Annotated in this window: 88 protein-coding genes (2 of these 88 only partly in view); 54 read left to right on the forward strand and 34 right to left on the reverse strand. The window is 67.5% G+C overall.

Going from position 1 to position 115,343, the window contains the following annotated elements:
• From CXB49_RS11255 to CXB49_RS11290, 8 genes are all read left to right on the forward strand, one after another.
• Positions 1-632: the 3' portion of an oxygen-regulated invasion protein OrgB gene (locus CXB49_RS11255; RefSeq protein WP_101708479.1), read on the forward strand. Its footprint begins 73 nt before the window's first position; only the last 632 of its 705 coding nucleotides appear in the window; the start codon falls outside the window, past its left edge; it ends in the stop codon at positions 630-632.
• Complete coding sequence (locus CXB49_RS11260) at positions 629-1,075, forward strand: hypothetical protein (protein WP_101708480.1); 447 nt, start codon at positions 629-631, stop codon at positions 1,073-1,075. The genes CXB49_RS11255 and CXB49_RS11260 overlap by 4 nt, the downstream gene beginning before the upstream one ends.
• Before the next feature lie 169 nt (positions 1,076-1,244).
• On the forward strand, positions 1,245-1,424 hold the full coding sequence (locus CXB49_RS11265) for a DUF1843 domain-containing protein (RefSeq protein ID WP_101708481.1): 180 nt from the start codon (positions 1,245-1,247) through the stop codon (positions 1,422-1,424).
• 33 nt (positions 1,425-1,457) lie between these two features.
• Positions 1,458-2,090, forward strand: a complete 633-nt coding sequence (locus CXB49_RS11270) for a DUF1842 domain-containing protein (RefSeq protein ID WP_101708482.1) — start codon at positions 1,458-1,460, stop codon at positions 2,088-2,090.
• Between the two features lie 37 nt (positions 2,091-2,127).
• Entirely contained in the window at positions 2,128-2,742 is a 615-nt protein-coding gene (locus CXB49_RS11275) for a DUF1842 domain-containing protein (RefSeq protein ID WP_101708483.1), read from the forward strand.
• A 59-nt stretch (positions 2,743-2,801) separates the two neighbouring features.
• The gene (locus tag CXB49_RS11280) at positions 2,802-4,262 is read left to right on the forward strand and encodes a GDL motif peptide-associated radical SAM/SPASM maturase (RefSeq protein WP_101708484.1); all 1,461 of its coding nucleotides are present in this window, start codon (positions 2,802-2,804) and stop codon (positions 4,260-4,262) included.
• A gap of 71 nt (positions 4,263-4,333) precedes the next feature.
• On the forward strand, positions 4,334-5,413 hold the full coding sequence (locus tag CXB49_RS11285; protein ID WP_101708485.1) for a tyrosine-type recombinase/integrase: 1,080 nt from the start codon (positions 4,334-4,336) through the stop codon (positions 5,411-5,413).
• A gap of 139 nt (positions 5,414-5,552) precedes the next feature.
• Positions 5,553-6,818 (forward strand): Hsp70 family protein, encoded by a 1,266-nt coding sequence (locus CXB49_RS11290; protein ID WP_101708486.1) that lies wholly within the window; start codon positions 5,553-5,555, stop codon positions 6,816-6,818.
• Between the two features lie 57 nt (positions 6,819-6,875).
• On the opposite strand, the gene CXB49_RS11295 is transcribed toward CXB49_RS11290, so the two are convergent.
• The 5 genes from CXB49_RS11295 to CXB49_RS11315 form a co-directional block, all read right to left on the reverse strand.
• Positions 6,876-7,229, reverse strand: a complete 354-nt coding sequence (locus CXB49_RS11295) for a ribbon-helix-helix domain-containing protein (protein WP_101708487.1) — start codon at positions 7,227-7,229, stop codon at positions 6,876-6,878.
• Positions 7,230-7,355: 126 nt separating this feature from the next.
• On the reverse strand, positions 7,356-8,366 hold the full coding sequence (locus tag CXB49_RS11300) for a BMP family protein (protein WP_101708488.1): 1,011 nt from the start codon (positions 8,364-8,366) through the stop codon (positions 7,356-7,358).
• 246 nt (positions 8,367-8,612) lie between these two features.
• Entirely contained in the window at positions 8,613-9,719 is a 1,107-nt protein-coding gene (ddlA, locus tag CXB49_RS11305; RefSeq protein WP_101708489.1) for a D-alanine--D-alanine ligase, read from the reverse strand.
• 31 nt (positions 9,720-9,750) lie between these two features.
• Entirely contained in the window at positions 9,751-10,830 is a 1,080-nt protein-coding gene (locus tag CXB49_RS11310) for an MFS transporter (RefSeq protein WP_101708490.1), read from the reverse strand.
• Positions 10,831-10,939: 109 nt separating this feature from the next.
• Positions 10,940-12,121: a serine hydrolase gene (locus CXB49_RS11315; protein ID WP_101708491.1), complete on the reverse strand. Its 1,182-nt coding sequence runs from the start codon at positions 12,119-12,121 to the stop codon at positions 10,940-10,942.
• A gap of 123 nt (positions 12,122-12,244) precedes the next feature.
• Here CXB49_RS11315 and CXB49_RS11320 point away from each other — a divergent pair, with 123 nt between their 5' ends.
• On the forward strand, positions 12,245-13,120 hold the full coding sequence (locus tag CXB49_RS11320) for a LysR family transcriptional regulator (protein WP_101708492.1): 876 nt from the start codon (positions 12,245-12,247) through the stop codon (positions 13,118-13,120).
• Here the strand turns inward: CXB49_RS11320 and rmuC are convergent.
• From rmuC to CXB49_RS11340, 4 genes are read right to left on the reverse strand one after another with little or no spacing between them, the layout of a single operon-like run.
• Positions 13,117-14,679 carry a DNA recombination protein RmuC gene (rmuC, locus tag CXB49_RS11325; protein WP_369826577.1) on the reverse strand — a complete coding sequence of 521 codons (1,563 nt, stop codon included), beginning with the start codon at positions 14,677-14,679 and terminating at the stop codon, positions 13,117-13,119. The two genes, CXB49_RS11320 and rmuC, sit on opposite strands and share 4 nt — an antisense overlap.
• 42 nt (positions 14,680-14,721) lie before the next feature.
• A complete protein-coding gene (locus CXB49_RS11330) occupies positions 14,722-15,258 on the reverse strand; it encodes an AAA family ATPase (RefSeq protein ID WP_233493051.1) in 537 nt (178 codons plus the stop codon).
• Between the two features lie 17 nt (positions 15,259-15,275).
• The gene (gene recJ / locus CXB49_RS11335) at positions 15,276-16,964 is read right to left on the reverse strand and encodes a single-stranded-DNA-specific exonuclease RecJ (RefSeq protein ID WP_101708495.1); all 1,689 of its coding nucleotides are present in this window, start codon (positions 16,962-16,964) and stop codon (positions 15,276-15,278) included.
• A 6-nt stretch (positions 16,965-16,970) separates the two neighbouring features.
• Entirely contained in the window at positions 16,971-17,969 is a 999-nt protein-coding gene (locus CXB49_RS11340) for a hypothetical protein (RefSeq protein ID WP_101708496.1), read from the reverse strand.
• A gap of 196 nt (positions 17,970-18,165) precedes the next feature.
• Here CXB49_RS11340 and CXB49_RS11345 point away from each other — a divergent pair, with 196 nt between their 5' ends.
• The 5 genes from CXB49_RS11345 (at position 18,166) to CXB49_RS11365 (ending at position 25,617) form a co-directional block, all read left to right on the forward strand.
• Complete coding sequence (locus CXB49_RS11345) at positions 18,166-19,503, forward strand: M23 family metallopeptidase (protein WP_101708497.1); 1,338 nt, start codon at positions 18,166-18,168, stop codon at positions 19,501-19,503.
• 14 nt (positions 19,504-19,517) lie between these two features.
• Positions 19,518-20,621, forward strand: coding sequence for an anhydro-N-acetylmuramic acid kinase (locus CXB49_RS11350; RefSeq protein ID WP_101710685.1), 1,104 nt, complete (start codon positions 19,518-19,520; stop codon positions 20,619-20,621).
• A 59-nt stretch (positions 20,622-20,680) separates the two neighbouring features.
• Positions 20,681-22,981, forward strand: a complete 2,301-nt coding sequence (locus CXB49_RS11355; protein WP_101708498.1) for a DNA translocase FtsK — start codon at positions 20,681-20,683, stop codon at positions 22,979-22,981.
• Positions 22,982-23,031: 50 nt separating this feature from the next.
• Positions 23,032-24,120 carry a ferrochelatase gene (gene hemH, locus CXB49_RS11360; RefSeq protein WP_101708499.1) on the forward strand — a complete coding sequence of 363 codons (1,089 nt, stop codon included), beginning with the start codon at positions 23,032-23,034 and terminating at the stop codon, positions 24,118-24,120.
• Between the two features lie 288 nt (positions 24,121-24,408).
• Positions 24,409-25,617: a branched-chain amino acid ABC transporter substrate-binding protein gene (locus CXB49_RS11365; protein ID WP_101708500.1), complete on the forward strand. Its 1,209-nt coding sequence runs from the start codon at positions 24,409-24,411 to the stop codon at positions 25,615-25,617.
• Between the two features lie 63 nt (positions 25,618-25,680).
• Here CXB49_RS11365 and CXB49_RS11370 read toward each other — a convergent pair whose 3' ends face one another.
• From CXB49_RS11370 to CXB49_RS11380, 3 genes are read right to left on the reverse strand one after another with little or no spacing between them, the layout of a single operon-like run.
• Complete coding sequence (locus CXB49_RS11370; protein WP_199406832.1) at positions 25,681-26,496, reverse strand: crotonase/enoyl-CoA hydratase family protein; 816 nt, start codon at positions 26,494-26,496, stop codon at positions 25,681-25,683.
• Positions 26,493-27,005 (reverse strand): DUF4442 domain-containing protein, encoded by a 513-nt coding sequence (locus CXB49_RS11375; protein ID WP_101708501.1) that lies wholly within the window; start codon positions 27,003-27,005, stop codon positions 26,493-26,495. Before CXB49_RS11375 ends, CXB49_RS11370 begins: the two co-directional genes overlap by 4 nt.
• Positions 27,006-27,033: 28 nt before the next feature.
• Entirely contained in the window at positions 27,034-27,630 is a 597-nt protein-coding gene (locus CXB49_RS11380; protein ID WP_101708502.1) for a TetR/AcrR family transcriptional regulator, read from the reverse strand.
• A gap of 190 nt (positions 27,631-27,820) precedes the next feature.
• Here CXB49_RS11380 and CXB49_RS11385 point away from each other — a divergent pair, with 190 nt between their 5' ends.
• Complete coding sequence (locus tag CXB49_RS11385; protein WP_101708503.1) at positions 27,821-29,860, forward strand: site-specific recombinase; 2,040 nt, start codon at positions 27,821-27,823, stop codon at positions 29,858-29,860.
• 193 nt (positions 29,861-30,053) lie between these two features.
• Positions 30,054-30,410 carry a CZB domain-containing protein gene (locus CXB49_RS11390; RefSeq protein ID WP_101708504.1) on the forward strand — a complete coding sequence of 119 codons (357 nt, stop codon included), beginning with the start codon at positions 30,054-30,056 and terminating at the stop codon, positions 30,408-30,410.
• On the opposite strand, the gene CXB49_RS11395 is transcribed toward CXB49_RS11390, so the two are convergent.
• Positions 30,338-31,738: a cache domain-containing protein gene (locus CXB49_RS11395; RefSeq protein WP_158300784.1), complete on the reverse strand. Its 1,401-nt coding sequence runs from the start codon at positions 31,736-31,738 to the stop codon at positions 30,338-30,340. The two genes, CXB49_RS11390 and CXB49_RS11395, sit on opposite strands and share 73 nt — an antisense overlap.
• Positions 31,739-31,950: 212 nt before the next feature.
• On the opposite strand from CXB49_RS11395, the gene CXB49_RS11400 reads away from it, so the two are divergent.
• Both CXB49_RS11400 and CXB49_RS11405 read left to right on the forward strand, forming a co-directional pair.
• Positions 31,951-32,565: a PadR family transcriptional regulator gene (locus CXB49_RS11400; protein ID WP_199406833.1), complete on the forward strand. Its 615-nt coding sequence runs from the start codon at positions 31,951-31,953 to the stop codon at positions 32,563-32,565.
• Positions 32,562-33,356, forward strand: a complete 795-nt coding sequence (locus CXB49_RS11405) for a siderophore-interacting protein (protein ID WP_101708507.1) — start codon at positions 32,562-32,564, stop codon at positions 33,354-33,356. Before CXB49_RS11400 ends, CXB49_RS11405 begins: the two co-directional genes overlap by 4 nt.
• A gap of 4 nt (positions 33,357-33,360) precedes the next feature.
• On the opposite strand, the gene CXB49_RS11410 is transcribed toward CXB49_RS11405, so the two are convergent.
• The 8 genes from CXB49_RS11410 to CXB49_RS11445 form a co-directional block, all read right to left on the reverse strand.
• Positions 33,361-34,728, reverse strand: coding sequence for an MFS transporter (locus CXB49_RS11410; protein WP_101708508.1), 1,368 nt, complete (start codon positions 34,726-34,728; stop codon positions 33,361-33,363).
• A 114-nt stretch (positions 34,729-34,842) separates the two neighbouring features.
• Positions 34,843-35,268, reverse strand: a complete 426-nt coding sequence (locus tag CXB49_RS11415; RefSeq protein ID WP_101708509.1) for a hypothetical protein — start codon at positions 35,266-35,268, stop codon at positions 34,843-34,845.
• Between the two features lie 20 nt (positions 35,269-35,288).
• Complete coding sequence (locus CXB49_RS11420; protein ID WP_158300785.1) at positions 35,289-36,152, reverse strand: hypothetical protein; 864 nt, start codon at positions 36,150-36,152, stop codon at positions 35,289-35,291.
• A 154-nt stretch (positions 36,153-36,306) separates the two neighbouring features.
• The gene (locus CXB49_RS11425; RefSeq protein ID WP_233493056.1) at positions 36,307-40,506 is read right to left on the reverse strand and encodes an amino acid adenylation domain-containing protein; all 4,200 of its coding nucleotides are present in this window, start codon (positions 40,504-40,506) and stop codon (positions 36,307-36,309) included.
• Positions 40,503-50,327 (reverse strand): non-ribosomal peptide synthetase, encoded by a 9,825-nt coding sequence (locus CXB49_RS11430; RefSeq protein ID WP_101708511.1) that lies wholly within the window; start codon positions 50,325-50,327, stop codon positions 40,503-40,505. Before CXB49_RS11430 ends, CXB49_RS11425 begins: the two co-directional genes overlap by 4 nt.
• Before the next feature lie 20 nt (positions 50,328-50,347).
• Positions 50,348-56,797: a non-ribosomal peptide synthetase gene (locus tag CXB49_RS11435; protein WP_101708512.1), complete on the reverse strand. Its 6,450-nt coding sequence runs from the start codon at positions 56,795-56,797 to the stop codon at positions 50,348-50,350.
• A 90-nt stretch (positions 56,798-56,887) separates the two neighbouring features.
• Positions 56,888-58,168, reverse strand: coding sequence for an aspartate aminotransferase family protein (locus tag CXB49_RS11440; protein ID WP_101708513.1), 1,281 nt, complete (start codon positions 58,166-58,168; stop codon positions 56,888-56,890).
• A gap of 274 nt (positions 58,169-58,442) precedes the next feature.
• Positions 58,443-59,432, reverse strand: a complete 990-nt coding sequence (locus tag CXB49_RS11445) for a DUF2860 family protein (protein WP_158300786.1) — start codon at positions 59,430-59,432, stop codon at positions 58,443-58,445.
• 651 nt (positions 59,433-60,083) lie between these two features.
• Here CXB49_RS11445 and CXB49_RS11450 point away from each other — a divergent pair.
• The 12 genes from CXB49_RS11450 (at position 60,084) to CXB49_RS11495 (ending at position 71,424) form a co-directional block, all read left to right on the forward strand.
• A complete protein-coding gene (locus CXB49_RS11450) occupies positions 60,084-60,794 on the forward strand; it encodes a cupin domain-containing protein (protein ID WP_101708515.1) in 711 nt (236 codons plus the stop codon).
• 5 nt (positions 60,795-60,799) lie between these two features.
• A complete protein-coding gene (locus tag CXB49_RS11455) occupies positions 60,800-62,392 on the forward strand; it encodes a hypothetical protein (protein WP_101708516.1) in 1,593 nt (530 codons plus the stop codon).
• A gap of 31 nt (positions 62,393-62,423) precedes the next feature.
• Positions 62,424-63,500 carry a hypothetical protein gene (locus CXB49_RS11460; RefSeq protein ID WP_101708517.1) on the forward strand — a complete coding sequence of 359 codons (1,077 nt, stop codon included), beginning with the start codon at positions 62,424-62,426 and terminating at the stop codon, positions 63,498-63,500.
• A gap of 9 nt (positions 63,501-63,509) precedes the next feature.
• A complete protein-coding gene (locus CXB49_RS11465) occupies positions 63,510-64,205 on the forward strand; it encodes a hypothetical protein (RefSeq protein ID WP_101708518.1) in 696 nt (231 codons plus the stop codon).
• Positions 64,202-65,584, forward strand: a complete 1,383-nt coding sequence (locus CXB49_RS23535) for a phenylacetate--CoA ligase family protein (RefSeq protein ID WP_158300787.1) — start codon at positions 64,202-64,204, stop codon at positions 65,582-65,584. Before CXB49_RS11465 ends, CXB49_RS23535 begins: the two co-directional genes overlap by 4 nt.
• Positions 65,581-66,648, forward strand: a complete 1,068-nt coding sequence (locus tag CXB49_RS11470; protein ID WP_158300788.1) for an Ldh family oxidoreductase — start codon at positions 65,581-65,583, stop codon at positions 66,646-66,648. The genes CXB49_RS23535 and CXB49_RS11470 overlap by 4 nt, the downstream gene beginning before the upstream one ends.
• On the forward strand, positions 66,638-67,441 hold the full coding sequence (locus tag CXB49_RS11475) for an HpcH/HpaI aldolase/citrate lyase family protein (protein ID WP_101708520.1): 804 nt from the start codon (positions 66,638-66,640) through the stop codon (positions 67,439-67,441). Before CXB49_RS11470 ends, CXB49_RS11475 begins: the two co-directional genes overlap by 11 nt.
• Before the next feature lie 87 nt (positions 67,442-67,528).
• Positions 67,529-68,044, forward strand: coding sequence for a YcjF family protein (locus CXB49_RS11480; RefSeq protein ID WP_158300789.1), 516 nt, complete (start codon positions 67,529-67,531; stop codon positions 68,042-68,044).
• A gap of 61 nt (positions 68,045-68,105) precedes the next feature.
• Complete coding sequence (locus CXB49_RS11485; protein ID WP_101708522.1) at positions 68,106-68,648, forward strand: hypothetical protein; 543 nt, start codon at positions 68,106-68,108, stop codon at positions 68,646-68,648.
• A 9-nt stretch (positions 68,649-68,657) separates the two neighbouring features.
• Positions 68,658-68,819: a hypothetical protein gene (locus tag CXB49_RS23955; protein WP_199406834.1), complete on the forward strand. Its 162-nt coding sequence runs from the start codon at positions 68,658-68,660 to the stop codon at positions 68,817-68,819.
• Between the two features lie 93 nt (positions 68,820-68,912).
• The gene (locus CXB49_RS11490; protein ID WP_369826578.1) at positions 68,913-70,487 is read left to right on the forward strand and encodes a cyclic peptide export ABC transporter; all 1,575 of its coding nucleotides are present in this window, start codon (positions 68,913-68,915) and stop codon (positions 70,485-70,487) included.
• Positions 70,480-71,424 carry a prohibitin family protein gene (locus CXB49_RS11495; RefSeq protein WP_158300790.1) on the forward strand — a complete coding sequence of 315 codons (945 nt, stop codon included), beginning with the start codon at positions 70,480-70,482 and terminating at the stop codon, positions 71,422-71,424. Before CXB49_RS11490 ends, CXB49_RS11495 begins: the two co-directional genes overlap by 8 nt.
• On the opposite strand, the gene CXB49_RS11500 is transcribed toward CXB49_RS11495, so the two are convergent.
• Together CXB49_RS11500 and purL are read right to left on the reverse strand one after the other, a co-directional pair.
• Positions 71,360-72,640, reverse strand: a complete 1,281-nt coding sequence (locus CXB49_RS11500; protein WP_101708525.1) for a condensation domain-containing protein — start codon at positions 72,638-72,640, stop codon at positions 71,360-71,362. The genes CXB49_RS11495 and CXB49_RS11500 overlap by 65 nt on opposite strands.
• A gap of 229 nt (positions 72,641-72,869) precedes the next feature.
• Positions 72,870-76,829, reverse strand: coding sequence for a phosphoribosylformylglycinamidine synthase (gene purL / locus CXB49_RS11505; RefSeq protein ID WP_101708526.1), 3,960 nt, complete (start codon positions 76,827-76,829; stop codon positions 72,870-72,872).
• 146 nt (positions 76,830-76,975) lie between these two features.
• Here purL and CXB49_RS11510 point away from each other — a divergent pair, with 146 nt between their 5' ends.
• On the forward strand, positions 76,976-77,314 hold the full coding sequence (locus tag CXB49_RS11510) for a P-II family nitrogen regulator (RefSeq protein WP_101708527.1): 339 nt from the start codon (positions 76,976-76,978) through the stop codon (positions 77,312-77,314).
• Positions 77,315-77,399: 85 nt separating this feature from the next.
• Here the strand turns inward: CXB49_RS11510 and CXB49_RS11515 are convergent, their stop codons facing one another.
• Complete coding sequence (locus CXB49_RS11515; protein ID WP_101708528.1) at positions 77,400-78,194, reverse strand: outer membrane protein assembly factor BamD; 795 nt, start codon at positions 78,192-78,194, stop codon at positions 77,400-77,402.
• Here CXB49_RS11515 and rluD point away from each other — a divergent pair.
• From rluD to CXB49_RS11550, 7 genes are all read left to right on the forward strand, one after another.
• The gene (gene rluD, locus CXB49_RS11520; RefSeq protein WP_101708529.1) at positions 78,193-79,290 is read left to right on the forward strand and encodes a 23S rRNA pseudouridine(1911/1915/1917) synthase RluD; all 1,098 of its coding nucleotides are present in this window, start codon (positions 78,193-78,195) and stop codon (positions 79,288-79,290) included. The genes CXB49_RS11515 and rluD overlap by 2 nt on opposite strands.
• Complete coding sequence (gene pgeF, locus CXB49_RS11525; protein WP_101708530.1) at positions 79,280-80,017, forward strand: peptidoglycan editing factor PgeF; 738 nt, start codon at positions 79,280-79,282, stop codon at positions 80,015-80,017. The genes rluD and pgeF overlap by 11 nt, the downstream gene beginning before the upstream one ends.
• A 114-nt stretch (positions 80,018-80,131) precedes the next feature.
• Positions 80,132-81,034 carry a GNAT family N-acetyltransferase gene (locus CXB49_RS11530; RefSeq protein ID WP_158300791.1) on the forward strand — a complete coding sequence of 301 codons (903 nt, stop codon included), beginning with the start codon at positions 80,132-80,134 and terminating at the stop codon, positions 81,032-81,034.
• Between the two features lie 98 nt (positions 81,035-81,132).
• Positions 81,133-81,786 (forward strand): HD domain-containing protein, encoded by a 654-nt coding sequence (locus CXB49_RS11535; protein WP_101708532.1) that lies wholly within the window; start codon positions 81,133-81,135, stop codon positions 81,784-81,786.
• A 37-nt stretch (positions 81,787-81,823) separates the two neighbouring features.
• Positions 81,824-82,546: a metallophosphoesterase gene (locus CXB49_RS11540; RefSeq protein ID WP_101708533.1), complete on the forward strand. Its 723-nt coding sequence runs from the start codon at positions 81,824-81,826 to the stop codon at positions 82,544-82,546.
• Between the two features lie 54 nt (positions 82,547-82,600).
• Positions 82,601-83,002 (forward strand): hypothetical protein, encoded by a 402-nt coding sequence (locus tag CXB49_RS11545; RefSeq protein WP_158300792.1) that lies wholly within the window; start codon positions 82,601-82,603, stop codon positions 83,000-83,002.
• Between the two features lie 54 nt (positions 83,003-83,056).
• Positions 83,057-83,455: a VOC family protein gene (locus CXB49_RS11550; protein ID WP_233493058.1), complete on the forward strand. Its 399-nt coding sequence runs from the start codon at positions 83,057-83,059 to the stop codon at positions 83,453-83,455.
• Between the two features lie 66 nt (positions 83,456-83,521).
• On the opposite strand, the gene CXB49_RS11555 is transcribed toward CXB49_RS11550, so the two are convergent.
• Entirely contained in the window at positions 83,522-84,289 is a 768-nt protein-coding gene (locus tag CXB49_RS11555) for an ABC transporter substrate-binding protein (RefSeq protein ID WP_101708535.1), read from the reverse strand.
• Positions 84,290-84,426: 137 nt separating this feature from the next.
• Here CXB49_RS11555 and CXB49_RS11560 point away from each other — a divergent pair, with 137 nt between their 5' ends.
• Entirely contained in the window at positions 84,427-85,443 is a 1,017-nt protein-coding gene (locus CXB49_RS11560) for a DMT family transporter (protein ID WP_199406835.1), read from the forward strand.
• Between the two features lie 355 nt (positions 85,444-85,798).
• Here the strand turns inward: CXB49_RS11560 and CXB49_RS11565 are convergent, their stop codons facing one another.
• Together CXB49_RS11565 and apaG are read right to left on the reverse strand one after the other, a co-directional pair.
• Entirely contained in the window at positions 85,799-87,586 is a 1,788-nt protein-coding gene (locus CXB49_RS11565) for an ABC transporter ATP-binding protein/permease (RefSeq protein WP_101708537.1), read from the reverse strand.
• Positions 87,587-87,758: 172 nt separating this feature from the next.
• Positions 87,759-88,139, reverse strand: a complete 381-nt coding sequence (gene apaG / locus CXB49_RS11570) for a Co2+/Mg2+ efflux protein ApaG (protein WP_101708538.1) — start codon at positions 88,137-88,139, stop codon at positions 87,759-87,761.
• Positions 88,140-88,245: 106 nt separating this feature from the next.
• On the opposite strand from apaG, the gene rpe reads away from it, so the two are divergent.
• The 4 genes from rpe to trpE all read left to right on the forward strand — a co-directional run bounded on the left by rpe (position 88,246) and on the right by trpE (position 92,042).
• Positions 88,246-88,929, forward strand: coding sequence for a ribulose-phosphate 3-epimerase (gene rpe, locus CXB49_RS11575; protein WP_101708539.1), 684 nt, complete (start codon positions 88,246-88,248; stop codon positions 88,927-88,929).
• A 41-nt stretch (positions 88,930-88,970) separates the two neighbouring features.
• Positions 88,971-89,723, forward strand: a complete 753-nt coding sequence (locus CXB49_RS11580; protein WP_101708540.1) for an SDR family oxidoreductase — start codon at positions 88,971-88,973, stop codon at positions 89,721-89,723.
• Between the two features lie 58 nt (positions 89,724-89,781).
• The gene (locus CXB49_RS11585) at positions 89,782-90,450 is read left to right on the forward strand and encodes a phosphoglycolate phosphatase (protein ID WP_101708541.1); all 669 of its coding nucleotides are present in this window, start codon (positions 89,782-89,784) and stop codon (positions 90,448-90,450) included.
• 125 nt (positions 90,451-90,575) lie between these two features.
• On the forward strand, positions 90,576-92,042 hold the full coding sequence (trpE, locus tag CXB49_RS11590) for an anthranilate synthase component I (protein ID WP_101708542.1): 1,467 nt from the start codon (positions 90,576-90,578) through the stop codon (positions 92,040-92,042).
• A 46-nt stretch (positions 92,043-92,088) separates the two neighbouring features.
• On the opposite strand, the gene CXB49_RS24285 is transcribed toward trpE, so the two are convergent.
• Entirely contained in the window at positions 92,089-92,223 is a 135-nt protein-coding gene (locus tag CXB49_RS24285) for a hypothetical protein (RefSeq protein WP_255409604.1), read from the reverse strand.
• 70 nt (positions 92,224-92,293) lie between these two features.
• Between CXB49_RS24285 and CXB49_RS11595 the strand changes: the two genes are divergently transcribed.
• The 5 genes from CXB49_RS11595 (at position 92,294) to CXB49_RS11615 (ending at position 97,646) form a co-directional block, all read left to right on the forward strand.
• Positions 92,294-92,683 carry a helix-turn-helix domain-containing protein gene (locus CXB49_RS11595; protein WP_101708543.1) on the forward strand — a complete coding sequence of 130 codons (390 nt, stop codon included), beginning with the start codon at positions 92,294-92,296 and terminating at the stop codon, positions 92,681-92,683.
• Between the two features lie 111 nt (positions 92,684-92,794).
• The gene (gene dsdA / locus CXB49_RS11600; RefSeq protein WP_101708544.1) at positions 92,795-94,141 is read left to right on the forward strand and encodes a D-serine ammonia-lyase; all 1,347 of its coding nucleotides are present in this window, start codon (positions 92,795-92,797) and stop codon (positions 94,139-94,141) included.
• A 10-nt stretch (positions 94,142-94,151) separates the two neighbouring features.
• The gene (gene dsdC / locus CXB49_RS11605; RefSeq protein ID WP_101708545.1) at positions 94,152-95,066 is read left to right on the forward strand and encodes a DNA-binding transcriptional regulator DsdC; all 915 of its coding nucleotides are present in this window, start codon (positions 94,152-94,154) and stop codon (positions 95,064-95,066) included.
• 111 nt (positions 95,067-95,177) lie between these two features.
• Entirely contained in the window at positions 95,178-96,041 is an 864-nt protein-coding gene (locus tag CXB49_RS11610) for a hypothetical protein (protein ID WP_101708546.1), read from the forward strand.
• Positions 96,042-96,239: 198 nt separating this feature from the next.
• Positions 96,240-97,646, forward strand: coding sequence for a hypothetical protein (locus CXB49_RS11615; protein ID WP_158300793.1), 1,407 nt, complete (start codon positions 96,240-96,242; stop codon positions 97,644-97,646).
• A 78-nt stretch (positions 97,647-97,724) separates the two neighbouring features.
• On the opposite strand, the gene CXB49_RS11620 is transcribed toward CXB49_RS11615, so the two are convergent.
• Positions 97,725-100,133, reverse strand: coding sequence for a reprolysin-like metallopeptidase (locus CXB49_RS11620; RefSeq protein ID WP_158300794.1), 2,409 nt, complete (start codon positions 100,131-100,133; stop codon positions 97,725-97,727).
• Between the two features lie 230 nt (positions 100,134-100,363).
• Here CXB49_RS11620 and CXB49_RS11630 point away from each other — a divergent pair, with 230 nt between their 5' ends.
• Complete coding sequence (locus tag CXB49_RS11630; RefSeq protein WP_101706528.1) at positions 100,364-101,410, forward strand: IS630 family transposase; 1,047 nt, start codon at positions 100,364-100,366, stop codon at positions 101,408-101,410.
• Between the two features lie 113 nt (positions 101,411-101,523).
• The gene (locus tag CXB49_RS11635; protein WP_101708550.1) at positions 101,524-101,937 is read left to right on the forward strand and encodes a hypothetical protein; all 414 of its coding nucleotides are present in this window, start codon (positions 101,524-101,526) and stop codon (positions 101,935-101,937) included.
• Positions 101,938-101,965: 28 nt separating this feature from the next.
• On the opposite strand, the gene CXB49_RS11640 is transcribed toward CXB49_RS11635, so the two are convergent.
• The 3 genes from CXB49_RS11640 to CXB49_RS11650 are packed head-to-tail and all read right to left on the reverse strand — an operon-like array spanning position 101,966 to position 107,562.
• Positions 101,966-103,345, reverse strand: coding sequence for an efflux transporter outer membrane subunit (locus CXB49_RS11640; RefSeq protein WP_101708551.1), 1,380 nt, complete (start codon positions 103,343-103,345; stop codon positions 101,966-101,968).
• Positions 103,342-106,470: an efflux RND transporter permease subunit gene (locus tag CXB49_RS11645; protein WP_101708552.1), complete on the reverse strand. Its 3,129-nt coding sequence runs from the start codon at positions 106,468-106,470 to the stop codon at positions 103,342-103,344. The genes CXB49_RS11640 and CXB49_RS11645 overlap by 4 nt, the downstream gene beginning before the upstream one ends.
• 3 nt (positions 106,471-106,473) lie before the next feature.
• A complete protein-coding gene (locus CXB49_RS11650; RefSeq protein WP_233492782.1) occupies positions 106,474-107,562 on the reverse strand; it encodes an efflux RND transporter periplasmic adaptor subunit in 1,089 nt (362 codons plus the stop codon).
• 213 nt (positions 107,563-107,775) lie between these two features.
• Between CXB49_RS11650 and fepB the strand changes: the two genes are divergently transcribed.
• Entirely contained in the window at positions 107,776-108,777 is a 1,002-nt protein-coding gene (gene fepB / locus CXB49_RS11655) for a Fe2+-enterobactin ABC transporter substrate-binding protein (protein ID WP_101708554.1), read from the forward strand.
• Positions 108,778-108,842: 65 nt separating this feature from the next.
• Here the strand turns inward: fepB and entS are convergent, their stop codons facing one another.
• Positions 108,843-110,123, reverse strand: a complete 1,281-nt coding sequence (gene entS / locus CXB49_RS11660; protein WP_101708555.1) for an enterobactin transporter EntS — start codon at positions 110,121-110,123, stop codon at positions 108,843-108,845.
• 143 nt (positions 110,124-110,266) lie between these two features.
• Between entS and fepD the strand changes: the two genes are divergently transcribed.
• Genes fepD through CXB49_RS11675 form a run of 3 tightly spaced genes read left to right on the forward strand, consistent with a single transcriptional unit; the run spans position 110,267 to position 113,159 of the window.
• Entirely contained in the window at positions 110,267-111,283 is a 1,017-nt protein-coding gene (gene fepD, locus CXB49_RS11665; RefSeq protein ID WP_101708556.1) for a Fe(3+)-siderophore ABC transporter permease, read from the forward strand.
• A complete protein-coding gene (fepG, locus tag CXB49_RS11670) occupies positions 111,280-112,323 on the forward strand; it encodes an iron-enterobactin ABC transporter permease (protein WP_101708557.1) in 1,044 nt (347 codons plus the stop codon). The genes fepD and fepG overlap by 4 nt, the downstream gene beginning before the upstream one ends.
• Positions 112,320-113,159: an ABC transporter ATP-binding protein gene (locus tag CXB49_RS11675; protein WP_233492783.1), complete on the forward strand. Its 840-nt coding sequence runs from the start codon at positions 112,320-112,322 to the stop codon at positions 113,157-113,159. Before fepG ends, CXB49_RS11675 begins: the two co-directional genes overlap by 4 nt.
• Positions 113,160-113,225: 66 nt before the next feature.
• On the opposite strand, the gene CXB49_RS11680 is transcribed toward CXB49_RS11675, so the two are convergent.
• Positions 113,226-115,343, reverse strand: the final stretch of a protein-coding gene (locus CXB49_RS11680; RefSeq protein ID WP_233492784.1) for a non-ribosomal peptide synthetase. It continues 6,378 nt past the right edge of the window; only the last 2,118 of its 8,496 coding nucleotides appear in the window; the start codon falls outside the window, past its right edge — the gene reads right to left on this strand; its stop codon occupies positions 113,226-113,228.

A 115,343-nucleotide genomic window follows, 5' to 3' on the forward strand; every position in this document is an offset into this window, starting at 1 on the left:
AGCCGGCGCGGCGCGCCGACGAACTGGAACGCGCGGCGCGCCGGCGCGCCCGGCGCATCACCGACGAGGCCGATGCCCAGGCCGACGCCGTCCGCGGCCAGGCCTGGCGGGACGGCTACCAGGACGGCATGCTGGCCGCGCTCGACCAGGTCGCCGCCCATCTGGCCGACAGCCAGGCACTGGCCCGGCGCTGGCGCGAGCGGCTGGCCGACGAGGCGCGCGCGATGCTGCGCGCCGCGACCGATCATCCCGACGCGCTGTTGCTGGCGCTGGACGAGTGGCTGCGCGAGCAGTCCCCGGCCGACGACGCGCCGACGCTGAAGCTTCTGTTGCCGGAAAGCGCCAGACCGCAGCAGCCGCGATTGATGGCGCTGCTGGCCGACGCCTGGAACGGCAGGCTGCAGCTCGATTATCACGCCGACGACCGCCTGTTGATCCGCTACGCCGACCAAGCGGCGGAGTTCGCGCCGGAACTGTATGTCGAGCCGGCGAGCCGGCAGGCGCTTCAATGCCTGGACTCGCTGCCGCGACAATGCCGCGCCCTGTCCGCCACCGCGCTGGAAACGCTGCTGCAGACGCTGAGGCGGCGGCTGGATCCCGCGGAGGACGCCACCATGGAGGAACAGACATGATTCCACCCCTATCCGCGCCCGCCTCCTCGCGGGCCTCCGCCGACGCCGACGCCGTGATCCCGCTGTCTCAGCTCGCGTCGGCCGCCGCCCCGTCCCGCGCCTCCCCCGACGCCGACACGCTGGCGCAGGCCTTTCTCGCCGCGGTGCGACGGCTGACGCCGCCGGCCTCGGACTCGCTGCAGGACAGACAGGCCTATAGCAACGACATCGCGCGGCTGCTGCACGACTTCCAGTACACGCCGGGCGTCACCGCCTTCGTCACGCTGCAGCAGCAAAGCGACGTCCTCGGCCTCGCGCTGGCGGAAGTGGACAAGAAGTCCCCGCTATACGAGGGACTGATGGCCGTGATGGTCGGCACCGGCAATCTGCAATACCAGATGGCCAAATGGATGCAGGACACGCTGCAGTCCGACGGCACCCCGCCGGAATTCGAAGACTGGTGACCCCCCTCGCCGGCCGCCTCCCGGCCGGCGCCTCCCACCCCGCCCTCCCCGCCAGCGCGAACCTGTCCTTAAGTCCAGGGCGAAAGCCGGGCCAGCTGCTACACCAGAAAGCACTGCGCATTCGCTGCGCAGCCCCGCGCAGTCTGCCCGCTCCCGGAAAGGACCAGCCATGAGCCAGGAACAAACCCATATCATTCCCCCGTACGGCGTCGCCATCCAGCAGGCCCTGGACAAGGGCGAACTGCCCCAGATGCAGAAACTGCTGGAGGAAAGCCGGCAATACCACAGCGAGCTTGGCCACAAGATCGCGCAGCTGGAGCAGGAAATCGCCAAGCGCCGGCAGCGCTAGGCCCCTCATCTCCTCTCATCCCCAGGAGGCTCTATGCCAGGCCATACCCAAGATGCGCTGTTCCCGGTCGGCTACGTCATCACCACCGGCCAGTCCGGCGCGCAGAAACTGCAGCTGAACCTGCTGATCAACAGCGCCACCGAGAAGGCGACCGGCGCCGCCCACATCACCCAGGCCACCCATCCGCCGCTGGACGTGCACGCCGACGTCTGGGGCCAGTACACCTATTTGACCGTGATGCCGCCGAGCGAAGGCCGCATCCTGCTGACCGCCCAGGGCAACCACGGCGGCCCGCACGCCAACTCCATCGTCAACTTCAAGCTCCATCTGGTGCTGGAGCGCGACTGGCAGCGCGGCGTGGCCAACTACAGCTACTACGACGAACACCAGAAGCACTGGGTGTCGCTGGAGAACGTGCCGGCCGAGCTGAACCGCGAGCTGCAGTCCCGCTACCATCCGCAGCAAGGCTCCGGCCCGGCCATCCCGTCCGGCAGCCATGTGGTGCCGCTGTACGGCGTGCCCATCCACCAGGCCCTCGCCAGCGGCGACCTGTCGCAGATGAAATCACTGGCCGCCCTGGCGCAGCAGCAGCTGGACAGCCACCCGCAGCTGCGCACCGAGCTGGCGGCGCTGAAGGCCGAAATCCAGAAACTGGAAGGCCGCTAGCCGCGACCGCCACTCAAACCATCGCAAGGAGCAGCATATGTCCGCATCCTCAGTCGGTTTGTTCCACACCCGCCTCATCGTCGCGACGCCGGCCGTCGGCGCCCCGGTGCTTCACCTGGACCTGGTGGTGCAGACGCCGGACAAGAAGGTGTTCGGCATCGCCAGCATCTTCCAGGCCACGCATCCGACGCTGGCGTTCAGCGCCCACGTCTGGGGCGACTACAGCCAGCCCAAGCTGGACAAGTCGACGGAAAACCACATCGCGCTGACGCTGGCCGGCAGCCCGGGCTCGGCCATCAGCCAGATCGCCGAGACCTTCCACCTGCAAGGCCTGCTCAACGCCGACTGGGCCCAGGGCTTCGCCAGCTACAGCTACTACGACAACGGCGTCTGGCACAAGGTGCAGCACGCGACGGTGACCGAGGACAGACGCGAAAGCGCCTCCGCCTCCGCCGCGCCTCCGCCCCACCACCAGCATCCGATACCGCTGTACGCGGCGGCGCTGCAGCAGGCGCGCGGCGGCGGCAATCTGGCCGCGCTGAAAAGCCTGGCCAGCCAGGCCGAGACTCAGCTCGAACAGGAGAGCAAGATCCGCGACGGCCTGAGCCAGCTGCAGGCCGAAATCAAGCGGCGCGAACAGCAGCAGGGCTGAGTCCCGTCTCCCGCCAACGGGTCCGGCGCCGTCCGGACCCTCATTCGAAAGCCGCCGCGATGCTAGACAGCCCCGCCGTCCGCCCCGCCCGCTACCTCGACGCCGACGATTTCCGCCGCTACACCCCGGTGCACATCGTCTGGGAGATCACGCTGGCCTGCGACCTGAAGTGCCTGCACTGCGGTTCGCGCGCCGGGCACCGGCGGCCCGACGAGCTGTCCACCGACGAATGCCTGCAGGTGATAGATTCGCTGGCGGCCCTGGGCACCCGCGAGGTCACGCTGATAGGCGGCGAAGCCTATCTGCGCAAGGACTGGACCCGCCTGATCCGGGCCATACGCGAACACGGCATCTACTGCGCCGTCCAGACCGGCGGCCGCAATCTGACGCCGGCCAAGCTGCAGGCGGCCGTGGACGCCGGCCTGAACGGCGTCGGCGTGTCGCTGGACGGCCTGGCGCCGCTGCACGACATGTTGCGCAATGTGCCCGGCTCCTTCGACAAGGCCAGCGACGCGCTGCGCCGCGCCCGGGCCGCCGGCCTCGCCGTCAGCGTCAACACCCAGATAGGCGCGGCGACGATGGCCGATCTGCCGCAGCTGATGGAGCACATCATTGAACTGGGCGCCAGCCACTGGCAGATCCAGCTGACGGTGGCGATGGGCAACGCCGTCGACAACGACCAACTATTGCTGCAACCCTACCGCCTGATCGAATTGATGCCGCTGCTGGCGCGGCTCTACCGCGAAGGCCGGGAGCGCGGCCTGCTGATGACGGTGGGCAACAATATCGGCTACTACGGCCCGTACGAGCGGCTGTGGCGCGGCTTCGGCGACGAGCGCGTGCACTGGACCGGCTGCGCCGCCGGCCAGACGGTGATGGCGCTGGAGGCCGACGGCACCGTCAAGGGCTGTCCGTCGCTGGCCACCGTCGGCTTTTCCGGCGGCAATGTCCGCGACATGAAGCTGGAGGACATCTGGCGCTACAGCGAGGGCATGCACTTCGGCCGGCTGCGCTCGGTCGACGACCTGTGGGGCTATTGCCGCGGCTGCTACTACAACGACGTCTGCCGAGGCGGCTGCACCTGGACCTCGCATTCGCTGCTGGGCAAACCCGGCAACAACCCCTATTGCCACTACCGCGCGCTGGAATTGCACAAGCGCGGCCTGCGCGAGCGCATCGTCAAGCTGCAGGACGCCGGCCCGGCCTCGTTCGCCGTCGGCCGCTTCGATCTGGTCACCGAGGAAATCGACACCGGCAAGGTGGTCGGCCAGATCAGCCGCAACGGCCAGGTGATCGAACTGGCCTGGAAAAACCGCGGCAAGCCGTCGCCCGAGACCGGCACGCCGCCGGCGACGCTGGCGCTGTGCCGCGGCTGCGAACAATACATCCAGCCGCACGAGCAAGCCTGTCCGCACTGCGGCGCCGACGTCGCCGCCGCGGCCGCCGACTACCGGCGCGACGAGATGCGCCGGCAGGAAATCGTCGACAATCTGCGCCGACTGCTGGGACTGGACGCCTGACCGGCCGCGCCGGCTGCGAGTCGAACCGCCGATTCCGCTACAATGGCCGGGACTCATACACCGGCCCCGCCATGCTGCCCGATCTTCTCCGCCCCGCCTCCGCCCCGCTGATCCAGGCCCGCTCCGACGCCCAGGCGGTGCTGACTTGGCTGGCCGAACACGCCGACCGCCCGGCCACGCTGGCCGGCTACCGCAAGGAGGCCGAACGGCTGCTGCTGTGGCTGGCCGAGCGCGGGCAGACGCTGGCGCAGGTCCGCCGCGAGGACGTGCTGGACTACCGCCGCTTCCTCGCCTCGCCGCACCCGGCCGAGCGCTGGATAGGCCCGGCCCGCCCGCGCAGCCACCCGGAGTGGAAACCGTTCAGCAAGCCGCTGGCGCCGGCCAGCGTCGAACACAGCCAGACCGTGCTCGGCGCGCTGTTCGGCTATCTGAACGACGCCGGCTATCTGAACGGCAACCCGTTCCGTCTGCTGCGCCGCGGCCGCAAGCCGCCGCGGCAACAGGCCGAGCGGTTTTTCGACGCCGCCTGCTGGCGCCATCTGCAGGCCACGCTGGACGCGCTGCCGCGCGACACCGGCCGCCAGCGCCTGCACGCCGAACGCGCGCGCTGGCTGTTTACGCTGCTCTACCTCAGCGGCGCCCGCCGCGCCGAGGCGGCCGCGGCGCGCTGCAGCGACCTTTCCCGCCGCAACGGCAACTGGTGGTGGCACGTCGTCGGCAAGGGTGGGGTCGCCGCCCGCATTCCCTTGTCCGACGAATGGATGGACGCGCTGGGACGCTATCGCCTCAGTCTGGGGCTGGCGGCCATGCCGGACGCTGGCGAGGACACGCCGCTGCTGTGCCGCGTCGGCGCCAAAGGTCGGGCCGAACCGCTGTCCGACAAGGCCGTCTACCTGATCTGCAAGCAGATCTTCGCGCTCGCCATGCAAGACGCGCCCGACGCCGAACTGCGGGAGCGGCTGCGCCACGCCACCACCCACTGGCTGCGCCACACCGCCGCCAGCCACCAGTTGGAGGCCGGCATCCCGCTGCTGCTGGTCAGCCAGAATCTGCGCCACGCCAGCATCCAGACCACGCGCCGCTATCTGCACAGCGAAGAGGACGCCCGTCACCAGGCCAACCGGCAGCACAAGCTGCGCCGCGACGAATAAGCGCCCGCGCAACGGTTCCGCATCGGGCGGAAGGCCGCCAGAACCTCGAACAGGCCCTGGGTCGAACCGTCGCAACGCTTCCCTTTCGCCGCCATTCCGCGTACCATCGCGCCTCCTCAAATTTCAAGGAGATGCCCGAATGACGACCCAAACCGCCGCCCGCGCCTGCGGCATCGACTTCGGCACCTCCAACTCCACCGTCGGCTGGCTGCGCCCCGGCCACGACACGCTGTTGTCGCTGGAAGACGGCAAGATCACGCTGCCGTCGGTGGTCTTCTTCAATTACGAGGAAGACCATTCCCGCTTCGGACGCGCGGCGCTGGCCGAATACATGGACGGCTACGAAGGCCGATTGATGCGCTCGCTGAAGAGCCTGCTCGGCTCCAGCCTGATAGACAGCCAGACCGAGGTGCAGGGCAAGGCGCTGCCGTTCCGCCACCTGCTGAAACTGTTCATCGAGGAGTTGAAGCTGCGCGCCGAAGCCGGCGCCGGCCGCGCCTTCGAACAGGTGGTGCTGGGCCGACCGGTCCACTTCGTCGACGACAATCCGGTGGCCGACCGCCTGGCCGAGGACACGCTGGCCGACATCGCCCGCCAGGTCGGCTTCAAGGACATCTCCTTCCAGCTGGAACCGATCGCCGCCGCCTTCGACTACGAGGCCGGCGTCGACAAGGAGGAATTGGCGCTGATCGTCGACATCGGCGGCGGCACCTCGGACTTCACGCTGATCCGGCTGTCGCCGGAGCGCCGCGCGCGCGACGAGCGCCTCGACGACATCCTGGCCACCGGCGGCGTCCACATCGGCGGCACCGACTTCGACCGCCAACTGAGCCTGCACGGCGTGATGCCGCTGTTCGGCTTCAAGACCCGGCTGCGCAACAACGCCGAAATGCCGTCCAGCCAGTATTTCAACCTGGCCACCTGGCACACGATCAACTTCGCCTACACCCGCAAGGCCTGGGTCGATCTGCAGGACGTGCACCGCGACGCCGCCGAACCGAACAAGCTGGACCGGCTGTTCCAGCTGATCCAGCAACGCGCCGGCCACCGGCTGGCGATGGACGTCGAGGCGGCCAAGATCGCGCTGTCGGACCGGGACAGCCATCCGCTGGCGCTGGACTACATCGAGCGCGGCCTGCATTGCGAGCTGGGCCGCGGCGATTTCGAAGCCAGCATCGCCGCGCTGCTGGACCGCGTCGGCGCCACCGTCGGCCGCCTGCTGGCCGATGCCGGCCTGCAGGCCGGAGCGATAGACACCGTGTTCTTCACCGGCGGCTCCAGCGGCGTGCCGGCGCTGCGCGACGGCATACGCGCGCTGCTGCCCAACGCCCGCCACGTCGAAGGCAATCTGTTCGGCAGCATCGGCAGCGGCCTGGCCATCGAGGCGAGGAAACGCTACGGCTGAGGCCGTCGCCGACCATGAAAAAACGCCGCGTGACGCGGCGTTTTTTTTCATCGATGCTCACGGTTGCGGCTTGCGCCGCGGCGGCTTGGCCGCCGGCGGAGGCGACGGATCGAAACCGAACAACGTGCCGGTGCGCCCGGTCTGCGACTGACAGGCTATCGTCAACGCGCGGTTGATCGCCTCCTTCTTGCTGACGCCCCACCACTCTATCATCTTGTCCAGCGACTTCTGCGCGTCGCGGCTCAGTTCCACCGTCACGGACAGCTCCTGCAAGCGGTTGCGGCGCAGCTCGCGGCTGCGGCGCTTGCGCTCGGCCACCGTCATCGCGCGCTCGCCCAGCGGCTTGCGGCCCGGCTTCTTCTGGGTGCCGCCTATCAGGTCGTAGGTGTAGTGATCGCAGGGGTCTTTCATCGATGGGTGACGGGTCACGTCTGGACGAGGGGGCGCAAGAATACCATAAAGCCGCCGTTTGCGCCGGCCCGACGCAAACAAAAACCCCCGCCGCGGCGGGGGCTTCGTCGTGCGGCCTACCGGCGATCAGTTCACCGGGCAGCTGTTGGCGGCGCGGTAGTCGACCACCTTGATCTTGCCGGCGATGATGTCCTTGCGCGCGGCGACGATCTTCTTCTCCATCTCCGGCGTGATCAGCGCGCGGTTGTATTTGTCCAGCGCCCAGTCGACGCCGTTTTCCTTCAGGCCCATCAGCTTGACGCTGGGCTTCCAGGCGCCGTCCTTGGCGTCGCGCATCGTCTCGTACACGGCGTTGTCCACGCGCTTGACCATCGAGGTCAGCACCGTGCCCGGCTGCATGTAGTTCTGGTTGCTGTCGACGCCGATATAGTACTTGCCGGAAGCCTTGGCGGCCTGGATCACGCCGACGTTGGACAGCGCCGCCGCGGCGAAGATCACGTCGGTGCCGCGATCGAACTGGCTCTTGGCCAATTCATTGCCGCGCGACGGATCGTTGAAGGCGGTATGGGTGGTGCCCAGCATGTTCTGCAGCACCACGGCCTTCGGATTGACGTAGCGGGCGCCCTGGGCGTAGCCGCAGCCGAAAGCGCGGATCAGCGGCACGTCCATGCCGCCGAGGTAGCCGACCTTGCCGGTCTTGGACTTCAGCGCGGCGGCCATGCCGACCAGGAAGGAGCCTTCCTGCTCCTTGAAGGCGATGCTCTGCACATTGGCGCCCTTGGCCACCGAATCCACCAGCGTGAACTTGGTGTTCGGGAATTCCTTGGCCACGGTCTCGATGGACTGGGTGTAGGCGAAGCCCACGGCCACTACCAGGTCGGCGCCCTTGCGCGCCATATTGCGCAGCACTTGCTCCTTCTGCGCATCGTTGCTGGGCTGACCTTCGCGGTAATTGATCTTGAACTCTTTCTTGAAGCGTTCGGCGCCGTTATAGGCCGCTTCGTTGAAGCTCTTGTCGAACTTGCCGGCCTGGTCGTAGACCACGGCCACATTGAAGTCCTTGGCCAGCGCGGAGCCGGCGAGCAGAGTTGCGGCTACGGCGCAGCCTGCGGTCTTGATCGCAAAAGTCATTTTCATCAGCTTTTCTAGTAGTAGTTTTGAGATGGACAGCCGGCCGACCGCATGAATCGCCCGGCGCTTCAACGAGGAACGCGTCGCGCCGGACGCTCCCCAGAGCGCGGCGGGACGGGACAGAGGACGATATGCAAAGCGCCGCCCGCGGGCGGCGCATACAACTCGCCAATTGAAGCGGCGAAATTCTACCCAGCGCCACCCCTCGTGTAAACAAATATAGATAAAATTGTCTGGGAATTTAACCAAGGCTCAGCCGGGCAGCCCCGCGCTGCGGCACAATGCCGCGTCCTGCGAACCCCTCTCCAGCGCCAGCTCGATCAACGCCGTGATCAGATCGCGGTAGGACAAGCCGGCCGCCTGCCACAGCTTGGGGTACATGCTGATATTGGTGAAACCGGGCAAGGTGTTCAGCTCATTGATCACCACCTCGCCATCCGGCGTCAGAAACACGTCTACCCGCGCCATGCCGCTGCACTCCAAAGCCTGGAACGCTTCGATAGCGATGCCGCGGATACGCTGGCAGGCCTCGTCTGGAATATCCGCCGGCACGGCGACGCGCGCGCCGTCCTCGTTCAGGTATTTGGTGTCGTAGGCGTAGAATTCATCGCTCAATACGACCTCGCCGCAACCGCTGGCCTGCGGATGGGCGTTGCCGAGCACGGCGCATTCGATCTCGCGGCCCACCACCGCCTGCTCCACCAATACTTTGTGATCGAAGCGCAGCGCCTGCTCCACGGCAGCGTGGAACGCATCCTCGTCGCGCACTTTGGAGACGCCGACGGATGAACCTTGATTGGCCGGCTTGACGAACAGCGGCAGCCCCAGTTGGGCAACGATGGCGGCGAAATCCGCCTGAGCGGCCTTGGCTCGCGTCAGCGTGACGAAGGGCGCCACCTTGAGGCCGGCGTCGCGCAACAAGCGCTTGGCCACATCCTTGTCCATGCACACGGCCGAACCCAGCACGCCGGCGCCGACAAAGGGAAGGTTGGCCATTTTCAATAGCCCCTGCAGCGAGCCATCCTCGCCCAAAGTGCCATGCACAATGGGGAACACCACGTCGATCTGCGCCAGCGGATGGGCGTCGACAGCCGCCACCAATTGGCGCTCGCCTTGCCCCGGCACCAGCGCCAGTCCCGTGTCGGATGGGCGCAGCGCGATGCGGGCAGGATCGTCGGCGTTCAACAGAAAATTGGAAGGCTGGTTGACATGCCACGCACCCTGCTTGTCGATGCCGATCAACGCCGCTTCGAAACGGTCCTGGTCCAAAGCCTGCAGAATATTTTTGGCCGACTGCAGGGAAACCTCATGCTCGGACGACTGACCGCCGAAAATCAAACCCACCCTGATCTTGCTCATCGCTGCATTCGATACGAAATGAAAAGAGCCGTCATGATAATGTATTTTCGCAGCGCGCAGTCGGCCGCCCCGTATGCCTGGCCAGCCAGCCACGCATGGCCACGCAGGCCCAGGCCGCGGCGGCGCAAGCCATGCCGCCAGCCATCGTGCCCGGCATGCCTTGGCGGCCGATCAGCCAACCGCCTAGCGCGGAGCCTAGCGCCACACCGAGATTGATGAAGGAAATATACAGCGCGCCCAGAAATTCCGGCGCGTCGGGCGCCTCCGCGCTCAGCCAGACCTGAGTGACCACCAGTCCGGAGGTGTGCGCCGCGCCCCAGAACGCCGCCACGCCCGCCAAAACCGGCCAGGACAGGCTGCCCAGCCAAAACAGCGGCAGATAGGCTGCGATCAGGCAACCGGGATGGAGCACGGCGGCGACAACGCGGTTGCGGCCCATCGCGCGGCCGCCCAATATATTGCCGGCCAATCCCCCCGCGCCAAACAACAGCAGCAGCCAATTGGCCGCTTCTTCGCCCACCCTGGCCTCGCTGCGCAACAAGACCGCCGCGTAACCGTAGACGCAGAACATCGCCGCGAATATCAGCGTGGCTCCGGCCAGGTTCAGCCACAAGGCCGGCCGGCGCAGAATCGCCAAGTCCGCCATCAGGCCGACGCCGCGCCGCGTCGGCGCATCCGGCAGGCAAAACCAGAGGCCCAACGCCGCCGCGCCATTCATCGCCGAGCCGAACAGGCAGGCGGCCTCGTACGAAAAGCGCGTCGCCAGCCAGCCAGTGGCGGGAATGCCCAACACCATGCCCATGCTAGTGCCGATGAAGGCTTTGGCCGAAGCTTCCGCCGCCCGCCGCGGCGGATACAAAGCCGCGGCGGCGACAAAAGCCAGCGCGAAAAACACCGGGTGTAGCAGCGCCGGCGCCACCCGGCTCAACAGCAGCACCGGGTAGTTCGGCGCCAGCGCCATCGCGGCGCAGGCGGCGGCGAAAACCGACAGGCACGCCGTCAGCACGCCTCGCCTGGAGCGCCGGGACAGCACAAGCGTGGCCGGTGGCCCGGCCAGGGCCACCGTCAGCGCGAACACGCTCACCAGCGCCCCCGCCTGCGACACCGACACGCCATATCAACTGACGATATCCGGCAACAACCCGACCACGCCGAACTCGACGACGTACAGGCCAAACAGGCCCAGACCCAGGAAAAACATCGCCGCGCCTGGCCGGCTGTCACAATGCGGCATAAACGGCCTCGCACAGATCGACGGTGAAACGACCGGACATGCCCTCAAACGCGGTGTTGGTGAGGGCGACCACGCTCAAGGAGCGGGCGGGATCGACAAACCAGGCATGCCCGTACGCGCCGCCTAGCCGCCAGCTGCCGACCGACTCCGGCGTGGCCGCCGCCTGCGGGTCGCGCAGCACGGTAAAGCCCAGGCCGAAACCTCGCCCCGGCCATGCCGCCAGCGTCAAGCCTGCCGCCTGATCGCGCGCCATCTCCCGCGCCAGCCGGGATGGCAACACCCGGCCATCGTCCGCGCGCAGGCTTTCCAGAAAAGCGAGAAAATCCGCCGCCGTGCCTATCATGCCGGAACCGCCGGATGCAAACGCTTTGGCATCGAACGCGCGCCGCGGCGCGAAGCGCAGGCCGGCGGTGCCGGGAAACACCGGCGCCGTCTCCAGGTCGGACATCCGGCGAGGGCGGGGCTCGGCATCGACATACGCCGCCGCCAGCCTTGCCGGATCCGCCACCTCGAACGAGGTATCTCGCAGGCCAAGCGGCTGCGTGACCCAGCGAGCCAGCGCCGCCGGTAGACTCAGGCCGCTGGCGCGTTCGATCACCGCGCCCAGCACATCGGTCGCCAGCGAATAGCCCCACGCCTCGCCAGGCGAATACAGCAAAGGCACGCCCGCCAGCCGGCGCAGGTTCTCCTCCAGGCTCAAGTCCGACTCATCCATGCCGTCCGACACGCCGGCAGCCCGATAAGCGCCGCCGCCTTCCGCTTCGAGAAAGCCATAACCGAATCCGGCGGTATGGCTCAGCAGCTGCCGCAGCGTGATCGTCGCGACGACGCCGTCAGCCAGGCGCGGCTGAAACCAGGGCAGAATATCGGCGACAGCCTGATCCAGGGCCAGCACGCCCAGTCCCACCAGCGCGAGCGCCGCCGCGCTGACCATCGGCTTGCTGACGGACGCCAGCCGGAATAAAGCATCCAGCCGCATCGGCACGCCGGCTTCGCGATCGGCCATGCCATACGCCGCCTGGTGCACCAGGCGGCCGTCGCGCATCGCCAGCACCACAGCCCCCACCAAGCGTCCCGCCTGGATCGACCGCTCGACCACCGCGCCGACGCCAGCCAACTCCTGCCGCGCCGCGCCCGCCGTTTGCGGAAAATTGGTTTCCACTTGCATTTCGCGCTCCTTGCCCGTCCGGGCTTGTGATGAACGCAATCATGCTAAAGAGATAACGAGAACAGAAAAATAGTCTTGAATTCCGTTAAAATCGGACAAAACCATCCGCAATGAGGCGCTCAATTGGACGGGACAAGCGGTTTCAAGATATTTGTACTGGCAGCCGATACCCGCAGCTTCGCCAAGGCCGGGCGACTGTTGGGCATTTCGTCGTCCGCCGTCGGCAAAAGCGTGGCGCGGCTGGAGGAAAAACTGGGCGCGCGCCTGTTTCACCGCAGCACCCGCAGCATCGCGCTGACCGCCGAGGGGCAGGCATTCCTCACGCGCTGCCGCCGCATCCTGGAGGAAATCGAATCGGCCGAACAAGAGCTGCAAAGCCTCTCCCGCGCGCCGCGGGGACGGCTGCGGCTTAGCTTGCCGGTCGCGGGCGAGCTGTTGAATCCGCTGCTGTCGGGCTTTGCCGCGCAGTACCCGGACATCGAGCTGGAACTGGACTTCAGCGACCGCGTGGTAGAACTGATAGAGGAAGGATTCGATGCGGCGATCCGCATCGGGGAGCTGAGGGATTCGCGGCTGCAGTCTCGCCGGCTGGGCGCCTTCCGCCTGCTGCTGGCGGCGTCGCCGGACTACCTGGCCAAGATGGGAGAGCCCGCGACGCCCGCGGACCTGGCCCGCCACCGCTGCCTGCACTACCGCTTCCCCAACAGCGGCAAAACGCAAGCCTGGCCGCTCGCCGGCCTGTCGGCATTGCCGCAAACCATGGTGTGCAACACCGTGGACACGCTGGTCCACATGGCCAGCCAGGGCCTTGGCATCTGCTGCGCGCCGGATTTCGCGGCGCGGCAGGCCTTGCGGGCCGGCAAGCTGCGCGCGGTGCTGGCAGATGAAACCCGGCACGCCGGCGCCTTTCATCTGCTCTGGCCGTCCGGCCGCCATCCGACGCCCAGGCTGCGAGCCTTCATCGACTACCTGGCCCGCCAGCCCTTTCCCGCTGCTTAGGCGTCGCCGTCCTCTTCGCCGTCGCCCGCGTCATCCAACCGCAACTGCGCCGCCAGCTGCTTGTTGTTGCGGATGCCCAGCTTGCGCAGTTTTTCGGCGCTGGTCATCAGATTGCCGCGGCCGCTGGACAGCTGCTTCATCGCATCGGAGAAGGTGTCGCGGCTGATATCCAGTTGCTTGCCCAGCTTTTCCATATTGGCGACGAAGCCGGCGAACTTGTCGTACATCGCCCCGCCCTGGCGCGCGATCTCCTGCGCGTTCTGGTTCTGGTACTCGTAGCGCCAGATGCTGGCGACGGTGCGCAGCGTGGCCAGCAGCGTGCTCGGGCCGACTATCATGATGCGACGCTCGAAGGCCTCGTTGAACAGGCTCATGTCGTGCTGCACCGCCAGCAGATAGGCCGGCTCCACCGGGATGAACATGAAGACGAAGTCCAGCGTGTTCAGTTTGTACAGGTCCTGGTAACGCTTTTCCGACAGCGAGCGGATATGGGCGCGGATCGCGGCGATATGGCCCTTCAGCTCGGCCTCTCGCGCAGCGTCGCCGTCGGCGGCGGTATAGCGGACATAGGCGTTCAGCGACACCTTGGAGTCGACCACCAGCTGCTTGCCCTCCGGCAGGTCTATCACCACGTCCGGCTGGTAGCGTTTGCCGCCATCGTCGGTTTCCAGAATATCCGACACCTGCACCCGGTACTCGCGGTCGCGGGTCAGGCCCGAGGTTTCCAGCACCTTCTCTAGCACCATCTCGCCCCAGGTGCCCTGCGCCTTGCTGCTGGCGCCGGTCAACGCGTTGGTCAGCGCGACGGCGTCGTCGCCGAGCCGGGTGTTCAGCTCCTGCAGCCGCTTCAACTCGGTCTCCAGCGTCAGCCGTTCCTTGCTGTCCTTGTCGTAGGTGTCCTGCACCAGCTTGCCGAAGTTCTGGATGCGCTCGTGCAGCGGATTCAGCAGCGTGCCCAGGTTCTGCTGGTTCTGCTCGGTGAAGCGCTTGGACTTTTCCTCCAGGATGTCGCCGGCCAGCGCCTTGAACTGGTCGGTCAAGGTCTGGCGCGCCTCCATCAGCAAGGCCAGTTTCTCCTGGCTCTGCCGGCGCTCGCCGTCCAGCAGCGTGGCCAGCTCCTGCTCGCGGGCCGACAGCCTGACGATGTCCTCGCCCTGCTGCTGGCTGCGCCGCTGCAAGGCGTCCAGCAGCCGGCCCTGCTCCTCGCTGGCCGCCAGCAGCGACGACAGCCGGCGCAGCTCCAACTGCAGGCCGTCCAGTTGCTCCCCGCGCTCCTGCAGCTGCTTTTCCAGCTCCGGCACCCGCTGGGCGCGGGCGACGTAGGCGCCAAGCTGGGTCTGGCTGTCCGCCAACTGCTGGCTCTGCGCCTGCAGCGCCCTGCCGGCTTCCTGCTCCCGGCTTCTCGCGTCTTCCAGTTGCGGCCGCAGCGCATCCAGCTGCGCCTGCAAGCCCGCCGCCTGCTGCCGCAGCGATTCAAGATCCCTGACGCTCCGTCCGCGCGCGGCCCAGGCCGCGGCGCCGCCGCCAAGCAAGCCCAGCAATAGGCCAATCACCAACATTTCCATCAACGGTACCTCAATTCATTTCGGCTCGGCTCGCCGTCAGGCGCCGATCCGGTCGATCACAAAAGCCGCCCGCTGTTCGAGCGAGCCTCGCGGCACTTCGATCAAGGCATAGCCCAGACGGGCGTATGCGCGCTCCATCGCTTCGCAGGTGCGCTCGGCCTCGGCCAAAGTCTGCCGGCGCTCGCTGTCCTGCGCGAAAATCTCCGGCCAGGGACGCAACAGGAAAATCTTGTCATAGCGAAAAACGCCAGCCGCCTTTTCCATGTGCGCGGGGACGGCAAGCCCGGACAGCTCGAGATAGCCGATGACGTCCGGAATGCCTCGATCCAGAAACACCGGCCCCGCCGCCCGCTCGGCGTGGCGGAAATTGCGCATGTCCCAGCCCAGCATCTGCTCGGCGAACGCGCGCGGATCAACCCAGGGCAGCGCGCTCCCGCCTATCCGCTGCTGGTCCTGGATGATGGCCCGGCCGGCCTCGTCCAGCGTCGGGTAGCCGATGCCCTGCAACATCGTCGACAAAGACGTCTTGCCCGCCCCCGGTCCGCCGGTCAGGACCAGCAACTCCGCTTTCACGCTCTCGCCCATATCGTTCAGGCCGCCGCCCAGTGCTGCAGGTAGACCTGCAGCTCCTTGCGACCCTGCCACTCGTTGGCGATCAGCTGGTAGACCGCCTGGATGCGGTCCGGCAGCCAGTCGGCGTGATTGAACAGCATCGCGTCGAACTCGCAGCCGTCGCGCGCCAGCCTCAGCTTCAGATGCTTGTCGCCGACCAGTTTCTGGTTCACCACGCTGAACTGGTCGTGGAAGTAAGGCACCGGGAAGCCCTGGCCCCACACCTCGGCCGCCAGCGTCTCCGCCAGTTGCAGATTGAGCTCGCGCGCCGGCAGGCTGCCGTCGGTCTCTATCGTCCGGGTTAGCTGCCCCTCGTCCATCAATTGTCGCGCCACCGCCTCGAAAGCCTGCTGGAAATCGGCGAAACGAGCCTCGTCCAGGCTCAGGCCGGCCGCCATCGCGTGGCCGCCGAACTTCAGGATCAGGCCCGGATGACGCTTGTAGACCAGGTCCAGCGCGTCGCGCAGATGGAAGCCGGGAATCGAGCGGCCCGAGCCCTTGATCTCGCCGTCGTCGCCGGGCGCGAACACGATGACCGGCCGGTGGAAGCGCTCCTTCAGCCGCGAGGCGACGATGCCGACGACGCCCTGGTGCCAGTCGTCGCGGTACAGGGTCAGCGTGTAGCGGTTGCCGGCGTCGATGCCGGACAACGCCGCCATCGCCTCGTCCTGCATGCCGTGCTCGATGCTGCGCCGCTCGCGGTTGAGCTTGTCCAGCTCCTGGGCCAGCCGCATCGCCGGCTCCTCGCTGCCGGACAGCAGGCAGGCGATGCCCAGGCTCATGTCGTCTAGCCGGCCGGCGGCGTTGAGCCGCGGCCCCAGCGTGAAGCCGAGATCGAAGGTGTTGGCCTTGTGGTGGGCGCGGCCGGCGACGCGGAACAGCGCGGCGATGCCCGGCGCCATCCGCCCGGCGCGCATCCGCCTCAGACCGTTCTCGACCAGCGTGCGGTTGTTGCGGTCCAGCCTGACCACGTCGGCCACCGTGCCCAGCGCCACCAGGTCCAGCAACTCGCCCAGATTGGGCTGGGTCTTTTCGTCGAACGCGCCGCGCCGGCGCATTTCCGCGCGCAGCGCCATCAGCACGTAGAACATCACGCCGACACCGGCCAGATTCTTCGACGGGAACACGCAGCCGGGCTGGTTGGGGTTGACGATCAGCGCGTCCGGCAAGGTGTCGCCGGGCAGGTGGTGGTCGGTCACCAGCACCTCGATGCCCAGCGCCCTGGCCGCGTCGACGCCGGCGACGCTGGCGATGCCGTTGTCGACGGTGACGATGATGTCCGGCTTCTTTCGCGCCGCCAGCTCGACGATCTCCGGCGTCAGGCCGTAGCCGTACTCGAAGCGGTTGGGCACGATGAAGTCTATCGTGGCGCCCAGCATCGACAAGCCCTTCACCGCCACCGCGCAGGCGGTGGCGCCGTCGGCGTCGTAGTCGGCGACGACCAGCAGCCGCTGTCCGGCGGCGATGGCGTCGGCCAGCCGGCTCGCCATCGCCTCGGCGTTTTTCAGGTTCTGATAGGGCAGCAAGCCCTTCAGGCCATAGTCCAGCTCGCCGCTATCGGCGATGCCGCGGGCGGCGTACAGCCGCGCCTGCAACGGCGTCAGCCCCTGGCCGAGCAGCTTCTGCTGCAGCTCGGCCGGCGCTTCACGGGTAAGAATCTGCGACATGTTTTCTCAGTAAAGCGCCGCCGGCGGCAGCGCGCGTTTCCAGAATTTCCACAAATCGGCCGGGCCCAGCGTCAGCTCGAAGCCGGCCGGACCGGTGGCGATCAGCGTCAGCTGCTCCAGCCTGCGCTGGCGCAGCGCCAGCAGCAGCGGCGCGAACCAGTCGCGCTCCAGCCGCTCCAGCCCCTCGCGCCATCCCCAGGCATCGCGATACTGCGCCGCGGCCTGCAGCGCGTCCAGCGCCAGCAGGCAATCGTCGCCCGGCTCCAGGCCGTCGAAGGCGAACGGCGCCGCCTCGATGCGCATGCCGGTGCTCGCCGCCAGCAGCTGCAGCGTCTCGTCGTCGGCCAGCAGCCGCGGCGCCGGCGCGCGCCAGGCGCCGGGCTCGCCCTCGCCCCACAGCCACACGCTGTTGACGGCCAGCTCGCCGCGCGCCTCGCGCGCATCGTTGATGGCCTGGGTGTACAGCAGCATCTGCAGTTCGTTCAGCGTCCGGCTCCAGGCCAGGCCGCCGTCGCCCTGCGGCAGGTGGCGGTTGATGTCCTCGCCCACCACGTCCCACAGCGGCGCGAAGCGCGCCGTCAACGGCGCGGCGCTGTGCAGCAGCCAGCGCCCCGGCCGCAGCGGGTAAAAGCGCAGGCCGTCCTCGCCGAAATGACGGTTCAGCGCGTCGACGAGGCCGCTCGCCTCGTCCTGGTCCAGCCGCATCACGCCGACATCGGCCAGCAACGCGCGGTCGCGGTCCACCCGCAGATGCACCGGATCGGCCAGCAGCCAGTCGCCGGCTTCGGCGTCCAGACCGGCTTCGGCGGCGGCCAGCCGCGCCAGGCCGGCGGCCTCGCCGCCCCACAGCCTCGCCAGGCAGGCCGAATGGCTTTGCTCGCGGCGCTGCAAGCGTCCGCGGCCCAGCAAGCGCTGCAAGGCCGGCAGCTTCAGCCCCTTGCCCACTTCGCCGCCGGCATCGGCGTCCAGCCAGCACAGGCCGGGTATCAACAGCGTCAATTTCATAGTCTTGCCAGATGGGTTGGGATACCGGTCATTTTGGCCGATGCGCATTTGGCGCGCGCGTCGTTCTGCGGCAAACTGGTTGCTTGCGCCGGAACTATCGCGCGGCTCGCCAAACAAAACATGAGTTTGGCGCATGGCTGCGCCGGATCCTGATCACTATTTTGCATAGGCAGGCGCAGGCCTGCCCGGAAAAATGATGGATTATCGCAAACTGCTACACATCCCGCAAAAATGCGCGTCCCGACTGCTCAACCACCATCTGAGCTGGCTGGGCGTCGCCGCCTGCCTGCCGCTGCTGGGCACCGCCACCGCTTTCGCCGTGGCCACCGGCGCCAAGGAGACCCTGCCCGAACAGGTGCGGCAACAGCAGGTGGTGGAGAGGCTGGCGCTGCCGGAATTCCGCTTCGCCGACAGCCGGACCCGCTATTGGCGCGACGAATCGATCAAGCGCGGCGACACCGTCGCGCGGGTGCTGAACCGCGTCGGCATACGCGACGCCGAGGTGCGCGAGCTGCTGTACGGCGACAGCCCGCAGGCGAAGAAGCTGCTGAAGCTGAAAGTCGGCGCCACCTTGACGATGCAGACCAACGACGTCGGCGAGCTTTTCGGCCTGCGCTTCCTGCAGGACGACGACAACGGCGAACAGATCCTGGTGGCGCTGGAGAAGCGCGACGGCCGCTGGCAGGCCAGCGCCGATCCGGTGGCGGCCGACAGCGTCGAAACGGTGCGTTCGATCGCCGTCAGCCGCGGCGCGGCCGCCGACCTGGCCGCCGCCCGCGTGCCGGCCGATATCCGCAACCAGCTGGCCGAAGTGTTCTCCGATCAGTTCCCGCTGTCCAGCCTGAAACGCGGCGACCGCATCAATCTGGTGTACGAGACCATGGTCTACGCCGGCGCCGCCATCGCCAGCGGCAATCTGCTGGCGGTGTCGATAGAACGCGACGGCAAGCTGCACCAGGCCTACTACTTCGCCCACGACAGCGAAAGCGGCGCCTACTACGACGCCGCCGGCCATCCGGTGAAGAAAGGCTTCAGCCGGCAGCCGCTGAGCGGCGCGCGCATCAGCTCCGGCTTCGGCCTGCGGCTGCATCCGGTGCTGCACGCGCTCAGGATGCACTCCGGCATAGATTACGCCGCCGCCCCCGGCACCCCCATCGTCGCGCCGGCCGACGGCGAACTGGTCAAGGTGACGCGCGAAAACGGCTACGGCAATGTGGTGATGCTCCGCCACAACGCGAAACTGAGCACGCTGTACGCCCATATGAGCGCCTTCGGCAAAGGCATACGGGCCGGCGGCAAGGTCAAGGCCGGCGATGTGCTCGGCTATGTCGGCAGCACCGGACGCGCCACCGGCCCGCATCTGCATTTTGAGGTTAGAATCAACGACCAGCCGGTGGACCCGGCCACCAACGCCCTGCCGACGCCCGGGCTGAACCAGACCCAGATCGCGCAGTTCGCCGCCCAGCGCCGGACGCTGAGCGCCCGTCTGGAGCTGCTGCAGAGCATCCCGGTCAACGTCGCGCAAATCGACTGAACCGCATGGCGAACATGAGCGACTTATATATTGGCATGATGTCCGGCACCAGTCTGGACGGCGTCGACGCCGCCCTGGTGCGTTTCGACGCCGCCGGCCGCCCCGAGCTGCTGGCCGACCACGCGCTGCCCTATCCCGACGAGGTGCGCGCCGAGATCCTGGCGCTGCAGCCGCGCGGCGACGACGAGCTGGACCGCGGCGCGCGGCTCGGCAACCGGCTGGCGGAGATCTACGCCCGCGCCGGGCGCGAGCTGCTGGAAAAAGCCGGCCGCCGCCCCGGCGACATCCGCGCCGTCGCCTGCCACGGCCAGACGGTGCGCCACGCGCCGCACGCCGGCTACACGATACAGATAGGCAATATGGCGCGGCTGGCCGAACTGGCCGGCATCGACGTGATCGCCGACTTCCGCAGCCGCGACGTCGCCGCCGGCGGCCACGGCGCCCCGCTGGTGCCGGCCTTCCAGCAAAGCGCGTTCTCCAGCCCGGACGAGCGCCGCGTGATCCTCAATATCGGCGGCATCAGCAATCTGGCCCGCCTGCACCGCGGCCTGCCGGCGATAGGCTTCGACTGCGGCCCCGGCAATATGCTGATGGACGCCTGGAGCCGCCGCCACACCGGCCGGCCCTACGACGACGACGGCCGCTGGGCCGCCTCGGGCGCCGTCCACGCGCCGCTGCTGGCCGCGATGCTGGCCGAGCCGTATCTGCATCAGCCTCCGCCGAAAAGCACCGGCCGCGACCTGTTCGACGACGCCTGGCTGGAGCGGCATGTCGCGGCCCTGCCGGCCGCGCCGGCGCCGCGGGACGTCCAGGCCACGCTGCTCGCTTTCAGCGCCCGCGCGATCGCCGACGCCATCGTGCGGCATTGCCCGGACAATCAGGCGGTCTACGTCTGCGGCGGCGGAGCCCGCAACGGCGCGCTGATGGCCGAGATCGCCCGCCTGCTGTCCGGCCAGCGCGTCGCGGCGATCGAGGCGCTGGGCCTGCCGGCCCAGCTGATCGAGGCCGTCGCCTTCGCCTGGCTGGGCTGGCGCTTCGATCGCCGCGAACCGGGCAATCTGCCGGAGGTGACCGGCGCGCAAGGCCCGCGAATTCTGGGCGCCCTGTATCCGCGATAGAGGTGAAACACAGCGCATCAGGCTATAATCGTCTGCTGTCATAGCCAATTATGCAAAAAATGCGATTTTTCAAGCGCAAAGCCGTAGTCAAGAACACCCAGACCTCGCTGCCGCCGCAGCTGTCCGCCCTGCTCCGCGAAGCATGGTGGCTGCTGATGGCGGTGGCGGCGGTCTATCTGGTATTGGTGCTGGCCAGCTACTCCTCGCTCGACCCGTCCTGGTCCCACAGCTCGTCCGACCCCACCGTCCGCAATTACGGCGGCGCCTTCGGCGCCTGGCTGTCCGACATGCTGCTGTACGTCTTCGGCTTCTCCGCCTGGTGGCTGGTGGTGTTCTGCCTGGTCGCGATAGGCTGGGGCTACCGCCGCATCGAGACGCTGGGCTTCAAGTTCAATCCGATCACCGCCGCCGCCGTCGGCGGCTTCTTCCTGCTGCTGCTGTCCAGCGCCAGCTTCGAGGCCATCGTGCTGCAGGGCAAGGCTGTGACGCTGCCGCTGGAAGCCGGCGGCATGCTGGGCCATTTCATCGGCAAGGGCTTCTCCCGCGGCCTCGGCCTGTCCGGCGCCTATCTGTTGCTGGGCGTGCTGTCCGCCATCGGCTTCTCGCTGTTCACCGGTCTGTCCTGGCTGGACCTGATGGAAAAGATAGGCGGCGCGCTGGAAGACGGCGCGATCCGGCTGTGGCAGGGCTGGCAAGCCAGGAAAGACCGCGAGATCGGCAAGGAGACCGCGCAGAAGCGCGAGGAGAAGGTGTCGGTCGCCAAGAAGAAGATAGAAGAAACCACGCCGGTGCGCATCGAACCGCCGGTGCTGGAGGTGCCGGTATCGGCCAAGGCGCAGAAGCCGGTGCAGCAATCGCTGTTCTCCGACCCGAAGGACGCCGCCCTGCCCGGCCTGAGCCTGCTGGACGCGCCGAAGGAGCAGCAGGAGCCGGTATCGCAGGAGACGGTCGAATACACCTCGCGGCTGATCGAGCGCAAGCTGGCCGACTTCGGCGTCGACGTCAAGGTGATCGCCGCCTATCCGGGCCCGGTGATCACCCGCTACGAGATCGAACCGGCCGTCGGCGTCAAGGGCGCGCAGATCGTCAATCTGATGAAGGACCTGGCGCGCGCGCTGTCGCTGGTCTCGATCCGGGTGGTCGAGACGATACCGGGCAAGACCTATATGGGCCTGGAGCTGCCGAACCCGAAACGGCAGATCGTCCGCCTGACCGAGATCATAGGCTCGGACGGCTACCAGAACATGGCCTCGCGGCTGACGATGGCGCTGGGCAAGGACATCGCCGGCCAGCCGGTGTCGGCCGACCTGGCCAAGATGCCGCACGTGCTGGTGGCCGGCACCACCGGCTCCGGCAAATCGGTGGCGATCAACGCGATGATCTTGTCGCTGCTGTACAAGGCGACGCCGCAGGAAGTGCGGCTGATCATGGTGGACCCGAAGATGCTGGAACTGTCCATTTACGAGGGCATTCCGCACCTGCTGGCGCCGGTGGTCACCGACATGAAGCAGGCCGCCAACGCGTTGAACTGGTGCGTCGGCGAGATGGAGCGCCGCTACAAGCTGATGTCCAAGCTGGGCGTGCGCAATCTGGCCGGTTTCAACCAGAAGATCAAGGACGCCGACAAGGCCGGCGAGAAGATCCCCAATCCGTTCAGCCTGACGCCGGAAACGCCGGAGCCGCTCGACACGCTGCCGCTGGTGGTGGTGGTGATAGACGAGCTGGCCGACCTGATGATGGTGGCCGGCAAGAAGATAGAGGAATTGATCGCCCGACTGGCGCAGAAGGCGCGCGCCGCCGGCATCCACCTGGTCCTGGCCACGCAGCGGCCGTCGGTGGACGTGATCACCGGCCTGATCAAGGCCAATATCCCGACCCGCATCGCCTTCCAGGTGTCCAGCAAGATAGACAGCCGCACCATTCTGGACCAGATGGGCGCCGAGGCGCTGCTGGGCCAGGGCGACATGCTCTACCTGCCGCCGGGCACCGGCTACCCCAACCGCGTGCACGGCGCCTTCGTCTCCGACGAGGAAGTGCACCACGTGGTGGAGTTCCTGAAAACCACCGGCGAGCCCAACTACGTCGAGGGCATACTCAGCGGCCAGGCCGACGGCGACGACGGCGCCTCGGCCGCCGGCCTGGACGGCGAGGCGGACGGCGAGGCCGACCCGCTTTACGACGAGGCCGTCGCCATCGTGCTGAAGACCCGCAAGGCGTCGATCTCGTCGGTGCAGCGCCATCTGCGCATAGGCTATAACCGCGCCGCGCGGCTGATCGAGCAGATGGAGGCCTCAGGCCTGGTTTCCGCCATGGAAAGCAACGGCAACCGCACCGTGCTGGCGCCCGCCCGCGAAGACTGAATCCCGGGGGCGCCGCCGGCGCCCCGCCAACCCGCATCCCAAGGATGGCCATGCCCCGCTATCTGCCCGAACCGGCTTTCCGCCACGACCACGCGCCCAGAACCGGCGTGCTGCTGATCAATCTGGGCACCCCCGACGCGCCGACCGCCCGGGCGCTGCGCCCGTATCTGAAACAATTCCTGTCCGACCCCCGGGTCATCGAGATTCCGCGGCTGCCGTGGTGGCTGATCCTGAACGGCATCATCCTGAATACCCGCCCGAAACAGTCGGCGAAGAAATACGCCGCCATCTGGACCCGGGAAGGCTCGCCGCTGCTGACGCACACCCGCGACCAGGCCAGGCTGCTGAAAAGCCGGCTGGACGAGATGGGCCACGGCGAGCTGATCGTCGATTACGCGATGCGCTACGGCAATCCGTCGATAGCGAGCGTGATGGGAAAAATGCGCGAACAAGGCGTGGAGAGGCTGCTGCTGCTGCCGCTGTACCCGCAGTACGCCGCCTCGTCCAGCGCCACCGCGCTGGACGAGGCCTTCCGCGTGCTGACGCGGCTGCGCAACATGCCGGAGGTCCGCGTGGTGCGCCACTTCCATGACGACGCCGGCTACATCGCCGCGCTGGCGGCGCGGATTCGCGAACACTGGCAACGCGAACGGCAGCCGGACAAGCTGGTGATGAGCTTTCACGGCGTGCCGCGCTTCACTCGCGACAAGGGCGATCCCTACCACTGCGAATGCCAGAAGACCGGCCGGCTGCTGGCCGAGGCGCTGCAGTTGCGGCCCGATCAATACGTCATCAGTTTCCAGAGCCGCTTCGGCCGCACCGAGTGGCTGAAACCGTATACCAGCGAGGTGCTGGCGGAGCTGGGCAAGGCCGGGACCGCCACGGTGGACGTGGTCTGCCCCGGCTTTGTCGGCGATTGCCTGGAAACGCTGGAGGAAATCGCGATGGAAGGCAAGCAGACCTTCCTCGGCGGCGGCGGTGGCGAATTCCGCTACATTCCCTGTCTGAACGAGGACCCGCAATGGATTGCCGCGTTGGCCGATATCGTCGGCAGCAATCTGAATGGTTGGCTGAAAAACCCGGCACAAGATGGCGTCGAGAGACTGGCGCGGGCACAGCGCCTGGGGGCATCCAGCTGACATCAAGCTGCCGCCGCCGCGACGGACAGGCCGACTAAAAAACCTTTCAAATCAGCCAACTAGCAATAAAAACGGGCATGTGGCCATTTTCGCCACCTGCCCGTTTTCAACTTGTTTGCCGCAAAAAACAAATAAAGGTCCTATATTCACTGCACCGGCCCCTCACCGCATTGACACTGTTGCAAACTGCTTACCATAATCAGTTGCAACTGACCGCCGCTTAATGGTGTTGTTGGTTTATCTAAAGAGATCATCGACGTCTACAGAAAAGATACAGGGGAACGCTCTATGAACAAATACGCTCGCCTCAGCCTGATCGCCACCGCCGCCATCGCCATGACGGCCTGCAGCAAACAGGACGAGCCGGCCTCGGGACAGGCCGCCTCCTCCGCTCCGGCCCAGGCAGCCGCCTCGGGCGGCGACGGCTCCGTCGTCAAGATCGGCCAGGTGTCGCCGATGTCCGGTCCGATCTCCCACCTCGGCAAGGACAACGAGTACGGCGCCAAGCTGGCCATCGAGGACCTGAACGCCCAGGGCGTCGAGATCGGCGGCAAGAAAGTCAAATTCGAACTGGTGTCGGAAGACGACCAGGGCGACCCCAAGATCGGCACCCAGGTCGCGCAGCGCCTGGTCGACGCAGGCGTCGTCGGCGTCGTCGGCCACCTGAACTCGGGCACCACCATCCCGGCGTCCAAGATCTATTCCGATGCCGGCATCCCGCAGATTTCCCCGTCGGCGACCAATCCGGACTATACCAAGCAGGGCTTCAAGACCACCTTCCGCGTGATCGCCAACGACGTGCAGCAGGGCAAGGCGCTCGGCGAATTCGCCGCCGGCACGCTGAAGGCGAAGAAAATCGCCATCATCGACGATCGCACCGCCTATGGCCAGGGCCTGGCCGACCAGTTCGAGGGCGCGGTCAAGGCCAAGGGCGCCAATGTGGTGAAGCGCGAGTTCACCAACAACACCGCCACCGACTTCAACGCCATCCTGACCTCGATCAAGGCCACCCAGCCCGACCTGGTCTTCTACGGCGGCATGGACGCCCAGGCCGGCCCGCTGGCCAAGCAGATGCAGCGCCTGGGCATCAAGGCCAAGCTGATGGGCGGCGACGGCTGGCAATCGCCGGAATTCATCAAGCTGGCCGGCGACGCCTCCGAAGGCCAGTACGCGTCCAGCTGCGGCATCTCGCGCGACAAGATGCCCGGCTTCAAGGCCTTCGACGACAAGTTCAAGAAGGAATTCAACACCGACGTGCAGATCTACGCGCCGTTCGAATACGACGCGGTGATGGTGTTGGTCGACGCGATGAAGCGCGCCAAGTCCTCCGATCCGAAAGTCTATCTGCCGGAAGTCGGCAAGAGCGACTACCAGGGCGTGACCGGCAAGATCGCCTTCGACGACAAGGGCGACATCAAGAATGGCGCCGTCACCGTCTATCAGGTGAAGAACGGCAAGTGGGAAGTGGTGTCCACCGTCGGCGGCGAAGCCAAGTAAGCGCGGCCCGCCAACGCGAAGAGGCGCCCCAGGGCGCCTCTTTTCATTTCCGCCGCGGCGGACTCAATCGCGGAAGCTGACTTCCTGCTTCATCATCGCCGCCATCGCGGCCTTCTGAAGGTCTTCCGAGATCAGCATCGCCGCGTTCCAGCCGGCGACGAACTGCAGGCCGTCGGCCACGCTGCGGTCACGGCTGTAATTCAGCACTTCCTTGCTGCCGCGCACCGCCAGCGGCGACTTTCCGGCGATCAGCCGGGCGCTCTGCAGCGCCGCAGCCAGCACCGCGTCGGCGTCCGGCAGCACCCGGTTGACCAGGCCCGTCTCCAGCGCCTCGTCGGCCACCATGTCGCGGCCGGTCAGCGCCAGCTCGCGCGCCACGCCCTCGCCGACCACCCGCGGCAAGCGCTGCAGCGAGCCGACGTCGGCCACCATGCCGATGTCGACCTCGCGCACCCCGAACACCGCGTCCTGGGAAGCGAAGCGGAAGTCGGCCGCCAGCGCGACATCGAGGCCGCCGCCGAGACAGGCGCCGTGAACAGCGGCGATCACCGGCTTGCGGCAACGCTCCAGGCTGGTGACGCAGTCCTGCAGATCCAGGATCAGCCGCCGCAGCTTGTCGCGCTTGCGCGCCTCGCAGGCATCCTCGATCAGCGACTGCAAGCCGGCCATCATCGCCAGATCGATGCCGGCGCAGAAATGCTTGCCGTGACCGGCCAGCACCACCGCGCGCACCGACGGCTCGCCGTCGGCCCAATCCATCGCGCTGCGCAGATCTTGCCACATCTGCATATTCAGCGAATTGGCCTTGTCGCCGCGATTGAAGCGCAGCAGCGCCACCTTGTCGTTCAGTTCGACGCTCAGGGTTTGCAGGGTAATCATGCCGCCGTCGCCTCCGGACGTTTCTTGGGAATCCAGGCCCACAGCATTTCGCAGATGACCGGCGATTCGCCGGAATCGTCGGTCACCAGCACCTCGACCAACACCTCGCCCTTGTCCAGTTCGTGCATGGACTGGATCTGCTGCGGAGTCAGCGTCGCCACCGCCCGCATATCGCCTTGCGAGCGCTTGATGTAATTGACCTTCATCGACTTCAGCAGCATCAGCTTGTCGTCCGGCATGTTCATGCCGACGACGAAGCCGGTCGACGTCTCGGCCAACAGCGCCATCGCCGCCGCGTGCACGCCACGGATATGGTTCTGCACCTTCTTGCGGTTGCGGATGGACACGCTCAGCCGCTGGTGGCCCACCTCCTCGAAACGCAGGCCGGCGGTGGACAGGAACGGAACGATCTTGCCGAACATCATCGACAGCACCGTACGGCGCCAGGAGACGGGCAGACGGCCCACCTTGTCGGCGATGCGGCTCATGCTGTTCTTGCGGTACTCCATGGTCAAGCCCCTCTATTATTCTCGTTTGCTATGGTTGGCCGGGCGACGGGTCCAGCCCCAGCGTCGCCCTCACCTGCCGCTTCAACAACGGCAAGGCCTCTTCGTCTATGCGCGCCAGCTGCAAGCCCCCCTGCAGCGCGGAAAACAGCATCATGCCGACAGCCTCCGGCGTGCCGGCATAGGCCATCTGGCCGCTGTCGCGGCCCTGGCGCACGATGGCCACCGCCCACTGCCTCATCTCGTCGATGAAGGCCGCCGCCTCCTCCCGCATATCATCCGGCAAGGTTTGGAACTCCGTGCTGAGGATGCCGCTGGGGCAAATTTGCTTGCGTTGCTGGTAATACTGGTCCGACAGGCCGAAATAACTCTCCAGCCGCCGCGGCGCGTCCCACTCCTGCTGCTGCTCGATGAAACGCTGAAAGCGGCGGCGATAGCGTTGAATCAGCGCCACGCCCAGATCGTTCTTCTTCGGGAAGTGGTAATGGATAGCCGCATTGCGCACGCCCAGCGCGCTGCTGATGTGCTGATAGCTGAAGCCGTTGAAACCTCGCGTCAGCAACAGCTCCTCGGCCAGGTCGAGGATGCGCTTGCGGGTATCGTTCTTGTCGTCGGAACCATTATGCATCGGGCCACTCTACTTACTGGTTAGTAAGGTGTCAATCGCCGCCTCCCACATGGCCTAGCCCCTTTTCCCGCCTCGCGCTCAACGGTTTTTCAGCCATGCGGTGCACCCAATCGCGCCGGCAGGCCCTAGAATGACAACAACGCTCTTTTCCAACCCGCGCGCCGGCCAGGCGCGCCCATCCTGGTAAACCATGACCGAACATTCCGTGCCCGCCCTGGAATCCGCATTACGGCGGCTATGCCGCGACCCCGGCCACACCGAGACGCTGGCGGCGCTGATCGCCGCGCTGCGTCCCGACGAGCGCCAGCCTTTGCAGCAAGCCACCGTCAATCTGCAGGCGCTGTCCTTCCTGCTGGAACACCATCCGGACTACCGTCAGGCGCTGCGCCAGACGCTGTGCACGCTGCTGGCCGAAAGCCGGCAGATTCCGCTGTACACCGAAGCCGGCATCCTGGCCAACGACGGCTTCGGCACCACGCTGCTGCGCCGTCTCGGCGAACGCGCGCTGCCCATGCCCTACAATCCCGATTCGCTGCGCGACCGCTTCGGCCTGCTGTTCTGCCACCGCCACGATTACCGCTGGCTGGCCGCCGTGCCGGACGCCACCTGGCACGCGCTGTGGCGCGCGCTGGCCTGGAGCGAGGCGCCGCGCCAGGACAGCGAGCGCCATACCCGGCTGCAGCTGCTGGAATCGGCGCAGGTGCTGTCGGCCCGCATCACCGCCATCGGGCTGGAGCCGGAGCTGGTGCGGGTCTGCCCGGAGGTGGAGCGCTTCGCCTCGCCGTTCATGCATCTGAACGCCGAGGTCCAGCGCTATGTCGACAGCTACCATCAGGCGCTGGTGGACGACACCGCGCCGCCTGAAGACGAAAAGCAGGTGCTGGTGCTGCTGGAGCAATGCGAGGCCATCTTGGCCAAGGTGCGCAAGAACGCCGCCCGTTACGGCATCTCGGTCAGCCTGACCTACCACGGCCTGCGGCTGGCGCAGAGCATCGCGCGGCTGCGCGCGCTGCTGGAGCTGCTGGCGCCCGAGCACGATCCGGCGAGCCGGCCGGAACTGTTCCGGCTGCTGACCGACTTCGCCCGCGCCGAAAACCGCAAATACAGCCTGCGCGACCTGTTCAAGTCCAATACCGAGCTGCTGGCGCTGCAGGTAACCGAGCACGCCGGCCGCCACGGCGAGCACTACATCGCCGAGGACCGCCGCGACTGGTCCAAGATGGGCAAGGCGGCGATGGGCGCCGGCTTCATCGTCGGCTTCATGGCACTGATCAAGCTGCTGCTGGCGCGCGGACACCTGCCGCTGCTGTGGGAGGGCGTCGCCTTCGGCCTGAACTACGCGATAGGCTTCATCATCGTGCAGATCCTGCACTACACCATCGCCACCAAGCAGCCGGCGATGACGGCGGCGCGGCTGGCCGCGGCGCTGCACGAACGGAACGGCCGCAAGAAGCAGCTGGAGGACCTGGCCGAACTGATCGTCAAGGTGGCGCGCACCCAGTTCGTCGCCATCGTCGGCAACGTGGCGCTGGCGATACCGACGGCGGCGCTGATCGCGCTCGGATGGCAGGCGCTGTTCGGCGCGCCGGTGGTCGACGCCGCCAAGGCGCAGAAACTGCTGCACGAGATCGACCCCATCCACAGCCTGGCGCTGCCGCACGCCGCCATCGCCGGCGTGTTCCTGTTCCTGTCCGGACTGATCGCCGGTTATTACGACAACAAGGCGATCTACCGCCGCATCCCGGAACGGATCGCCGGCCACCCGCTGTTGCAGCGGGTGCTGGGTGAAAACCGCGCCCACCGGCTGGGCCGCTATATCGAACACAATCTGGGCGCGCTGGCCGGCAACTTCTATTTCGGCATGTTCCTCGGCCTGACCGGGACCGTCGGCACGATACTGGGCCTGCCGCTGGACATACGCCACATCACCTTCTCGTCGGCCAACCTGGCCTTCGCCAGCGTGTCGCTGGACTTTCAGCTGCCGCTGTCCGTCGTACTGCTCGGCTTCGCCGGCGTCATGCTGATCGGCCTGGTCAATCTGGGCGTCAGCTTCTTCCTGGCCCTGTGGGTGGCGCTGCGCTCGCGCAAGCTGTCCGGCTCGATGCTGCTGCCGCTGATTCCGGAGCTGGCCGGACGCTTCCTGCGCCGGCCCTTGAGCTTCTTCCTGCCGCCCCCGCCGGAGCCGGAACCGGCCGCCGAGGCGTCGCCGCCGGATGAAAGCCGCGGCTGAGCGACCGAAGGGCGCGCCGCCGCGCGCCCTTCCCAAGCCATCGCTGGCGAAAGCCGCATGCCTCATCTAATCTGTCAAAAGTACTAATAAGACAGTTCACATAATAATAAATATTGCAGCTGCTTATTTTTTCCTGCGCGCATATGCGCGATGGCGCGGCGCGGGCGATTTAACGGTTTGGATAGAGGCAGGCATGGATTTGGAACAAGCGTTGCTCAAGCATGAAGAGTGGAAAAACCGATTCAGGGAGGCGATATTCAGGCAGGAGGCGATGGACGCGGACAATATAGGCCGCGACGATTGCTGCGAGCTGGGCCGCTGGCTACACGGCCCCGGCCAGAGCCGTTACGGCGGCCTCAGCATGTTCCAGACCTGCGTCAGCCGCCACGCGATGTTCCACCGCGAAGCCGGCCGCATCGCCGGAATGATCAACGCGCAGCGATTCGAACAGGCGGAACAGGCGCTGGAAGACAGCGCCTACTCGGTCGCCTCCAGCGCGCTGGCCGCGGCGCTGGCGCAATTGCGCCAGCAGACCGGCGGCAAACCCTGAGCGACGGCGCTCAGACCTGGAACTGCGCCACCGACGAGCGCAGATTGCCGGTCACCTCGTCTATGCGCTGAACGCTGTGCGAGGCCTGGGTGGCGGCCACCGCGTTGCCCGAAGCCACTTGGGCGATCTGCTCGACGTGGCGGGCGATGTCCTGGCTGGCGGTGCCCTGTTCCTGCAGCGCGTGCGAGATGTCGTTGACCACCCGGACCACCTGGCTCGCGCTGCCCTGGATCTGCTGGATCAGGTCTCCGCCCTGCTCGGCCAGCTGCAGACCGGCCTTGACCCTGGACACCGTTTCGCTCATGTTCTGCCGCGACAGGTCCGAGCTGGCCGGAGTCCTGCGACACCTCGCGCGCGTCCATCGCGTGACGGGCGATATGGCTGATGCTGACCGTCAACTGCTCAACCGAGGCAGCCATCGCCGCCGCGCCCTCGCTCTGGCCCTGCGAGTTGTCGGCCACCATGCGCGCGCCGTCCACCACGTCGGCGTTCAGCCGTCCCAACTCCTCGGCGTCGCGGATGATTTCGCCGACCAGCCTGCGCAGCTGCCCCTGCATCTCGCGGATGTGCGCCAGCAGGCTGTCGCCGCCGTTCTTCGGCAGCCGGATGTCGCGGTCCAGCTTGCCGGCGGCGATTTCACGGACGATGGCCGCGGCCTCAGACGGCTCGGCGCCGAGTTCGCGCATCACGCTGCGGTAGACCCACCACCCCAGCGACAGCGTCACCGCCATGAACAGCAGCAGCTGCGCGGCCACGCCCCACACCTGCTTCCACAGCACCGCGCTGATGTCGTCCAGATACAGCCCGGTGCCCACCACCCAGCCCCAGCGCGCGCTGGTGCTGAAATAGGCCAGCTTGGGCTGCGGCCCGGCCGCGCCCGGCTTGTCCCACACGTATTGCGCGAAACCCCGGCCGCCGCCCTGGCGGAGGGTGTCGTCGAACAGGCGGCCCATATCGGTGCCGACCGGGTCCCGGACGCTGTGCATGTCCTTGCCGACCAGCTTGGGGTTCATGCCGTGGGCCAGCCATTTCAGATCGCGGTCCAGCACGAAGAAATACTCGTCGCCGTCGAAGCGCAGCCGCGCCAGTTCCTGCAGGGCCCGCCGCCGGGCCTCGGCCTCCGGCACCAGGCCGGTCGCCGCCTCCTCCTCGTGCAAGGCCACCAGGCTGGCGGCGCTCTCCACCTGGCTGCGCACCTGATCGCGGCGGTCGGACAGCATCTGCTGCCGCAAAGTCTGCGTCAGCAGGGCCCCCAGCACGCATACCAGCACGATGGCGCTTGCTGTCTGCAACAGCAGGCGCAGCTTCAAGGAAAGGGTTTTCGCCATGGCTTCGTCCGGTTTGTAAGAAACCGCCAACGATAACGCATCTGATTATTTAGTTTCAATATCTGAATGTCATTTTATTGATCAAAGTCATTGCTTTTTGACTATCAACACAGCAAACCGGCCGCGCATCCGCGCTGGCGACGGTATTCATGCTTGACATCATATCTTTAGATATATATCTTAAGACACATACCGTCCCGTCGGAGGAAACCATGAGACACCACCACCACGACCATCATTGCGCCGGCCGACGCCACGGCCACCACGGCGGCGACGGCGAACTGAGCCGCGGCCGCAAATTCAGCGCCGAAGACCTGCAACTGCTGCTGCTGGCGCTGATCGCCGAACAGGCCAGCCACGGCTATGAACTGATCAAGGAGCTGGCCGCCCGCTCCAACGGTTATTACAGCCCCAGTCCGGGCATGGTCTATCCGGCGCTGACCTATCTGGAGGAAATCGGACAGGTCACGGTGGAGCCTGCCGGCAACCGCAAGCGCTATTCGATCGCCGACGCCGGCCGCAACGAACTGGGCCTGCAGCGCGAACGCGCGGACCTGATGCTGGCCAAGCTGTCCCATATCGGCCGCAAGATGGAGCTGGCCCGCCGCGCCTATGCCGGTGAGGAAATCGGCGACGAGGGCGCCGCCGGCTGGACCCGCGAAATGATAGAGGCGCGCCGCGCGCTGAAACGGACGCTGTTGTTGCGCGACAACGCCGACGCCGCCGAACAGAACCGCATCGCCGCCATCTTGCAGCGCGCCACCGCCGAGATACTCGGCGAAACCCCGCCGGCATCCTGTCAACCGGACCCAAGGAGTCAGAATTGAATACCGATCTCACCGTACAGAAACTGCGTCACCCATTGCGCTTTCGCCTGCTGCAAATCGTCCGCATCGCCCGGCTGTCGCCGACGATGCTGCGCCTGACCTTCTCCGGCGACGATCTGGCCGGCTTCGTCTCCGCCTCTTTCGACGACCACATCAAGCTGTTTTTCCCGGAGCCGGGCGAGCGGCAGCCGGCGATACCGACGGTCAGCGACGGCGGCATCAGCTTCCCGCCGGACCAGCCCAAGCCGCAGATGCGGGACTACACGCCGCGCCGCTACGACGCGGCGGCCGGCGAGCTGGACATAGACTTCGTCGTCCACGCCGGCGGCGTGGCCGCCGACTGGGCGCTGAACGCCAAAGTCGGCGACCGGCTGGGCATAGGCGGCCCGCGCGGCTCGCGCGTGGTGCCGACCGGCTTCGACTGGCACTGGCTGATCGGCGACGAGTCGGCGTTGCCGGCCATCGCCCGCCGGCTGGAGGAATTGCCGGCCGACGCGCGCGGCCAGGCCTGGATCCTGGTCGACGACGAACAATGCCGGCTGCCGCTGACGGCGCCGTCCGGCATCGAAATCGTCTGGCGCCGCCGCGACCTGGGCCAGGCGCTGCTGTCGGCGGTGGAGCAAGCGACGCTGCCGTCCGGCGCCGGCTATGTCTGGGCCGCCGGCGAAAGCGGCGAGATGCGCCCGCTGCACAAACAGCTGCTGGCGCGCGGCGTAGACAAGGACAGGATGCGGGTGGCCGGCTACTGGAAGCGCGGCGACGCCGGCGCCCACGAAAGCATCTCCGACTAAGCCGTCAGACCTGGCGGCCGGACGCCGCCAACGGCGGCGTCTCCTCGACGGCCTGGGCGGCTTCGTCCAGGCGATCCAGCCTGACGAAACGCAGCGCGCCCAGCGCCACCGTCATGCAGGCCAGGCCGCACAGCACGAACAACAAGGCGATGCCCCGTCCCTTGCCCGTACCCAGCCAAGCTCCCGTCAGCTCCGCCAGCGCGCCGCCCGGCATCATGCCGGGCTCCAGCACCCGCTCGACCAGCATGCCGCCGGCCAGCAGCGTCAACGCGACGACGCCGATATTGATCGCGCCGAGCAGGCTGAACAGGCTGCCGCGCCGCTCCAGCGGCGTATGGCCCATCCACAGGCTGAGCAGGCAGCTGTTGGAGATATTGCCGGCCAGCATCGCCAGGCAGGCCATGCCCGACCACGACAGCGGCGTCCGGACCCAGCCCATCGCCGCCACGCACACCGCCAGCGCCAGATCGGCCAGCAGCACGATGCGCATCAGCCGCCGCTGCGGATTGCAGGCCACCACCAGCACGCTGCCTATGATCGCGCCGACCGCGGCGCTGCTCATCACCCTGCCCAGCACGCCGCTGTCGTGCCCGGCCAGCACCATAGGCGTCAGCATGCTGGAAACCAGCGCCACCAGCGAGGTCTGCAGCAGCATGTAGATCAGCAGCGCCCGCATCTCCGCTTGCCGGCCCATATACGCCAGCGTCGTCGCGACGCCGCTGCGGCAATGCCGCCACAACGCGTCCCATGGCCGGCCCGCCGCCGCCGGTTGCGCATGCCGGCCGATGCCCGCCAAGGCCGCCAGCACCAGCGCGGTGGCGCACAGGATCAGCGCCACTTCCAGCAGCATCACCGCGCCGATTCCGTGCCCGGCCATCAACGCGCCGGCCAGCATCGGACCGGCGAATTGAACCGAACTTTCCCCCAGCATCCGCAAGCCGTTGGCCTGGCTGAGCCGGCGCTGCGGCAGCAGCAGGCTCAAGGCCACCTGGTAACTGGGCCGCCGGAAGGTATAGGTCAGCGAGGCCAGACTGCTCAGGACCACCATCGCCCATACCCGCAAGCCGCCGCTCCAGGCGAGCGCGGCCAGCGTCAGCACCAGCCCCAGCAAGACCAGATCGCAACCCACCAGCACCACGCGGCGGTCGAACAGGTCGGCGCAGGCGCCGGCCAGCGGCAACAGCAGCAAGGCCGGCAGCATGCCGCTGAACAGCGCCAGCGAGAACTGCTCGGCCGAGCCGGTTTCCTGATAGATCCACACGCCCAGCGCGAACTGCAGCAGCACGCTGCCCAGCGCGGTGACGATTTCCCCCAGCCACAGGCAGATGAAGGGCCGGCCCAATTGGCGCAAAGCCTCGATGACCGCCCTCATGCCTGCGCCTCCCGGCCGACACAGGCGGCCCCCGCATGCCTTTTCGATTCTCGCATCATGTCCAATCGCATATTGAAGGTTACGACAGGTCCGCCCGGCATCGGCCGGCCGGCTTCATTCGGTTTTCGGCAAAGGCTGGTTCATCAGCCCGGTGGACTGATCCTGCTCGCTGGACGACAGCTTCCACTGCCGTACCGCGCCGCGCGCGTCGAACAGCATCACCAGTTCCTTGTCGTAATTGCTCTGCCCGCCGAACAGGCTGCCGACATTGACGAAGTTCTGCGGCTTGGGGGTGTATTTCCGGAAACTGAACACCCAGACCTCGTTGCCGCTGTCGAACCGTATCTTGTCCTGCGGCTGGCCCAGAGCCGCCACGATGTCGCGCTTGCCGCCATTGCCGTCGGCGAGCACGCGCCGCACATAGGCTTCGTCGACGTCAACCAGCTTCTCGTTCCCCACCGTCGAGCAGGCTTGCAGCGACAGCGCCGACGACAAAACGAGTAGTTTGAGCAGCGCCGCCGTTTTTTCCCGATCGCTCATCCATCGTCGCATTGGATTTCTCATTCGGCCGCCTTCATGTATTCGAAAACCACCAGCGCGTCATTCGACCATGAAGCGTCGCCCAATGGCAGGGAGTAGAAATACTCCTTCGGATAGGGCCAGGCGAAAAACGGACTGCGGCCCAAGGGACTGCCATATAACCAGGAGGTCGGTAAAACCTGGCGCCGATTTCCCTGCTGCAAGGTGATGGAAAAAACCGGCCGGTCGGCGATGAACAGATAACTGAACGATTTTTCGGAATAAGGATCGGCGTCCACTTTCAATTGCGCCAGATTCTTGATGCCGTTCCAGATGACCTGGCCCACCGCCGCCGGCGCGTAGCGGGCGCAGGTTTTCATATCGTCGATGCACGTCACCTGCTCGGCCGATTTCGGCGCGCAGTCCAGCTTCTCGCCGTCAAGATTGTTCAAATGGCTCTGGGCGTCCACCAGACACTCCAGCCGCAGGTCGCCGAGACGACGGCTTCCCGCCGCGCCGCCCGGCGTCAGCACTTCGGGCCGCCAGTTCAAGCTCTGCACCGCCGGCGCGGCGATCACCTCGGCCGCCGCCCTTTCCCTTGGCAGCGTCGGCAGCGAGAATGCCTGCCGTCTGTCCAGTTCGATGCCCTGTCTCCATCCGCCGGCGACGGCGCTCAAACCCAGATCGGCGGCCTTCACCCTGGCATCCTGTAAAAACAATCGATAACGAAACACCGCATTCGGCGCCAATGCATGATGGTCTTGAAACGCTTTTTCGCCATCGCGCAGAACCGAATAGGCACGCCCGTTGTTTGCCGGCGCCGCGATAGCGACAACGACAAAAACCGCCGCAATGCCGCCGCCGATCAAGCCATGCTTCCATCGAGAAAATCCACTTACGCTCAAAACCCTCTCCCGCTGCGATATTGGGCAATGATTTTACCGACCAGAGGATGTTTTTGGAAAAAGACAGCATCGCGCACAATAATATTACTGATAGGACAATTAATATCAGTACATAATGGCCGGGCGCCATTCGCGCCCGGCATTGCCGCCTTATTCAAGGCGAAATCAAACTCCTCGACATTTCCGTCGCCAATTCGGCAATCGCCGGCTTTTCCAGAATGCTGTGGTGATCGCCGGGAATCGGGCGCACCGACAGCGCTTCCCCCTGCAATTCGCGCCAAGGCTGGTCCAGACGCTGCGCCAGCGACACCGAGGCGCCGTACAACACCGGCCGGGTCGCCAGCGGCCGTGGGCGGTAGCCGACCGCGGAGCGGAAAATGGCGGCCTGCGTCGCCAGCATCGCCTTGACCTCGTCCATCGTCAGCCCCTTGCCCCAGTCGGTCCGCGACAATGTCGCCGTTATCATCGAATCGATGTCGGGCATCGCGCGCAGGCGATCCAGCGCCGCCTCGTCCAGGCCAAGCTCCATTTCCAGCATCAGGAAAAGCAGGCCGATGTCCTGATCGCGCTCGCGCGCCAGCCTGTTCTCCAGCATCCGCCGTTGCGGCGCGTAATCGCCGCAACTGTCGATCAGGCCCAGGAAGGAGACGGCCTCCCCCTGCTCCTGCAACAGCGCCGCCATCGCATGGGCGATCGAACCGCCGACCGACCAGCCGGCCAGGCGGTACGGCCCCCGCGGCTGGATGCGCCGGATCCGTTCGATATGCACGATGGCCAGTTCCCGGATGCCGCCTTCCCGGCGATCGCGGCCCCAGTCTCCGGCCGGCAACGCGTAAATCGGGAAGCACCCGGCCAAATGGCCGGCCAGATTCTGCGCGTAGGCGATGCCGCCATAGACCTCGTGCAGCAGGAATAGCGGGACGCCGTCGCCGCCGCGCAACGCCACCGCGCCGTCGGCGTCGGCGTCGGCGTCGCGACCGGCCATCTCGGCCAGCGTCCGCAGATCGGCCGCCTGATAGACCTGCCGCAGGGCCAGGCTGGCGCCCAGCTGGCGGGCCGCCCTGGCCACCATGGATACCGCCAGCAGCGAATGGCCGCCCAGCTCGAAGAAATTGTCGCGGCGGCCAATCCGCTCGACGCCCAGCAGCGCGCTCCAGATCGCCGCTAACGCCGTCTCGGTCTCGCCCTGCGGCGCCTCGTACTCGCGACTGGACTGCAGCGCGCCATCCGGCGCCGGCAGGGCCTTGCGGTCCAGCTTGCCGTTCGGCGTCAGCGGGAAGGCCTCCAGCACGACGAAGGCGCTCGGTATCATGTACTCGGCCAGATCGCGCGCCAGTTCCGCCCGCAACACCGCCGCCTCCAGCGCCGCGCCCGGCCCCGCCGTCAGATAGGCCACCAGCCGCTTGTCGCCCGACGCGTCCTCCCGCGCCAGCACCACCGCCTCCGTCACCCCGGCGCAGGCCGCCAGCCTGGCCTCGATCTCGCCCAATTCGATGCGGAAGCCGCGTATCTTCACCTGGAAGTCGTTGCGGCCCAGGTATTCGATGCTGCCATCCGCCAGCCAGCGCCCCAGATCGCCGGTCTTGTACAGCCGCGCGCCGGCCACGCCGCCGAACGGATCGGCGACGAAACGCTGGGCCGTCAGTTCTGGCCGGTTCAGATAACCGTCCGTCACGCCCGGCCCGCCGATATGCAGCTCGCCGGCCACGCCCAGCGGCGCCGGCTGCAGGTCAACGTCCAGGATGTAGGCGCGGATGTTCGGCAGCGGCCTGCCTATCGGCAGCACCCCGGCCTGGTCGGTCAGGCAGCGATGATAGGTGGCGTATACCGTGCTCTCGGTCGGGCCGTAGACGTTGAACAGTCGGTGCTCGGCGGCCCAGGCCTCGGCCAGCGCCACCGGGCAGGCCTCGCCGCCGACCAGCAGGTTCTCGACGCGGTAGCCTATCGCCGCCGGGTCCATCATTTTCAGCGCCGACGACGGCAGCAGCGTGTGGCTGATGCCAAAGCGGCGCAGCGTGTCCTGCAAGGCCTGGCCCGGCATCCGCTCCTCGCGCGTCGCCAGGCACAGCGCCGCGCCGCTGCTCAGCGCGCCGGCGTATTCCCAGACGCTGGCGTCGAAGCTGAAGGAGGCGAATTGCAGCACCCGGCTGTCCGGCGTCATCGGCCAGACGCCGGACAGCGAACGCATCAGATGAACGACGCCGTAATGGGCGCAGACCACGCCCTTGGGCCGGCCGGTGGAGCCGGAGGTGTAGATCACATAGGCCGGATGGCGGCTGCCCAGCCCCGCCACCACCGGATTCTCGGCCGGCAATGCCGCCAGGTGCTCCGCCTCCTCGTCCAGCAGCGCCACCGCCCAGTCGCCGTCGGCGCACAGGGCCCGCAGCGAGGCCTGCGTCAGCACCGCCGTCGGCGCGCTGTCTTCCAGCATGTAGGCCAACCGCTCCGGCGGGTAGCTCGGGTCCAGCGGCACATAGGTGCCGCCGGCCTTCAGCACCGCCAGCAGCGCCGCCACGATGTCGACGCTGCGCGCCAGGCACAGGCCGACGCGCTGGCCCGGCCCGACGCCGAGCGCGATCAGCCTGTGCGCCAACCGGTTGGCGCGGCGGTTCAGTTCGCCGTAGCTCAGCGTCTCGTCGCCGTACAGCAGCGCCGGCGCGTCCGGCCGCGCCGCCGCCTGCGCCTCGAACAGCTGGTGGATCAGCAGATCGTCCGGGTACGGCGTCGACGCCGCGTTGAAATCGTCCAGCAGCAGGCGCTTCTCCGCGTCCGGCAGCACTTCCAGCGCGCGCGCCGGCATGCCGCCGCCGGCCTCCAGCGCATCGGCCAGCGCCGCCAGCGTCCGCTCCATCAAGGCGCAGATCCGCGCCGCGCCGACCGTCGCCGACACCTGCGCCTTCAGCGCCAGGCCGGCGTCGCCGAAATCGTCGACCGACAAGGTCAGCGGGTAGTTGGTCCTCTCCTCGCCCGCCATCTCGGCGATGCCTTCCAGGCCGCTTCCAGCGCCGACCTCTTCGCCGTAGCGGTAGTTCAGCACCGAACTGAACAACGGTTGCGGCGCCGCCACGCCGCTGCAGCGCTGCGCCAGCGCCAGCGACGCGTGCTCATGCCGCAGCAGCCGCGTCAGCGCCTGCTGGGTCCGCCGCGCCGCCTGCTCGACGCTGGCGTCGCCGAAGGCCAGCTTCAACGGCAAGGTGTTGATGAACAGGCCCAGCGCCCGGTCGGCGCCGGCCCCGCCCTGCAGCCGGCCGAACAACACCGTGCCGAACACCACCGTGTCCCGCCCCGACGCCCGCGCCAGCACGCGGCCCCAGGCCAGGTGCGCCAGGCTGGCCACACTGACGCCCAGCCGCCGCGCCTGCCGCCGCAGCCGGTCCGTCAGCTCGGCCGGCAGCCGCAGCCGGCTCTCGTCCAGTCCGTCGCCGTCGCCGCGATTGCCTTGCAGGCCGAAGGCCGCCGTCGGCTCGTCGACCTCGCCCAGCTCGGCGCGGAAGTAGGCCTCGTGCTCCGCCGCGCTGACGCCCAAGCGCGCCTGGGCGACGAAGTTGCGGAACGGCAGCGACGGCGGCAGAGCTGCGCCAAGGCCGGCCTGAATGTCCTGGATTTCCCCCATCAGGATGTCCAGCGAGGTATGGTCGACCACCAAGTGATGGAACAGCAGCTGCAGATAGTGGCGGCCGTCGGCCGGATCGGCGGCGGCATAGCCGCAAAGCAGCGGCGCCCGCGCCACGTCCAGCCGCGTCCTACGCGGGTCGTAACGCTGTTCCAGCTGCGCCGCCAGCGGGCCGTCGGCCGGGTCCAGTTCCACCGTTTCCACCGTCACCGGCGCGTCGCGCCACACCACCTGCACCGGCTCCGGCAGGCCCTGCCACTGGATCGCCGTGCGCAGGATGTCGTGCCGCGCCACCACCTGTTGCAAGGCCGCGACGAAGCCTTGCAGCCGCTCGCCGCTGTCGAAGGCCATCAACGAGGACAGCAGGTAGGCGTCGCCTTCGCCGCCCAGCAGGTGGTGGAACAATATCCCCTCCTGCAGCGGCGCCAGCGGGTAGATGTCCTGGATATTGGCCATGCCGCCGTCGACGCCGGCGCAAACGCCGTCCCACTGCGACCGGTCCAGTTCCAGCCCGAAACGCCTGAGACTGCTGGCGGTCAGCGCCAGCCGCTCGGTCAGCGCGGCGTACTCGCCATTGCCCAGGCTGGCGAGCAGCTCGGGCTTGCTCTCCTTCAACTGTCCCAGCAACGCCGGGGTCAGGCGCTGCTTCTCTCCGCGTATCACCAGGTTGCCGCTGTCGTCGGACAGGCCGAGCTCGATGGCGTTGCGGGACAGTTCCAATGCCAGATAGGTCACACTCACAGCACAAGCTCCTCGATATCGCCCTTCGGGTCTTGGTCCGATTCGGCGAACCAGTCCTGCTCCGCCACGCCGGCCGTGGCGATCGCCTCGGCCAATGCCGCCAGGTCGGCCGCGCCGAACAACTGGCGGATGTCGCAGTGCAGGCCGGCCTGGCGCATTTGCTCCACCAGTTTCACCGCCAGCAGCGAATGGCCGCCGAGCTCGAAGAAGTTGTCGCGGCGGCCGACCCGCTCGACGCCCAGCAGCGCGCTCCAGATCGCCGCTAACGCCGTCTCGGTCTCGCCCTGCGGCGCCTCGTACTCGCGACTGGACTGCAGCGCGCCATCCGGCGCCGGCAGGGCCTTGCGGTCCAGCTTGCCGTTCGGCGTCAGCGGGAAGGCCTCCAGCACGACGAAGGCGCTCGGTATCATGTACTCGGCCAGATCGCGCGCCAGTTCCGCCCGCAACACCGCCGCCTCCAGCGCCGCGCCCGGCCCCGCCGTCAGATAGGCCACCAGCCGCTTGTCGCCCGACGCGTCCTCCCGCGCCAGCACCACCGCCTCCGTCACCCCGGCGCAGGCCGCCAGCCTGGCCTCGATCTCGCCCAATTCGATGCGGAAGCCGCGTATCTTCACCTGGAAGTCGTTGCGGCCCAGGTATTCGATGCTGCCATCCGCCAGCCAGCGCCCCAGATCGCCGGTCTTGTACAGCCGCGCGCCGGCCACGCCGCCGAACGGATCGGCGACGAAACGCTGGGCCGTCAGTTCTGGCCGGTTCAGATAACCGTCCGTCACGCCCGGCCCGCCGATATGCAGCTCGCCGGCCACGCCCAGCGGCGCCGGCTGCAGGTCGACGTCCAGGATGTAGGCGCGGATGTTCGGCAGCGGCCTGCCTATCGGCAGCACCCCGGCCTGGTCGGTCAGGCAGCGATGATAGGTGGCGTATACCGTGCTCTCGGTCGGGCCGTAGACGTTGAACAGTCGGTGCTCGGCGGCCCAGGCCTCGGCCAGCGCCACCGGGCAGGCCTCGCCGCCGACCAGCAGGTTCTCGACGCGGTAGCCTATCGCCGCCGGGTCCATCATTTTCAGCGCCGACGACGGCAGCAGCGTGTGGCTGATGCCAAAGCGGCGCAGCGTGTCCTGCAAGGCCTGGCCCGGCATCCGCTCCTCGCGCGTCGCCAGGCACAGCGCCGCGCCGCTGCTCAGCGCGCCGGCGTATTCCCAGACGCTGGCGTCGAAGCTGAAGGAGGCGAATTGCAGCACCCGGCTGTCCGGCGTCATCGGCCAGACGCCGGACAGCGAACGCATCAGATGAACGACGCCGTAATGGGCGCAGACCACGCCCTTGGGCCGGCCGGTGGAGCCGGAGGTGTAGATCACATAGGCCGGATGGCGGCTGCCCAGCCCCGCCACCACCGGATTCTCGGCCGGCAATGCCGCCAGGTGCTCCGCCTCCTCGTCCAGCAGCGCCACCGCCCAGTCGCCGTCGGCGCACAGGGCCCGCAGCGAGGCCTGCGTCAGCACCGCCGTCGGCGCGCTGTCTTCCAGCATGTAGGCCAACCGCTCCGGCGGGTAGCTCGGGTCCAGCGGCACATAGGTGCCGCCGGCCTTCAGCACCGCCAGCAGCGCCGCCACGATGTCGACGCTGCGCGCCAGGCACAGGCCGACGCGCTGGCCCGGCCCGACGCCGAGCGCGATCAGCCTGTGCGCCAACCGGTTGGCGCGGCGGTTCAGTTCGCCGTAGCTCAGCGTCTCGTCGCCGTACAGCAGCGCCGGCGCGTCCGGCCGCGCCGCCGCCTGCGCCTCGAACAGCTGGTGGATCAGCAGATCGTCCGGGTACGGCGTCGACGCCGCGTTGAAATCGTCCAGCAGCAGGCGCTTCTCCGCGTCCGGCAGCACTTCCAGCGCGCGCGCCGGCATGCCGCCGCCGGCCTCCAGCGCATCGGCCAGCGCCGTCAGCGTCCTCTCCATCAAGGCGCAGATCCGCGCCGCGCCGACCGTCGCCGGCACCTGGGCCTGCAAGGCCAGGCCGGCGTCGCCGAAATCATCTACCGACAGCGTCAGCGGATAGCTGCTCCTCTCCTCGCCGCCGAGGACCTCTATGCCCTCCCATCCCGGCAGGCCGGCATCGTCCTCGGTGCTGTGCCGGTAGTTCAACAGCGCACTGAACAACGGTAGCGGCGCCGCCACCCCGCTGCAGCGCTGCGCCAGCGCCAGCGGCGCGTGCTCGTGCCGCAGCAGCCGCGTCAGCGCCTGCTGGGTCCGCCGCGCCGCCTGCGCTACGCTGAAGCCGCCCAACTCAAGCTTAAGCGGCAGCGTGTTGATGAACAGACCCAGCGCCCGGTCGGCGCCGGCCCCGCCCTGCAAGCGGCCGAACAGCACAGTGCCGAACACCACCGTGTCCCGCCCCGACGCCCGCGCCAGCACCCGGCCCCAGGCCAGGTGCGCCAGGCTGGCCACGCTGACGCCCAGCCGCCGCGCCTGCCGCCTCAGCCTGTCGGTCAATGCCGCCGGCAGCCGCAGCCGGCTCTCGTCCAGTCCGTCGCCGTCGCCGCGATTGCCTTGCAGGCCGAAGGCCGCCGTCGGCTCGTCGACCTCGCCCAGCTCGGCGCGGAAGTAGGCCTCGTGCTCCGCCGCGCCGACGCCCAGCCGCGCCTGCGCGACGAAGTTGCGGAACGGCAGCGCCGGCGCCAGCGCCGTCTCGCCGCGCTGCAGTTGGCGAACTTCCTGCAGCAGCAATTCCAGCGTCGCGTGATCGACGGCCAGATGGTGGAACAGCAGTTGCAGATAGTGGCGGCCGTCGGCCGGATCGGCGGCGGCATAGCCGCGCAGCAACGGCGCCCGCGTCACGTCCAGCCGCGTCCGCCGCGGGTCGTAACGCTGTTCCAGCTGCGCCGCCAGCGGACCGTCGGCCGGGTCCAGTTCCACCGTCTCCACCGCCACCGGCGCGTCGCGCCACACCACCTGCACCGGCTCCGGTAGGTCGCGCCACTGGATCGCCGTGCGCAGGATATCGTGCCGCGCCACCACCTGCTGCAAGGCCGCGACGAAGCCTTGCAGCCGCTCGCCGCTGTCGAAGGCCATCAGGCACGACAGCAGGTAGGCGTCGCCTTCGCCGCCCAGCAGGTGGTGGAACAATATCCCCTCCTGCAACGGCGCCAGCGGGTAGATGTCCTGGATATTGGCCATGCCGCCGCTCACGCCGGCGGCGACGCCGTCTATCTGCGTCTGGCTCAACGCCGCCAGCGGCAGCATCGCCGGCGTGACGGCATCGCAGCCTTCGACCGGAATGCCGTTGGCCGGCACCGCCACCTCGTCGGTCTGAGCGTTCAGGCCCGCCGCCAGCGCCGCCAGGTCGGCCGCGCCGAACAGCTGGCGGATGTCGCAATGCAGACCGGCCTGGCGCATCCGCTCGACCAGCTGCACCGCCAGCAGCGAATGGCCGCCCAGCTCGAAGAAGTTGTCGTGGCGGCCGACGCGCTCGACGTTCAGCAAGGCGCCCCAGATCGCCGCCAGTGTTTCTTCCGCCTCGCCTTGCGGCGCCGCGTATTCGCGGCTGGACAGCAGCGCGCCGTCCGGGGCCGGCAAGGCCTTGCGGTCCAGCTTGCCGTTAGCCGTCAGCGGGAAGGCCTCCAGCACGACGAAGGCGCTAGGCACCATGTACTCGGCCAGGTCCTTCGCCAACTCCACGCGCAGCGCCGCCGCGTCCAGCGTCTCGCCTGACCCCGCCGTCAAATAGGCTACCAGCCGCTTGTCGCCCGGCGCGTCCTCCCGCGCCAGCACCGCCGCCTCCTTGACGCCGGCGCAGGCCGCCAGCCTGGCCTCGATCTCGCCCAACTCGATGCGGAAGCCGCGTATCTTCACCTGGAAGTCGTTGCGGCCCAGATACTCGATGCTGCCATCCGCCAGCCAGCGCCCCAAATCGCCGGTCTTGTACAAGCGCGCGTCGGCGTCGGCGCTGAACGGGTCGATGATGAAGCGTTCGGCCGTCAGCTCCGGCCGGTTCAGATAGCCGCGCGCCACGCCGACGCCGCCGATGTGGATCTCGCCGGCCACGCCCAAGGGCGCCGGTTGCAGCTGCGCGTCGAGGACGTACATGCGGATATTGGAAATCGGCTTGCCGATAGGCACGAAGTGGCGCGCCGGATCGGAGACGCACGGCCAGGCGGTGACGTCGATCGCCGCCTCGGTCGGCCCGTACAGATTGTGCAGCTCGCTGTGCGGGAAGTGGCGCAAACACTGCTCCTGCAAGGCGTGCGGCAACGCCTCACCGCTGCACAGGATGCGCCGCAGCGACGGGCAGCTGCCGGCCGGCGTCAGGCTGACGAAGGCCTGCAGCATCGACGGCACGAAGTGCAGCGTGGTGACGCCGCGGCTTTCGATCAGCTGACGCAGATACTGCGGGTCCTTGTGGCCTTCCGGGCGCGCCATCAGCAATTGGGCGCCGGCCAGCAGCGGCAGGAAGAATTCCCATACCGACACGTCGAAGCCGAACGGCGTCTTCTGCAGCACCAGGTCGTCGGCCTGCAGCCGGTAGGCGTCCTGCGCCCACCACAGCCGGTTGACGACGCCGCGGTGCTCGTTGACGACGCCCTTGGGCCGGCCGGTGGAGCCGGAGGTGTAGATCACGTAGGCGGCGTGGCGATTGCCCAGCCCGGCCACCGCTGGATTCCCATCCGGCAAGGCCGCCTGGCGCGCCCGCTCGGCCTCGTCGTCCAGCAGCAGGACCGTGTGGTCGCCGCCGGCCGTCAGCGCTTGCAGCGAATGCTGGCTCAGCACCACGCGCGGCGCGCTGTCGTCCAGCATATAGGCCAGCCGTTCGGCCGGATAGCTCGGGTCCAGCGGCACATAGGCGCCGCCGGCCTTCAAGACGCCCAATAGCGCCGCCACCATGTCGACGCCGCGCTCCAGGCACAGCGCCACCCGGTCGTCCGGGCCGACGCCCAGCGCGATCAGCCGCTGCGCCAGCCGGTTGGCGCGGCGGTTCAGTTCGTCGTAGCTCAGCGTCTCGTCGCCGCTGTAGAGCGCCGGCGCGTCCGGCTGTTCGGCCGCCTTCGCCTCGAACAGCTGGTGGACCAGCGTCTGCTCCGGGTACGGCGCCGCCGTCGCGTTGAAGACCTCCAGCAGCAGATGTCTTTCTCCGTTCGACAATACTTCCAGCGTGCCGACGGATTCGCCGCCACCGGCCTCCAACGCCTCGGTCAGCGATGTCAGCGTCCGCTCCATCAAGGCGCAGACCCGCGCCGCGCCGACCGTCGCCGGCACCTGGGCCTGCAAGGCCAGGCCGGCGTCGCCGAAGTCGTCCACCGACAAGGTCAGCGGGTAATTGGTGCGGCTCTGATCGGCCATCACCGTGATGCCGTCGCCAGCGATCCCGCGCTCGTCGCCGTCGCTGCCGTGCCGGTAGTTCAGCAGCGCGCTGAACAAGGGCAGCGGCGCCGCCACGCCGCTGCAGCGCTGCGCCAGCGCCAACGGCGCGTGCTCGTGCCGCAACAGCCGCGTCAGCGCCTGCTGGGTCCGCCGCGCCGCCTGCGCTACGCTGAAGCCGCCCAACTCAAGCTTAAGCGGCAGCGTGTTGATGAACAGACCCAGCGCCCGGTCGGCGCCGGCCCCGCCCTGCAGCCGGCCGAACAACACCGTGCCGAACACCACCGTCTCCTGCCCCGACGCCCGCGCCAGCACCCGGCCCCAGGCCAGGTGCGCCAGGCTGGCCACGCTGACGCCCAGCCGCCGCGCCTGCCGCCGCAACCGGTCCGTCAGCTCGGCCGGCAAGCGCAACCGGCTCTCGTCCAGTCCGTCGCCGTCGCCGCGATTGCCTTGCAGGCCGAAGGCCGCCGTCGGCTCGTCGACCTCGCCCAGCTCGGCGCGGAAGTAGGCCTCGTGCTCCGCCGCGCCGATGCCCAAGCGCGCCTGCGCGACGAAGTTGCGGAACGGCAAAGACGGCGCCAGTTCGGCATCGCCGCCTTGCAGCTGGCGCACCTCTTGCAGCATCTGGCTCAAGGAGGTCTGGTCTATCGCCAGGTGATGGAACAGCAGTTGCAGGTAATGGCGGCCATCGGCCGCGTCGGCGGCGGCATAGCCGCGGAGCAGCGGCGCCCGCGTCACGTCCAGCCGCGTCCGACGCGGGTCGTAACGCTGTTCCAGCTGCGCCGCCAGCGGGCCGTCGGCCGGGTCCAATTCCACCGTCTCCACCGTCACCGGCGCGTCGCGCCACACCACCTGCACCGGCTCCGGCAGGTCGCGCCACTGGATCGCCGTGCGCAGGATGTCGTGCCGTGCCACCACCCGTTGCAAGGCCTCGACGAAGCCTTGCAGCCGCTCGCCGCTGTCGAAGGCCATCAGGCACGACAGCAGATAGGCGTCGCCTTCGCCGCCCAGCAGGTGGTGGAACAATATCCCCTCCTGCAACGGCGCCAGCGGGTAGATGTCCTGGATATTGGCCATGCCGCCGCTCACGCCGGCGGCGACGCCGTCTATCTGCGTCTGGCTCAACGCCGCCAGCGGCAGCATCGCCGGCGTGACGGCATCGCAGCCTTCGACCGGAATGCCGTTGGCCGGCACCGCCACCTCGTCGGTCTGAGCGTTCAGGCCCGCCGCCAGCGCCGCCAGGTCGGCCGCGCCGAACAGCTGGCGGATGTCGCAATGCAGACCGGCCTGGCGCATCCGCTCGACCAGCTGCACCGCCAGCAGCGAATGGCCGCCCAGCTCGAAGAAGTTGTCGTGGCGGCCGACGCGCTCGACGTTCAGCAAGGCGCCCCAGATCGCCGCCAGTGTTTCTTCCGCCTCGCCTTGCGGCGCCGCGTATTCGCGGCTGGACAGCTGCGCGCCGTCCGGGGCCGGCAAGGCCTTGCGGTCCAGCTTGCCGTTAGCCGTCAGCGGGAAGGCCTCCAGCACGACGAAGGCGCTAGGCACCATGTACTCGGCCAGGTCCTTCGCCAACTCCACGCGCAGCGCCGCCGCGTCCAGCGTCTCGCCTGACCCCGCCGTCAAATAGGCTACCAGCCGCTTGTCGCCCGGCGCGTCCTCCCGCGCCAGCACCGCCGCCTCCTTGACGCCGGCGCAGGCCGCCAGCCTGGCCTCGATCTCGCCCAATTCGATGCGGAAGCCGCGTATCTTCACCTGGAAGTCGTTGCGGCCCAGATACTCGATGCTGCCGTCCGCCAGCCAGCGCCCCAAATCGCCGGTCTTGTACAAGCGCGCGTCGGCGTCGACGCCGAACGGGTCCTCGATAAAGCGTTCGGCCGTCAACTCGGGGCGGTTCAGATAGCCGCGCGCCACGCCGACGCCGCCGATGTGGATCTCGCCGGCCACGCCCAGCGGCGCCGGTTGCAGCTGCGCGTCGAGGACGTACATGCGGATATTGGAAATCGGCTTGCCGATAGGCACGAAGTGGCGCGCCGGATCGGAGACGCACGGCCAGGCGGTGACGTCGATCGCCGCCTCGGTCGGCCCGTACAGATTGTGCAGCTCGCTGTGCGGGAAGTGGCGCAAACACTGTTCCTGCAAGGCGTGCGGCAACGCCTCGCCGCTGCACAGGATGCGCCGCAGCGACGGGCAACTGCCGGCCGGGGTCAGGCTGACGAAGGCCTGCAGCATCGACGGCACGAAGTGCAGCGTGGTGACGCCGCGGCTTTCGATCAGCTGACGCAGATACTGCGGGTCCTTGTGGCCTTCCGGGCGCGCCATCAGCAATTGGGCGCCGGCCAGCAGCGGCAGGAAGAATTCCCATACCGACACGTCGAAGCCGAACGGCGTCTTCTGCAGCACCAGGTCGTCGGCCTGCAGCCGGTAGGCGTCCTGCGCCCACCACAGCCGGTTGACGACGCCGCGGTGCTCGTTGACGACGCCCTTGGGCCGGCCGGTGGAGCCGGAGGTGTAGATCACGTAGGCGGCGTGGCGATTGCCCAGCCCGGCCACCGCTGGATTCCCATCCGGCAAGGCCGCCTGGCGCGCCCGCTCGGCCTCGTCGTCCAGCAGCAGGACCGTGTGGTCGCCGCCGGCCGTCAGCGCTTGCAGCGAATGCTGGCTCAGCACCACGCGCGGCGCGCTGTCGTCCAGCATATAGGCCAGCCGTTCGGCCGGATAGCTCGGGTCCAGCGGCACATAGGCGCCGCCGGCCTTCAAGACGCCCAATAGCGCCGCCACCATGTCGACGCCGCGCTCCAGGCACAGCGCCACCCGGTCGTCCGGGCCGACGCCCAGCGCGATCAGCCGCTGCGCCAGCCGGTTGGCGCGGCGGTTCAGTTCGTCGTAGCTCAGCGTCTCGTCGCCGCTGTAGAGCGCCGGCGCGTCCGGCTGTTCGGCCGCCTTCGCCTCGAACAGCTGGTGGACCAGCGTCTGCTCCGGATACGGCGCCGCCGTCGCGTTGAAATCTTCCAGCAGCAGCCGCCTCTCCGCCTCAGGCAACATGGCGATGCGGCCGGGCGCGACGCCGTCGTCGTCCAGCATGCCTTGCAGCAGCTTGCGCCAATAGCGGCCATAGCGCGCGATCGTGGCCGGCTCGAACAAGGAGGCGGCGAACACGATGCGGCCGACGATGCGGCCCTCGCTCTCGCGCAGGTGCAGTTCCAGATCCACCTGCGACTCGGACCACTGCGCCGGCAGCTCCCGCCAGTCCACGCCGGGCAGCGACAACTCGCCGGGCGGCGTGTTCTGCCACGAGAAGATGGTCTGGAACAGCGGGCTGTAGGCCAGGCTGCGCGGCGGCTTGACGGCCTCGACGATCTGGTCGAACGGCAGGTCGGCGTGCCGCTGCGACGCCAGCACCCGCTGTTTGACATGGTCCATCCAGCCCGCGGCGTCTTTCCAGCCGCCAGTGCTCAGCCGCAGCGGCAAGGTGTTGACGAACAGGCCTATCAGCGGCTCGAATTCGCTGCGGCTCCGCCCGGCCACCGGCGTGCCGACGACGATGTCGTCCTGCCCGGACAGCCGGGCCAGCAGCAAGGCCCAGCTGGACAGCAGCACCATGAACGGCGTGACGCCATGGCGCAGGCCGAAGCGGCGCAGGCGCTCGCTGAATGCCTGGTCCAGCTCGACGTCGACGCCGCCGCCGGCGAACTGCTGCTGGGCCGGCCGCGCCTTGTCGTGCGGCAGCTCCAGCAGCGCCGGGGCGCCGGCCAGCGCCGCCTTCCAGTAGGCGGCCTGTTCCCGCGCGGCGTCCTTCTCCATCCACGCCCGCTGCCATGCCGCGTAGTCGGCGTACTGCACCGGCAGCGGCGCCAATGCCGGCGACGTCCCCATGCGTCTGGCGGCGTAGCACGCGCTCAGTTCTCCGATCAGGATGCCCATCGACCAGCCGTCGGCCACGATGTGATGCAGCGTCAGCAACAGGACGTGCTCCCGCTCCGCCACGCGCAGCAGGCGTCCGCGGATCAGCGGGCCGCGCCGCAGATCGAAGCTCTGCGACGCCTCATGCTCGGTCCTCTCCCGGCAGGCCCGCTCGGGGTCCGCCTGCTGCGTCAAATCGTCGAATGCCAGCGCGGCGATCGCGCCCGGCGGCGCGAACTGCTGCGTCGCTTGGCCGTCCTCGTCGACGAAGCGGGCGCGCAGCGCCTGGTGGCGGTCCACCACATCGGCCAGCGCCAGCGCCAGCGCCTCGCGGTCCAGCTCGCCGCTGAGCCTCAGGCCGCCGTGGATATGGTAGGCGCGGCTGCCGCCGTCCAGCCGGGACAGGAACCAGAAACGCTGCTGCGCGAACGACAGCGCGGTGGCGTCGCCATGCTGGCCGGCGCGCAGCGGCGCGGACTCCGGCGTGGCGGTCTTTTGCAATTTCGAAGCCTTGGCCCGTTCCAGCAAGCGTTTGCGTTCGTCCAGGGACAGGGTGGCGATGTCTTTATTATTCATTGTCGCGGCTTTCAATTCTTTCAGGATTCGAGAGTCAGCTCGGTTTCATGCAGGGCCTGCAGCGATTCGGCGTCGAACTGCAGCAATTGGGCGTCGATCACGCATTCCTCGAACAGCGCGATCGTCGGGTGGCTGAACAGCTGCGACATCGGCAGATCGATCTCGAAGGCCTCCCTTACCCGCGTCAGCAACTGCACCGCCAGCAGCGAATGGCCGCCGAGCTCGAAGAAGTTGTCGTGGCGGCCGACGCGCTCGACGTTCAGCAAGGCGCGCCAGATTGCCGCCAGCGCGTCCTCCACCTCGCCCTGCGGCGCCTCGTACTCGCGGCCGGCAAGCAGCGCGCCGTCCGGCGCCGGCAGCGCCCTCCTGTCCAGCTTGCCGTTCGGCGTCAGCGGGAAGGCCTCCAGCACGACGAAGGCGCCCGGCACCATGTACTCGGCCAGATCGCGCGCCAACTCCCCTCGCAGCGCGGCCGCCTCCAGCGTCGCGCCCGGCTTCGCCGTCAGATAGGCCACCAGCCGCTTGTCGCCCGGCGCGTCCTCGCGCGCCAGCACCGCCGCCTCTCTGACGCCGGCGCAGGCCGAGAGCCTGGCCTCGATCTCGCCCGGCTCGACGCGGAAGCCGCGGATCTTCACCTGGAAGTCGGTCCGGCCCAGATACTCGACGCAGCCATCCGGCAGCCAGCGGCCCAGATCGCCGGTCTTGTACAGCCGCGCTTCGGCATCGGCGCTGAACGGATCGGCGATGAAACGCTCGTCGGTCAATTCCGGCCGCTTCAGATAACCGAGCGCCACGCCCGGCCCGCCGATGTGGATTTCGCCGACCGCGCCCAGCGGCGCCAGCTGGCCGTCGGCGTCCAGCACATGGACGACGGTGTTGGCGATGGGCCGGCCCAGCGGAATCGGCGCGGAATCATCGATATCGGCCCTGACCTCATGCGTCAGCGCGAAGGTGGTGGTCTCGGTCGGGCCGTAGCAATTGAGCAGATGCCGCGGCGGATGGCCGCGCATCACCCGGGCGACGACGCGCGGGTCCAGCACGTCGCCGCCGAGCAGCAGATAGCGCAGGCCGCCGAAGGCCTCGCCCAACCCGTCGGCGTGCTGGTGAAACAGGCCGGCCGTCAACCACAGCACGCTGACGCGATGACGGCGCAGGGCGTCGCCCAGCCGGTGCGCATCCAGCAGCGTGTCGCGGTCTATCGCCACCAATTGGCCGCCGTGCGCCAGCGCGGCCCAGATCTCCAGCGTGCTGGCGTCGAAAGCAGGGTTCGACGCCCAGGCGATGCGGTCGTCGGCGCCGAAGTCGGCATAGCCGTTGTTGCACACCAGACGGCTGATGCCGCGGTGCGGCACCAGCACGCCCTTGGGCTGGCCGGTGGAGCCGGAGGTGTACATCAGATAAGCCGGCTGGCTGCTGTCCCCGGCCACGGACGGATTGTCGTCCGGCAGCGACGCCAGGTCGGCGTCGCTCAGCCAGGCCGCGTCCAGCAGCAGGCGGGCGCCGCTGTCGGACAGCATCAACTCCTGCCGCTCCAGGCTCAACACATCGTCCAGCGGCATATAGACGGCGCCAGCCTTCAAGACGCCCAGCACCGCGGTCAGCAGGCCGGCGCCGCGCGGCAGGTTCAGCGCGACGCATTCGCCGGCGCGCACGCCCAGCGCCGTCAGCTTGTGCGCCAGCCGGTTGGCGCGGCGGTTCAATTCGCCATAGCTCAGCGTCTCGCCGCCATCGATCAGCGCCGGCGCGTCCGGCCGCTCGGCCGCCCGCGCCTCGAACATCTGGTGGACCAGCGCCTGATCCGGATACGGCGCCGCCGTCGCGTTGAAGTCATCCAGCAGCAGGCGCTTCTCCGCGTCCGGCAGCACTTCCAGCGCGCGCGCCGGCTCGTCGCCGCCGGCCTCCAGCGCCTGGGCCAGCGCCGCCAGCGTCCGCTCCATCATGGCGCAGACGCGCGCCGCGCCGACCGATGCCGGCGCCTGCGCCTGCAAGGCCAGGCCGGCGTCGCCGAAATCGTCTACCGACAGCGTCAGCGGATAACTGCTCCGCTCCTCGCTTGGCAACGCCTCGACGCCGTCCCACAAGGCCTGCGCCGATTCGCCCTCTTCCGCATGGCGGTAATTGAGCAGGGTGTTGAACAAGGGCAGCGGCGCCGCCACCCCGCTGCAGCGCTGCGCCAGCGCCAGCGGCGCGTGCTCGTGCCGCAGCAGCCGCGTCAGCGCCTGCTGCGTCCGCCGCGCCGCCTGCTCGACGCTGGCCTCTCCGAAGGCCAGCTTCAACGGCAGGGTGTTAATGAACAGACCCAGCGCCCGATCGGCGCCGGCCCCGCCCTGCAGCCGGCCGAACAGCACCGTGCCGAACACCACCGTGTCCCGGCCCGACGCCCGCGCCAGCAAGCGGCCCCAGGCCAGGTGGACCAGGCTGGCCACGCCGACGCCCAGCCGCCGCGCCTGCCGCCTGAGGCTGTCGGTCAATGCCGCCGGCAAGCTCAGCCGGCCCTCCTCCAGCTCTCCGCCGCCGCCCTGCAGGCCGAAGGCCAGCGTCGGCTCGTCAATCTCGCCCAACTCGGCGCGGAAATAGGCCTCGTGCTCCGCCGCGCCGACGCCCAGCCGCGCCTGCGCGACGAAATGCCGGAACGGCAAGGCCGGCGGCAGCGCGTCGCCGCGGCCGGACAGTATCTGGCCGATCTCGGACAGCAGAACCGCCAAGCCGGTGTTGTCCATGATCAGGTGATGGGCCAGCAAGCGCAGCCAGCACTCGCCGTCGGCCTCCTCCGCGACGACGGCCCGCAGCAACGGCGCCCGCGTCACGTCCAGCCGCATCCGACGCGGGTCGTAATGCTGCGCCAATTGCGCGTCCAGCGGGCCGTCGGCCGGATCCAGCGTCGCCGTCTCCACCGCAACCGCCACCGACGCCTCGCGCCACACCACCTGCACAGGCTCCGGCAGTCCCTGCCACTGTATCGCCGTGCGCAGGATGTCGTGCCGCGCCACCACCTGCTGCAAGGCCTCGACGAAGCGGTGCAGATGACCGCGGCTGGCCAGGCGGAAGGTGGTCGGCACCAGATAGGGATCGCCTTCGCTTTCCAGCAGGTGGTGGAACAGGATGCCTTCCTGCAGCGGCGCCAGCGGGTAGATGTCCTGGATATTGGCCATGCCGCCGACAACGCCGGCGGCGATGCCGTCTATCTGCGCCTGCTCCAACGACACCAGCGGCAGCATCGCCGGCGTGATGGCGTCGCAACCGTCGGCCGGAATGCCGTTGGCCGGCACCGCCACCTCGTCGGTCTCCTCGTTCAGGCCCGCCGCCAGCGCCGCCAGATCGGCCGCGCCGAACAGCTGGCGAATGTCGCAGCGCAGGCCGGCCTGACGCATCTTCTCCAGCAACTGCACCGCCAGCAGCGAATGGCCGCCGAGCTCGAAGAAGTTGTCGTGGCGACCGACGCGCTCGACGTTCAGCAGCGCGCCCCAGATCGCCGCCAGTTTTTCTTCCGCCTCGCCCTGCGGCGCCGCGTACTCGCGGCCGGACAACAGCGCCCCGTCCGGCGCCGGCAAGGCCTTGCGGTCCAGCTTGCCGTTCGGCGTCAGCGGGAAGGCGTCCAGCACGACGAAGGCGCTCGGTATCATGTACTCGGCCAGGTCCTTCGCCAGCTCGGCGCGCAGCGCCGCCGCCTCCGGCGCCGCGTCCGGCCGCGCCGTCAGATAGGCCACCAGCCGCTTGTCGCCCGGCGTGTCTTCCCAGACCTGCACCGTGGCCTCCTTGACGCCGGCGCAGGCTGCCAGCCGGGCCTCGATCTCGCCCAACTCGATGCGGAAGCCGCGTATCTTCACCTGGAAATCGTTGCGGCCCAGGTATTCGATGCTGCCGTCCGGCAGCCAGCGCCCCAGATCGCCGGTCTTGTACATCCGCGCGTCCGCGCCGGTGTCGAACGGGTCGGACAGGAAACGCTCGGCGCTCAACTCGGGCCGGTTCAGATAACCGCGCCCGACCTGCACCCCGGCGATATAGAGCTCGCCGGCCACGCCCGGCGGCACCGGTTCCAGCCTGCCGTCGAGGATGTACATCCGGGTATTGGCGAACGGCTTGCCTATGGTGACATTGACGGCATCCTGCTCCCCTTGCAGCCGGGTGGCGGTGCAGGAAACCGTCGCCTCGGTCGGGCCGTAGGTGTTGATCAGTCCGGCATGCTCCGGCCGGATCGCCTCCCAGGCGCGGACCTTCTGCGCCGACAGCGCGTCGCCGGTGACATTGATCAGCCGCACGCTTTCCAAATACAGCAGCGCCTGCAGCGGCTCCGCGCTCCATTGACCGATCAGCGTGTGCCAGTGCGCGGCGGTCATGTGCACGAAGCTGATCGCCTGCTTGCGGTGCGAGCCCGGATCGGCGGTGCCGAACAGCTCGGTCGCCAACACCAGGCAGGCGCCGGACGCCAAGGCCGGCAGCATCTCCTCCAGCGACAGGTCGAAATTCAGCGAATTCTGCTGCAGCACGCGGTCGGCCGGCGTCAGTTCGAACCAGCGGATGGCGTCCAGCACGTAATTGACCAGGCCGCGATGTTCTATCATCACGCCCTTGGGATTGCCGGTGGAGCCCGAGGTGTAAATCACATAGGCCAGATTGCCGGCATCCAGATGCAGGCAGGCGGGATTGTCGCCGGACAGCGCGGCCCAGGCCGGCGCCTGCCGCGCCATATTGATCATCCGCGCCCCGCCGCCGACCGGCTCGAGAATGGCCTGGCCCTCGTCGTCGACCAGCACCAGCGCCGGCTTGCAGTCGCCGAGCATATAGGCCAGCCGGTCGGCCGGGTAGGCGGTGTCGAGCGGCACATAAGCGGCGCCCGATTTCAGGATGGCCAGCAGGCCGATCACCATGTCCAGGCCGCGCCTGGCGCACAGCGCCACCGCGTCGTCGCCCCTGACGCCCTGTAGGCGCAGATGCCGCGCCAAGCGGTTGGCGCGGCGATTCAATTCGGCGTAAGTCAGCGTCTGCCCGGCATGCTCGACCGCCGGCGCGCCGGGCCGGCTCTCCGCCTGCGCCTCGATCAATTGATGGATCAGCGCCTGGCGCGGGAAGTCGCGCTCGGTGGCGTTGAAGCCGCGCAATACCTGCTCGCGCTCCTTCGCGCTGAGCAAGGACAAGCCGCCCACCGGCTGCTCGTCGTCGGCCGCGAACGCTTCCAGCAAGGCGAAATAATGCCGCATCAGCTGCCGCACCAGCGCCTCGTCGAGCACCGCCGCGTCATAGCGGAAATAGCAGCGGATGCGATCGCCTACCGACAGCACGTCCACCATCAGCGGCACATCGGCGTCGCCGGAGGCCGGGTACGGGAAACGACTGAGCGCCACCCCGCCCCAGCGCACCGGCGGCGTGGAATCGTCCGCCATCCACAATGCGTCCAGCCCGCCGGTCTGCCGGCTCTTCTGGAAGGTCATCACGGTCTGGAACACCGGGGAGACTGCCGGATCGCGCACCAGGTCCAGGCCCTCCAGCACCTTGGAGAACGGGTACTTCTGGTTCTCTATGCCCTGCCGGATCAGCCGCTGCGCCTGCTGCACATGCTCCCGCACCGAAAGGGCGCCGTCGATCCGGACCCTGAGCGGCGCCATATTGATGAAGTCGCCGGCCACGCCGCCCCATTTGGCCTTGCTGCGGCCGGGCATCGTCGATCCGACGATGATGTCGTCCAATCCGCTGTAACGGTGCAACAGCAGCTGGTAGGCCGCCAGCATGATGGGATACAGGCTGCCGTCGTAACGGGCCGCCATGTCTTTCAATCTCCCGGCCAGCGCATCCGGCACCAGCGGGTCCAGCGTGACCTTGCCGGAGACCGGCTCGCCGCGCCGCTGCGGCCATTGCAGCACCGGCAGCTCGCCGGCGAGCGAATCCAGCCAGAAGCGGCGCTGGGCGTCGGCCGCCGGGCTCTGCAGCCATTGCCGCTGCCATGCCACATAATCCGCGTAGCTGCGCCCGGAGGCCGGGGGCAGCGCTCCGCCGTCCAGCAGCGTGCCCAATTCCTCCAGCAATATCCAGTAGGTCCAGCCGTCGATGGCGATATGCTCGAAACTCAGCAGCATCACCGCGTCCGAGCCGCTGCGCCAATACCAGTGGGCCCGGATCATCGGCGGCCTGGCGATGTCGAACGGCAGGATGCAATCCCGCTTGATCCGCGCCTGGAGCGCCTCGTCGCCTTCGTCGTCGACATCCACCTCGATCACCTCGACGACGGCGTCGTCGACGATGCGGTAGGCCAGCTCGCCGTCCGTCATTTCAAAAGCCGCCCGCAGCATCGAGTGCCGATCTATCAGCGACGACAAGGCGGCGGCCAGCCGCCGCGGGTTCAGATCGCCGCTGACGCTGGCGCAGAATGGACTATTGCTTTGACCCTGGCCGGCCGGGTTCAGCAAATACTGGATCCAACGGCTTTTCTGGGTTTCGGAAAGGGGGTAGCTCTGAGATTGGGCAGCGGCAGACATATTCCTACTCACGAGTCAGGAAGATTGAGAAATGGGCGCGAATCCAGGCGGGCGGCCCGGATGCCGGGCCGCCCAGCCGGGAGCGGTCGATCAGGCCACGGAGGTTTCCACCGTCTGCCCCAGCAAGGCGAGCGCGCAGTCGGCGATGCGCTGCCCGGCGGACAGCAGCGTCCGGCGCTCCATCGTCAGCACCGGCATCAGCTTCAGCACCTCGTTGCGGGGGCCGCACACCTCGATCAACAGGCCGTCGTCGAACAGACGGCGCGCGGCGGCGCGCGCATGCTCGGGCTGGCTAAAGCGCAAACCCAGCATCAGGCCCTTGCCTATCACATCGATCTCGCCGGCCGCGGGGGCCGTGGCGCGGCGCAAGGCCTCGGCCAGCGCGTCGCCCTTGCTGGCCACTTCCCGCGCGAAATCGGGCGTGCTCCAATACTTCTTCAGCGCCGCCGTGGCCATCACCATCGCCAGGTTGTTGCCGCGGAAAGTGCCGTTGTGCTCGCCCGGCTTCCAGATATCGATCTCAGGCTTGATCAGGTTCAGCGAGAACGGCAGCCCCGCCCCGCTCAGGGACTTGGACAGGCAGACGATGTCCGGCTCTATGCCGGCGTGCTCGAAACTGAAGAAGCGGCCGGTGCGGCCGCAGCCGGTCTGAATCTCGTCGACGATCAGCAAGGCGCCCAGCTGCCTGGCCAGCGCGGCCACGCCCTGCAGCCATTTCGCCGAGGCGCAGTTCAGTCCGCCTTCGCCCTGCACGCACTCCAGCACGAAGGCCGCCGGCGCGTCTATGCCGAAACCCGGACGGCACAGCATGTCGCGCAACACGCCCAGCTGGCTGTCGACATCGCCCTGTATCGCGCCCTCGAACGGCAAGCGCACCACGCCCGGCACCTGCACCACCAGCGAAGCCCGCTTGACGGCGTTGGCCGTCACCGACAAGGCGCCCAGCGACATGCCGTGATAGCCGCCGGAGAAGCAGGCGATGTCCGGCCGCTGCGTCACCTTCCGCGCCAGCTTCAGCGCCGCCTCCACCGCATTGGCCCCGGTCGGTCCGGTGAACTGCAGCTTGTAATCCAGCCCCCTGGGACGCAGGATCAGATCACGGAAGGCCTCGATGAACTCGGCCTTGGCCTCGGTGTTCAGGTCCAGACCGTTCAAAATCCCTTCGCCGCGCATATAGGCCACCGCGGCTTCCACCATGTCTTCGTCGTTATGACCGTAGTTGAGCGATCCCGCGCCCGCGAAGAAATCCAGGTACCGTTTGCCGTCCACATCGCGCAAGAACTCTCCCTTGGCCTGGGAGAACACCGCGGGGAAGGCCCGGCAATAACTGCGCACTTCCGACTCCGTCTCATTGAAGATCGTTGCCACCATCGCACTCAGCTCCCGTACATATTTGTCATATTATTTGAATAGAACAAATTACATTGAGATTATTACATGACAATGATTGACTAACAAAGCAAAAATTATGCAAAACAAATATAATTAAGACATTTCATTGCAAGACATTTTCAGTCGTTCTGCGGGGAATCGAGGCGGACGATAGCGATGATGGCAGGCAAAAAGAAGAGCCGGCGCGGGTTTCGCGCCGGCATGCGGGGAAAATCAGTGAGATTGGAAATACCGGGCCCGGCCCGGATTCGGCTTAGAAATTGTACGACACCCCGACATTGACAGCGCCGACCTTGCCGTAGAAGAAGGCGATGTCGGAATCGGATTTGCCGTACAGCAGCGAGGCGTAGGCGGATACCGGCTTGTATCCCCATATCCCGTTGCGGATATAGGTCGCGCTGGCCAGCAGGTCGGAACTGTCGGCCTTGGCGCCGGCGAACAGCGGATTGCCCGCGTCGTACCGCGTCTTGGTCGCCGCCAGCGAAGCCTGCAGCACATTGGCGCCGGCCTTCCACTCGTAATCCAGCTTGACGCCGGCCCGCTTGAAGCGCATCGCGTCGCCGTCGGCGTTGTTCTTGCCGTAGATCAGCGCCGGCGTCAGCGTCTGGCTGCCGTCCAGCTTGAAGGCGTAGCCCAGCTGCGCGTCGACGCTGGAACCGCTTCTTCTGAGCCGATTCTGATCGGCGGCGGACAGGCCTGCCGCCTGGCCGCTGCTTTCCTGGCCCAGCGTGATATGGTTGTAGGAGACGCCGGCGGTCACGCCGGTGCCCAGGATGCCGTCCCAGTTGACCCCGAAGCCGGAGGTCTTCAGCTTGGTATCGGAACGCGCGACGTTCAGCGCGTACGGATCGGTCCACACCTCCTGCTGATCGTAGGTGAAGCCGGCGGTCAGCAAGCCCTGGTCGTCAAAGCGGTGGCGTGCGCCAAGCTGCAGCGCGCTGCCCAGCCCCAGCTTCTCCACCGGCGCCAGGCCGAAGAACAACTGGGTCTGGCTGCCGGGAATGGAATAGAACAGGCTGCCCCGCGGCAGGGCGGTGGCATAGTCGTCGGACGCCGGCTGCTGATTAAGCGTGGTGATCGTCTTGCGGTTGTCGTTCTGCGACTTCACGAAGTTCGAGGAGACCTGGTAAAAGCCCAGTCCCAGCCCGATCGACCCGGACCATCCGTCCGGCTGGGCCGCATCCGCGGCCCAGACCAGGCCCGGCGCAACCATCATCATCAAAGTGCTCGCCAACTTTTTCATCAATGGACTTCCTTGTCGTTTCTGCTCGGAAATGATCAATCTCTCCGACTGCCGGGAGGGGATGGCAGTTCGCCCTGCCCCGCCAGCGAATGAGAAAACGCCATAATATTGCTTCATGCATAAAATTATCAAATTTAAATTTCTTTAGCATATTTTCAATCAGAACAAACCATGCGCCCTCCCCGAGCGCTGCGCGCGGGAAATAAAAAAAGAGTCCTAAGCGCCTGTTCAAGATCTTTTTGCCGGCAACGCAGCCCAAACGCGGCGATCCGATCCGGCCCAGGCCGCCCGACGAAATCGCCGGGCGGCTGTTTAACAATCCATGCCAAATATTTCAACAGCATTATTAGGCATATCGCTGCGGCCGCCACGCCGGCCGATCCCTCCGCTCCTGTCCTTGCGCAAAACGCCTGTGCGCCAAGGCTCCGGCCCATCGCGCCAGGCCGGCTTTTCGCGCCGGCGGCCCCTCGACCGGGCGAAAACCTCATGTCAAATCGGTAAAAATACTTATGAATAGATTACACAGACGGTGATATTTCCACATAACCATATATCAAAAAATTCTTGCATTCTGGGTACGCGTTTCTACGCTGAGAAAATCGCACACCGGCTGTTGAGTCCCCAGAACGTTGAATATCAAAGGATATTGACATGGAAATGTTCGACATACGCCAAGCACTGTCGCGACACGATCTGGACCAGCGCTTCCCATCCTGCCTGCATGTCCCGGCCGGCATCCAGGAGACCCGGGTGGAGCCCGGTTGCACCGCCTACGGTTTTGTCCTGCAGGGACCGCTGCAGGTCTTCCACGCCGATCTGGAGCAAACGCTGCACGCCGGCATGTTCTTCTCGGTGCCCGGCCCCGCGCGGCTCGGCCCCTTCGTCGGACTGGTCGGCATCCGCCAGGATTATCACGGCGCGCCGCTGTACGGCGGCCCGGTGGAGCGGCTGGGCCGGCTGAAATACATCGACGGCTGCTCCGACAGCCTGCTGATCTCGCCCATCATCAAGGGCGACCCCTGCCTCAACTACTTGTATGTGCCGCCGCACCTGCACCAGACCGCCCACACCCACCCGTCGGTGCGCATCGGCATCATCATCGAGGGCGAAGGCTATTGTCTGACCGAGCAGGAACGTCTGGAACTGGTCGCCGGCAAGATCTTCGTGCTGCCCGCCGACGAGATCCACAGTTTCCACACCGAACACAGCCCGCTGCGCATCGTGATCTACCACCCGGACTCGGACTTCGGCCCGACCCACGAGGAACATCCGATGATCAACCGCACCCTGGTCGACGGCGTGTCCTTGGCCGGCGACAACCGTTATCGCACCAGCAAAATCTCCGAATACGTGGCCAACTGAGCCCCATGCCAAGCGATGTCCATCCGGGCCCCCCGTGCCCGCAGATCGACGCGGACGCGCTGTCCGGCGCCCTGCCGCCCCTGCCCGGCTGGCTGGCCGACCTGCGCCCGGTCGCGCCGCGGCTGCCGTGGCCGCCGCGCCCGTCCGAGCCGAGCCTCGACCTGAACCAGGGCGAATTCGCGCGCCTGCTCAAGCAGGCCGGCGTCTGCGACCTCGGCGCCGTGCCGGTGCCCGGCGCCTGCGTGCTGCTGCCATGGGGCGTGGCGCTGAGCGAACGGCTGGCGCAATTGCTGCGCGAGGCCTTCGGCGAGCTGGAGCTGGACGAGTACGCCTATCCCCAGGTGGTGCCGCAGGAATGCTTCGAGCCGATGGCCGATCTGCTGGACGCCGAGCGCTGCCTGCTGCAGGTGGCCACCGGCCTGGACCGGGCCCAGGGCCGCTCGCGCGGCGTGCTGACGCCCACCGGCGAACAGGTGATCGCCAGCCACTGGCGACAGTTGCTCAGCCAGCCTGAAACGCTGCCCATCCGCCTGTTCCAGCGCGCGCGCTATTTTCGGCCGGTCAGCTCGGCCGACCGCAGCGGCAAGGGCGTGTTCGCCGCGCTGGAGGCGGCCGACGTATTCGAATTCCACTGCTGCCACGCCGCCATGCCGGACGCGCAGCGCGATCTGCAACGGCTGCACCTGGGCCTGGCGCGGCTGGCGGAATCGCTGCCGCTGCCCCAGCTGGTCGGCGTGCGCCCGCCCTGGGGCAACCGCGAGGCCTTGTACGAATGGGCCGTCGGCGGCGACACCCCGTTGCCCAGCGGCGAATGCGTGCAGACCTCGGCGCTGTATTTTCAAGGACAGCGGCTGTCCCGACGCTATGACATCGGCCTGGGAAAGGGCGAGCAGCGGCGGCACGCCTGGCAGTTGGACGGCTTCGCCAGCCGGCGGATGCTGTACGCCCAGCTGTTCCTGTCGGCCAAGGCCGACGGCTCGCTGTCGGTTCATCCCCGGCTGGCGCCGGTGCAGGTGGCCATACTGGCGCGCGCCCCGGGCGAGGACGACGGGCGGCGGCTGCACGGCCTGCAACAGCGGCTGCGGGCGCTCGGCCTGCGTCCGGCGCTGGAACACTGCGACGACGCCAAGGCGCTGACGGCCAGAATCCGGCATTGGCGCAAGCGCGGCGCGCCGCTGCTGCTGCTGTATTTCGGCCAGCGCCATGCCCAGGACCTGCCCAGGCTGCGCCTGTACCGCACCGATACCGACCAGGAGCTGGAGCTGGAGCTGGCGACCGCCCCGACCGACGATGCCGACGCCTTGTCGCAGCGGCTGGCCGACGCGCTGGCCGATATCGACGACTACGCCGGCGCCGCCGTGCTGCGCCGCGCGCGCGGCCAGATCGCCTTCGCGGCGTCGGAAGCGGAGGCCCGCCAGGCGCTGGCGGCGCGCAAGAGCGTGATCGCGCCGGTCTGTCCGACGCGGCTGCACACCGAGGCGGTGGCGGCGTGGCGCATGGGAGAGCTGTGCAGCTTCGCGGCGGCGGACGAGCCCGCCCCGTGCATTTTTTCAGGCAGGCCGACCTGGGCGCGGGCCCTGCTGTCGCGGCGCATCTGAGCCCGGCCCCATCTTTAGCAAAGGAGAAGACATGACAAGCAGCCATGCGGATTCGCTGGAAATGATAGTCGGGCCGGTGCGCCTGCCGCTGAAGATCGACGACAGCGTCAACTATTTCCAGCTGCACTACTTCGAATTCCAGGGCAAGCGCTGGGCCTGCGCCGCGCTGGGCGACCTGTCCTCGCTGTCGGCGGTGCCGCTGCGGATAGAGTCGGCCTGCTTCTTCGGCCACGTGATGCACTCCCAGCAGTGCGATTGCGGCTTCCAGCTGGACGAGGCTTTCCGCCGCATCTCGCAGCGCCAGGGCGGACTGGTGATCTACGGCATAGACCAGGACGCGCGCGGTCTGGGCATAGAAAAGCATTTCCGCATCTACGACTACCGGCAAAACCATAATCTGGACACCGACGAAGTCTACCAGCGCTTCCACGCCCCGCTGGACAGCCGCTCCTACGAGGCGGTGGCCGCCATCCTGCACTTCCTCCAGGTGGACAAGATCCTGCTGATGTCGAATAACCGCGCGCGGCTGGAGTTTCTGCGCGAGCAGGGCTTCCAGGTGGAGCGCGACGAAATCGAGGCGCCGCTGACCCGCTACAATATGGCCACCATGATGCTGGAAAAGGAAGACCTGGCCTACCAGTGGAGCTTCCAGACCCACGGCGACTGGCTGCGGCCGCTGCAGGAACGGGCAGAGGCGCACGCCGACCGCCGCGCGGCGAGCATCGTTTGCGACAACCGGCAGGTGGTGGCGGAATGGCAGGGCGACGACTGGGACGTGGCGCGGCATCTGCTGGCGGAACTGGCGCCGCGGCCCGAAGGCTCGCTGGTAGTCTATCTCAGCGACTTGCCGCGGCTGGACGAGCTGGCCGCCTATGCCGCCGTCGGCGCCCGCTTCGTCGTGGTCCCCTTCGCCGCGCTGCCCGGCTATCTGGAGCAGGAGGCGAACCGGCTGGGCATCAAGCTGCAGGATTGGGGCCGCGACAATAAATACAGCCAGCCGCGCCCACAATGGCAGTTGGAAGACCGGACCGACGACGGCCATGTCTACCGCCGCGGCGACGAACGCCGGCTATGCCAGCTGGACGGCGCCGCGGACACCGCGGTCTGAGCGGCGGCGATGCCCCACTATCCGGCCATTTCCACCTCCCGGCAGGCCGCGCTGGCCATCATGCAGGACGACGCGTCCTCCTGCCTGATGGTGGACAGCTTCAACGGCGCGCCCGCCAATATGCTCGGCTTCCGCTGCTTCAACCCGTTCCAGCTATGGCCGGAGCCGCTCATTCCGGTGCCGGGACAGCCCGGCGGGCTGGCGCGCTCGGTCGAATCGGTATGGCAGGGCCTGAAACTAGTCGATGGACACACCGATTTCGAGCAATTCCTGACGGCGCCGCGCAAGCGCCCCGGCGACGACGAACGCCGCCGCCTGGCCGGCTACTGCTATTCGGACAGCCGCTTCGTCTACGGCGACCGCCTGCTGGGCCTGCTGGAGGCGCGCTTTCTGATCTATCTGCCGACCTATCTGTTCCTGCTGCAGCGGCTGGCGCCGGAATCGGTGCTGAGCGAGCTGCGCCGGCACCTCGACGGCGTCGGCCCAGTGCTGTTCTACGACTGGGACGCCAACCAGGACATCGCCGACATTTCCTGCTCGTTCAGCCACTCGGCCATCCTGGCCGCCTGGTTCAACGACACGCTGGAATTGCAATACCGCTCGCAAGCCAGGCTCCTGCTGTCCGAGGCCGACAGCCTGGCATTCGATGCCGCGCTGGACGGCCTGCTCGGCCGCTACCGCGCCTTCCACCAGGAGAAGCCATGACCTTCGACCCGGCTCTGGCCCGCCGGCTGTACTGGGGCTGCGAAAAGCTGCAGGGTCGCCAAGACGTGGCCCGCCGCCTGCAATGGCTGGAGGAAACCCAGCACCTGTCGCCGCAGGCCTGCCGCGAACTGCAGATGCGCAAGCTGCACGCGCTGCTGAGCCACGCCTACCAGAGCGTGCCCTACTACACCCGGGTATTCCGCGAACGCGGCCTGGTGCCGGACGACTTCAACTCGCTGGCCGATCTGGCCAAGCTGCCGTTGCTGACCCGCCAGGCGCTGACCGCCAACCAGGCGGAACTGATCTCCAGCCGCGCCGACCGCGCCACGCTGCAGACCAACTACAGCAGCGGCTCCACCGGCAAGCGCGCCTGCTTCGCCCAGGACGCGGACTTCCGGCTGTGGATGCGCGCCCACCAGCTGCGCACCTATCAATGGTGCGCCGGCTGGAAAGTGGGCGAGCCGTTCGCGCTGCTATGGGGATCGTCCATCTACTGGAACCTGAAAAGCGTGTCGGACCAGCTGAAGAACCTGCTCAGCAACCGCCGGGAATTCAATACCTTCCGGCTGTCGCCGGAGCTGATAGGCCGCTTCACCCGCAGCCTGGCCCGCTTCAATCCGGTGCTGATCAGCACCTATACCAACGCCATGCACCTGATCGCGCGGCAGATGGAGCGCGAGACGATAACGGTGCCGGCGCTGCGAGCCATCCAGGGCACGTCCGAACCGCTGCCCCCCATCATCCGCGAGCGGCTGCAGAAAGTCTTCGGCTGCGAGGTGTACGACAAATACGGCTCGCGCGAGACCAATATCGTCGCGCATGAAAGCCCCTGCCACGACGGCATGCTGATCCAGGTGGAGAACGTCGCGGAGGAATTTCTCCGCGACGACGGCGCCGCCTGCCTGCCGGGCGAGACCGGCCGCGTGGTGCTGACCACGCTGAACAACTTCTCGATGCCGCTGATCCGCTACGAGACCAGCGATCTGGCCGCCCCGATGTCCGGCCAGTGCGCGTCCGGCCTCGGCCTGCCGCGCATGAGCCATGTCGCCGGCCGCCAGCAGGACCTGATCGTCACGCCGGACGGCGCCTATGTCGACGCCTATCTGTTCTCTTTCCTGATCATGCGTTTCGAGGAGATCGAATGGTTCCAGGTGGTGCAGGACAGCCTGGACAAGCTGCGCATCCGCCTGATGGCGCCGGCCGGCATTTCCCGCCAGCGCTGCGACGCCATCGTCGAGCGCATCCACCACCATACCGGCTACCCGTTCGCCATCGAGTTCGAACAATTCGACCGCATGCCGGAATCGCCGACCGGCAAATTCCGGCTGTGCGTGTCGGCGCTCAGCGACGTCGGCACCCCCCACCCGGTGAATCCATGAACGCCGACATCGCCGTGGACGAATTGCGCGAACTGGCGCGGCGCGCGCTGCAAGACCACGGCGCGCCGGCCGAGCTGGCGCGGCGGGTGGCCGACGATCTGCTGGAAAACGAACGGCTCGGCTACCCCTCGCATGGCGTGCTGCGCCTGATCGACTATATCGCCGACATCCGCGCCGGCAGGCTGGCCCCCTCGGCCCGGCCGGCCACGGAGCAGACCGCGCCCAATGTCGCCGTCGTCGACGGCCGGCGCGCCTTCGGCGTCCTGGCCCGCGAGGCCATCGCCGACGCCCTGCTGCGAATGAGCCGCGAACAGCCGCTGGCCATGGTCTGCCTGCGGCACGGCCACCACTTGGGCCGGCTCGCGGCGCTGGGCCGCCAGCTGGCCGGCGCGCCGCAACAGCCGCTGGCCGTGATGGGCTTCTGCAATTTCCAGGGCCGCGGCCAGCGGGTGGCGGCGCCCGACGGACGCCTGGGCCGGCTGTGCACCAATCCGCTACTGCTGGCCTTTCCGTCCGACGACGCCGACCCGGTGGTGCTGGACATGAGCACCACCGCGGTGTCCGAAGGCTATGTCCGGCGCCGGGCGCAGGAGGGCGCGACGCTGCCGCCCGGCTGCCTGCTCGGCGCCGATGGCCAGCCGACGCAGGACCCGTCGCTGCTGTACGCCGATCCGCCGCAGGCGACCATGCAACCGCTGGGCGGCGAGCTGGCCGGCCACAAGGGCTATGGCCTGGCCGTGCTGGTCGAGCTGCTGGCCGGCGCGCTGGCCGGCGCCGGCCATGTCACCCGGCCCGAAGACGCCGGCAACGGCGGCCTGTTCCTGGCGATCAATCCCGCCCTCGCGCCGTCCGGCCTGGCCGCCGTCAAGGCCGAGGCGTCCGCCATCGCCGGGCACTGCCGCGAAACCGGACAGGCTGGCCGTTTGGCCAGGATGCCCGGCGAAGGCTACGCCGAACGCCGCCGCGCCGCGTCGGCGCAGACCATACTGACACTTCCCGCCGTCACGCTGAACGCCATCCGGCGCCTCGCCGGACAGTCCCTGGAGAATCCGCATGTCGAATAAAGCGCCGCTTCACCCGCTGCTGAACACCGGCAACCCGGTCAGGGACAAGCTGGCCGCCGGCCACACCTGTTTCGGCCTGTTCCTGGTATCGGCCAGCGCGCTGATCGCCGAATGCTGCGCCACCCGCGGCCCGGACTGGCTGCTGGTGGACATGGAGGCCTCGCCGGCGGACCGCCGCGACCTGATCCAGATGCTTCAGGCGATGAACGGTTCGCGCACCACCGGCATGGCCAGGGTGGCGCGCAACGAGCGCCACCTGATAGAGGCGGCGTTGGACTGCGGCGCGCTGGGGCTCATGGTGCCCAAGGTGGAATCGGCGGCCGAGGCGCGGGCGGTGGCGGACTGCGCCTACTATCCGCCGCGCGGCCACCGCGGCGTCAATCCGATTCGCTGCTCCGGCTATTTTTCGCGTCTGCCCGACTACTTCGCCGAGGCCAATCACGCGCTGCTGACCATCGTCCAGATCGAGTCGGCGCAAGCGGTGGCCGCCGCCGACGAGATCGCCGCCGTCGACGGCATAGACGTGCTGTTCGTCGGCTGCGGCGATCTGGCCTGCGACCTGGGCCAGGCCGGCCAGGTGACCGGCGCGCTGATGGACGCCGCCATCGAACAGGTGCTGGAGGCCTGCCACCGCCACGGCAAGATTCCCGGCATCTTCGCCTACAGCCTGGAGTTGGCGCAGCGCTACGCCCGTCAGGGCTTCCGCTTCGTCGCCTTCGGCAACGACATGAAACTGCTGGCGCAGTCGCTGGAACAGCAAATGCGCAGCCTGGACGAATTCGCCTCACCATGATGCGACTCCCGCCATCGCACCATGCGCTTGCAAACTGGCGGTTTGGCATGCCCACCGTTGCACAGGTCAAGACTTTGGGAGATTGATATGGTCGCACACACTGAAACCCGCGCCGCCGACCACGCCGGCGCGGCGGCAGGCGCCGACGCCGGCGTCGAATCGCACGGCGCCTCCGGCCGCGAGGCGGAAGCGCTGGCGCTGATGCGCAGCTACATGCCCTGGGCCGCCGGCGCCGGCCTGGTGCCGGTGCCGCTGCTGGACATGGCGGTGATCGCCGGCGTGCAGCTGAAGTTCCTGGCCAGGCTGTCGGCGCTGTACCAGGTGCCGTTCAGCGAGAACCAGGCCAAGTCCATCATCGCCGCCCTGCTGGGCAGCGTGGTGCCGGCCAGCCTGGCCACCACGGTATTCTCGCTGCTGAAGGGGATTCCGCTGCTGGGCTTCGCCGCCAGCTTTCTGACGTTGCCGGCGCTGGGCGCGGCCTCCACTTACGCGCTGGGCAAGGTGTTCATCCAGCACTTCGAGTCCGGCGGCACCTTCCTCAACTTCGATCCGCAGAAAGTGCGCAGCTATTACCAGGAGCAGTTCGAGCAAGCAAAAAAATAACGATCCGGTCCGGCCCGCGGCCTGGCGCCGCGGCCGGGCCGTCCGCCGGAAGCCCTGCCCGATGACGCCTAACCGCCCTCGCCGGCCGCACCGCGGCCCGCTCCTCCCCGCCCTTTGCGCCGCCGCGGCCTGGGCACTGGCCGCCCACGCCGATTTTCCCTATACCAAGGACCAGACCTCGCCGGTGCAGACCGCCACGCGAACCCCGCCGGTGCAGCACGGCGCCATCGACGTCGCCATCAGCCAGGCCCATGTCTACGGCCTGGACTCCGGGGGCTCGCACAGCTATTGCTCGCCGTCCATCAAGATCATCAACCACTCGCAGGACACGCTGCGGACGCTGATACTCGGCATCGAATACCACCGAAACGGCAGCCGCGAATCCTCCGGCTCCTCGGTGGTCAATCTGAACTTGCCGCTGGAGCCGGACAATTACACCACCACCTATTTCAATCCGCTCAGCGTCTCCAGCTGCAAGGACCTGCAGGGCACCGTCACCGTGCTGAGCTGCCAGTACGCCTTCAACGGCGACTGCGAGGCCGACGTGCACGCCATAGGCTTCGGCGCCATTCCGCTGCAGCGCGCCGCCGGCAAGAAACCATGAGGCCACGCCATGATCGTTTACTCCTACCTGGGACTGTGCCTGGTGGTCGCCTATATGGGCCGACGCACCCGGCTGGGCTTTCTGCGCACCATGCTGTTCTCCATATTCATGACGCCGGTGCTGATGATGATCTATCTGCTGATCGCCTATTCCACCGACGAACGCCGCTGAGTCCAACCTTGTCCCCTTCCATCGCCCACTGAAATGCTGCTATCCAAATTCCTGTTCCAACAAAGCAAGCTGCCGATGAAACGGCTGGGCGTGATGGCCGCGCTGGCCAGCGCCTCCAACGCCGGTCTGCTCGCGGTGATCAATCACGCGGCCGAACACATCAAGGACGTGGACATGCAGTTTTTCCACGTGCTCATCTACGGCCTGGTGCTGAGCCTGTACATCTACAGCCAGCGCTACGTGCTGCTGGCGACCTGCGACGAGGTCGAGGACATCGTCCACCAGATCCGCTGCCGGATGGTGAAGACGCTGCAGTCCTGCGAGCTGGCCATGCTGGAACACAGCGGCCACGGCCGCATCTACTCGGCCATCTGCAACGACACCCAGACGCTGTCGCAGGCCGCCTGCACCATCGTGCTGGGCTTCCAGTCCGTCATCCTGATCGTGTTCGCCTCGCTGTACATCGCCTGGCTGTCCATCATGTCGCTGCTGCTGATCATCGCGGTGATGGCCGGCGCCACGCTGGTCTACTGGGCCAAGATGAAGTCGGTGCACGCCATGCTGCACCAGGCCAACGAGCAGGAAAGCCGGCTGCACGACCAGATCGGCAGCATGCTGAGCGGCTTCAAGGAGGTCAAGCTGTCCAGCCGCCGCGCCGGGGCGCTGATAGACGATGTCGAGGCCACGTCGCAGATCACCGCCCAGCTGCGCAAGGTGGCCCAGCGCGGCATATCGGTCAATTTCATGTTCGCCCAGATCGCGCTGTTCCTGGTGCTGGGCAGCATGGTGTTCGTGCTGCCGGTGTTTTCGCCGGCCTATACCGACACCGTGATGAAGACGCTGACCGCGGTGCTGTTCCTGGTGGGGCCGATCTCAGGCATCATCGCCGCCATCCCGCAAATCGCCACCGCCACCGCCGCGGTGGAAAACCTGCTGGAGCTGGAGCGTTCGCTGGTCAAGCACGCCCAGGCCAAGCAGGCCGACGCCGCCTCGGACGCGCCGGCCGCCTTCCGCAGCCTGGAACTGAAAGACATCCATTTCCGCCATGAACGCAGCGACGGCCAGGGTTTCGCCGTCGGGCCGATCAATCTGTCGGTCCGGGCCGGCGAAATCATCTTCATCACCGGCGGCAACGGCTCCGGCAAATCCACGCTGATCAAGCTGCTCACCGCGCTGTATCCGCCGGCCAGCGGCTCGCTGCTGCTGAACGGCCGCGCCGTCGCGGCGGAGCGGGCGCAGACCTACCGCGACCAGATTTGCGCGGTATTCTCCGACTTCCACCTGTTCGACAAGCTGTACGGACTGGAGGACTGGAGCCATCAGGAAGCGGAACGGCTGCTGGACGAGATGGAGATAGCCGACAAGGCCGAAATGGGCGAATACGGCTTCAACACGCTGGACCTCTCCACCGGGCAGCGCAAGCGCCTGGCGCTGATCGCGGCGATGCTGGAGCACAAGCCCCTGTGCGTGCTCGACGAATGGGCCGCCGACCAGGACCCGCATTTCCGGCGCAAATTCTACGAAACTCTGGTCCCCAGCCTGCGCGAACGGGGCATGACCCTGATCGCGGTCACCCATGACGACCGCTATTTCCACCTGGCCGACCGCCGGCTGCACATGGAAGACGGTTGCCTGTACGAACTTGGCGAGGAAAGCCACCATGCCTGATGCCGCAGTCAGCGCCGCCGCCCCACGCCGGCCGCTCCGACGTTTCGAAGCCTGGCTGCGGGAGTTGACCATTCCGTTCACGGTCGCCTTCGCCATCTTCGTCTTCCTGCTGCCGCTGATGATCTACACCATCCGGCCCGGCCAGCTCGGCGTGCAATGGAAACGCTTCCAGGGCGGCACCCAGCTGGACCACATCTACGGCGAGGGCACCCATATCATCCTGCCCTGGGACCACATCTACATCTACGATTCCAGGCTGCAAAGAGTGGAACGGGACTTCGACGTGCTGTCGTCGGACGGCCTGACGATGAAGGTCAGCATGGCCTGGCGCTTCCGCATCAATCCATCCAATCTGCCCTATCTGCACCGCTACGCCGGCGAGAACTACGCCGAGACGCTGGTCGCCCCCAGCGTCGGCGCGCGCACCCGCGACGTGATCGCCTATTACCGGCCGGAGCAGGTCTACACGCAGTCCCGGCTGACCATACAGCAGCAGATACTGTCCTCGGTGCGCTACGACCTGGTCAACAACTTCAATCCCGACGGCCGCAAGGGGCTGAAATGGGTGGAAATAGAGGACATCCTGATCAAGGCCGTCACGCTGCCGCCGGGCGTGCAGGAAGCCATCATCAAAAAGAACACCGCCTATCAGGAAATGCAGACCTACAACTTCCTGCTGAGCAAGGAGGAAAAGGAGGCCGAGCGCAAGCGGATAGAGGCCACCGGCATCCGCCACTTCCAGGAAATCGTCAGCAACGGCATGAGCGACAGCTATCTGCGCTGGCGCGGCATAGAAGCCACCATTCAGCTGGCCAAGTCGGACAACGCCAAGGTGGTGGTGATAGGCGCCGGCTCCAACGGCCTGCCGCTGATCATGAACATGGATGACAAGAAGGCGGAGGCGAGCAAGCCGAAGGCGCCGTCGCGCAAACCATGAGCGTCATCCGCTCCAGCAGCGCCTCGGCCTGCTGCCGGCCCGGGCCGGCGGCGTTGTACACCAGGTCCAGCACCCAGCGCTCGCCGAACTGCGTCGCCATCAGCTCGGTCTCGGCGCCGGCCCAGTTTAGGGCCGCGCCCAGATCCGGCCGCCACTGCGCCGCCAGGCCGGCATAAGCGTAATCCAGCAGGAAGTGCGGCCGCGGATTGAACTGATGGCGCGCCGGCCAGTGGCACAGGCCCAGCGCGCCGTGGCTGGCGAACAGATCGGGCCGCAACTGGCGCAGCAGATGCAGCACCGGCAAGGAATTGGCCTCGCAGTCGCGCACCGCCCGGCGCGTCGCGTCGCAGGCGGCGTCCAGACCGTCCGGCAGCCTGGGCGGCAGCAGGATGGGCAAGGCGTTGGAGAACAGGCCCAGGGTATTGCGCTGGGCCAAGCCGCGGTTGCCCATGCTGAGGTTGACCAGCAGCGGCCGCCGCGGCTCCATCTCCCGCAGCGCCAGCGCATAGGCCGCCAACAGCATGTTTCTGACCGCTTCCGCCCGCATTCCCGCGCCGACCCCGGGCGGCAGCTCGCGATGGATCAGCCCGGCCGGCCGCGGCTGATCGGGCGGCGGCGCATCGACGTCGATCGCGTCGGCCAGCGCATGACGCCACCATGCCAGGCGCCGCGCGCCGACCTCGCCGTCCAGCAAACTTCGCTCTTCGTCGATCGCCTCGCCGAAAGGCCGGCCGCCCGGCATGGCGACAGCGGCGTCTCCGGCCAACAGCGCGCCGTACTGCTTCAGCACTTGCTGCAACAGCAGATGCACCGACCAGCCATCCAGCAGCGCGTGATGGAAGGTCAGGATCATGGCGCTGTCCCTGCCCTCCACATCCACCAGCGTGAAGCGGCACAGCGGCGGTTCGGCCAGATCGAAGGGCTCCGCATTGTCGCGGGCGGCCAGGCGCCGCAGGCCGGATTCCAGCTCCGCCGCCGCCAGCGCCTGATACCGGCAGACGGCGTCGACCGGTCCGGCCCGCCGCACCGCCACTTCCGCGCCGTCGCCGACAAAACCCAGACGGAACACATCATGCCTGGCGAGCACCAGCCGCAGCGCCGCGCGCCACAGCTCCGGCGCCGCCGGCCCCCGCATCAGCGCGGTGACGGTGATGTGCAGGTGTATCCCCTGCCAGGACGAACGGACGAAAAACTCCTGATTGGACTTGGCCCGCATGATTCCCCGCAGGAAAACCGGCGGCAAGCGCCGCCGTGGCGTCACGAAAAGGCTATCGCCGCGAACGGCATGGCCGCGCGACCGCCGATAGCAAACCCATTGTCATTATGGTTGCCCATCGGAGCAAGGCAAGCCGGCCTGCCGCCGCCATCCGTTTCGCCAATGAAAAACGGAAGCCCCAGGCTTCCGCTTGCCATCCGCGGCGCCGCGCCGCGGGGTCAGTCCATCGTCAGCCCACCCAGCGCCGCGCGGTGGCGAACATGCGGTACCAACCGCCGTTCTCGCCCCAGTCCGCCGGATGCCAGCTGTTCTGCACTGTGCGGAACACCCGTTCCGGATGCGGCATCATGATGGTGAAGCGGCCGTCCGGCGTGGTGACGCCGGTGATGCCCGCCGGCGAGCCGTTCGGGTTCAGCGGATAGGTCTCGGTGGCGCGGCCGTCGAAATCGATATAGCGCAAGGCCACCAGCGCCGCGTCCTGCGCGCCCGGCGCGAACAGCGCCCGGCCCTCGCCATGGCTGACCACCACCGGCAGCCGGCTGCCGGCCATGTCGGACAGGAAGATGGACGGCGAGGCGGCGACCTCGACCATGCTGAAGCGCGCCTCGAACTGCTCCGAGGCGTTGCGGCGGAACTTCGGCCAGTGCTCGGCGCCCGGAATGATGGACGACAGATTGGACATCATCTGGCAGCCGTTGCACACGCCGAGCGCGAACGTGTCGCCGCGGCGGAAGAAAGCCTCGAACTCGCCGCGCGCCTGCGCGTTGAACAGGATGCTCTTGGCCCAGCCCTCGCCGGCGCCCAGCACGTCGCCGTAGCTGAAGCCGCCGCAGGCCGCCAGGCCCATGAAGTCGGCGAGCCGCGCGCGGCCGGCGATGATGTCGCTCATGTGCACGTCCACCGCCTCGAAGCCGGCGCGGTCGAAGGCCGCGGCCATCTCCAGCTGGCCGTTGACGCCCTGCTCGCGCAGCACGGCGACCCGCGGCCGGGCGCCGGTGGCGACGAAGGGCGCAGCCGGATCGCCGCCGACATCGAAGGACAGCTGCGCGAACAGGCCGCGCGGCTTGGCGTGGCTGCGCAGCAGCTGCTCGCTGTCGGCGCAGGCCGGATTGTCGCGCAGCCGCTGCATCCGGGCGCTGGTTTCCGACCAGGCGCAGAACAGCTCGCTGCGGCTCTCGCTGAACAGGTCCTTGCCCTTGTGGCGGATCACCAGGCGGTCGTAGTTGTTGGTGCGGCCCAGCACGAACAGCTCGCGGCCGATGCCGGCCTTCATGAAGCGCGAGATCACTTCCGGCGTGTCGGCCTTCTTCACCTGCAGCACCGCGCCCAACTCCTCGTTGAACAGCACGCGCATGATGCGGCCGTGGGTGGCGGCCTCCAGCGTCGGCTGCACGTAGTCGTCTATGATGCGCTGGGTGTTCTGGCGCTCTATCACCAGTTCCTGCAGGTCGACGCTGACGCCGACGTGGCCGGCGAACATCATTTCCGCCAGCGTGGCGAACAGGCCGCCGTCGGAACGGTCGTGATAGGCCAGCAGCATGTCGTCGCGCAGCAGCGACTGCATGGTGTTGAAGAAGGCCGCCAGTTGCAGCGGGCTTTCCACATCGGGCGCGCGGCCGCTCATGTCCTTCCACACCTGGCCGTAGATCGAGCCGCCGAGACGGCAGCGGCCATAGCCGAGATCGATCAGGATCAGGTCGCTGTCCTTGACGTCCTTCAATTCCGGCGTGACGGTCTTGCGCACGTCCTCCACCGGGGAGAACGCCGAGATCACCAGCGACAGCGGCGCGGTGACGGCCTTCTGCTCGCCGTTTTCCTGCCACACCGTCTTCATCGACAGCGAGTCCTTGCCCACCGGGATGCTGACGCCCAGGCTCTGGCTCAGCTCGGACACCGCCTGCACGGTACGGTACAGGTTGGCGTCCTCGCCCGGGTGGCCGGCCGGCGCCATCCAGTTGGCGGACAGCTTGACGTTGCCCAGATGGCCGACGAAGGCGGCGGAGATATTGGTCAGCGCCTCGCCTATGGCCATGCGGCCGGAAGCCGGGCCATCGAACAGCGCCGACGGCGTGCGCTCGCCCATCGCCATCGCTTCGCCGCGGCAGGTGTTGAAGCCCATCGTGGTGACCGCCACGTCGGCCACCGGCACCTGCCAGCGGCCGACCATCTGGTCGCGCGCCGTCATGCCGCCGACGCTGCGGTCGCCGATGGTGATCAGGAAGGACTTGTCGGCCACGGTCGGATGACGCAGCACGCGATAGGCGGTCTCGCGCAGCGGATACCTGGACGCGTCGAACACCTTCAATTCGGTCACGATGGACTTGGCGTCGCGGGTCATCCGCGGCGGCTTGCCCAGCAACACCTCCAGCGGCATGTCCACCGGGCTGTTGCCGAAATGGTCGTCGCGCACCTGCAGCCGGCCGTCGTCGGTGGCCACGCCCATCACCGCGAACGGGCAGCGCTCGCGCTCGCAAAGCGCGGCGAAACGGTCCAGATCCTCCGGCAGAACGGCCATCACGTAGCGCTCCTGCGCCTCGTTGGACCAGATCTGCATCGGCGTCATGCCCTTCTCTTCCAGATGCACCTTGCGCAGCTCGAAGATCGCGCCTCGGCCGGCGTCGTTGACCAGCTCGGGGAAGGCGTTGGACAGGCCGCCGGCGCCGACGTCGTGGATGGAGACGATGGGGTTGGCCTCGCCCAGTTGCCAGCAGCGGTCTATCACTTCCTGGCAGCGGCGCTCGATTTCCGGATTGCCGCGCTGCACCGAGTCGAAGTCCAGGTTTTCGCTGTTGGCGCCGGTATCCATCGACGAGGCGGCGCCGCCGCCCAGGCCGATCAGCAGGCCCGGACCGCCCAGCTGGATCAGCAGCGCGCCTTCCGGAATCTCGTTCTTGTGGATCTGCTGCTGCTGGATGTTGCCGAGGCCGCCGGCCAGCATGATGGGCTTGTGGTAGCCGCGCATCTCGCCGCCGAACGTTTGTTCGAAGGTGCGGAAATAACCGGCCAGATTGGGACGGCCGAACTCGTTGTTGAACGCCGCCCCACCTATCGGCCCTTCCAGCATGATCTGCAGCGCCGAGGCGATGCGGCCCGGCTTGCCGTATTCCGCCTGCTGCTCGCTATGCACCTCCCACGGCTGCTTGAAGCCGGGGATGTTCAGGTTGGAGACGGAGAAGCCGGTCAGGCCGGCCTTGGGCCGCGAGCCGCGGCCGGTGGCGCCCTCGTCGCGGATTTCGCCGCCGTTGCCGGTGGAGGCACCGGGGAACGGCGCGATCGCCGTCGGGTGGTTGTGCGTCTCCACCTTCATTAGGATGTCGGTGGGCTCGCTGTGGTAGTCGTAGCGGTGGCTGTCCGGCTGCGGGTAGAAGCGCTCGATGAAGGCGCCCTCTATCACAGAGGCGTTGTCCTTGTACGCCACCAGCGTGCCCTCCGGATGGGCGTCGTGGGTGTCGCGTATCATGCGGAACAGCGACTTGCCCTGCTCGACGCCGTCGATGATGAACTGGGCGTTGAAGATCTTGTGGCGGCAGTGCTCGGAATTGGCCTGGGCGAACATCATCAGTTCGACGTCGCTGGGATTGCGCGCCATCCGGGTGAAGTTCTCGACCAGATACTCGACCTCGTCGTCGGACAGCGCCAGGCCCAGCGAGGCGTTGGCGGCCTCCAGCGCGGCGCGCCCGCCGGCCAGCACGTCGACGCTGGTCAACGGCTGCGGCTCGACATGGACGAACAGCTTGTCGGCGTCGTCCAGCGAGGACAGCACCGTTTCCGTCATCCTATCGTGCAAGAGGCCCGCCAGAATGTGGCGAGCCTCTTTACTTAAAGATTTATCGGCGGACTTGATTCGGAAAGCCGTGCCGCGTTCGATTCGTCGGATATTCGGCAATCCGCAGTGCCTCGCGATGTCGGTAGCCTTAGACGCCCACGGCGACAAAGTGCCCAGACGCGGCGTCACCAGGAACAATTCGCCATCCGGCTCCGCGCTCAGCGGCGCCTCGCCGTAGCTGAGCAACTGGCCCAACACGCCGATCTCCTCCAGCGTCAGTTCGCGCTCGCTCTCGGCGAAATGCCAGTGCTCGGCGGTCAGCGCCAGATCCTTCAGACCGGCGTCGGCCGCTGCCGCCTGCAGTTTTTCGAGACGGAACGGCGACAGGGCGACGCCACCGCGCAGCTTGGTAATGTAAGACATAGACACTCGCGACAAGTACCAGGAAAGGGCGTCATAATACAGCAAAACATCGCTGCATTTAAGGCGGAACAGGACATTCCGTCTGTAATGCGGCAATTTTCGCATTTTATCCTAATATCATCAGATCAAACCGGGAGCATTGCGCAATGAAAAAGGTGGAAGCCGTCATCAAACCGTTCAAGCTGGACGAAGTGCGCGAGGCGCTGTCGGAGATCGGCATCAATGGTCTCACCGTGTCCGAGGTCAAGGGCTTCGGCCGCCAGAAAGGCCATACCGAGCTGTACCGCGGCGCCGAATACGTCGTGGACTTCCTGCCCAAGGTGAAGATCGAGGTCATCCTGCCGGACGATCTGGTCGACCGCGCGATCGACACCATCGTCGCCGCCGCCCGTACCGGCAAGATAGGCGACGGCAAGATCTTCGTCATCCCGGTGGAACAGGTGGTGCGCATCCGCACCGGCGAAACCAACGAGCAGGCGATCTGAACCGCCCCCTTCCCCCACGGCGACGCCCGCCAAATAAAAAAAGCCGCCTTTGCCGGGCGGCTTTTTTACGCGCTTCAGGCCGCGCTTACTTCCACAGCTTCCACCAGGGCATTTCCTCGGTCCGCCACTGCGTCGTCAGATACTGGCTTTGCGGATAGTTCAACGCCAGCACGCGGCGGGCGTCGTCGCGCAGTTGCGGCATCTGCAGCTTGTCGTAGGCGGTCACCAGGATGGCCAGCGCCTCTTCCTGGTACTTGGTGTTGGAGAAATCCTTGACCACGCCCTGGACGCGGTTGGCCGCCGCCAGATAAGCGCCGCGCTTCATGTAGTAGCGCGCCACATGCATCTCGTTGCCGCCCAGCGCGTCGACCAGCTTGATCATCTTGGCCCGCGCGTCCGGCGCGTAGGTGCTGTTCGGGAAGCGGCTGGTCAATTCGCGGAAGGCGGTGAACGCCTCGCGCGCGGCGCGCGGGTCGCGCTCGCTCATGTCCTGACCGGCCCATTTGGCCAGCAAACCGGAATCGTCGTTGAAATACACCAGCCCCTTCAGATAATAGATGTAGTCGAGGTTCGGGTGCGTCGGGTGCAACTTGATGAAACGGTCGGCCGCGGCGATGGCCTGCTCCGGTTCCCCATCCTTGTAATGGGTGTAGGCCAGGTCCATCTGCGCCTGCTGCGCGTAGCGGCCGTAAGGAAAACGGGACTCCAGCGTTTCATAGAGCTTGACAGCACGGGTATAATTGCCGCTGTTCAACTCGTCGTGAGCTTCCGCGTACAGCTTTTCCACCGGCCAGCCGCGCGTTTCGTCGTAGGGCTCCGTGGAGGCACATCCGGCAAGCCCCGCCATCACCAACATTGCAGCAACAACGTATCTTTTCATGACTGATCCTTACATTGACCCGGACGATTATAGCGACATCTCGGAAAACGAGATATCCGCCACGCAACATCTCGAAGTGCCGCTCTCTCTGTGCGGCGAGCGGCTCGACGCGGCGCTGGCCAAATTGCTGCCGGATTACTCCCGCAGCCGGCTGACTCAGTGGATCAAGGACGGCCAGGTCACGGTGGACGGCCAGGTGCTTGCGCCCAAGACCAAAATGCTCGGCGGCGAGAAGCTGGAAGTCCTGCTGCAACAGACCAACGAGGAGATGGCGTTCCAGCCCGAGGCGATGGATCTGGCCATCGTGTTCGAGGATGAACACATCATCGTCCTGAACAAGCCGGCCGGCCTGGTCGTGCATCCGGCCGCCGGCAACTGGAGCGGCACGCTGCTGAACGGCCTGTTGCACCATTGCCCGTCGCTGGCCCAGGTGCCGCGCGCCGGCATCGTGCACCGGCTGGACAAGGACACCTCCGGCCTGATGGTGGTGGCCAAGACGCTGCCGGCGCAGACCGAGCTGGTGCGCCAGCTGCAGGCGCGCAGCGTCAAGCGCGTCTACCGCGCGATCGCCGACGGCGTCGTGCCGTTCGACGGCACGATAGACGCCAATATCGGCCGCGACCCGAACAACCGCCTGAAGATGGCGGTGCTGAAGTTCGGCGGCAAGCCGGCCATCACCCATCTGCGGGTGCTGGAACGCTACGCCAGCCACTCCTACGTCGAGTGCAAGCTGGAAACCGGCCGCACCCACCAGATCCGCGTCCACATGCGCGAGGCCGGCCATCCGCTGGCCGGCGATCCGGTGTACGGCAATGTGCGCCACAAGATGGACGAGGACGCCGCCGCCGCGGTGAAGACGCTGGGCCGGCAGGCGCTGCACGCTTACGCGCTGGCGCTGGTGCACCCGGCCTCCGGCGAACAGCGCAGCTGGCGGGCGCCGCTGCCCGACGATTTCCGCCGGCTGCTGAACCTCTTGCGCGGCGACGGCGCGGTGCCCGACGAGCAAGCCTTCGCCCACGCCGACGGCGAGGACGACGATGACTGGGACGACGACGACGATGACGACAGCGACATCGAGGTGATCTATGCCCGCTGAGGACTGGATCGCCGCCGACTGGCCGGCCCCCGCCACGGTGAAGACGCTGCTGACCACCCGCTCGGGCGGCGTCAGCCAACCGCCGTACGCCAGCCTCAACCTCGGCGCCCACGTCGGCGACGCGCCCGACCATGTCGCCGCCAACCGCGTGCGGCTGCGCGACGAATTGCCGGCCGAGCCCGCCTGGCTCAATCAGGTGCACGGCACCGCGGTCGTCGACGCCGCGGCGGTCGGCGCCGACGCGCCCGACGCCGACGCCAGCTTCGCCCGCGCGCCCGGCGCGGTATGCGCGGTGATGACCGCCGATTGCCTGCCGCTGCTGCTGTGCGACGACGCCGGCGGCGTGGTGGCCGCCGTCCACGCCGGCTGGCGCGGACTGTGCGACGGCGTCATCGAAGCCGCCGTCGCCGCCACCGGCGCGCCGCCGGCGACGCTGATGGCCTGGCTGGGCCCCGCCATCGGCCCGGACGCCTTCGAGGTCGGCGCCGAAGTGCGCCAGGCCTTCGTCGAACGCGACGCCGCCGCCGCGGCCGCCTTCATCGACATCGACGACGGCAAATACTTGGCCGACATCTACGCGCTGGCGCGGCTGCGACTGGCCGGGCTCGGCATGGACCGCGTCTACGGCGGCGACTTCTGCACCGTGATAGACCGCGATCGCTTCTTCTCCTACCGCCGCGACGGCGTCACCGGCCGCATGGCCTCGCTGATCTGGCTGGAAGACTGAGCCCATCCCCGCCCCGCCGCCCGGCGGGGTGTTTGTTTTCGCCTACGCCCGGACCGCCGCGAGCGGCATTTTCCGCCCGTCGCATTGACCCCGGCCCGCGGCGCGAACATCATCATGTCATCTCCCCACCCGCGCGGCGCCGCAATGGACATCAGCACGCTAGACCGCCTGACCCCGGCCGATCTGCACCGTTGTTTTCTCGAAGCGTTCAGCGATTACGTGGTGCCGGCCCAGCCCAGCCTGGGCCAACTGGCCTTCATGCTGCGCCGCCGCGGCTGGGCGCCGGAATTGAGCGCCGGCGTCTGGCTGGACAATCTCCTGGTCGGCTTCTGGCTATGCGCGACGTCGGACATCGACGGCGAGACCGAAGGCTATTGCATCGCCGCCGGCGTCGTCCCGGCCGCGCGCCGACGGGGCGCGCTGACCGGCATGGCCGCACAGGTGGAAAGCCTGCTGTCCGCGCGCGGCATCCGGCGCCAACGGTTGGAGGTGATAGACGGCAATCTGCGCGCGCAACAGGCCTATGCCGCGCTAGGCTTCTCACCGCTGCGCCAGCTGGACTGCTACCAGATCCAGACGCCGATAGCCGCCGCCGGCGACTGGCCGGTCACCGTGCATGCCGGCTACCGGACGCAGGACTGGCCGCCGGCCGCCGGGCTCGCCTATCCGCCGGCGGTGCCTAACCGCCGCGAATCGCTGCTGCGGGCCGAGCCGCCGCCGCGCTGGCTCGCCGTGCGCCGCGACGGCCGCTTGCTCGGCTCGCTGCTGATGTCGCCGGACGGAGAAGTCGCCGAACTGACGGTGGCACCGGACTGCCGCCGCCGCGGCATCGCCAGCCGGCTGCTGCACGCCGGCCAGATGCTGGCCAACGGCGGCAGGCTCAGTTTCAACAATGTGGACAACCGCGATCTGGCGCTGCTGAGCCTGTTGCTGAAACACCAGGCCGGCTACCGGCTGTCGCAATGGGAGATGTTGAAAAGCGCCGCGGCCGACGACGGCATTCGGCCCGGGCGGTGATAAAATGAGAGAGTCGGCGGCGCCTCGCCGCCGGCGAGACACAGGCATCAACCAGCCGCCCGGTCCATCCGGCGCGGCGCAGAACCGGTCCGTCCCTCATGCATCGACAGCAACAAACCGAATGGCAGCAACGGCTGATCACCTTGCTGGAACAACAACCGCCGGACGACGACGGCGCCCACGACCTCAGCCACCTGCACCGGGTGTGGGCGGTGGCGCGCCAGTTGCTGGAAAGCCATCCGGAAGCCGATCCGCTGGTGGTGATGGCCGGCAGCTATCTGCACGACCTGGTCAACCTGCCGAAGAACCATCCGCAACGCAATCAGGCCTCGCGCTGGTCCGCCGAACGCGCGCGCCAGCTGCTGGCCGACAGCGGCCTTTCCGCCGCCCAGCTGGACAATCTGGCCCACGCCATCGAGGCCCACAGCTATTCGGCGGCGATCGAACCTCGCACGCTGGAGGCCAGGATCGTGCAGGACGCCGACCGGATGGACGCGCTGGGCCCGGTGGGCCTGGCCAGGATGTTCTACGTCTCCGGCCGCATGGGACGCGCGCTGGCCCACCCGCTGGACCCGCTGGGCGAACAACGCGGCCTGGACGACCAAGCCTGGGCGATAGACCATATCGACGTCAAACTGGCCCGGCTGCCCGGCATGATGCAGACCGAGGCCGGCCGGGCGATGGCGGAGCAGAAGCTGCAATGGCTGCTCCATTTCCGCGACGAATTCTGCCGGGACTGGCTGGCGCGCTGAGCGCCCCACCCCCGCCGACACCAAGGGACGGCCCGAGATGATGATACGCAAACTGCCGCGCAACATCGAAGGCCGCGACTGGGCCGTCGGCGACCTCCACGGCTGCTTCGCCCAGTTGCGCCGCCTGCTGAACATCATCGCCTTCAATCCGGCCCGCGACCGGCTGCTGTCGGTCGGCGACCTGGTTGACCGCGGGCCGGACAGCCCGCTGGTGACGGAGTGGCTGGCCCAGCCATGGTTTCACGCCGTGCGCGGCAATCACGAGCAGATGGCGCTGGACGCCGTGCACAATCCGCAACAGGACCGAGAGCGCCATTTGCGCAACGGCGGGCGTTGGCTGGACGAATTGACCGTGTCCGAGCGCGCCGCCTGCGTCGCCGCGCTGGAACGGTTGCCGCTGGCGCTGGAAGTCGAAGTGGAAGGCGGCAAAATGGGCATCGTCCACGCCGACTGTCCCGGCAACGACTGGGACGCGCTGACCGCGCGCCTGGAAGCCGACGCCGTCAGCGAGCGCGACCTCGAGGTGCTGCTGTGGGCGCGCGAGCGCGTGCTCAACGGCGGTGGCGGCCATGTCGCCAGCGTCGACCTGCTGCTGGCGGGACACACGCCGCAGGAGCGCGCCGTCCTGTACGACAACGTGATGCATCTGGACACCGGCGCCGTCTACGGCGGCAAGCTGACGCTGTTCTGCCTGAACGACCTCGTCGAAGTTTCGCTACCGGCCAGCTTCGAACAGCTGGCCCAGTTCCAGCTGCATTAGACGGCGGCGGCCGCCGCCGTTAGAATGCGCGCTCCGCAGACCAAGGATGCCACGATGGCCGAGCGCAACAAGAAAACCGCCACCAAGCCCGGACAGCAGCAGCGCCGCGCAGACGAACAGCGCCATGCCCAGGCCGAGCAAGCCTGCCGCCAGCTGACGAGCCTGCTGGAGGCGCTGGCCGCCGAAGGCCGGCTGGACGGCCAGGAAACCGCCGCCCAGTATCTGAATTCCACCCGCGCCTACTACCGTCGCATCCGCAACGGCAAGGTGATGGGGCCGGCCGACTTCACCGCCGCCGCCGAAGTCTGCGCCTGCGCCCACCGCGCGCTGGCCGCGCTGGACCCGACGCTGGCGTTTGCCGGCCTGTCCCAGGCCGAAGCGCTGGGCGAGGCCCTGCGCCAGGGCGCACTGGTGATCGCGGAAATGAAACGGATCAAGGCCGGCAAGGCTGGCTAAGCCTCCACCCTCATGGCATGATGAAGGCCTTCCCCGCCACCCGCCGCCATCGCCATGTACAAGCACATTCCCCATTTGCGCGTCGCCCGCCCGGTCGGAAATCTGAACCTGAGCAAGGCGATGTATTGCGAAGGCCTGAACCTGCAGGTGCTGGGCGGCTTTCGCGACCACGACGGTTTCGACGGCGTCATGCTGGGCCTGCCCGGCGCCGGCTATCACCTGGAATTCGTCGTCAGCCACCGCCACCCGGTGCCGCCCGCTCCGACGGCGGAAGACCTGTTGGTGCTCTATCTGCCGGACCGCGCCGAATGGGAGGCCGCCTGCGCCTGCATGCGCGCCGCCGGCTTCGCCCAGACGCAGCCGGCCAATCCGTACTGGAACGCGCACGGCGCCACCTTCGTCGACCACGACGGCTATCGCACCGTGCTGCAAAATACGAGCAGCCCTGTCTAAGAACCTGTTCACGATCTTTTGCGAGCAGCGCAAGACCAGGCCGAGCCATGCTTGCTGTTTCGAGGCTTAATTTTCTATCTTTTCCAATAGACCGGCTTTGCGCATTTTCTCGATGACCTTATTGAATTCGGCCACCCACTTGCCCGCTCCCGCCGCCTTGGAAAACCCGAATGCGGCGTAGGACAGCTTGCCGATCGGCACATCGGAAACGCCTATCGTGTCGGCCACGCCCTGCTGGCCGACCAGATACTTGCCCACATTCGAATCGATGGTCGCCAGATCGATCCGGCCGGAATCCATCATTTTCAGCAAGGTGACGGAGTCCGCCGCCCGATCGATAGGATGCGCGGATTCGAATATCGCCTCCATCTCCTTGTCCACGACAGAGCCGATCTCCATTCCCAAATGATGCTCTTTCAAGGCTCGGTAATCCGCCCAGTCCACGCGTCCGCGGAAAGCGCTTTTCTTGTAAAGAAAACAGTTGTACTGCCGCATGACCGGCAAGGAGAATTCCATGAACTGCTCGCGCTCAGGCGTTTTGTACAACGGCAGGATACCGTCGACCAAACCATCTTTGACCGCGCTCAGGCATCGCTTCCAGGGAAGAATCCTGACTACGACAAGCACGTCCAACTGTCTTCCGATTTCTTGCAGCAATTTCACTTTTATGCCACTGGTGGCCAGCTCGCCAAACTCGCCCATCGCATAAGGCGGATATTTGTCGTAGCACATCGTCAGCTTGCGGCTTTCCGCGTGGGAAAACCCGGCGATGAGCGCGAAAATCGCTAGCAGCGCGTATCTGACATTCATACAACCCCCAGCGATTTCACCCATTCGAATCACCGCCGGCCTCCCGCCTCATAAAGCCGGAAAGGCCTCGGCTCCAACAGAAGCCGCCTCCCCCATCCATCACGGCAAGCTGATTCGCCATTGCCTGCGCCGCCTCAACCCGGCCCGGCCAAACTCATGACATGGAAGTAAAGAATCCAAGCCTTGCCCAATATCAACTTTCTCTTTCACATCAGCTTGATACCCTGGAGATACGCAACAGATCGAAAGAGAAAAACATGCCATACCTATGCCTGATTCTGGCTGCCTGCTTTTGGGGCGGAAACTATGTCATCGGCCACATTCTGGTGGAAAGCATCGATCCCATACTGCTGTCCGCCGCCCGTTGGCTATTGACTGCCGCGCTCTTGATGGCCTTGTATCATCGCCAAGTGGCCGCGCAATGGCCGGCGATGAAAAAATCAATGGGCACGGTGGTATTTCTGGCGCTTTGCGGACAGGTGTTATTCCCCATCACGCTGTATATCGGTTTGCAATACACATCTTCGCTGAATGCCGCCATTTATCTCTCGACGACGCCCGCGCTTGTATTGATCATCAATAAAATATTCTTCAAGGAGAGCATCGCGCCGCAAAGCATATGGGGCGTCATCCTCAGCTCGACCGGCGTGGCCTATCTGATCCTTCAGGGCGATTTCACCCATGCCGACGCGCTGGCTTCGCTTAATCGCGGCGACCTTTGGACCATGGGCTCCGCCGTCAGCTGGGCCCTGTATTGCGCTTTCCTGCGCATCAAGCCCAAGGAAATAAAAGGCAACGCTTTTGTCGCCGTCAGCGCGACGATAGGCGCCATCGCCTTGCTGCCCGTCCTGCTGTTCACCTTCAGCGAAAAAGCGCCAGCCCTCGCCAGCGGCCATCTGCATTACGGCCTGCTCGCCGGCGTCGCCTATCTGGTCATCTTCCCTTCCTGGCTGTCCTACCTGCTTTGGAACAAGGGCATACTCGCCATTGGTTCGACCCGGGGAGAGATCTACTCCCACCTGATACCGCTCAGCGGCGGCCTACTCAGCATAGCCTTCCTGAACGCGCCCATTTACCCGTTCCACCTGGTCAGCGCCTTGCTCATCGCCTGCGGAATCGCGCTGTGCTCGATGGCCAGGCACGGCCAAGCCGTCCCGCGGCAGCAAGCAGGGCGGTAAGAGCCTGTTTACGATCTTTTTGCGGCATCGGCGGTTTTCTACCGGATGCAGGGCGCGGAAAACGGCCCGCCGCAGTGTCGTTCACTGCAAGGGACGTTTGACAAAGCCATGCGCCGGCAGAAAACCGTCCCGAAGGGCAGGCCAGCCAGCAGGCCATCTGCCGCGTTGTCGGGCTAGGCCTTGGAATCACCAAGGCCTACGCCCTCCGCCTTGCATCTGGCCTACTGGCTGGGCTGCGCTGCTCGGAAAAAGATCGTAAACAGGCTCTAAGGCCCCGCGCGCTTGCCGTACTGTGTGTGCTGTCTGCGTCGGCGCGCCTTGGCCCAGGCTCTCTGCTAGGCTTTGTTAGCGGTTCCTACTCCGCCATCGCCTCGCTCTGCTGCTGCAGCCGCCACATTTCGGCGTAGCGGCCGTCCCGCGCCAGAAGCTCGCGATGGCGCCCCTGCTCCACCACCCGGCCGGCATCCAGCACCAGGATCAGGTCGGCGTCGACGATGGTGGACAGCCGGTGGGCGACGATCAGCGTCGTGCGGTTGGCCGAGATCGCCGCCAGCTCGCGCTGTATCGCCTTCTCGGTGCGCGAATCCAGCGCGCTGGTCGCCTCGTCGAAGATCAGTATCGGCGGATTCTTCAGGATGGTGCGGGCGATCGCCACCCGCTGCTTCTCGCCGCCGGACAGCTTCAGTCCGCGCTCGCCTACCATGGTGTCGTAGCCGTCCGGCAGGCTGCTGACGAAATCGTGGATGTGCGCCGAGCGCGCCGCCTCGATCACCTCTTCGCGGGTCGCGCCCGGCTTGCCGTAGGCGATGTTGTAATAGACGGTGTCGTTGAACAGCACCGTGTCCTGCGGCACGATGCCGATGTGGGCGCGCAGCGAGTCCTGCGTCAGCGAGCGGATGTCCTCGCCGTTGATCGTGACCGCGCCGTCGCCGGCGTCATAGAAGCGGAACAACAGCCGCGACAGCGTCGACTTGCCGGCGCCGCTGGCGCCGACCACCGCCAGCGTCTGGCCGGCCGGTATCGTGAAGTCGACGTCGTGCAGGATCCGCCGCTTGGGCTCGTAGGAGAAACCGACGCGCTCGAAACGTATCGTCGCGGCGCGGGTGGCCAGCGCCTTGGCGTCCGGCGCGTCCGCCACCTCCAGATCGACGGCCAGCAGCTTGAACATCCGCTCGATGTCGGCCAGCGAATGCTTGATCTCGCGGTAGACGAAACCGAGGAAGTTCAGCGGCGCGTACAGCTGGGTGATGAAGGTCGCCACCAGCACCACGTCGCCGACCGTCATCCGGTGCGCCACCACATCGCGCGCCGCCAGCACCATCACCACGGTGACCCCTATCGCGATGATGGCGGCCTGGCCGGCGTTCAGCAGCGACAGCGACACCTGGTTCTTGATCGCCGACGCCTCCCAGGCTTCCAGATTCCGGTCATAGCGCCTGGACTCGTATTCCTCGTTGTTGAAGTACTTGACCGTCTCGTAATTCAGCAAGGCGTCTATCGCCTTGGAATTGGCCTTGGAATCCAGATCGTTCATCGTGCGGCGGTAGACGGTGCGCCACTCGGTCACCAATAGCGTGAACCCGATGTAAAGGCCTATCGTGCCCAGCGTCACCAGCGCGAACCGCCAGGAATAGCGGTGCAGCAGTATGGCCGTCACCATGCCGATTTCCAGCAGCGTCGGCAGGATGTTGAACACGGTGAAATTCAGCAGAAAGCCTATGCCCTTGGTGCCGCGCTCGATGTCGCGGCTCATGCCGCCGGTGTGCCGCTCCAGATGGAAGCGCAGCGACAGCCGGAACAGATGCTGGAACACATTGCGCGCCACCCGGCGCACCGCGCCCTGGATCACGCGGGCGAACACCGCGTCGCGCAGCTCGCCCAGCACGCCGGACAGCAGCCGGGCGACGCCGTAGCCGGTCAGGGCCAGCACCGGCACCGCCAGCAGCGTGGCCGGCACCGACAATTGATCGACGATGTCCTTCAGATACAGCGGCACGGTCACCGCCGCCACCTTGGCCAGCACCATGCAGCTCAGGGCCAGGATGACCCGCCATTTGAACGCCCACAGATAGGGCAGCAATGTCTTGATGGTTTGCCAATCGTGGCGGCCGGACGGGGCCGGGCCGCTATGGGTGATGCGCATAAAAGGTTTGCCTGTGGCTTGGGTCTGTCCCACAGTGAAGAGAGCTTCATTCGCAAGGGACGGACATCATGTGGATTCTGTTGCTGGAAGCGTTGGGCGCGGGCGCGCTCGCCACCTTCATTGTCTGGTGGACCTGGCCGCGCGACGACAAGGACCCATCCTGTAAACGCGATTAGTGCAGCACCCTCGGCGCCACCAGCGTCATCTCGGGGATTTCGGCCTCGAAGCGCCTGCCGTCGTCGGCCACCAACTGGTAACAGCCCTTCATGCTGCCGTACGGCGTCTTCAGATGGGTGGCGCTGGAATACTCGAACGCCTGGCCCGGGGCCAGATGCGGCTGCTCGCCGACGACGCCCATGCCGCGCACTTCCTGCACCTGGTGGTTGGCGTCGGTGATGATCCAGTGGCGGCTGACCAGCTGGGCCGGCTCGCTGCCGGTATTGGTGATGCGGACGCGGTAGCCGAACACGTAGATATCATTGGTGACGTTGGACTGCTCGGCGATGTATTGCGGCTCGGCCTCCACCGCCATTTGGTAGGTCTTGTCGGCCATTACGGCTCCTTCGGAATAGCTCTGGCTTTCATTTTATCCGGCCAAACCGTTTTTGGCGCGGTAGAATGCCCGGCATTCCTCGTTTATCGATGTCAGAGCAATCGCCATGCGCACTTTCCGTATCGCCCCCAGCATTCTGTCCGCCGATTTCGCCCGCCTGGGCCAGGAAGTCAGCGATGTCATCGCCGCCGGCGCCGACATCATCCACTTCGACGTGATGGACAACCACTACGTCCCCAACCTGACCATGGGCCCGATGTTCTGCGAGGCCATCCGCCCCCACAGCAGCGCGCCGATAGACGTGCACCTGATGGTGAAGCCGGTGGATGCGCTGGCAGTCGCCTTCGCCAAGGCCGGCGCCGACATCATCACCTTCCATCCGGAAGGTTCGGAGCACATAGACCGCACGCTGGGGCTGATCAAGGACGCCGGCTGTAAGGCCGGCCTGGTGTTCAACCCCGCCACGCCGCTCTCCTACCTGGACCATGTGATGGACAAGCTGGACATGGTGCTGATCATGTCGGTGAATCCCGGCTTCGGCGGGCAGTCCTTCATCCCGCACGCACTGGAAAAGATCGCCCAGGTCCGCCGCCGCATCGACGAATACACCGCCAGGCACGGCGGCGAGATCTGGCTGGAAGTGGACGGCGGCGTCAAGGTCGACAATATCGCCCAGGTGGCCGCCGCCGGCGCCGACACCTTCGTCGCCGGCTCCGCCATCTACGGCCAGAAGGACTACAAGGCCGTCATCGACGCGATGCGCGCCGAACTGGCCCGCGTCGGCGCATAAGAACATCGCCGCACAGCTTCCACACATCAAGGGATAACGCCATGCATGCATTCATCGTCACCGGCGCCTCGCGCGGCCTGGGCTACGCCATCTGCGAGGCGCTGCTGAACGACGGCGGTTTCGTCGTCGGCATCGCCCGCCACGCCGGCCCGGCGCTGGAGGGCCTGGCCGCCCGCCATCCGGAGCGGCTGCTGGCCGTCAACGCCGACCTGTCCGACGCCGCGCAGGCCTCGGCGTCGGTCCACACCGCGCTGCAGCAGCTGCCGCTGCCCGAGTGCGCGACGATCACGCTGATCAACAACGCCGGCGTGGTGACGCCTATCGCCCAGGCCGGCCACTATCCGGCCGACGAAGTGGTCAAGGCCGTCGCCATCAACGTCACCGCGCCGCTGCTGGCCACCGACGCGCTGCTGTCCGCCACCGAGCGCCTGCCGGCGCGCCGCCGCGTGCTGAACATCTCGTCCGGCGCCGCCGCCAAGGCCTACCCGGGCTGGAGCGTGTACTGCGCCACCAAGGCAAGCCTGGATCACTTCAGCCGCAGCGTGGCCGTCGAACAGGAAGGCCAGGCCAATCCGGCGCGCGTCGTCGCGCTGTATCCGGGCGTCGTCGACACCGACATGCAGGGCAGCATCCGCGGCAGCGACGAGGGCCAGTTCCCGCAGAAGGCGCGCTTCGACGCGCTGAAGGCCGACGGCGCGCTGAGCAGCCCGGCCGACGCCGCGCGCAAGATCGTCGACTACCTGGTCTCGCCGGCTTTCGGCCGGCAAGCGGTCGTCGACATCCGCGAACTGTAACCCCTCCCCACACACACATTTCCGCCGCGGCCCGGCCCGCGGCGGACAAAGCAGACATATGAATCTCAAACACATCAAAGCCGTCGCCTTCGATCTGGACGGCACCCTGGTCGACTCCATTCCCGATCTCGCCGACGCCGCCAACGCGATGCGCGCCCACCTGGACCTGCCGCCGCTGGACGCCGAGCGGATCAAGAGCCATGTCGGCGACGGCATCGCCAGCCTGGTCCATCGCGCGATCACCGACGAGCGCCACGCCGAGGCCGACGGCCCGCTGTGGGAACGCGGCTACCGCTTCTTCATCCAGCATTACCGCGAACATCTGAGCGACCGCACCACCGTCTATCCCGGCGTGCGCGAGGGCCTCTCCCTGCTGCGCGCCCTGCAATTGCCGCTGGTGATGATCACCAACAAATCCGAGCGGCTGGCGGTGCCGCTGGCGGTGCAACTGGACCTGCGCGACCACTTCAGCCTGATCATCGGCGGCGACACGCTGCCGGAGAAAAAGCCGTCGGCGCTGCCGCTCTTGCATTGCTGCCAGGTGCTGGGCATCCAGCCAACGGAGCTGGCGATGGTCGGCGACTCCGCCAACGACGTGGCCGCCGCCCGCGCCGCCGGCAGCGCGGCCATCGCCGTGACCTACGGCTACGCCGACGCGTCCACGCTGGGCGCGGACCTGGCGGTGGCCAGTCTTGCCGAGCTGTACGATTTGATGAAAAATAACTGACCTCAAGCAATCAGGAATTCAACCGCCCATGGCTTTTCTTCCCTGCCCCGCCAGCTGGCGATGGCGTCGCCCGGAGCACGCCCCGCACGACCCCGCCCGAACTGACACGACACAGGAAGAAACGCATGCAAGCGCAAGAATTTGACCAACTGGCCGCCGCCGGCTACAACCGCATCCCCGTCACCCAGGAACTGCTGGCCGATCTGGACAGCCCGCTGTCCATCTACCTGAAGCTGGCCAACCAGCCGTACAGCTATCTGCTGGAGTCGGTGGTCGGCGGCGAGCGCCACGGCCGCTACTCCATCATCGGTCTGCCGGCCGACACCCGGCTGCGCGTCAGCGGCCAGCGGGTTCAGGTGGAATGCGGCGACAAGGTGATAGAACGCCACGACGGCGACCCGCTGGCCTTCATCGAAGCGTTCCAGCAGCGCTTCCGCATCCCCGAACTGCCCGGCCTGCCGCGCTATTCCGGCGGTCTGGTCGGCTATTTCGGCTACGACACCATACGCTATATCGAACGCCGCCTGGCCGACACCCATAAGCCGGACCCGGTGGGCACCCCGGACATCCTGCTGATGCTGTCCGAGGAAATCGCCGTGGTGGACAACCTGTCCGGCAAGCTCCACCTGGTGGTCTACGCCGACCCGGCGGTGCCCAACGCGCTGCAGAAGGCCGAGGCGCGGCTGGCCCAGCTGCGCGCCAAGCTGCGCGAACCACTGACCATCCCGCTGTCGCTGCCGCTGCCGCACGATGGCGACGCGGTGTCGGAATACGGCGAGGACGCGTTCAAGGAGGCGGTGTCGGCCTGTCAACGCTACATCCACGACGGCGACATCATGCAGGTGGTGCTGGCCCAGCGGATGCAGCAGCCCTATCACGGCTCGCCGATCGCGCTGTACCGCGCGCTGCGCAACCTCAATCCGTCGCCTTACATGTTTTTCTACCACTTCGACGACTTCCACGTGGTCGGCGCGTCGCCGGAGATTCTGGTGCGCCGCGACGGCGAAATCGCGACCGTGCGCCCGATCGCCGGCACCCGCCCGCGCGGCCAGACCCGCGAACTGGACGAGGCGCTGGCCGAGGAATTGCTGGCCGACCCGAAGGAAATCGCCGAGCACGTGATGCTGATGGACCTGGGCCGCAACGACATCGGCCGCGTCGCCGACGTCGGCAGCGTCAAGATCACCGACCAGATGGCGATCGAACGCTACTCCCACGTGATGCACATCGTCTCCAACGTCGAGGGCCGCGTCGGCCGCGAAATCGGCAATATCGACGTGATCAAGGCCACCTTCCCGGCCGGCACGCTGTCCGGCGCGCCCAAGGTCAGGGCGATGCAAATCATAGACGAGTTCGAACCGACCAAACGCGGCGTCTACGGCGGCGCCGTCGGCTACCTGGGCTTCAACGGCGACATGGACCTCGCCATCGCCATCCGCACCGCGGTGCTGAAGAACGGCATGCTCTACGTGCAGTCCGGCGCCGGCATCGTCGCCGACTCGGTGCCGCAATCGGAATGGCAGGAAACCCAGAACAAGGCCCGCGCGGTGCTGCGCGCCGCGCAAATGGTGCGCGACGGACTCGACGCCTGAATTCTTGTCACATGACAGATGAAACGCCGGCCAACGTCGGCGTTTTTTATTGGCGCAGATTCCGGCCTGGCCGCGACGACGACGGCGACGCCAGGAAGACCGCCGCCTTGGCCAGCTCCTCGGGCCGGCCCAGCGGCCCCCGCTTCAAGCCGCGGCACTGCGCCCTCCTTGCCTTCGTCATCGAAACGGCTACTTCATGTCCATTAGTATGCAATGTATAGTAGGTGTCAAATTGATACCATAGAGCCGCCATGTCCCTGAAGAACCTGCGGGAAACCACCGCCGATCCCTGCCCGATGCTGCAATTCATCGACCTGATCGCAGGCAAGTGGGCGATTCCCATCCTGTACCGGCTGATCGTGCTGGACCGTCCGGTGCGCTTCGGCGAGCTGCAGCGCGCGGTCGGCACCATCACCCAGAAAGAACTGACCCGCCAGTTGCGCGCCTTCGAGCAACGCGGCCTGGTGCGGCGCACCGTATACGCCGAAGTGCCGCCGCGCGTCGAATACCGGATCACCGAGCTGGGACGCACGCTGCAGTATCCGCTGCAGCAGCTGGCCGACTGGATGGCGCGTTACGGCGACCAGCTGCTCGTCCCGACCGCTCCCGCCACACATGACACAGAATCATCCGTCGCTTGAATATTCATCCTTTGCCAAGTCCGCCTGCTGCCGGTTTAATGGCGCCATACTGCATCCTGCGGCCGTTGGCGTAATGCCGGCTCGCCGCGCTACCCGGCAAGGAACCGACGCATGATTAATGGCAAATCATTGGCCGACTGGCAGATCTCCCACCCACTGCTCGCCGAACTGACGGCGCTGCGCGAATGCAGCTGGTTCAATCCGGCCATCGCGCCCGCCGCGGAGGCGCTGAACGATGTCGGCCTGTCCGCCGGCGACGTGGCCGACGCCGACGCGCGGCTGCGGCGCTTCGCCAACTATCTGCGCCTCGCCTTCCCGGACACCGCCGCCGCGGGCGGCATCATCGAATCCCCGCTGCTGCCTGCGCCGGCGCTACAACCGGCCCTGGCCCGCCATTACAACATCGGGCTACTCGGCCGCCTGTGGCTGAAGGCCGACAACCTGCTGCCGGTCTCCGGCTCGGTCAAGGCACGCGGCGGCATCTACGAGGTGCTGAAGCACGCCGAAACGCTGGCGCTGGCCAATGGCCTGCTGCGCCCCGGCGACGACTACGCCTGGCTGGACAGCCCGGAGGCGCGCGCGCTGTTCGGCCGCCATCAGATCGCTGTCGGCTCCACCGGCAACCTGGGCTTGTCGATAGGCATCGTCGGCGCCCGGCTCGGCTTCCGCACCACCGTGCACATGTCGGCCGATGCCAGAAAATGGAAGAAGGACAAGCTGCGCGAACACGGCGTGACGGTGATCGAATACGCCGCCGACTACAGCGCGGCGGTGGCGCAGGGGCGCGCGCAGGCCGATTCCGACCCGAGCTGCCATTTCATCGACGACGAGAATTCGGTCAACCTCTTCCTCGGCTACGCGACGGCGGCGATCAGACTGCGAGCGCAGCTGTCCGCCGCCGGCGTGGCGGTGGACACCGAGCACCCGCTGTTCGTCCACCTGCCCTGCGGCGTCGGCGGCGGCCCCGGCGGTGTGGCCTTCGGGCTGAAGCTGGCCTTCGGCGACGCCGTGCATTGCCTGTTCGCCGAGCCGACCCATTCGCCGTGCATGCTGCTCGGCGTCCATACCGGCCTGCATCAGCGGGTGTCGGTGCAGGACTTCGGCATAGACAACCGCACCGCCGCCGACGGACTGGCGGTGGGACGGCCGTCCGGCTTCGTCGGCCGAGCGATGCAGCGCCTGATCGATGGCTACTACACCGTCGACGACGACGAACTGTTCCGCCTGCTGGCGCTGCTGGAACAGACCGAGGGCTTGCGGCTGGAGCCGTCGGCGCTGGCCGGCGTGCCCGGCATCGCCCGGCTGCTGACCGAGGAACAGGGCTACCGCGCCCGGCTGGAATTGACGCCACAGCGGATGGCGCGCGCCAACCACCTGGTCTGGCTCACCGGCGGCGGCATGGTGCCGGCGTCCGAGATGGACGGCTATCTGGCGCGCGGTCGCGCGCTGCTATCTTGAGGGCGGCGCCATGAACCGGTCCAGGCTCGATGGCGGTCAGTTCATCAATCTGCATACTTTCTTCACCGCGGCCCGCTACCTGAGCTTCTCCCGCGCCGCCGACGAACTGTGTCTGACCCCCAGCGCGGTCAGCCACCGCATCGCCAGGCTGGAGCGCTCGCTGGGCCTGCGGCTGTTCCTGCGGCTGACGCGGCAGGTCCGCCTGACCCCGGATGGCGAACGGCTCTTCGCCGCGCTGGCGCGCGGCATGGACGAACTGGAAACGGCCTTGCAGCCGGACGCCGACGAGCGCCCCGCCGGCCGCCTCGCCCTGCACGTCCATCCGTCGATACTCCAGTGCTGGCTGATTCCCCGGCTGGCCGGCTTCGCCGAGCTCTGCCCGCAGGTGGAGCTGGACATCCGCGCCGGCAACGGCGACGCCAATTTCCGCAGCGGACGGGCCGATCTGGCGCTGTATTACGCCGACGGCCATTTTCCCGGTCTGAGCAGCCACAAGCTGATGAGCGAGGAGATGGCCCCGGTGTGCAGCCCGGACTACGCCGAACGCCATCGGCTGCGCGACGGGCCGGCGCAACTGCGCGATTGCTCGCTGCTGCACGACTCCCGCGCCTGGTACCACGCCGCCCACAACGCCGAATGGACGCAGTGGGCCCGTCACCAGGGCTGTGAAGTGGACCTGCCCTCGCGCAGCCTGTCCTTCGACCGTTCCGACCTGTGCCTGAGCGCCGCGGCCAGCGGCGCCGGCGTCGCCATCGGCCGCCGTCATCTGGCGCAGCAGCTGATAGACGAGGGGCGGCTGGTGCTGCCGCTAAGCGGCTTCCTGTCGGTCGGCCATTACGGCTACTATCTGGTCCACCCTCCCGGCCCGCAACCGGCGCGGCTGCGCGCCTTCGTCGACTGGCTGCTGCTGCAGGCCGCCGCCTGATGAGCGGGCATCCGCCAGAGATTGCCCGACAAATACCAATAGCATAATATGGCAGCCTAAGCGCTGGCCATTCCCCGCCTGCGCTCCGATTTCACAACAGGAGCATCCGCGATGAAAACCCCTATCCTGATCCTGGCCGCCGCCATGCTGGCCGGCGCCGGCCACGCCGCCATGGCCGCCGGATCGAAACCCCCGACGCGCGCCGTCGCGCCGGCGCCGATGTCCTACGGCCAGACCCAATGGATCATGCTGGGCTCGCCGGTCCCCGACGGCTGGGTCATCACCCGCAGCACCGGCACGATGAACGAGATCACCGATGTCCGCGGCGCCAGCTACGCCCAACGGGTCACCGCGATGCTGGGTTCGCCGATTCCGGAAAACTGGATCATCGTCCGCGCCAACGGCAATTCCAATGACATCATCTACGTCAAGGGCGCTTCGCTCGACACCGAATACACCGCGATGCTCGGCTCTCCGATCCCGGACGGCTGGATCGTCGTTCGCGCCAATGGCAACACCAATGTGCTGCACTACGTCACCGGCTCCAGCTACGGCCGCCGGATGACCGCGATCCTGGGTTCGCCGATCCCGGAAAACTGGATCATCGTCCGCGCCAATGGCAACGCCAACGACATTATCTACGTCAAGGGCGCCTCGCTCGACGCCGAATACACCGCGATGCTCGGCTCCCCGATCCCGGACGGCTGGGTCATCGTCCGCGCCAACGGCAACAGCAATGTGCTGCACTACGTCACCGGTTCCAGCTACGGCCGCCGGATGACCGTGATGCTGGGCTCGCCGCTGCCGGCCGACTGGGTGGAAGTGCGCGCCAACGGCACCAGCAACGACATCTACTACACGAAGGGCGCGCCGGTCGGCACCGAGCTCCAGGTGATGCTGGGCTCGCCCATCCCCGCCGGCTGGGTGGTGGTGCGCGGCGGCGGCAACACCAATGTCATCAAGCGCCTGAGCTAAAGCGCGCCTTCCGTCCCGCCCGCGGGGCGGGAGGCATTCGAAACGCCCCGGCCAAGGAGCGGCTCCGGCCGCTTCGCCTCGAAATCGACAAGGTTCGCGTCACTCGACGCTCGTGTCGTCGAAAATAATCATTTTCTTAAAGTATCAAAAAATCAACGATGTTAAATTGACAATTGTCCTACAACATCGGAATGCACCATGCTTATCAGGAGCCAATCCCTTCCGCGGATCGCCATGCGGCAGGAACACAACGACACCCAGCGCCCGTCCATTTCCTCCAAGCTGGCGCATTCGCTGGAACGCGTCGCCCAAAGCCCGACACCGGCAGCCGGCAGCAGCGGGAAAACAAGCCACCGCCCCTCGATTCAGACAGGCATTTTCAATGCCGGGCGCGTGCCCGCCAACGGCAATGCCGCCATCGCCGCGACCGCTTCCGCCGGCCAGACGCCGCGCAATCACCCGATCGAGATCAAGATCAATCCGCAGTGGGCCGACAAGCAGACACGGGCGGCGTGCAAATACGCCCCCGTCATCATCGGCAAAGGCCAGGACGCGGAGGCGATGAAAAGCATGCGTTCGGTGGAGGAAAATCGCATCGCGACATGCCGGCAGCTGGCCATCGCCGATCGGCCTTCGGATCGATGCGGCTGGATTTCCTTCATCAGGCATGATCCGTCCAGCGACCTGCGCTTCGGTCCGGAAAACGTCCCCGCCATCGTCATCAGCGGAGGCAGCGCAAACAAGATCGCCCAGGACCTGGGCAAAGACTTCAGCCTCGCCTGGCATCCGATGAATATGCGCGGCGAACCCGTTTATCTGCTGGTCCACAAGATGGATTACCGGACTTACGCCTCCGCGCTGAAAGACGCGCTTGAACAATACCCCAACCTGCACCTTGTCGCCTGGGATGGCGGCCAGCTGACCGGCTTCGGCGCGGCCAGAGCCGCGGCCACCACCCTGGCCGACTCCCTGCCATACCGGCCGGAAAGAATCCTGATGATGGATCAGGATGTCGTGCAAACCGAAGGCACCAGGCATAGCAGGCCCGACGTTCGCCAAGCCGTGATCGACAAACACGGTTCAAGCGGCAAGCCCATCATAGGCTATGGCGTCGGCTACCCGACCCGGCAGGATGTCCCCAAACCGTTCGCCGCCACCGCCAAGCCGGATCCGCAGGACTTCAACTCCCCCGCCCAGCAGTTTGTGTCGATTCAGGCGCCATTCCGGGAACGCCGGGGCGACGGCATCTATCCGGCCCACATGGTGGCGGGCGGCGAAGACATGCTGATGGGACTGCAGCTGGGCCTCGCCGACAATGGCAGCAACACGGCGATACTCGACGACAGAATCGTCAAGAAAGAGTTGAAAGGACCAGTGGACCAGCCGAATGCCTACTGGAACAAGGCGCGCGTCGACACCCTGGAGGCGCTGTTCGAATCCGAGAAAGGCACCAGGGTTCTTTTCGAAGGCCAAGACATGACGCTGGATCAGCTGATGAAGCTGTTTGTACAGAGACAGTGGCTGGCGTCGCATCCCAGCGCCGACTCATACAATGCCGCGGCCTGCGTTATCGAGCGCATCATCTTGAGGCTGAACAAGCAGTAAACCGCTTGTCGGCGGGTCGGGGGCGCGTCGCGATGACGCCCCCGCCGCAGCGAGCCGCCGCCATCCGCGACGGCTCGCTCACACATCGCGGAAAAACCGCACCCGCTGGCTGCCCGCCATCGTCAGCGCGTCGGCGATGGCTGTCCTGGCCCCGTCGCCGACCGCCCAGTGCGTGATGCCGTAGCGCTTGGCGGACGCCGGACTCAGACGGACGCGCGCGCCCTTGTTGAAATGATAGGCATCGCCAGGATCGGTCAGCCGGACAGAAAAATCCGGATTCTGCTCGCCGATGAAGCGCAGGGAAACCAGGCCCGGCAACGGCGGCACCAGCTCGAAAGTCACCGGGACCGCGTCCTGCCATCCGTTCAGGCACACGCGCACCACGGTATCGCCGTCCATCGAGAAGTCCAGGTAGCAGGACATCTTGTGTTCGTCCTGGCGGCCGGCGACGCGCTGACCGTTGATTTCCCAGTGATCGAACAATTTGAACAAATTGGGAAACTCCAGCGATATCCTCTGGCCCCTGGCCGCGCCGTGAAGCCGCTCGTTGCCGGGCTCCTCATCGAAATACGACAGGCATTTCGAATCGACGGGAATTCGCTCTATCTTCAGCTTGCACTCCCGCCGCCTCAACCGCGCTTCCAGCTCGCGCGGTCCGGTCGATGTCAGTTCGAATTGATGGATGCCGCCTCCCCAGGCCTTGGCGACGCCATCCTCCCGCCACTCCGTCACCTCGGTCGCCGCCACTTGCCGCAGCGAAAAAGCCGCCATCGATTTCGAGTGGCCGGCCGCCACCAGATACCGCCCCGGCAAGCTGGGACCGGGCTTTGGAAGCAGATTGATCGCGCCGGCCGGCAGGCATTGCGGGGCCGCCACGATATCGGCCCGGATATCGAAATAGATGTCCAGAGTATGCGATTCATCCATGGTCAGCGCGATGGGCCATTCCGCCGTGTGCCGCTGCGCGCCGACGACGGCCACGCCGTCGACCTTCCAGTGGTCCAGCCGCACGCCTTCCCGCGGCGCGACGATCACAGTGACCGTGCCGTGCCGCGGCAGATGGCTCAGCCCGCGCGGGATCACGGCGGCCGCCTCCGCCTCGTCCACTCCTTTCAGCTCCACCATGGCGCCATCCTGATCGACGATACCCCAGACGGCCACCTTCAGCGTCGCCACCTGATCGGACGAAGACTTCAGCCCGCCGGTCTTGTAACGGCTGAGTTCCTGCGCGCTCCACCGCAAGAAGGGCGCCGCGCTGGCGGCATTGGGCAGGCCCGGCGCGATGCCGGTCGGCTGGCCCTGCCAGGTCTGCTCGTGGTCCGAATACATCGGCAGCGCCCTGGCCCCGTCATCGGCGTCGCTCGAATAGGCCATGACGGTGAAGAAAGACTTGTCGGGCGGAATATAGCCCCTGGCATAGCCATACAACTGGTCGCTGACGTCGCCCGATTCCATCTCCTCGTGCTCGGAATGCCTGGCGCCCAGCAGATGCCCCAGCTCATGGGCCAATGCATGGTCCGGCGACAACATGTTCCAGGGCTTGCCGCTGGGCCGCGTCACTTGCAGCGCCAGCGCCAGCACGCGCTGGTGGAAGGCGACGCCGGCGGCGTTCGGCGGCGCCGGTATGTCGCCGGCCTTGCCGACCACCACGCCGAGACCGCTCGGAGACAAAGTGCCGTGCACCGCCAGCAGGACGACGATATCGGTCTTGCCTTCGGCCAGGTGCGCGAGCAACTCGGCATGCAGGCTCCCCTTGTCGTCCAGCGCTTCGCCCAACAAGCCCTGCGTATCGATGTTTTTTGGCTCGCCGGCGAACGGCCGCGCCTCGATATGGACGCGCGCCGGCATCCTGCTGTTGGCGAAGACGGTATTGGTGTCGTCCTGGACCAGCAGCATCGCCAGCTCGATTTCCGCCTGGCCTATCTTCAGCTGCGCTTTCGCCGCGGCCGCCGGATAGAACGCGCATATCGAGATCAGCGCCGGCTCCTCGGCCGCGACGAAACGGACCCGACGGCCCGAGTCGGCGTCGAGCACGCCGGCCTCCCCGGACCGAACCGGCCGCTGCGCGACCGTATCGCAATGCAGCGGCTCCGGCGGCGGCGACAAGGTCACCCGGACCTGCGCGTCCCCGGCCGGATGGATCAGGTAATGCCGGCCATCGACGACGACCTTGCCGGCCAGCATCGCCCCCTGCTCTTCCCGCACGGAAAAGGCCAGGCAGGCCGACAGGTCCCGACCGCCAGCCGCCAGGCCGTGCCAGAGGTGAAGACCGGGCCTCGGCGATTCCGTCCTGTGGCTCAGGCAAACGCCGCCGACACCGGGAAACAGCATCAGTCCGATGCCGCCGGCCTCGCCCCCGCTCCGGGCCTGCTCAAGCGCCTGCAGCAATACCTGCGCGTCAAAGTCCAGAACCCGTCCCTGCCGCTGCTGATCCAGGTTCGCCGGAGCCTGCGAGGAACAAGCTGGAAACAAATCCCCAAAAATCATGGCGCCTCCCATCCTGTGGCCATGTCCGCGCGCGGCGGGCCATCTCGGCCGTTTCAATCGGATGGGGCAATGCTAGCGGCGGCGGGACGGCGATGAGCCGCCGGCCGCGTTTATTCAGAACGCTCCCAAACAGTCGGGACCGCGCCTGCCAGACCGGCGCCCGGCCCATCGCGGCCCGGCGCCGCTATTAATCCGGCAGTAATAATCCGTACAGATTGTATACTTCCGGCATGGAAAAAATCGATGTGCGCAAGCTTGAACTGGCCGCCCGTGAGCAGCTGAGGCGTACCGCTATCCGGATGTACAAGCGAGGCCGGTCTCAAGCCAGTATTGCCGAAGAACTCGGGCTGCGCCGCCCCACCATTTCCGCCTGGGTGGTGCGTGAGGCAGCACTAGGTGCGCAGGGATTCAAAGAACAGAAGCGCGGTCGCGCCGAAGGCACCGGCCGTCGGCTGACCGAGGCGCAGGAAGCCCGGATCAAGCAGGACATCGTGGATCGCACGCCAGACCAGATGAAGCTGAGGTTTGCCCTGTGGAGTGCTCAGGCGGTCAAGGCTGTAATCAAGCAGATGTTTCTGATCGATCTGCCGATCCGTACTGTCCGTCTGTACTTGGCCCGCTGGGGCTTTACGCCGCAGCGCCCGCTCAAACGCGCTTATGAGCAGCGACCGGCAGCAGTCGAGAAATGGCTCAAGGAGGAATACCCGGCTATCGTCGCGCGTGCCAAAGCGGAAATGGCTGAAATCAGCTGGGGCGACGAATCGGCGGTGTCGAGTGTTGAGCACTTTCCGCGTGGCTACGCCCCAAAAGGCCAAACCCCAGTTCTGGTGTTATCCCAATCGAAAAGAGCGCGCATCAACTTGATTTCGGCCATTACCAACCAAGGCAAGATGCGCTTCATGCTGTACCGGGAGACCTTGACGGCCCGGGTGCTGATCAAGTTTCTGATGCGGCTGATCCGTGATGCTGGCGGCAAGAAGGTGTTCTTGATCCTCGACAACTTGCGCGTGCATCACAGCAAGCTGGTGCAAGCATGGTTGGAGGAGGAAGAGAACAAGAAGGCGATTGAGTTGTTCTTCCTGCCCAGCTACTCACCGGAACTGAACCCGGATGAATACTTGAACGGCGACCTGAAGGCCAGAATGAGCGCAGGTGAGCCGGTTCGATCAGACGGTCAACTTCAAGGGAAAGTGCTGTCCCATTTACGCTCATTGCAGAAGCAGCCGGCCAGAATCCGGTCGTACTTCCGGCATGAAAAAATCCGCTACGCGGCATGAGCTTTCTGTACGGTATTTGACTGCCGGATTAATAAGTAATAAACATTATTGCCAATCACCTGTCGAATTGCATACAACTCAATGCATTCGCACCCTCGACGATTGGATAAGCTATGAAAGGATGTCTTTTCGCGGCGCTGGCCGTCCTCTCGACCATCGGCGCCTCTACGCCGGCCCTCGCCGACGGGATCGGAGATCAACTGGCCGACTCGGTCTGCCTGTCCCTGAGCACGCCGGCGCTGCCGCCAGCCTACGTGGCCGGCAACGATGTCGACATCAGCAAACCCGGCCTGGCCGACGCTGGACTGGTCTTCGAGGAGCACGGCAAGAAATGGTATCGCTGGACCAAGCTGCCGGAAGCCGGGCCGACAGCGGCGACAACCCATGTCTACGCCCTGTGCCAGGTGTATGCGCAGACGGAGCGGCCGTCTCCGACCACGCCGCCGTCCATCGCCTTCGTGCTCCGGGCCGACAAGGCCGTCGGGCCGGGCACGGCCAACTGGTTCGCCTATATCAGAAATCCATGACCGTCCCGCCGCCCGTCCGGGGCGGGATTCAATCGTCGACCCCGCCGCCCAGCGCGCGGTACAGCGCCACCATATTGCCGGCCTCGGCCAGCCGCGCGGCGATCGACGACTGGCGCGCCGCCTGCGCCGCGCGCTGCGCCTCCAGCAGGCTCAAATAGCCATCCAGGCCCAGCCGGTAGCGCGACTCGGCCAGCCGCTGCGCGGCTTCCGCGCTGAGGAGCGCCGCCTGCCGGGCCTGCCGCTCGTCGGCGACGGGGCCGCGCCTGGCCAACGCCTCGGCCGTTTCCCGGAAACCGGCCTGCAGCGCCTTCTCGTAAACCGCCCGCGCCGCCAGCCGCTGCGCGTCGGCCTGATCGACGCCGGCGCGGGCGGCCCCGCCGTCCAGCAAGGGCATGCCGACATTCAAGGCCGCGGCGAAGGCCCGCGCCGGCGTCGCCAGCAGGCCGGCCAGCGTCAGGCCACTGAGGCCGGCGCTGGCGTCCAGACCCAGCCTGGGCAACAGCGCCGCGCGCGCGGCGGCGACATCGGCGTCGGCGGCGCGCAGCAGGCTCTCCGCCTGGCGCACGTCGGGCCGACGCAGCAAGACGCTGGCCGGCGCGTCCAGCGGCGGCACCGTCAGCGTATAGTCGCGGGCATCCAGGCCGGCCGGCAGCCGCGCCTCGTCCAGCGCGTCGCCGACCAAGAGCTGCAAGGCCAGCCGGTCCGCCTCCGCCTGCCCCTGGTAGCGGGCGACATCGGCCCGCGCCTGGTGGCGCACCGCCTCCATCGCGTTCAGATCCAGTTGCGACGAGGCGCCCAGCCGCAGCCGTTCCCGCGTCAGCGCCAGCGAACGCTCGGCGCTGTCCAGCGTGGCGCGCGCCGCCGCCAGCTGGCTGCGGTCGGCCGCCAGCGTCAGATAGGCGCTGGCGGTCTCGGCGATCAGACTGACCCGTGCCGCCTGCGCGCCGGCCTCGCTGGCCAGATAGCGCCGCCACTCCGCGTCGCTGAGACTCCGCACGCGGCCGAACAGGTCCAGCTCGAAAGCGCTGACGCCCAGGCCGGCGCCGACGCTGTGGCTGTCGGCATCGAGCGCCGCCGCGCCGCCGCGCGTCAACTGCCGGCTGGCATTGCCCTGCAGCTGCGCCGTCGGCAGTCGCGCCGCGTCCTGTATCCGGTACTGCGCCCGCGCCGCCAGCACATTGGCGGCCGCCACGCGCAGATCGCGATTATTGGCCAGCGCCGCCGCTATCGTCTCGCGCAGGCCGGCGTCGACAAAGAAGTGCCGCCACGCCGCCGGCGCTTGGGCGACGCCCGCCTCCGCCGACGGCCAGCTTTCGGGCACCGGCGCGGCCGGCGGCCGATAAGCCGGTTCCGATGTCGCGCAGGCCGTCAGCGCCGCGCAGACCAGCAAGATGGGAATCCGCTTCATGGCCGCGCCTCCGCCAGCTTCAAACGCCGCGGTGCGACGCGGCCGGCCAAACCTCGTATCAATACATGCGCCAGCGGCACGAAAAACAGCGTCAACAGCGTGGCGGACACCACCCCGCCCAACACCGCCGCGCCGATGGCGTTCTGGCTGCCGGCCCCCGGCCCGCCGGCCCAGACCAGCGGCGCCACGCCGACGCCGAAGGCCAGCGAAGTCATCAAGATGGGCCGCAGCCGCTGCCTGGCGGCGGCCAATGCCGCGTCCAGCGCCGCGTCGCCGCGCCGTATCGCCGCCTCGGCGAATTCTATGATCAGGATGGCGTTCTTCGCCGACAGGCCCATCGTCGTCAGCAGGCCCACCTGGAAGTAGATGTCGTTGGAGAGGCCGCGCGCCATCACCGCCAGCACCGCGCCCAGCACGCCGAGCGGAATCGCCGTCATGGCGGCGCAGGGCACCAGCCAGCTTTCGTACAGCGCCGCCAGACACAGGAAGACGAACAATATCGACACCGCGTACAACAGCGGCGTCTGGCCGCTGGACAGCCGGTCCTGGTAGGACAGGCCGCTCCATTCGTACTGGGTGCCCGGCAACTTGCCGGCGACGGCCTCCACCGCCCGCATCGCCTCGCCGGAGCTGACGCCTGCGGCGGCCGAGCCCGACAGCGGCAGCGCCGGCAGGCCGTTGTAGCGGTTCAGCTGCGCCGGGCCGTATTCCCAGCGCGCGCGGGCGAAGGCGGAGAACGGCGTCATCGTGCCGTCGGCGCCGCGGACGAACCACAGGCCCAGGTCCTCGGGCTTGGCGCGGTACGGCGCGTCGGCCTGCATCATCACCTTCTTCACCCGGCCGCGGTCGACGAAATCGTTGATGTAGCGCCCGCCCCAGGCCGCGCCCAGCGTGTCGGCGATATTGGCCGGATCCAGCCCCAACGCGGCGGCCTTGCCCTGGTCGACGTCCAGCCGCAGCTGCGGCTTGTCGTCGGCGGCGCCGGAACGCACGGCGCTGAGCCTGTCGTCGCCCTGGGCGGCCTTCATCAGCTGGTCGCGCGCCTTGGCGAGATGCTCGCGGCCCTGGCCCGACACATCCTGCAGCCAGAACTCGAAGCCGTTGGTCTGGCCCAGCCCGCCTATCGGCGGCAGCACCATGCCGAAGACCTCGGCGTCGCGCTGCGAGGCCAGCGCGGCGGTGGCGCGGTCCGCTATCGCCTGGGCGCTGTTCTCGGCGCCGCGCCGCAGCGACCAGTCCTTCAGCGCGACGAAGGCCATGCCGGCGTTTTGCCCCGAGCCGCCGAAGCTGAAACCGGACAGCATGTAGACCGATTCGACATTGGCCTTCTCGGTCTCCAGGAAATGCTTCTCCACCGCGCGCGCCACCTTGTCGGCGCGCTCGTGAGTGGCGCCGGTGGGCAGCGTGAACTGCGCCATCACCGTGCCCTGATCCTCGTCGGGAATGAAGGCCGTGGGAAGCCGCGGGTACAGCGCGGCCAATGCGGCGACCAAGGCCAGATAAACCAGCGCGCCGCGCAAGGGCCGGCGCAGCCAGGCCGGCAGCCAGCGGCCGGCATAAGCCGACTGCAAGCGCTGGAAGCGGCGTTCGAACGCCGCCAGCGGGCCGCGTTCGGACGGCGTTTCCGGCCGCAGCAGCGTCGCGCACAGAGCCGGCGTCAAGGTCAGCGCCGTCAGCACCGACAGCGCCATCGCCGCGACGATGGTGATCGAGAACTGACGATAGATGACGCCGACCGAGCCGCCGAAGAAGGCCATCGGCAGGAACACCGCGCCCAGCACCAGGCCGATGCCGACCAGCGCGCCGCCGATCTCGCCCATCGAGCGCACGGTGGCCTCGCGCGCGTCCACGCCTTGCTCATGCATCACCCGCTCGACGTTTTCCACCACCACAATGGCGTCGTCGACCAACAGGCCGATGGCCAGCACCATGCCGAACAAGGTCAGCGTGTTGATGCCGAAGCCGGCGACCGACAGCACGCCGAAGGTGCCCAGCAGCACCACCGGCACCGTCAGCGCCGGAATCAGCGTCGCGCGCCAGTTGCGCAGGAAGACGTACATCACCAGCACCACCAGCGCCACCGCCTCCAGCAGCGTTTCCATCACCGCGCGTATCGACAGGCGGACGAAATGGGTGGTGTCTTCCGGATAGGCGACGCGGATGCCGGACGGGAAATTGCGCTCCAGCTCGGCGACGCGCGCCTTCACCGCCTCGGCGGTGGCCAGCGCGTTGGCGCCCGGCGCCAGCATCACCGCCAGACCGGAGGCCGGATGGCCGTTCAAGCGCGAACTGCTGCCGTAATCCTCCTGCCCCAGCTCCACCCGCGCCACATCGCCCAGCCGCACCGCGCCGCCGTCGGGCAGCGCCTTGACGACGATGTCGCGGAATTGCTGCGGCGTCGACAAGCGCGACCAGGCGGTGACCATCGCGTTCAACTGCTGGCCCGGCGGCGACGGCAAGGCCCCCAGCTCGCCGACCGAGACCTCGGTGTTCTGCTTGGAGATGGCGGCGCCGACGTCGGACGGAATCAGGCCGTAGCTATTGAGTTTGTGAGGGTCCAGCCACACCCGCATCGCGTACGGCGTGCCGAAGGCGCGCACCGAACCTACGCCGTCGACCCGGCTCAGCGGGTCCTGCACATTGCTGGCCAGCCAGTCGGCGATGTCGGTGTCGCCGCGCTGGCCGCTGACATCGTAGAAGGAGGCAATCAACAGGAAGTCGCCCTGCATCTTCTGCACCGACAGGCCGTTCTGCTGCACCGGCTGCGGCAGCCGCGCCAGCATCTGGCTGACCTTGTTCTGCACCTGCACCTGGGCGGTGTCGGCGTTGGCGCCCTGGCGGAAGGTCAGCATGATCTCGGCCTGGCCGGACGAGGAGCTGGTGGAGCTGAAATACATCAGATTGTCCAGGCCCTTCAACTCCTGTTCCAGCACCTGGATCACGCTGGTCTCCACCACCTGGGCCGAGGCGCCGGGGTAGCTGGCGCTGACCATCACCGTCGGCGGCGCGATGTCCGGGTATTGCGACACCGGCAGCGCGCGCAGCGCGAACAAGCCGGCCAGCATGATGACGATGGCCAGCACCCAGGCGAACACCGGCCGGTCTATGAAGAAACGCGCCAACATCGTCTAGCTCCTCCCCGCCTGGACCGGGACCGCCGCCTCGCCCGGACGGGCGCGCTGCAGGCCGTCGACGATCAGGCGATCGCCGGCCTTCAGCCCGGCGCTCACCAGCCAGTAGGCGCCGTGGGTGCCCTCGGTCGTCAACACCCGCTGCTCCACCTTGCCGCCGGCGCCCAGCACCAGCGCGGTGGCGCGGCCCTTGTCGTCGCGCGCCACGCCCTGCTGCGGCGCCAGCACCGCCTGACGGCGCACGCCCTGCTCCAGCTCGGCCCGCACATACATGCCGGGCAGCAGCAGGCCTTCGGGATTGGGGAATTCCGCGCGCAGCGTCACCGCGCCAGAGACGCGGTCCACGTTCAATTCGGTGAAGCGCAGCTTGCCGGCATGCCGATACGGCGCGCCATCCTCCAGCTTCAGCCTGGCGGCCGCGCCGGCGGGCGCCAATTCGCCGTCGGCCTGCCGGCGCTTGAAGGCCAGCAGGTCCTGGCTGGACTGGACGATGTCGACATACATCGGGTCCAGCTGCTGGATGGTGGCCAGAGCCGCGCTCTGGCCCGACGTGACAAGCGCGCCCTCGCTGACGGCGGAGCGGCCGATGCGGCCCGCGATCGGCGCCAGCACGCGGGTGCGCGACAAATCCACCCTGGCCGCCGCCACCGCGGCCTCGCCGGCCTTAGCCGCCGCCAGGCCCTTGCGATAATCGGCGTCGGCCTCCTCGCGCTCCTGGCGGCTGACGCCGTCTATCCTGGCCAGTTCGGCATAACGCTCGGCGCGGCCCTTCAGGCTGCCCAGCGCGGCGCGGGCGGAGGCCAGCGTCGCCTCGGCCTGCTGCAAGGCCGCCTGGTAGCCGGCCGGGTCTATCTGATACAGCAGGTCCCCGGCCTTGACCAGGCCGCCCTCGGTGAAATGCCGTTTCAGCACGATGCCGTTGACCTGCGGCCTGACCTCGGCGCTGCGATAGGCCACGGTGCGGCCGGCCAATTCGGCCTTTACCGCCACATCCTTGGCCTCCAGCGTCACCACGCCCACCTCGGGCGGCTTGCCCGCCTCCGGCGCCGGCTCCGCGCCCTTGCAGGCGGCCAAGCCAGCCGCCATCGCCACAACCGTCAATATCCGCATCATTCCGTGCATTCCGGCCCGGCGCATGGCGCGGGCGCATTCCGTATTCAGTGTCAAAGCCGCGGGCAGCCGCCGTCCCAGCCAGCGCGCCGGCGACGCCGCGCTTGGCCTGGGCGGAAATGTTAATGATAATACTTATCAATTGCAATAAAATAGTATGACAGCACTGTAGAATAACGAGGACTATCGATGCCATACGCTCACCGAACCCGCCGCGACGCCCTGCGGCTGACTTTCATCTCCGGCCTGGCCCTGCTGCTGGCCGCCTGTGACGCCCCGGCCCGGCAGGAGGCCGACGCCGCCCCCAAGGCCGGCTGGCCGCGAACGCTGGACACGCCGAAAGGCAAGCTGACGCTGGAGAGGATGCCGCAGCGCATCGTCTCCACCAGCGTGACGCTGACCGGCACCCTGCTCGCCATCAACGCGCCGGTCGTCGCCAGCGGCGGCAGCGCCGCCCATTCCAAGGCCACCGACGACCAGGGCTTCTTCACCCAATGGAGCGAGGTGGCCAGGCAGCGCGGCGTGACGCCGCTATACCAGGGCGAGCCGAACGCCGAGGCCATCATCGCCGCCCAGCCGGACCTGATCGTGATGGCGGGCACCGGCGGCGACTCGGCGCTGAAGCTGTACGAGCAGTTGAGCCAGATGGCCCCGACCCTGGTGGTCAATTACGACGACAAGAGCTGGCAGGAGTTGGCGACGCTGCTGGGCCGGGCCACCGGCCGCGATGCCGACGCCCGCGCCGCCATCGCCGGCTTCGACGCCGAGGCCGCCCGGGTGAAGGCCGCGCTGAAACTGCCGCCGCAACCGACCGCGGCGCTGGTCTATTACGAGGACGGCTCCGGCGCCAATCTGTGGACGCCGCAATCGGCGCAGGGCAAGCTGCTGCAGGCGCTGGGCTTTACCCTGGCCACCGCGCCGGACAGCGTCAAGGGCAATACCAGCATGGGCGTGCGCCACGACATCATCCAGCTGACCGGCGAGAAGTTCGCCGACGGCCTGCGCGGCCAGTCGATGATCCTGTTCAACGCCGACCAGGGCCAGGTGCCGCAGGTGCTGGCCAACCCCTTCCTGGCCGGCAACGCCGCGGTGCGCGGCAAGCAGGTATACGCCGCCGGCCTGGACACCTTCCGCCTCGACTACTACAGCGCCCGCAATCTGCTGGAGCGGCTGCGCAAGCAGTTCGGCTGAAACCCACCCGGGCGGCGGCAATAAAAAAAAGCGGACCGAAGTCCGCTTTTTTTGATATCCGACGCTCAAGACCCCGCACCCTGCTCCGCCGGTTCGCCGTCGGCCTCGCCCTCCGGCGCATGGCCGCCGGCCAGGCGGCGCAGCGAGCCGAAGCCGGCGCTCATCAACAGGCCGGCCGCCGCCGCGCCGATGCCGAACCAGCTGACCGCCATCAGCGGCGCCAGCGCCCGCGCCAGCGCGCCCAGGCCCAGCGCGCCCAGACTGTCGCCGACGACGTCCTGCGCGTTCCACAGGCTGTTGACGCGGCCCAGCAGGTGATCCGGCGTATGGCCCTGCACCAGCGTGAACTGCAGCAGCGAGGCGATCGAACCCAGATAGCCGAGCACCGCCAGCGCCGCCAGGCCGTAGGCCAGGTGGGTGAAGGCGCCCAGGGACGCGATCATCAACGACGAAGCGGTCACGCAGGCCAGCATCATCGCGCCGGGACGACCGAGGCCGCCCACCCAGCCGCTGGTGAAGGCGCCCAGCATCGCGCCCAGCGGCACCGCCGAATACATCAGCCCCACCTCGAAGGCGCCGCCGCCGTAGCCGTCCTCGGCCAGCGACGGGTACAGCACCCGCACCGCGCTCAACAGCGTCTGCAGCGTGCCCACCGCCACCACCGCGCCGACCACCTTGTTCTGCCACAGGAATTCGAAGCCCTCCAGCAAGGAGCGCAGCGGGTGCGATGGCTCGACGTCCTGCGGCTTCAAGGACGGCAGCCGGGTCAGCGGGATCAGCGTCGCCAGCGTGCCGATGCCGGCCAACAGATAGTTCCAGTTGACGCCGGCGGCGGTGATGACGAGGCCGCCCAGCAGCGGCGACAGCACCGCGCCGAAGCGCACGGTCAGCATGCTCAGCGCGCCGGCGGCCGGCAGGTTCTCGCGACCGACGATGACCGGTATCGACGCAATCAGCGAGGTAATGCCGATGCCGGTGAAGAAACCGTCCCAGGCCGACACCGCGTACAGCGCCGCCACCGACGGATGGGTCATGAAGCCGTTCAGGGCCAATGCCAGGAAGCCCAGGCCGCAAGAGGAGCGGCCGAGCAGGATCAGGCGGCGGCGGTCCATGCGGTCGGCCAGCACGCCGCCGCACATCAGGCCGGCGAACATGCCGATGCCGTCCAGCGCCATCGCCATGCCGACCTGCAGCGTGGAGCCGGTCAGCTGGTGGATCTGCACCGGCACCGCCACCATCAGGAGGCCGAAGGCGAACACCGAGATCATCCGGGCGATGAAAATGGAACGGAAATGCGGATTCAGCTTGAGCAAGCTGAAATCGACGAGGATGGACGATTTTTTCATATTATCAGCGCAGTGATTCGACAATGGGGACGGGCGCCGCACGGACGGCGCAACGATAGCGATGACAGGCCGCTTCACGGGCCTGTCCCTGCATGTAACAGGCATGGTAACATTGGCAATTGTTATTAGGAATCATTTTCATTATGCCGACAAGCCCCGCCTCCTCGCCTGGACGACGCGCCGCCCTGCTGCTGGCCTGCCTGGCGCTGCTGGCCGTCGTTTCCGCGCTGAGCCTGGCGCTGGGCGCCAAGCCGATCCCGCTGTCCGTCGTCGGCGACAGCCTGCTGGGCCGCGCCGTCGGCCCGGACAGCGTGATCGTGCTGCAGGGGCGGCTGCCGCGCACCTTGCTGGGCCTGCTGGCCGGCGCGGCGCTGGGCCTGTCCGGCGCGCTGATCCAGGCGCTGAGCCGCAATCCGCTGGCCGACCCCGGCATACTCGGCGTCAACGCCGGCGCCAGCTTCGCGATGGTGCTGGGCGTCGCCGTCTTCGCCGTCGACAGCCAACTCGGCCACATGGGCTGCGCGGCGGTCGGCGCGCTCTGCGCCACCGCGCTGGTCTACATCGTCGGCGCGCGCGGCCGCCGCGCCGATCCGCTGCGCATCGTGCTGGCCGGCGTCGCCGTCGGCGCGGTGCTGATGGGCCTGTCGGCCGCCATCACCCTGCTCGACCCGATCGCCTTCAACCGGCTGCGCTACTGGAACGCCGGCACGCTGGACGTGCGCGACATGGCCGCCGTCGGCCTGGCCGCGCCGGCCATCCTGGCCGGCGGCCTGCTGGCGCTGTTGCTGGCGCGGTCGCTGAACGCGATGGCCCTCGGCAACGACCTGGCGCTCAGCCTGGGCGGCCGGCCGCTGCTGACCCAGGCCGGCACCGTCGCCGCCGTCACGCTGCTGTGCGGCGCCAGCACCGCCGCCGCCGGGCCGATAGGCTTCGTCGGCCTGATGATTCCGCACGTCGCCCGGCGGCTGGGCGGCGTCGACCTGCGCTGGAGCCTGCCCTTCACCGCGCTGCTCGCCCCGATTCTGCTGCTGGCCTCCGACATCGTCGGCCGCTTGCTGACGCCGGGCGAATTGCGGGTGTCCATCGTCACCGCCTTCATCGGCGCCCCGGCGCTGATCTGGCTGGCGCGCGGCCAACACGCGGCCGGGGGACGGACATGAAGACCGCCGAACTGCGGCTGGGCCATCCCGACGGCCGCTTCAATCTGCGCATCCGGCCGGGCCGGCTGTGGCCGGCGCTGCTGCTGATGGCGGCCTGCGCCGCGCTGGCCTTGCTGAGCCTGCGCGCGGGCGCCTTGCACCTGAGCATCGAACAAGTCTGGGCGGCGCTGCAGGGCCGCGGCAGCCGGCTGGAAGTGGCCGTGGTCCAACAATGGCGGCTGCCGCGCGTGGCGATGGCGCTGGTCATCGGCGCGGCGCTGGGCATCAGCGGCGCGATCTTCCAGTCGCTGCTGCGCAATCCGCTGGGCAGCCCCGACGTCGTCGGCTTCAACACCGGCGCCTATACCGGCGCGTTGCTGGTGATCACCACTATCGGCGGCAGCCATTTCGAGGTCGCCGGCGGCGCGCTGGCCGGCGGCCTCGCGTCCGCCGCCCTGGTCTATCTGCTGGCCTGGCGGCGCGGCGCGCACGGTTTGCGACTGATCATCGTCGGCATCGCCGTCAGCGCGATGCTGAGCGCGCTGAACAGCTGGCTGATGATCAACGCCAGCCTGGAATCGGCGATGAGCGCCGCGATCTGGGGCGCCGGCTCGCTGAACGGCATGACCTGGAACAAGGGCTTGCCGTCGGCGCTGTTCTGCCTGCTGGCGATGCTGGCGGCGCTGGCGCTGAAACCGCGGATGCGGCTGCTGGAAATGGGCGACGACTGCGCCAGCGCGCTCGGCGTGCCGGCCGAGCGCACCCGGCTGTGGCTGATGGCCATCGGCGTCGCGCTGATCGCCTCCGCCACCGCGGCCGCCGGCCCCATCGCCTTCATCGCGCTGGCCGCGCCGCAGATCGCCCAACGCTTGCAGCGCGCGCGCGCCACCAGCCCGCTGACCGCCGCCTGGACCGGCGCGCTATTGCTGTTGGCGGCCGACTACGCCGCCCAACACCTGTTCTATCCGCGCCAGCTGCCGGTTGGCGTCGTCACCATCTGCATCGGCGGCCTCTACCTGCTGTGGCTGCTGCTGCGCCAAACCGGAGGCGCGAAACCGTGACCACCCTGTCCCTGAAGCTGAACCCCGCCGCGGCCATCGATCCCGCCCTGCCCGCCGCCGGCCTGCCCAGGCTGTCCGGCGACGGCCTGCGGCTGGGCTATCGCCAGCGGACGATCTGCGAACGGCTGAACCTGCGGATTCCCGACGGCTCCTTCACCGTCGTCATCGGCCCCAACGGCTGCGGCAAATCGACGCTGCTGCGCAGCCTCAGCCGCCTGCTGAAGCCGCTGGACGGCCAGGTGCGGCTGGACGGCCGCGACATCCACAGCCAGCCGGCCAAGGCGGTGGCGCGCCAGCTGGGCCTGCTGCCGCAAAGTGCCGTCGCGCCGGACGGCATCACCGTCGCCGATCTGGTCGCGCGCGGCCGCTATCCGCACCAGGGCCTGCTGCGGCAATGGAGCCGCGACGACGAGAACGCGGTCAACGAAGCACTGAAAGCCACTGGCACCGCCGAGCTGGCCGACCGTCTGGTCGACGAGCTGTCCGGCGGCCAGCGCCAGCGCGCCTGGGTGGCGATGGCGCTGGCCCAGCAGACGCCGCTGCTCTTGCTGGACGAGCCGACCACCTATCTGGACATCGCCCACCAGATCGAACTGCTGGAGCTGTTCCGACGGCTCAATCGCGACGGAGGCCGCACGCTGGTGGCGGTGCTGCACGACATCAACCACGCCTGCCGCTACGCCACTCATCTGATCGCGATGAAGGACGGCCGCATCGTCGCCGAGGGCGCGCCGTCGCGCATCGTCACCGCCGAGCTGATCGAACAGGTGTTCGGCCTGCCCTGCCTGATCATTGAGGACCCGGTCAGCCATACGCCGATGGTGATTCCGCGCTGATTTCGTTTTGTTCCACCCCCATGAAAAATGGCCCCTTTCGGGGCCATTTTCATTTGCCGGGACCGATCAGCCCAGGCTGTCCACCTCCTTCAGGATGCCGTCCAGCAACGGCCCCAGCGTCTCCAGCGACTGCGGCGACACGATGTCCTCGTGCGCGCAATCGAGCTCATGCACGGTCAGGCCGGCCAGATGCGGCCGCCATGTCTCACGCACGTCCATGCCTTCCGGCAGTGTGCGGCGGGCGACGAACAGCGTGGCCTCGCCGTCGTAGCGCGGCGTGCGCGCCTGCGACAGCAGACGCACCGCGTCCTGGTAGTTGGCGACGATGTGGCCGAACATCTCGGTCTTCTCGCGCAGCATGAAGGCGTCGGCGGCGTCCTCGGTCGCCGACATGAACTGCTCCTGCTCGCGCGCCACCTCGGCCTTGGCCTCGTCCTCGGTCGGGCCGTTCCAGTCCTGTCCCTCCGGCGGATAGGTGTCGAGCAGGCCCAGGAAGGCGACCTCCTCGCCCTGCTGCCTGAGCTTGGCCGCCAGCGCCTGCGCCACCGTGCCGCCCAGCGAATAGCCGATCAAATGGTACGGCCCCTGCGGCTGGATGCGCCGCAGATTGGCCAGGTGGCGTTCGCACGCCTCGTCCATGTCGACGCTGCGGGCGATGGCGCCGTCCGGCCGCGGCGACTGCAGGCCCACCAGCGCGAGACCGGGGCGCAGATGGCGCGACAGGCCGCTGTACTGCCAGGCGAAGCCGGAAGCCGGGTGGATGCAGAACAGCGGCCGCCCCTTGCCGGCGCGCAGCGGCAGCACCTCGCCGAAGCCGGCCAGCGCCGGGTCGGACATGAGGCCGCTGTCGGACAGCACCGCGGCCAGCTTGGCCACCGTCGGCGAGCTCATGATCTGGCCGACCGACACCGGCAGCTTCAGCTCGCGGCGCAGCGTCGCCGCCAGCCGCATCGCCAGCAGCGAATGGCCGCCCAGCGCGAAGAAGTCGTCGTCGGCGAACACCGCGTCGCTCTCCAGCGTCTCGGCAAACAGCGCGGCGATGCGGCTCTCCAGGCCCGGACGCGGCTCGCGGCCCTCGGCCGCCGCCGTAGCAGACGGCTCCGGCAGCGCCTTGCGGTCCAGCTTGCCGTTGGCGCTAAGCGGGAAATCCGCCAGGCGCATCACCGCCACCGGCACCATGTGCGCCGGCAGGACCTTGGCCAGCGCCGCGCGCAGCGCGTCGGCCTCGGGCGGATCGTTCGGATCGGAAGCGATCACATAGCCGACCAGCTGGCGATTGTCGGCGCCGGCGGCGTGGGCCGCCTGGCCGCCCAGCGCGCGGGCATGGACCACGGCGCGGGCCACGCCCGGCTGCGCCAGCAGCGCCGCCTCGATCTCGCCCAGCTCGATGCGCTGGCCGCGTATCTTCAGCTGGTCGTCGCTGCGGCCCAGATACTCGACCGCGCCGTCCGGCAGCCAGCGCGCGATGTCGCCGGTGCGGTACATCCGCTCGCCGTCGGCGTACGGGTCGGCGACGAAGCGGGCCGCGGTCAGGTCCGGCCTGCCCAGGTAGCCATGGGCCAGCTGCACGCCGCACAGATACAGTTCGCCCGGCGCGCCGACCGGCACCGGCCGCAGCGCGGCGTCCAGTATCCGCAGCGCGGTGTTCCACACCGGCAGGCCGATCGGCACGCTGGCCGATTCCGGCGCCGGCTTGGCCGCCGGCTGGTAGCTGACGTCCACCGCCGCCTCGGTCGGGCCGTACAGATTGTGCAAGGGCGCGGCGACCAGGCCGGCGTAGCCGTCGGCCAGCTCGCGCGACAGCGCCTCGCCGCTGCAGAACACGCGGCGCAGGCCGACCGCCTGGGCCGAGCGCGCCGCAGCGTCGCCCTGCATGTGGGCCAGCAGCGCCGCCAGCATCGACGGGACGAAGTGCAAGGTGGTGACGCCGCGCGCGGCGATCAGTTCCAGCAGCGCCTCCGGATCGCGGTGGGCGTCCGGCGGCGCCATGAACAGCCGCGCGCCGACGATCAGCGGCCAGAAGAACTCCCACACCGACACGTCGAAGCTGCAAGGCGTCTTCTGCAATACCACGTCGTCGCTGCCCAGGCCGTATTCGTGCTGCATCCAAACCAGGCGGTTGACGATGGCGCGGTGCGAGACCAGCACGCCCTTGGGCCGGCCGGTGGAGCCGGAGGTGTACAG

It is taken from the genome of Chromobacterium sp. ATCC 53434 (genome assembly GCF_002848345.1).
Taxonomy (GTDB): Bacteria; Pseudomonadota; Gammaproteobacteria; order Burkholderiales; family Chromobacteriaceae; genus Chromobacterium.

What these genes read in the sequence shown, in the direction of transcription:
- CXB49_RS11275 (WP_101708483.1), top strand. Translation starts at nt 2,128, where the DNA reads ATGTCCGCATCCTCAGTCGGTTTGTTCCACACCCGCCTCATCGTCGCG.
- dsdA (WP_101708544.1), top strand. Translation starts at nt 92,795, where the DNA reads ATGATTAATGGCAAATCATTGGCCGACTGGCAGATCTCCCACCCACTG.
- CXB49_RS11285 (WP_101708485.1), top strand. Translation starts at nt 4,334, where the DNA reads ATGCTGCCCGATCTTCTCCGCCCCGCCTCCGCCCCGCTGATCCAGGCC.
- CXB49_RS11545 (WP_158300792.1), top strand. Translation starts at nt 82,601, where the DNA reads ATGGCCGAGCGCAACAAGAAAACCGCCACCAAGCCCGGACAGCAGCAG.
- CXB49_RS11450 (WP_101708515.1), top strand. Translation starts at nt 60,084, where the DNA reads ATGGAAATGTTCGACATACGCCAAGCACTGTCGCGACACGATCTGGAC.
- CXB49_RS11645 (WP_101708552.1), bottom strand. Translation starts at nt 106,470, where the DNA reads ATGTTGGCGCGTTTCTTCATAGACCGGCCGGTGTTCGCCTGGGTGCTG.
- CXB49_RS11615 (WP_158300793.1), top strand. Translation starts at nt 96,240, where the DNA reads ATGCTTATCAGGAGCCAATCCCTTCCGCGGATCGCCATGCGGCAGGAA.
- fepG (WP_101708557.1), top strand. Translation starts at nt 111,280, where the DNA reads ATGAAGACCGCCGAACTGCGGCTGGGCCATCCCGACGGCCGCTTCAAT.
- CXB49_RS11455 (WP_101708516.1), top strand. Translation starts at nt 60,800, where the DNA reads ATGCCAAGCGATGTCCATCCGGGCCCCCCGTGCCCGCAGATCGACGCG.
- CXB49_RS11270 (WP_101708482.1), top strand. Translation starts at nt 1,458, where the DNA reads ATGCCAGGCCATACCCAAGATGCGCTGTTCCCGGTCGGCTACGTCATC.
- rmuC (WP_369826577.1), bottom strand. Translation starts at nt 14,679, where the DNA reads ATGTTGGTGATTGGCCTATTGCTGGGCTTGCTTGGCGGCGGCGCCGCG.
- CXB49_RS11370 (WP_199406832.1), bottom strand. Translation starts at nt 26,496, where the DNA reads ATGATTACCCTGCAAACCCTGAGCGTCGAACTGAACGACAAGGTGGCG.
- CXB49_RS11530 (WP_158300791.1), top strand. Translation starts at nt 80,132, where the DNA reads ATGTCATCTCCCCACCCGCGCGGCGCCGCAATGGACATCAGCACGCTA.
- CXB49_RS11580 (WP_101708540.1), top strand. Translation starts at nt 88,971, where the DNA reads ATGCATGCATTCATCGTCACCGGCGCCTCGCGCGGCCTGGGCTACGCC.
- CXB49_RS11385 (WP_101708503.1), top strand. Translation starts at nt 27,821, where the DNA reads ATGACCGAACATTCCGTGCCCGCCCTGGAATCCGCATTACGGCGGCTA.
- CXB49_RS11300 (WP_101708488.1), bottom strand. Translation starts at nt 8,366, where the DNA reads ATGAAAATGACTTTTGCGATCAAGACCGCAGGCTGCGCCGTAGCCGCA.
- CXB49_RS11295 (WP_101708487.1), bottom strand. Translation starts at nt 7,229, where the DNA reads ATGAAAGACCCCTGCGATCACTACACCTACGACCTGATAGGCGGCACC.
- CXB49_RS11435 (WP_101708512.1), bottom strand. Translation starts at nt 56,797, where the DNA reads ATGTCTGCCGCTGCCCAATCTCAGAGCTACCCCCTTTCCGAAACCCAG.
- CXB49_RS11440 (WP_101708513.1), bottom strand. Translation starts at nt 58,168, where the DNA reads ATGGTGGCAACGATCTTCAATGAGACGGAGTCGGAAGTGCGCAGTTAT.
- CXB49_RS11485 (WP_101708522.1), top strand. Translation starts at nt 68,106, where the DNA reads ATGACGCCTAACCGCCCTCGCCGGCCGCACCGCGGCCCGCTCCTCCCC.
- dsdC (WP_101708545.1), top strand. Translation starts at nt 94,152, where the DNA reads ATGAACCGGTCCAGGCTCGATGGCGGTCAGTTCATCAATCTGCATACT.
- CXB49_RS11630 (WP_101706528.1), top strand. Translation starts at nt 100,364, where the DNA reads ATGGAAAAAATCGATGTGCGCAAGCTTGAACTGGCCGCCCGTGAGCAG.
- CXB49_RS11395 (WP_158300784.1), bottom strand. Translation starts at nt 31,738, where the DNA reads ATGGCGAAAACCCTTTCCTTGAAGCTGCGCCTGCTGTTGCAGACAGCA.
- CXB49_RS11650 (WP_233492782.1), bottom strand. Translation starts at nt 107,562, where the DNA reads ATGGCGGCTGGCTTGGCCGCCTGCAAGGGCGCGGAGCCGGCGCCGGAG.
- CXB49_RS11470 (WP_158300788.1), top strand. Translation starts at nt 65,581, where the DNA reads ATGAACGCCGACATCGCCGTGGACGAATTGCGCGAACTGGCGCGGCGC.
- CXB49_RS23955 (WP_199406834.1), top strand. Translation starts at nt 68,658, where the DNA reads ATGATCGTTTACTCCTACCTGGGACTGTGCCTGGTGGTCGCCTATATG.
- CXB49_RS11340 (WP_101708496.1), bottom strand. Translation starts at nt 17,969, where the DNA reads ATGAAATTGACGCTGTTGATACCCGGCCTGTGCTGGCTGGACGCCGAT.
- CXB49_RS11490 (WP_369826578.1), top strand. Translation starts at nt 68,913, where the DNA reads ATGGCCGCGCTGGCCAGCGCCTCCAACGCCGGTCTGCTCGCGGTGATC.
- CXB49_RS11635 (WP_101708550.1), top strand. Translation starts at nt 101,524, where the DNA reads ATGAAAGGATGTCTTTTCGCGGCGCTGGCCGTCCTCTCGACCATCGGC.
- purL (WP_101708526.1), bottom strand. Translation starts at nt 76,829, where the DNA reads ATGTCTTACATTACCAAGCTGCGCGGTGGCGTCGCCCTGTCGCCGTTC.
- CXB49_RS11495 (WP_158300790.1), top strand. Translation starts at nt 70,480, where the DNA reads ATGCCTGATGCCGCAGTCAGCGCCGCCGCCCCACGCCGGCCGCTCCGA.
- CXB49_RS11380 (WP_101708502.1), bottom strand. Translation starts at nt 27,630, where the DNA reads ATGCATAATGGTTCCGACGACAAGAACGATACCCGCAAGCGCATCCTC.
- CXB49_RS11460 (WP_101708517.1), top strand. Translation starts at nt 62,424, where the DNA reads ATGACAAGCAGCCATGCGGATTCGCTGGAAATGATAGTCGGGCCGGTG.
- CXB49_RS11345 (WP_101708497.1), top strand. Translation starts at nt 18,166, where the DNA reads ATGGATTATCGCAAACTGCTACACATCCCGCAAAAATGCGCGTCCCGA.
- rluD (WP_101708529.1), top strand. Translation starts at nt 78,193, where the DNA reads ATGACTGATCCTTACATTGACCCGGACGATTATAGCGACATCTCGGAA.
- CXB49_RS23535 (WP_158300787.1), top strand. Translation starts at nt 64,202, where the DNA reads ATGACCTTCGACCCGGCTCTGGCCCGCCGGCTGTACTGGGGCTGCGAA.
- fepD (WP_101708556.1), top strand. Translation starts at nt 110,267, where the DNA reads ATGCCGACAAGCCCCGCCTCCTCGCCTGGACGACGCGCCGCCCTGCTG.
- CXB49_RS11465 (WP_101708518.1), top strand. Translation starts at nt 63,510, where the DNA reads ATGCCCCACTATCCGGCCATTTCCACCTCCCGGCAGGCCGCGCTGGCC.
- CXB49_RS11620 (WP_158300794.1), bottom strand. Translation starts at nt 100,133, where the DNA reads ATGATTTTTGGGGATTTGTTTCCAGCTTGTTCCTCGCAGGCTCCGGCG.
- CXB49_RS11390 (WP_101708504.1), top strand. Translation starts at nt 30,054, where the DNA reads ATGGATTTGGAACAAGCGTTGCTCAAGCATGAAGAGTGGAAAAACCGA.
- CXB49_RS11500 (WP_101708525.1), bottom strand. Translation starts at nt 72,640, where the DNA reads ATGCGGGCCAAGTCCAATCAGGAGTTTTTCGTCCGTTCGTCCTGGCAG.
- CXB49_RS11400 (WP_199406833.1), top strand. Translation starts at nt 31,951, where the DNA reads ATGAGACACCACCACCACGACCATCATTGCGCCGGCCGACGCCACGGC.
- CXB49_RS11290 (WP_101708486.1), top strand. Translation starts at nt 5,553, where the DNA reads ATGACGACCCAAACCGCCGCCCGCGCCTGCGGCATCGACTTCGGCACC.
- trpE (WP_101708542.1), top strand. Translation starts at nt 90,576, where the DNA reads ATGCAAGCGCAAGAATTTGACCAACTGGCCGCCGCCGGCTACAACCGC.
- CXB49_RS11375 (WP_101708501.1), bottom strand. Translation starts at nt 27,005, where the DNA reads ATGGAGTACCGCAAGAACAGCATGAGCCGCATCGCCGACAAGGTGGGC.
- CXB49_RS11565 (WP_101708537.1), bottom strand. Translation starts at nt 87,586, where the DNA reads ATGCGCATCACCCATAGCGGCCCGGCCCCGTCCGGCCGCCACGATTGG.
- CXB49_RS11355 (WP_101708498.1), top strand. Translation starts at nt 20,681, where the DNA reads ATGCGATTTTTCAAGCGCAAAGCCGTAGTCAAGAACACCCAGACCTCG.
- CXB49_RS11510 (WP_101708527.1), top strand. Translation starts at nt 76,976, where the DNA reads ATGAAAAAGGTGGAAGCCGTCATCAAACCGTTCAAGCTGGACGAAGTG.
- CXB49_RS11280 (WP_101708484.1), top strand. Translation starts at nt 2,802, where the DNA reads ATGCTAGACAGCCCCGCCGTCCGCCCCGCCCGCTACCTCGACGCCGAC.
- CXB49_RS11315 (WP_101708491.1), bottom strand. Translation starts at nt 12,121, where the DNA reads ATGCAAGTGGAAACCAATTTTCCGCAAACGGCGGGCGCGGCGCGGCAG.
- fepB (WP_101708554.1), top strand. Translation starts at nt 107,776, where the DNA reads ATGCCATACGCTCACCGAACCCGCCGCGACGCCCTGCGGCTGACTTTC.
- CXB49_RS11265 (WP_101708481.1), top strand. Translation starts at nt 1,245, where the DNA reads ATGAGCCAGGAACAAACCCATATCATTCCCCCGTACGGCGTCGCCATC.
- CXB49_RS11515 (WP_101708528.1), bottom strand. Translation starts at nt 78,194, where the DNA reads ATGAAAAGATACGTTGTTGCTGCAATGTTGGTGATGGCGGGGCTTGCC.
- CXB49_RS11550 (WP_233493058.1), top strand. Translation starts at nt 83,057, where the DNA reads ATGTACAAGCACATTCCCCATTTGCGCGTCGCCCGCCCGGTCGGAAAT.
- CXB49_RS11475 (WP_101708520.1), top strand. Translation starts at nt 66,638, where the DNA reads ATGTCGAATAAAGCGCCGCTTCACCCGCTGCTGAACACCGGCAACCCG.
- hemH (WP_101708499.1), top strand. Translation starts at nt 23,032, where the DNA reads ATGCCCCGCTATCTGCCCGAACCGGCTTTCCGCCACGACCACGCGCCC.
- CXB49_RS11430 (WP_101708511.1), bottom strand. Translation starts at nt 50,327, where the DNA reads ATGAATAATAAAGACATCGCCACCCTGTCCCTGGACGAACGCAAACGC.
- CXB49_RS11540 (WP_101708533.1), top strand. Translation starts at nt 81,824, where the DNA reads ATGATGATACGCAAACTGCCGCGCAACATCGAAGGCCGCGACTGGGCC.
- entS (WP_101708555.1), bottom strand. Translation starts at nt 110,123, where the DNA reads ATGAAAAAATCGTCCATCCTCGTCGATTTCAGCTTGCTCAAGCTGAAT.
- CXB49_RS11480 (WP_158300789.1), top strand. Translation starts at nt 67,529, where the DNA reads ATGGTCGCACACACTGAAACCCGCGCCGCCGACCACGCCGGCGCGGCG.
- pgeF (WP_101708530.1), top strand. Translation starts at nt 79,280, where the DNA reads ATGCCCGCTGAGGACTGGATCGCCGCCGACTGGCCGGCCCCCGCCACG.
- ddlA (WP_101708489.1), bottom strand. Translation starts at nt 9,719, where the DNA reads ATGAGCAAGATCAGGGTGGGTTTGATTTTCGGCGGTCAGTCGTCCGAG.
- CXB49_RS11365 (WP_101708500.1), top strand. Translation starts at nt 24,409, where the DNA reads ATGAACAAATACGCTCGCCTCAGCCTGATCGCCACCGCCGCCATCGCC.
- CXB49_RS11560 (WP_199406835.1), top strand. Translation starts at nt 84,427, where the DNA reads ATGGAAGTAAAGAATCCAAGCCTTGCCCAATATCAACTTTCTCTTTCA.
- CXB49_RS11415 (WP_101708509.1), bottom strand. Translation starts at nt 35,268, where the DNA reads ATGAGCGATCGGGAAAAAACGGCGGCGCTGCTCAAACTACTCGTTTTG.
- CXB49_RS11640 (WP_101708551.1), bottom strand. Translation starts at nt 103,345, where the DNA reads ATGAAGCGGATTCCCATCTTGCTGGTCTGCGCGGCGCTGACGGCCTGC.
- recJ (WP_101708495.1), bottom strand. Translation starts at nt 16,964, where the DNA reads ATGTCGCAGATTCTTACCCGTGAAGCGCCGGCCGAGCTGCAGCAGAAG.
- rpe (WP_101708539.1), top strand. Translation starts at nt 88,246, where the DNA reads ATGCGCACTTTCCGTATCGCCCCCAGCATTCTGTCCGCCGATTTCGCC.
- apaG (WP_101708538.1), bottom strand. Translation starts at nt 88,139, where the DNA reads ATGGCCGACAAGACCTACCAAATGGCGGTGGAGGCCGAGCCGCAATAC.
- CXB49_RS11610 (WP_101708546.1), top strand. Translation starts at nt 95,178, where the DNA reads ATGAAAACCCCTATCCTGATCCTGGCCGCCGCCATGCTGGCCGGCGCC.
- CXB49_RS11410 (WP_101708508.1), bottom strand. Translation starts at nt 34,728, where the DNA reads ATGAGGGCGGTCATCGAGGCTTTGCGCCAATTGGGCCGGCCCTTCATC.
- CXB49_RS11585 (WP_101708541.1), top strand. Translation starts at nt 89,782, where the DNA reads ATGAATCTCAAACACATCAAAGCCGTCGCCTTCGATCTGGACGGCACC.
- CXB49_RS11595 (WP_101708543.1), top strand. Translation starts at nt 92,294, where the DNA reads ATGTCCCTGAAGAACCTGCGGGAAACCACCGCCGATCCCTGCCCGATG.
- CXB49_RS11555 (WP_101708535.1), bottom strand. Translation starts at nt 84,289, where the DNA reads ATGGGTGAAATCGCTGGGGGTTGTATGAATGTCAGATACGCGCTGCTA.
- CXB49_RS24285 (WP_255409604.1), bottom strand. Translation starts at nt 92,223, where the DNA reads ATGACGAAGGCAAGGAGGGCGCAGTGCCGCGGCTTGAAGCGGGGGCCG.
- CXB49_RS11445 (WP_158300786.1), bottom strand. Translation starts at nt 59,432, where the DNA reads ATGAAAAAGTTGGCGAGCACTTTGATGATGATGGTTGCGCCGGGCCTG.
- CXB49_RS11350 (WP_101710685.1), top strand. Translation starts at nt 19,518, where the DNA reads ATGAGCGACTTATATATTGGCATGATGTCCGGCACCAGTCTGGACGGC.
- CXB49_RS11535 (WP_101708532.1), top strand. Translation starts at nt 81,133, where the DNA reads ATGCATCGACAGCAACAAACCGAATGGCAGCAACGGCTGATCACCTTG.
- CXB49_RS11260 (WP_101708480.1), top strand. Translation starts at nt 629, where the DNA reads ATGATTCCACCCCTATCCGCGCCCGCCTCCTCGCGGGCCTCCGCCGAC.